Genomic DNA, 99,932 nt, shown 5'->3' on the forward strand with positions numbered 1-99,932 from the left:
TCAAAAATCATTAGGTGCAAAAAATAGATTTATACTTTTCCAGTTTCTATTTGAAGCGGTTATTCTATGTGTTATTGGTGGAGCTATTGGACTATTGATAGTTTGGTTACTATCAATGCTTTTAACTAGTGTGTTAGATTTTGAATTTGTTTTGAGCTTTTGGAATATACTTATTGGATCAGGATTGTCAATTATTGTGGGTGTAATTTCTGGAATACTTCCAGCGATTTCTGCTTCAAAACTAGATCCAGTGGAAGCCATTAGAACAGGAATGTAAATTAGGGCGAACGCATAAATAAATATAAAAACAGCTTTCAAAATTATTTGAAAGCTGTTTTTATTTGTAGTGAATTATCAAAAATAAAAAATCCCGATTGCTCGGGATTTTCATTTATCTAATAGTATTGTTTTGAATCAAATCGATATACAAGTTAATCTTGTCTTTTAATTCTTTTCGTGGTGTTATAAAGTCTAAGAAACCATGTTCAAGTAAGAACTCAGCTGTCTGGAAACCTTCTGGCAAATCTTTACCGGTTGTGTCTCTCACTACTCTTGGTCCTGCAAACCCTATTAATGCGCCTGGTTCAGAAATATTAATATCTCCTAACATGGCGTAAGAAGCTGTCGTTCCTCCAGTTGTTGGATCCGTACATAGTGAAATGTAAGGCAGTTTTGCTTCGGCAAGTTGAGCAAGTTTTACTGATGTTTTAGCTAATTGCATTAATGAATATGCAGCTTCCATCATTCTTGCTCCACCTGATTTTGAAATCATAACAAAAGGTAATTTGTTTTTGATAGCGTGATCGATTCCTCTTGCGATTTTTTCTCCCACTACAGCTCCCATAGATCCGCCAATAAAGGCAAAATCCATACAGCAGATGACAACATCTTTCCCTTTTGATTTTCCAACTCCGGTGCGCACTGCGTCCTTAAGTTTGGTTTTTTCCATAACATCTTTCAAACGATCTGCATATTTTTTTGTGTCAACAAAATGCAAAGGATCTTTAGAAGTCATGTTTTTATCTAATTCAACAAATTCATTGTTGTCAAATAAAATTTGAAAATATTCTGTACTTCCAATTCTAACGTGAAAACCATCTTCGGGACTTACAAATAAGTTGCGAGCTAGTTCATCGGCATCAATAATTTTTCCAGTTGGAGATTTGTACCAAAGCCCTTTTGGAATGTCCATTTTGTCTTCGGTAGCAGTAGTAATCCCTTTTTCTTTTCTTTTAAACCAAGCCATATTTCTAGTATTCAGTGTTCAGTAATCATTTCCTGTAATTTATGGTTTAGATTTCAAATCCCGATAGTTATATCGGGATTTGGAATTAAACTTAATCTATTATAGTGTATTTACGTTGTTTAAGTCAGCAAATGCTTGCTCAAGTCTTGTGTTGAAAGTAACTTCACTTTCACGCAACCATTTTCTTGGATCGTAATGTTTTTTGTTTGGAGCATCAGAACCTTCTGGGTTTCCAATTTGAGTTTTTAAATAATCGATGTTTTTTACCATGTAATCACGGATACCTTCCGTAAAAGCAAATTGTAAATCAGTATCGATATTCATTTTTATTACTCCGTAGCTAATACCTTCTCTAATTTCTTCTAATGTAGAACCTGAACCACCGTGGAAAACGAAGTCTACCGGGTTGTGTCCTGTATTGAATTTATTTTGAACAAAATCTTGAGAATTTTTTAAGATTTTTGGAGTCAATTTTACATTTCCTGGTTTGTAAACTCCATGTACGTTTCCAAAAGCAGCTGCAATTGTAAATCTTGGGCTTACTTTAGAAAGTTCTTCGTATGCGTAAGCAACTTCTTCAGGTTGTGTATATAATTTAGAACTATCAACATCAGAGTTGTCAACACCATCTTCTTCTCCACCTGTAATTCCAAGTTCGATTTCAAGTGTCATTCCCATTTTGCTCATTCTTTCTAAATATCCTTTGCAAATTTCGATATTTTCTTCGATAGGCTCCTCAGATAAGTCAATCATATGAGAAGAAAATAATGGTTTTCCAGTTTCAGCAAAATGTTTTTCTGAAGCATCTAATAAACCGTCAATCCAAGGCAATAATTTTTTTGCACAGTGGTCAGTATGTAATATTACGGTTGCTCCGTAAGCTTCCGCCAAAGTGTGAATGTGTAATGCACCAGCAATTCCACCAGCGATTGCAGCTTTTTCACCTGCATTAGAAAGTCCTTTTCCTGCATTAAATTGTGCTCCTCCATTAGAAAATTGAATGATAACTGGAGCGTTAAGTTTTGCTGCAGTTTCAAGTACACCATTGATCGTATTTGATCCCGTAACATTTACTGCTGGAAGTGCAAATCCTTTTTCTTTAGCATAATTAAAAATTTCCTGAACCTGATCTCCTGTAGCTACGCCTGGTTTTATGTTGTGTGCCATTGTAATTTTTTTAGTTATTTTATTTAGTTTTTAGTTTGCAAAAATAAGAATTAATTAGCATTAGAACGGATAATTTATTCCAAAATTTAAAACGGAGTTCGCAAAATTATATTCTCTAAACCATCTTTTGTTGGTTTCATTGGCTGGATTGTAGGTTTTAAATCCTAAATCAAAACGAATTACAAAAAAACTTAGGTCATATCTAAGCCCAAATCCAGTGCCTAATGCGATATCTTTTAAGTCCTTAAATTGGGTAAATGTAGATTTCTCATCTTCTACATTATCCAATACGTTCCAAATATTCCCTGCATCGGCAAAAAGTGCTCCTTTTAAACTGCCTAATATCTTAAAGCGATACTCTCCGCTAATCGCAATTTTCATATTTGCCTCATTAAAATCGTCTAATGCGCCACTGCTGCCCGGTCCTAAACCATATGGTTGCCATGCTCTGTTGTCATTTGATCCTCCTGAAAAATAACTTCTTGAAAAAGGAATGTAGTCTGAATTTCCAAATGGAATAGCTATCCCAAAAAACGATCTAAAGGCAAATATTTTTTCTTTGGACAAATCCCAATGTTTAATGTAGTCAAATTCTGTTTTTATATATTCTGAATATTCTAAATTGAATATTTCATAATTGCCAGTTGAATTTTTCTTTTGATTTGTTGTTGCTGCAAAAGCAGATAAAATGGTTCCTGCCGATTCTATTTTTGTTTTAAAAAGATAAAAATTATTATCTGTTAAATCCTTTTTGGTTGTTTTTGAAAAAGTGAAGCTGGTTGCTAAAATAAAGTCATTCTCCGTAAGTCGTAGTCTTCGTTCCTCAATACTTTTTACTGACTGAAAATCTGCGGGTTCTAATGGTTTCAAAAAATTTGCGTTTCCAGTGAGAACATCATTAGTAAAACCAACGGTTCCTTCTTCAATAAGCAAATCTTTATCAATGTCATTGTTGTAATAGGAGGGATTTGTATTGTATTCCTTGCTGATTTGATTCAAAGCATTATAAGAAGAACCGTAAACATTAAAGTAATTCTGTGGATTTAGATTTTGGACAAACTGAGTGTTGAACAAATCAAATCTAGCTGTATTGTTCCTTTTTGGAGTCCAGTTATATGATAATGCTCCTGTGAAATTCTCTTTATCTAAACCAATATTTTGTTGTTTTGCAAAACCAACTGTAATCAGAGTAGATGGAATCATGCTTTTGGGAATGATTTTTTCAGTGCTGAAAGGCATGAAAATCCTTGGGATGTTAAGTTTTAAATCTAATCCATATTCAGAAACATTGAAGAAGTTATTCTTTGGATTTGCTAAATCCTTAGATGATCCAATATTGCCACGAGCAGCTAATTCCAGTGTTTCGGCTCCATTGAAAACATTTCTTATGGTTTCAGAAACACTTAAGCCTATACCAAAATCCTGTATGTTAGAATGAGTTACATCTAATGTCGTTCCAAAACTATATTTTTTTCTTGGTGTTAAATATACTTTTGCAATCAATGATTGTGCAGTTGAGTCTCTTGAATCTACTTCATATTGTATCGAAGGATAGTTGAAAATTTTAAGATTATTTAAATACCGTGTTGTCAAAACAGTTTTGTAATCTGCAAACAAACCTCCTTTTGTAATGAATATGGCATTAGTTATGGCTCGTGGCTTGTATCGTAATTTGTTCTGACTGTATAAATTAAAGTTCTTGTAGGTTGTGCTGTCCGTAATTTTTATATTATTATTGTTTGGAGAATAATCAGTGTAAATATTTACATCGCTTATTTTGTAAATTTTAAAAGGTTCGGTTCTGCTGGAATCTTCCTGTTGGTAGGAGTAATTTGCAATTCTCAAGTTGATATTGGCCTGATTAACTTTCTTAATGGTGTCTATGTCAAAAGTTACATAATTAGGTTGAAAATAATACACTCCGTTGTTTCTAAAATGAGTGGTGATTCGGTTTTTTTCATTCTCAAAATCTTCTGTTTTATATTGATTTCCGGATTTGATAAAAGTGTTTGACTTGTTGCTCTCATATAAAGAATCTAAAGCCGGAGTTAAAATAGTAGTTCTCAAGGAATCTAAAAAATAAGCATTTCCAGGAGTAATGGCGTATTTTATCTTGCCCTTTTTGATGCTCAAAGTGTCTATTTTGTAATTGGCATTGACATTAAAAAAACCATTGTTGAAATAATAATATTCCAAACGCAACAATGATTTCTCAGCTCTGTCTTTATCAATAATTACGGGAGGTTCTCCGGTTTTTTTTAAGAAATCATGGATTCCGTGATACCAGAACGATTTTCCAAGTCGATTAACTTGTTTTTCAGACAGCCATTTTGATTTTCTTCTAAATTTTTCCGGATTATTTGTAAACTTGGCTTGATACGTTGAATCTGGATTTAGATTGGCAAGATTGTAAAGATTCAAGCGTAAACGGTATCCAAGTAAGGTGCTGTTTGGTTTTTGATACAGTTGATTAAAAACATTTTCATCCTTAATTGTTTTGTCATTTACAGTAATTTCGTTTTTTGTAAGCAGTAGTTTTCCGTCTGGAACTCTTTTTACAGCGTTACAAGCGCAAATTAGTATTGCAATTAGAATAAATGCAGTTATTTTTGTGGAAGTTTTTCTCAAGTGTTCTAAAATATTTAATTCAAAAGTACATTATTTTATGGTTAGTAAAAACCAAATAAAGCTTATAACGAGTTTGCAGCAAAAAAAATATAGAATTGCCAATAAATTATTTTTTGCCGAAGGCGTAAAAGGGATTCACGAACTGCTGGAGTCAAATTTTGAATTGGAACATTTGTATACCACCCAATATGATTTTGAAGAGGTTTCTGTAGCTAAAAAAACGATTATTCAAGAGAATGATTTAAAAAAAATAAGTGCATTAGCAACCCCAAATACCTGTTTGGGAGTTTTCAAAATGCCATTAGAAAAACCAATTATTGAAACCGGTTTAATTGTAGCGCTTGATGCAATTCGTGATCCGGGAAATTTAGGGACTATATTGCGTTTGTGTGATTGGTTTGGTGTTAAACAGTTGTTGTGTTCTAAGGAGACTGTTGATATTTATAATCCAAAAGTTGTTCAGGCAACTATGGGTTCTATCGCCAGGGTTAACGTAAATTATATTGATCTTAATGCTTTTATTACACAAACAAAATTACCCGTTTTTGGTACTTTTATGGATGGAGAGAATATTTATAAATCGGTTTTGCCTAAAAAAGGGATTATTATTATGGGCAATGAAGCAAATGGAGTTTCTGCAGCAGTTGAAAAATTAGTCAAAAACAGACTCACAATTCCTCGTTTTGGAGATCTTCAAAAAACAGAAAGCCTTAATGTTGCCACAGCTACCGCTATAGTATTAAGCGAGTTTTGTAGAGGGTAAGTTTTTAATGGAAAGTAAAATTAATGAAGACTGCTCTGGTTTTCAAAGATTCTATATTGCCTGTCCATGGACTGTTTGGGTCTTTATCTCGGATTAATTCGTCATTCATTCCAAAGACACCTCTTATGGAAGGGGAAAATATAAAATATTCTGAAAAAAGATCAATTCCGAAACCCAATTCATAATTAGTTGTCCACGCTTTTACTCTAAAGCGTTGTTCTAAATTGTCATCAATTAATTTAGAATTGCTGGACAAGTTTAACGTTGCAGACACGCCTCCCAATAAATAGGGACGAATATTTCCTGTTCTAAGAGAGGAGAATTTCATCAATAATGGGAAGTGGATGTAAGTACTATTTACTTCTCTCAGCGCATCTCCACTGTTTGTGAAATTTGGATAGTATAAATCTCTTTTTGTATAATAAAGACCTGGTTCAAATCGCAAGTCAATGTATTCATGAAGTTTCAAATCAGCAACGATACCCACGTTAAATCCAGTGGTTCTTTTTATAAGAATATCAGGACCCACTGTTTTATAGTCTATTTTGAAATCATACGAGTTGAATCCCAAATAAAACCCATAATACACTCTGTTTTTTTGAAAATTTTCCAAATTTATAATAGGGTCTTTGCTAAATATATTTTTAGACTTTTGAGCGTATCCTTTTATAATAAAAGCAAAAAATAGTAAGACAATTATTTTTCTCATGTTTATGCTGAAATCTTCAGTATTATTTTTTAGAAGCTGAGTAAATCGTAGCTACACCAAAAGTTTGTGGTAAGGCTACAACATCTATAAACCCAATTTTTCTCAAAATATTGTTTAACGCTTCTCCATAAGGAAACGCAGCAGCAGATTCAGATAAATAACCATAAGCAACATCATCCTTAGAGAAAACTTTGCCTATTAATGGAAGAATATTTTTGGTATAAAAACTATATCCTTGTTTGTAAGGCGTTTTATCTGGTACCGAAGTTTCTAGAATTACAAATACTCCGTTAGGTTTTAAAACTCTTAAAATTTCAGCTAAGCCTTTTTCTAAATTTTCAAAATTACGCACTCCGAAAGCAACGGTTATCGCATCAAAATAGTTGTCTTCAAAAGGCATGTTTTCTGAGTCAGCTAAAATCATTTCGATAGTATTGGAAAGATTTTTTGCGGCAATTTTTTTTATGCCTACTTCCAGCATTCCTGCTGAAATATCTAATCCAACGATTTTTTTAGCATTTGTTTGTGCCATCAAAATTGCCAAATCACCAGTTCCAGTTGCAATATCCAGAATAATTTTTGGATTTGATTTTGAAACTATTTGCAACACTTTTTTACGCCATTTTATATCAATACCGAAAGAAATGACACGATTTAGATTGTCATAATTTCCAGAAATGGTGTCAAACATTTTAGCAACTTGTTCTTTTTTACCTAGAGCTGAATCTTTATAGGGTGTTATTTTTTTTGACATTTTTTTATTTTGTACAAATATAATACAAACTTGACGAACTTAAAATGGGTTTCAAAAATTTGAAACAAGTTTTATTTTTAGTTTTTGAAATAGCTTAAAAACCAGAATTCACTTTATTTGAAATATCACTAAAAGTGGGTATTGTAACTAAGGATTTTATTGTACAAATTTGTTATTCAGGAAAATAACCATATTAAATGATTAAAAGAGAACCGATCAACCAAATCAAGTGGATAATTTTAGCGTTTTTTATCTCATTTGTTCTTGTTAGCTGTTTTGAAAACACTGTTTTACAAAGCAGTGTTGTTATTAAAGCGCAACATACGTTCTTAGGATTAAATTTGTTTTTGGAAATTTTAATTTTTTTCGTCTTTAGTACCTTCGTGGTATTTGGTATTAAAGGCTTTTTTGAGATGTATTCTCAGAAAACTTCAAATGTTATAATCTTCATTTCTGGAGTATTACTAATATTTGTGATTTTTATTTTATGTTATCAAATACTCTTTCAAGAGTAGGTCATCTCTTTGATCAATGGTTAAAAAAAAACATCCCGTAAAAAGGATGTTTTTTTGTTTTATTTTCTAATGAATGTCTGATACGAATAATCGTAGAGATGTTTTTCATCCTTCTTATTAAATTCTGAGGCTATTATTTTCCACTCTTCATCATTAATATCGGGGAAATGCGCATCACCCTCAAAGTTGTGATGAACACGTGTAATTTCTATTTTGTCAGTGAAGGGAAGTCCTAATGTATAAATTTCACCACCGCCAATTATGAATGTGTCTTCGTCTTTTGGACAAATTGCTAATGCTTTATCAATACTGTCAACTATGATACAAGCTTCGGCTTGATATTCTTTCTGTCTGGTGATTATAACGTGGGTTCTGTTTGGTAATGGTTTTGGAAAACTTTCAAATGTCTTTCTGCCCATTATGATATGATGTCCGGATGTAAGGGATTTAAATCTTTTGAAATCATTTGGCAAATGCCAAACCAGTTCATTGTTCTTTCCTAGAGTATTATTTTCGGCAACGGCCGCAATCATTATTATCATAATTGATTTACTGTTATTTAAGATCGTCGTTGTTGACCTGTGTTTGTAATTGATCCAGTTTTTTTTGTTGTAAAGCAACTAGTCGGTCTATTTGTTCTCTTTCCCAATTTTTATTCATAAAACGATCCGTGATGAAAATTTTTATAAAATGTAAAATAAAGAGGAACAACCATATGGTAATTACCCAAATTGACCAGTGAGAATCTACGGCAATTTCGAAAAATTTATTAACAATAAATAAAAGCAAACTCCCTAAAACGAAAAGAACAAAATGAAAATACAGTCTTTTTTTTTGTTTAATTCTTCTCCTTGCATATTCGTACTGTTCGTGTAGTTCTTTTTCCATTGATCAAAATTTAGTTTATAAAGGTAAAATTTATTTTGGAAAGTCACTATTTTGCTTGTAGATTATTTAGAATGAAAACGTTTTCTGACTTTAGAATAGTAAATTTAGCCCGCTTATAATTATTGAATTATTCATAAATTAACATAGTTTGAGCTATTCTATTAAATCTTGGGGTGTCTGTTGAAAGTTCAAATTCTTTTATTTCCTTTGTCTTATAAATCTATAAGTGAAATAGTTATGGCAATCAAGAAACAATTCGTTAAAACAAAACCAGTTTGTAAAGTTACCTTTTCAGTTGAAGCAAAAGAAGCAATTCAAGCTTCTGTTGTAGGTGATTTCAATAATTGGAGTGTTACTGAAGGTGCTTTGAGCAAGTTAAAAAATGGTACTTTCAAAGGGGTATTCGATGTAAATAAAGATGCAGCCTATGAATTTAAATATGTTATTGATGGCGCATTTGTAAATGAACCAGAAGCAGATTCTTTCAAATGGAATGAGTTTGCAGGAAATGAAAACGGTGTTTTAGTAGTTTAACTAAAACACCGTTTTTTTTATCACGTTATACCGCAACACTGCCTTTTATCAAGGCATGTGGTTCATAGCCTTTTAGTGTGAAATCTTCAAAAGCGAATGCGAAGATGTCTTTTATGTTGGGATTCAAAATCATTTTTGGTAATGGTTTTGGCTCGCGTGACAATTGCAATTCGAGTTGTTCAAAATGATTGTTGTAAATGTGTGCGTCACCAAAAGTGTGAATGAATTCACCTGGCTCCAAGTCGCAAACCTGTGCAATCATCATGGTGAGTAAAGCGTAAGAAGCAATATTAAAAGGAACGCCTAGGAAAATATCAGCACTTCTCTGGTATAATTGACACGATAGCTTACCATCAGAAACATAAAACTGAAAGAAAGCGTGGCAAGGAGGCAAAGCAGCTTTATTGTTAGCTACATTCTCATCAAATGATTTTGTGGTGTCAGGAAGCACCGAAGGATTCCATGCTGAGACCAACATTCTGCGACTGTTAGGATTGGTTTTTAGTTCCTTGATAAGTTCTGAGATTTGGTCAATCTCTTCGCTATTCCAGTTGCGCCATTGGTGTCCATAAACGGGTCCTAAATCTCCATTGGCATCAGCCCAGGCATCCCAAATTTTAACTCCATTTTCTTGAAGGTAGTTGATGTTTGTATCCCCTTTTAAAAACCAAAGCAATTCGTAGATAATAGATTTTAGGTGGAGTTTCTTAGTGGTAACCATTGGGAAACCTTCATTCAAATCAAAACGCATTTGGTAACCAAATACACTTTTCGTTCCAGTTCCCGTACGATCTCCTTTTTGACAACCGTTTTCCATTACGTGTTGTACTAAGTCTAAATATTGCTTCATTGTACTTTATTCTATTTTGCGGTAAGCAAGTTTAGTTTTTATATATTTTTCCGTCTTTCATTACAAATACGACTTTTTCCAGCGTTTTGATTGTATTCAAAGGATTTTCATCAACGGCGATAATGTCTGCCAAAAAGTTTTCTTTGATTTGTCCTACTTCATTTCCAATGCCTAATAACATGGCATTTGTTGTTGTTGCTGATTGTATTGCGGCTAGTGCAGGCATGCCGGCTTCAACCATATAACCAAATTCCTTTGCATTTGTGCCATGAGCAAAAACTCCTGCGTCGGTTCCAAAAGCAATTTTGACTCCTTTTTTATATGCTTTGGCAAAAGTAGCTTTCAATTGTGGGCCAACTTCTCTGGCTTTCGGAACTACTATGTCAGGATAAAAACCAGTAATTTCTGCATTTTTTTCAACTTCCTTTCCAGCCGTTAAAGTAGGAACTAAATAAGCATCGTATTTTTTCATTAATTCCATTGTCTCTTCACTCATAAAGGTGCCGTGCTCAATGGTTTTTATACCGCCTAATATGGCTCGTTGCATGCCTTCATCACCGTGGGCATGAGCAGCAGTAAGCATATTATAATCTTTTGCAGTTGTAGTGATAGCTTTAATTTCTTCTAAAGTAAACTGAGGATTTTTACCACTTTTTGCCACGCTTAAAACACCGCCTGTAGCTGTGATTTTAATAACATCGGCTCCTTCTTTATAACGTTCTCTTACTGCTTTTACAGCTTCTTCCGGAGAATTGATTACACCTTCATGTGGGCCTGGATCGCCTACAAGTTTTCTATTGCTTCCGTTGGTTGGGTCAGCATGTCCGCCTGTTGTGGCTATCGATTTTCCTGCAGTATATATTCTTGGACCTTTTACGATTCCTTTGTTAATAGCATTTCTTATGGCGATATTAACACCGGTTCCTCCTAAATCACGTACGGTTGTGAATCCGGCCAGAAGGGTGATTTCGGCACAACGAACTGCTTGAAATGCAACGTCAGCCTCGTTGTCTAAATATTTCGACATGTAACTTTTAGTGTCGTGCTCTCCTTCAATATGCACGTGTAAATCGATAAGACCTGGCAATACATATTTGTTTTTTAGGTCGATTTCAATGTCTTCGGGTTTGGATTTAGATACAAACCCATCTTGTATTTTTATGATTTTGTTTTTAGAAACAACTATGGTTTGGTTCGATAACTCTTTGCCAGATTGAGTGTTTAGAATTTTTCCGCAGTGTAAATAATAATCTTGAGAAAATACGACTGTAGAAATAAATAAGGTTACGGCAATAAGGACAAATTTTGTTTTCATAGATTAGTTTATAACAGATGTCAATAAAAATATATAAAAAAGTGCAGCATTAAATACAGCTGCATTTTTTACGAGGTTAATCGTTTATGTATCAAATAATGCAATAATGAAAATCAAGATAAAGTTATCTCTTCGAGATTTCGTCTCTAATTTTTGCTGCTTTTTCATAATCTTCGTTTGAAACCGCTTGGTCTAACAGTTCATTTAATTCCTGTAAACTGTGTTTAGAATAGGTTTCTCCAGACTGATTGCTTTCCTCTTCATGACCAAAAGTCTCTGGATTAGACAACACATCGTCAATTTCTTGAGAGTCTTTATTGGCTTCCAACGGATTTGCTTTCAAGTATATTCCTGCTTTGTCCAAGATGTTTTTATAGGTAAAAATAGGAGCGTTAAAACGCAACGCTAACGCAATTGCATCAGAGGTTCTAGCGTCAATAATTTCCTCAATTTTATCTCTTTCGCAAATAATACTCGAATAAAAAACACCGTCAACTAACTTGTGAATTATGACTTGTTTTACCACAATATCAAAACGTTCTGCGAAATTTTTAAATAAATCATGAGTTAAAGGACGTGGTGGTTTTATTTCTTTTTCTAATGCAATAGCAATTGATTGTGCTTCAAAAGCACCAATGACAATGGGTAATTTTCTTTCGCCATCAACCTCGTTCAATATCAAAGCATACGCTCCGTTTTGAGTTTGACTGTATGAAATTCCTTTTATGGATAATTTAACTAAGCTCATAATTCTTAAAATGGGTAAGTACAGTGTACTTATTTTGATGAAAATCAAGTTTCATTTTTTGTAAAAAAAAATGCTACTTAAAAGCAAAGATACAAATATCTTGTTTTAAGTAGCATTTAAATCGATTTAATGATTTTTGTAATTTAGGAATTCTGAGCTTTGAAAGCTTTAAATTTCTCTATTAATTTTGGTATAATTTCAAAAGCATCACCAACAATTCCGTAGTCAGCTACTTTGAAAAATGGCGCTTCTGGATCGCTGTTGATTACAACTTTAACTTTAGAAGAGTTGATTCCTGCAATGTGTTGTATTGCTCCCGAAATTCCTATCGCTATATATAAGTTAGTAGCCACCGGTTTTCCAGTTTGTCCTACGTGTTCTCCGTGAGGTCTCCATCCTAAGTCAGAAACTGGTTTTGAACAAGCAGTTGCAGCTCCAAGAACTGTAGCTAATTCTTCTACCATTCCCCAGTTTTCAGGACCTTTTAATCCACGACCAGCAGAAACTACTATGTCAGCATCAGCAATAGAAACTTTTCCAGAACCTTTTTCAACTGATTCTACTTTTACACCAAAATCATTGTCTCCAATAGTTGGGTTAAAATCTTCCTCAGTTAAGTTTGATGGTGTTTCAAAAATCCCATAAGAGTTTTTAGCAAGTCCAAGCACTTTTACATCAGTTGCAATTTCAGTGATATTGAATGCTTTGTTTGAAAAGGCATTTCTTTTTACTTGAAAAGGCGAAGTTGAAACTGGTAATCCAACAACATTTGATGCATAACCAGCTTCTAAAGCTACTGCAACAAGTGATGAAAGATAAATACTATCTGTAGTTGATGAAAGTAAAACTAATTTTACGTTTTCTTTTTGAGCAGCTTGTTTGATAACATCAGCGTATGCTTTTGCTGTAAAACCTGATAATTTATCGTTGTTTACTTTCAATACTTTGTCTACTCCGTATTTCGATAATTCAGAAACATCTCCTGCATTTACTGTTACGGCCGTAACGGTAGTCCCTAATGTCTCCGCTACTTTTTTTGCGTAAGAAGCTAATTCGAATGCTACTTTTTTAAATTTTCCTTCTGCGTATTCCGCGTATATTAATATTGACATGATTTTTTTATTTTAGTCTTAAGGTTTTAAAGTCTAAAGTCATAAAGAGAAATTAGTGTAAAACTTTTATCCTTTTGACTTTCGACATTCGACTTTATGACAGTTAGATTACTTTCGCTTCGTTGTGTAATAAATTGATTAATTCATCTAAATTGTCAGCAGAGATTAATTTTACGGCTGATTTAGGAGCTGGTTTTTCAAATTTTACTGCTTTTGTATTTACAGTAGCGTCAACTGGCTCCAAAATTGTCAAGGCTTTAGTTCTTGCAGTCATAATTCCTCTCATGTTTGGAATACGCAAGTCTTTTTCTTCTACTAGTCCCTTTTGTCCACCAATGATTAATGGTAAAGTAGTAGCTACAGTTTCTTTTCCACCATCAATCTCACGAACAGCTTTTACGTTTGTTCCTTCAACTGTCAGGTTGGTACAAGAATTAAGGAAGTTGTATCCTAAAATTCCTGCTATCATTCCAGGAACCATTCCGCCATTGTAGTCTAAAGATTCTTTTCCGGCGATAATAACATCGTATGCTCCGTTTTTGATTACTTCAGCAAGTTGTTTGGCTACAAAAAATCCATCAGTAGGAGTAGCGTTCACACGAATGGCTTCGTTAGCACCTATTGCTAATGCTTTTCTTAGAGTAGGTTCGGTTTCAGGTCCTCCAACATTTACAACAGTAACAGTTGCGCCTTGTTGTTCTTGAAACCAAATGGCACGTGTCAAACCAAATTCATCATTAGGATTGATTACATATTGTACGCCATTGGTGTCAAATTCAGAATCACCGTTGACAAAGTTAATTTTTGAAGTAGTATCAGGAACGTGACTGATGCAAACTAATATTTTCATACTTATATATTTAATTATTCGTAATTTCTTTTACAAATTTAAAATATTAATTTGAATAATATACTATGCATGCATAATATTTTTCATTACTATTTCGATTTCGTAGCCCGGATAGGAGCGGCATCCTTCCTGTGGCTCCTTTAGCCACAGGAAGATACAGCGTATAGCCGGAAATAGCTCCTGAAAATTATCACTATAAATCATGATTAATTTAAAGTAATTTATGCTTTTAAATGATATAAAATATTTATTTTTGCTTTTCGAAAAATAGACACATACAACATATAATATGAGAACGATACAATTTAGAGAGGCCATTTGCGAAGCGATGAGCGAAGAAATGCGTCACGATGAGTCCATATACTTAATGGGTGAAGAAGTTGCAGAATATAATGGTGCCTACAAAGCATCTAAAGGAATGCTTGCTGAATTTGGCGAGAAAAGAGTAATTGACACTCCTATTGCAGAGCTTGGTTTTACTGGTATTGCAGTAGGATCAGCAATGAACGGATGTAGACCTATTGTAGAATACATGACTTTCAATTTCTGTTTAGTAGGGATTGACCAGATTATAAACAATGCTGCCAAAATGCGTCAGATGACTGGTGGACAATTTAATGTGCCTATCGTTTTTCGTGGTCCAACAGCTTCGGCAGGACAATTAGGAGCGACTCACTCACAAGCATTAGAAAACTGGTTTGCGAATACTCCGGGTCTTAAAGTGGTAGTTCCATCTACGGTTTATGATGCAAAAGGATTGTTGAAAGCAGCTATTCGTGATAATGATCCTGTGATTTTCATGGAATCAGAACAAATGTATGGTGATAAAGGAGAAGTGCCGGATGGTGAATATACTATTCCACTTGGAGTTGCTGATATCAAACGTGAAGGTACTGATGTAACTATCGTTTCTTTTGGAAAAATTATCAAAGAAGCGCATATTGCTGCTGACGAATTAGCCAAAGAAGGAATTTCTTGTGAAATTATCGATTTGAGAACAGTACGTCCTATGGATTATGAGACGATTTTAACTTCGGTTAAAAAAACGAACAGATTAGTTGTTCTTGAGGAAGCTTGGCCTTTTGCAAGTGTGGCTTCAGAAATTACATATATTGTTCAAGAACGCGCTTTTGATTTCTTGGATGCGCCTATTCAACGTATCACAACTGCTGATACTCCAGCGCCTTATTCTCCAGTATTATTGAAAGAATGGTTACCAAATGCGGGTGATGTGGTAAAAGCGGTTAAAAAAGTAATGTATAAAAAATAGATTTTTTTAGAATTTGATTTTTAGATAAACTTTAACAGTAGGCGGTCTAAATTTCAATTAATCTAGATGTCTAAATACCTATATTTGAAACTTCATCAATTATTTATTTGATGAAGTTTTTTTTTTGAATGATTATGAAAAAGAATTTCTTGTTTTTCCTGCTGTTGTTGGTATCAGCAACTGCTGTTTTTGCACAAACAAAAGTGAGTGGTGTTGTGGTGGATAAATCAAATCAACCCATTCCATTTGCAAATGTAGTTTTTAAAGGCTCTAGTGAAGGGATTGTGACTAATGAAGACGGTAAGTTTTACCTTGAATCCCAAAAATCATACTCCATTTTGCTAATATCTTCAGTAGGTTTTTCTGAGAAAGAAATTGTTTTAGACAAACTTGTAAATTATAATTTCAAAATTCAGTTAAGCGAAGCCGAAAGCCTAAGTGAAGTAGTTGTTTTTGCCGGTAAAACGTCTAAAAAAAATAATCCTGCACTAGACATTCTTAGAAAAATTTGGGAAAGAAAACGTAAAAACGGATTGTATCAGTTTGACCAATACCAAATGGAAAAGTATGAAAAAATAGAATTTGACATGAATTCTATTGATAGTGCTTTTATGAAAAGCAAGCTCTTTAAAGGGATGGAATTTATATTCGATCAAATGGATACTTCCAGAGTAACCGGGAAAACCTATTTGCCTATTTTTATAAATGAATCACTCAATGATGTTTATGGGGACAACAAATTAAAGAAAGTAAAAGAGAAAATAAAAGCCAATAAAACGTCTGGTTTTAATGGAAACCAACAAATTTTATCTTTTGTAAAAGACTTGTATTCCGATTATAATATCTATAATAATTACTTGACTTTTTTTGACAAAAGCTTTACCAGTCCGTTATCTAAAACAGGAGTTGATGTGTATAATTATGTCTTGAAAGACAGTGCGTATATTGACAATAAATGGTGTTATAATATTGTTTTTTATCCAAGACGTAAAAACGAATTGACTTTCAAGGGGGATTTCTGGGTGAATGATTCCACATTTGCCATCAAGAAAATAAATATGGCGGTTACTAAAAGTGCCAATATTAACTGGGTAAAAGATATTTATTTAGAGCAAGAATTTGAAGTAGTAAGTGATTCTGTTTTCTTATTGACTAAGGATTATTTAATGTCGGACTTTGCTTTGAATAAAAAAGAAAATTCAAAAGGCGTTTATGGAAAACGAACCAGTTTTTATAGAAATCATCAATTTAATAAGGAGCAACCAGTAGCTTTTTATAAGGATGAGGTCAATTATATGGATGACGAAGTTTATAATAAATCTGATGAATACTGGAATGAAAATCGTTTTGAGAACTTAAGCAAGGATGAATTAGGCGTTTATAAAATGCTGGATACATTGCAAACAGTAGATAAGTTTAAGCGATTGTATAGTTTGGTTTCTATTCTTGGAAGCGGTTATGTCGAATTTAAAAACTTCGATTACGGACCTGTTTTTTCCACATTTGGATACAATGAAGTCGAAGGTGTACGCTTGCGAGTAGGAGGAAGAACTTATTTTGGACCCAACGATCCTTGGCGTATTCAAGCCTATACGGCGTATGGATTTGATGATGATAAATTCAAATACGGACTTTCAGGGAAATGGATGGTTGACAAGAAAAACCGAATCATTTTATCGGGAGGAAATAGGCGTGACATTGAACAAATAGGCGCCAGTTTAACCACTACTAACGATGTCTTGGGCAGAAGTTTTGCTTCCTCCTCCGTGTTTTCGTCCGGTAGCAACGGGAAATTGACTAATATCAATTTGACCAATATGGCGATAGAAATGGAGCCCGTTAAAAATTTAATTTTCCAGGCTGGTATTTCCTATCGTACGCTGGAATCCGCATCGCCAACTTTTAGTTTAGATTATTATACGGATATAGCAAACTTGATTACTAAAAGTGATGTCAAACAATCCGAAGCAAACTTTCAGATTGAGTATTCGCCAAAGCGAAAAACAATAGGTTTTGGGGTTGAAAGAAGCAATGTTGACAGTCCGTTTAGTCGTTTTTTTATTAATTACAGTCATGGATTCAAAGGGCTTTTAAACAGTGATTTTAAATATGATAAAGTACAATTGTATTATAAACAGCCCATAATTATAGGGCCTTTAGGAAGAACAAATATTATTATGGAAGTGGGGAAAACCTTCGGGAAAGTGCCGTTAGGATTACTGAGTGTTATTCCTGGGAATCAGACTTATTTTACAATCGAAAACACGTTTAGCAACCTTAATTTCTATGAATTTGTGTCAGACCAGTATGCTACTTTGCAGTGGAATCACAATTTCAATGGCCGAATTTTTTCCAGAATTCCGTTCATGCGTAAACTCAATTGGAGAGAAATTGTATCTGTAAAAGGGGTTTATGGAACCATTTCTGATGAAAATCGAGCGATTAATGCATCGGGTTTAATTTACAATGCACCTGAAAAAGGCTATTGGGAATACAGCGCCGGAATTGGGAATATCTTCAAAGTATTCCGCATCGATTTTGCTTGGCGAGGCAATTATCTCAACACGCCGGATACGAATCGTTTTACTGTAAAAGGATCGTTCGGGTTTAATTTTTAGGAGCTATTCCAGCTGTACACTATATCTTTTTATAAGGCGAAGAAAAATCGCCTTATAAAAAGGATGTCGTTTCCATCTGGGCTAAAAAAACATTAGATTATGCAAGAAGCTTTCGACTACCTTTTAGAAAAAGATACCATTTTCAAGTCAATCATTGAAGAATACGGAATGCCAACCATTCCCAAAAGACCACAAGGTTTTGAGACTTTGGTGTTGTTGATTTTGGAACAACAAGTATCTATAGATTCCGCTAAAGCCACTTTTTTAAAAATAAAAGCCAGTCAAAAAGCCATAGCTCCTGAAATTCTTCTTCACGTATCGGACGAGGAATTTAGGAGTCTTGGCGTAAGCCGACAAAAAACATCGTATATCAAAGCTTTGGCGAAAGCCATATTAGATAAAGAACTTGATTTAGAAACTTTGCCAGCAAAAACGGCTCATCAAGTGCGCGAAGAACTGATCAAAATCAAAGGAATAGGAAACTGGACCATCGATATTTACTTAATGTTTTGTCTGGAATCCCCGGATTTATTGCCTTTAGGAGATATTGCGGTCGTAAATACCATAAAGGAATTGCTAGATATTCACGATAAAGATGCTATGGAAATTCATGCAAAACAATGGAGTCCGTATCGTTCTTATGCAACCTATCTTTTGTGGCATCATTATTTAAAGAAACGAAATAGGACAGTGGTTTACTAAAGTACTCACTGTTAAAATTTAATCAAGAGATAACATGAATTTTTTATTGTAAAAAGGGATACTTTCCTTACTTTTGCAACCATAATTATAGATAAGAAAAACTAAAATGACTGCAGACAAATTAACAACTTTCGATGTCTTAATCGAAATACCAAGAGGAAGTAGAAATAAATACGAATATGATTTCGAAATAAAAAGAATGCGTTTTGACAGAATGTTATTCTCTTCGATGATGTACCCGGCTGATTACGGATTTATCCCTGAGACATTAGCATTGGATGGGGATCCATTAGATGTTTTGGTTTTGGTAAACGAACCAACTTTTCCTGGATGTGTAATGGAAGTAAAACCTATCGGTGTTTTCCACATGGCGGATGATAAAGGACCGGATGAAAAAGTAATTTGTGTGCCAGTTTCAGATCCAATATGGAATTCATTGGAAAACCTTTCAGATATTAATCCACACTTATTAAAAGAGATTGAACATTTCTTTCAAGTGTACAAAGATCTTGAAAATAAAAAAGTAGATGTTGAAGGTTGGGGAGATGTAAATGAAGCGTACGCAATTATTAAAGAATGTACCGAGCGTTTTAATCAAATTGAAAATAAACCAGAGGGATTATTTAGTATTAAGTAATTTTACATCATAATTTTTACAAAAAAAGCAATATTCTGTTAAGAGTATTGCTTTTTTGTTTAAATTCGTTTCGTTTCACTATTAATATTAACCAAAAACCAAACCAAAATTATGAATACAATAATGATTTATTTGCCAATAGCCATGGCATTTATTGGACTGGCATTTATGTTTACAAAACGTGCATGGGTTTTAAAACAAGATCCGGGTGACGGTAAGATGAAAGAGATTTCAGATTACATATACGAAGGAGCCTTGGCTTTCTTGAAAGCAGAATATAGGTTATTGAGTTTCTTTGTAATTGGAGCCAGTGTTGTTTTAGCCGGAATTTCATTTATCGTCCCTACTACACATATATTAATAGTAGTTGCTTTTATTTTTGGAGCTTTTTTCTCTGCTTTAGCGGGGAATATGGGAATGAAAATAGCAACAAAAACAAATGTTAGAACTACCCAGGCTGCACGTACGAGTTTGCCGCAAGCATTAAAAGTTTCTTTTGGCGGTGGAACCGTAATGGGATTAGGAGTTGCAGGTTTAGCCGTTTTAGGGCTGACCACTTTCTTTATTTTCTTTTTTCACTTTTTTATGAATGGAGTTTGGACTTCAACGGAAGACATGACTATTGTTTTGGAAACATTAGCTGGGTTTTCTCTTGGAGCAGAATCTATCGCTTTGTTTGCCAGAGTTGGTGGTGGAATTTATACAAAAGCTGCCGATGTTGGTGCTGATTTAGTAGGTAAAGTAGAAGCTGGAATCCCCGAAGATGATCCTCGTAATCCGGCTACAATTGCAGATAACGTAGGAGATAATGTGGGTGATGTTGCCGGAATGGGTGCCGATTTATTTGGCTCTTATGTTGCGACAGTTTTAGCGGCTATGGTTCTTGGGAATTATGTAATCAAAGACATGGGCGGAAATATTCAAGATGCTTTTGGCGGAATAGGACCTATTTTATTACCAATGGCAATCGCTGGTTTTGGAATTTTATTTTCTATCATCGGAACGATGTTGGTGAAAATTACGGATGATAATGCAAAAGAAGCACAAGTTCAAAAAGCATTGAATATAGGAAACTGGGTTTCTATTCTATTAACGGCTGTCGCTTGTTTTTTCTTAGTACAATACATGTTGCCGGAAACCATGAAAATGGATTTCTTCGGAGAAGGGACTAAAGAAATTTCGTCAATGCGCGTTTTCTATGCTACAATCGTCGGATTAGTGGTTGGAGCCGTTATCTCATCTGTTACAGAATATTATACAGGATTGGGTACAAAACCCGTTATGGCAATTGTACAAAAATCTTCAACTGGTGCAGGAACAAACGTAATTGCAGGATTAGCGACAGGAATGATTTCTACGTTTCCAACGGTTTTATTATTTGCAGCTGCGATTTGGACATCATATGCTTTTGCAGGATTTTATGGTGTTGCTTTGGCTGCTTCGGCGATGATGGCAACAACGGCAATGCAATTGGCAATCGATGCTTTCGGACCAATATCTGATAACGCAGGTGGAATTGCTGAAATGAGCGAATTGCCAAAAGAAGTACGTACCAGAACCGATATTTTGGATTCAGTAGGAAATACAACTGCAGCAACCGGGAAAGGATTTGCAATTGCTTCGGCGGCATTAACGTCACTGGCTTTATTCGCAGCGTATGTAACATTCACAGGAATTGACGGAATCAATATTTTTAAAGCACCAGTTTTAGCGATGCTATTTGTGGGCGGAATGATACCGGTAGTTTTCTCGGCTTTAGCCATGAATTCTGTAGGAAAAGCTGCTATGGATATGGTATATGAAGTGCGTCGTCAGTTCAGGGAAATCCCAGGAATTATGGAAGGAACCGGAAAACCAGAATATGCAAAATGTGTTGATATTTCTACTAAAGCGGCTTTGCGCGAAATGATGTTACCAGGAATTTTGACTATTGGTTTCCCAATTGCGATTGTTTTACTAGGGAAATTAGTGTATGCGGACAACAATCAATTAATTGCAGAAATGCTTGGAGGTTACATGGCTGGAGTTACCGTTTCTGGTGTACTTTGGGCTGTTTTTCAAAATAATGCTGGAGGTGCTTGGGACAATGCCAAAAAATCTTTTGAAGCAGGAGTTATGATTAATGGTGAAATGACGTATAAAGGTTCTGATGCGCACAAAGCGGCGGTAACTGGAGATACTGTTGGTGATCCGTTCAAAGATACATCTGGACCATCAATGAATATTTTGATTAAATTGACGTGTTTGATAAGTTTAGTAATTGCTCCAATTTTAGGAAACGGAAGTCATACAATTTCTAATAAAGCAGCCTGTTGCGCTACAACTGAAATGTGTACTTCAATGTCTAAAGAAGAGTGTATGGCTCAAGGATGTGACAGCAAAACGTGTAAATTTATGAATGCGGCTGTAATGCCAAATCATATGATGTCCAAAGAAGTTTCTATCGAAAAAACAAATGTTGATGGAAAAGTAAAAGCTACTATTAAAACAAGTGTTAACGGAAAAGTAGATATTCAAACTTTTGAAGGAACTGATGAAGAAGTTCAGGCTAAGATTGATTCTTTGAAGTAATTAAAAATCTTGTAAATAATAAATGCCTCGCAATTGCGAGGCATTTATGTTTTAAAGTTGATCCTTAATTTTTATTAATTCTTTTTCAATATTTAGGTCGATAAAGTTAGATTTCAACATACATTTCAAAAGTCTTTTCAAAAAAAGTTTTGATAATTTTTCTTTTAAAACAATGTTACTTTTGTCATATTTTATGAAAGAAACTAAATTTTCTTTACGAACATTATTTCTGAAAAATATAAATGTGTCTTTATCAAAACTAAATTGATTTTCTCCTAATACAGTTTTTTTTTGAATAAAAAAGTACGGTATGTTTCCAGCAACTAAGCATCCAAAATTGTCAGAAGGTAAACTTAATTTGTTTTGCGATGTTGTCAAAGTATGAATGATGTAAGCAAATTCATCATTTCGATTTAATACAATCAGAAATTTGTCTTTACTGCCATTCCCATCCTGAAATTGATAGTCTTCAATTAATATTAAATGTCCTTGTTGTAAAATTTCGTCAAGCATATTAAATTTAGCTTATGCTTTCTTGAAAAGACAAGGCTTCAAAAGAAGATTTTGCAGCCATTTGTAGAATAGGATTGTTTTCTAACAAATCATTGAATTCAATAGAATGATTAGTTCTTTTTCCTATTTGCTGAAAATGATTGATTAAGTTATGTTCGGAAACCATTTTGTGCCAAAGTGAGCCTTCTTCGTGTAGGAAGTTAATTAATTCTGTTGCATTCCAATTTCCATATTTAAAAACTATGGTTTCTAATAGATTTAATTCATATCTATTGAAAATGGTTTTATCAAAATCACCATTAGGTTTTAAGAAAACCTCTTCAGAATTTCTATCAGTATTGAATTTTTTTTCAAGTTGAATGGAATGTAGTAATGATAATTCTTTTCCTTGATAACAAAAAACTTCCTGATGTTTGATTTCATTGTAAACATCAATGGCAACTGGGCCGTTTTCCCAAACTTTATAGTCTAGCCAAGTTATGGGCGTGCCCGTTTCCTTGATAGAAGTTTCGTCAAGAATGTACAATAGTTTTAACGTTTTGGTCATAGATAAAAAGTCTATCTGTGACGCAAAATAGTTTAAAATATTGCTTATTTTGTCGTTGTTGATTCGTCTAAACATACGTAAATATAAAGAAATAGTTCAATATTCTTTGTTAAAGGACTGCAAATGTACGGTTTATTTGCTGATTTTTAAATCTTTGATTAATTCTGATGCTTCAATATTTAATGCAAAAGCAATTTTCAACATTGTGCTCACTTTCATTTCTTGTTTTCCTTTAATATACTTTCTTAAATTCTCTACGTCCATATCAGCATCGTGGGCAACTTCCCTAGTCTTCAAACCTTTTTCCTTGATTATTTCCTCTATACGATTCCCTAAAAGAAAAATTTCTTGTTTCATTTCCGATTTCCGAACTCTTTTTTCCATAATTGGAAAGTTACTTTCGTCGGATTAAATAAGAGTGATTGTAAAAATCAGATTGTTTACAACTGATTATTTATTTATATTTGAAAAAATTAATTAAGAATGCCTACACTAAACTGGATTGGTAAAGACAAAATCATCAATCATCATCAAGAAGTTCCCTATAAAGTACTGAACCACGAATATGGTTTTTCTGAAAATGAAAAATCGAAAGCTCCTGTTGCTTCTGGAAACCTTATTATCAATGGGGATAACCTTGAAGCGTTGAAATCTTTATTGCCCAAATACGAAGGCAAAGTAAACTGCATTTACATTGACCCGCCATACAATACAGGAAATGAAAGTTGGGTGTATAATGACAATGTCAATTCTCCAAAGATTAAAAAATGGTTAGGCAAAGTCGTTGGCAAAGAGAGTGAAGACTTGACTCGTCACGACAAATGGTTGTGTATGATGTATCCACGCATCAAATTACTTCATAAACTGTTAGCTAAAGATGGGTTTATTTTTATAAGTCTTGATGATAATGAAATTCATTCTTTAAAATTCATTTTAAATGAAATATTTGGAGAAAAAAATTTTCAAGCAGAAATTATAGTTCAATCAAATAAGCGTGGTCAAACATATAAACAATTAGCAAAAACACACGAATATTTAATTTGTTTTTCAAAAACGGATAAAGCTAATATAAATGAATTACCTACTGATATAGGCAATTACCCATACCAAGACAGTATAGGTAAATATTCAATTAGAGAATTGAGAAATCGTAATCCAAAATTTGGCAGATTTAATCGTCCAAATTTATTTTTCCCGATATATATAAATCCGAATGCTCCAGACGACATTGGTTTTTGCCCTCTTTCATTAATAAAAGATGAAGATTTTTCAATAGAAGTATTGCCATTAAATAGCCAAAGTGAAGAAAGCTGTTGGAGATGGGGTACAAAAAAAGTTGAAGAAAATATATTATTTAAAAATGATATGTCTTCAATTTTTGGAAGACAAAAACAAGATGGAAATTGGGGTGTTTATGATAAATACAGAAAGGGCACAGTAAAAGCTAAAACTATTTGGACTGAAACAGAGATGATAAGTGAGCAAGGCACTTCAATGTTAAGAAATTTAGGATTAGCTGAATTATTTCAATTTCCAAAACCAGTAGAATTAATAAAAAGAGTTTTGTTATTAGCTTCCGATGAGAATAGTATTGTTTTGGATAGTTTTGCTGGAAGTGGAACTACTGCTCATTCTGTTTTAGAACTTAACAAACAAGACGGAGGTAATCGCAAATTCATTTTAATAGAAATGGAAGATTATGCTGAAACCATTACTGCCGAGCGTGTCAAAAGAGTCATCAATGGTTATGCCGATAAAGAAGGAACTGGAGGCAGTTTTGATTATTACACATTAGGCGAACCACTTTTTGACGAAAACAATAACTTAAACGAAACCGTTGGTATAGAAAAAATAAGAGAATACGTTTGGTTTACCGAAACTCGAATTTCCTATACAATCCAAGAATTGGCTTCTCCATTTTTAGGAATTTACAACGATACCAGTTACTATTTCATTTATGAAAAAGATAATTTAACCACGCTCGATTATGAATCTCTAGCTGAATATGTACAACAAAAAGCCGAACGGTATATTATTTATGCGGATAATTGTTTGTTGCCTGAAACTTTTATGAGAGCCAAAAATATAGAATTTAAGAAAATCCCTCGCGATATAACTCGTTTTTAATTATGGAACTAAAAACCTATCAAAAGCAAGTCATAGACGATTTGCAACAATATTTCGAGTATTTGCAAAATCATAAGAAAGCAGATAAAGCTTTCAATTCTTTTTGGCAGGAAAAAGTGGGTTTCTACAATCCAATAACTGGCGAAGGAATGCGACCGTATCAAAATACCGTTCCAAACGCGGTTCATTTGAGTATAAAAGTGCCAACTGCGGGAGGGAAAACCTTTATTGCCTGTAATGCATTGAAAACTATTTTTGAAGCAATGCCAGACACTAAGGCAAGAGCGGTTGTATGGCTTGTGCCTTGGAGCAATTTATTAGACCAAACAGTAAAAAATCTTTCAAATCCCGATCATCCATATTGTCAGAAACTGAATTCTTTGTTCAATAATCGTGTTCAAGTTTATGAAAAACGGGATTTGTTACAAGGGGCTAATTTCAATCCCTCATCGGTACAAGAACAATTGAGCATAATGGTTGTGAATTTTGCTTCCATACGGGCCAAAAATAAAGAGGACAGGAAATTTAATGAACAAAATTCTAATTTATCCAGCTTTTCAGATTCCATTGATGATGAAATTGTTTTGGAGGGTACTGAAAAAGAAGCATTAATTAATGTTATTAGAAGTTTAAATCCAATTTTGGTTGTTGATGAAAGTCACAATGCTGAAAGTGATTTAAGTGTTGAAATGTTGAACAACCTCAATCCAAGTTTTATTTTGGATTTGACCGCAACACCCAAACAGAATGCTAATATTGTGAGTTTAGTTTCTGCTATTGAACTCAAAAAAGAGCACATGGTTAAATTACCAGTGATTGTTTATAACCATCAAAATATTGAAGGCGTTATAGAAAGTGCTTTGCATTTGCAAAACAAATTAGAGACAGAAGCTAAAATTTTGGAAGAAAATGGAGGGAAATACATTCGTCCAATAGTTTTGTTTCAGGCACAATCCAAAGGGAAAGAGGATAATACGACTTTTGACAAATTGAAAGCTCAGTTGATTGCTATAGGAATTCCAGAAGAACAAATCAAGATTAAAACGGCTAATAAAGATGAGTTGAAAAATGAAGATTTAATGAGTGCGGCTTGTCCTGTTCGTTATATTATTACCATTAATGCGTTGAAAGAAGGTTGGGATTGCCCGTTTGCTTATATCTTGGCTTCATTGGCTGATAAATCCTCAGAAGTTGATGTTACACAGATTTTGGGTCGTGTTTTACGCCAACCTTATGTGATGAAACACAACAGCACGATGTTGAATTTATCGTATGTAATTACAGCTTCGGTTAAGTTTCAAAACACTTTGCAAAATATTATCAAAGGATTGCAGCAATCCGGTTTTAGCGAAAAAGATTATCGAGAAAAAGACGTTATGCCAGAATTTGTAAAAGAAGAAGTGAAGCAAGAAACATTAGATAATTTCTTTTTTCCTGAGCAGATAGGAGTTGTAGAAGAAGGTTTGATTGATGTTCAAAAAATTCATTTCAATCCCAATGAAATGAGTAACTCTCCTAATATTGCTGTATTTGAAATGGAAAAAATGGCAATTGAAGATAGTCTAAAAATGGAGATTCAAATTGCCAATCAAGATAATTCTAACACAGTTCAACAAATTTATTCTGAAGTGGGAATGAAAGTTAAACAATATAAAATGCGTGAAAGTGTTGCTGAACAAGCTTCGGCAATTGTATTGCCAAAATTTGTAGTTGAAGTTCCTCAAAATGAATTTCTTTTAATGGAACAAGGCGACACACAATTGTTAGACAGGGTGAATCTTTTGAAAGATTTTAAGCTTTCGGATAAAGATATTCAAATCCCTTTTAAAAGTATTTCTTCGGATTTATATAAAATTGATACTGAAAAAACGAATGATGGCGGTTATAAAATGGTTTCGTTCAAAATAGAGAATGTAGTTCAAGAAAAAATGACGGAATACATTTTAGCTAAACCTAAAGAAGGACAAATTAAAGATTTAGCGCATTTTGTAGTCAAGCAAATTGATAAATTACCACCTATTGCCGATAATGAAATTAAGAAATACGTCAATAGAATTTTAGAGAATATGTCCGCACAGGAGTTGATAGATTTCAATCAATATAAACTGACGTATTCTGATTCGATTAAGGAAAAAATCAATCAATTAGCGGATACTTATGCTGAAGAAAAGTTTAATGATTGGCTTGAAATTGATAAAATAAAAGCACAATCAATCTGGAAATTTGAAACAATGATAATTCCGCCAAGAATTGGGAACGACATTGGAAATTCATTGTACGTTCATGAAGGCGACATGAACGGATTGGAAGAACAATTTATTTTAGAAATTTCCAGTTCATCAAATATTGCTTTTTGGCATCGCAATTTGGGAAGAGGAAAAGGTTTTGCCTTGAATGGCTATAAATCCAATCATTATCCCGATTTTATTTTAGTTACCAAAACTAATAAAGTTATTGTAGTAGAAACCAAAGGTTCCCATTTGAATAATCCAGATACCGCAGCAAAGTTAAGGCTGGGAAAATCTTGGGCAAGGCTTTCAGGATCTAGTTATAGTTATATGATGGTTTTTGATAAAAACGCAATTGATGGTGCTTATAATTTAGAGAAAGCAATAAGCTTGATAAAACAGATGTAGATTTTATAAATCTTTGTAACTAAAAATGCCTCGCAATTGTGAGGCATTTTTGTTTATAGGATGGATGGAATGGTTTTAAAATAATCCGTTCAATTCAGCATCGATACGGTTAAAAATATTTCCTAAATCTTCTGGATTGTCAACAAAATTTATGTTGTCAACGTCAATAATTAATAATTTTCCTTTGTCGTAGGTTTGAATCCAACCTTCATATCGTTCGTTCAAACGGCTCAAATAATCAATAGATATTGAGTTTTCGTATTCACGGCCACGTTTGTGTATTTGCCCCACTAAATTAGGTATAGAACTTCTTAAATAGATCAATAAATCAGGAGCTTTAACCGTAGATTCCATTAATTCAAAAAGAGAAGAATAATTCTGGAAATCACGATTGGTCATTAAACCCATTGCATATAAATTAGGAGCAAAAATATGTGCATCTTCATAAATAGTTCGGTCCTGAATGATTTTTTTACCGCTTTCGCGAATTTGCATCACCTGACGGAAACGGCTATTCAAGAAATAAATTTGTAAATTAAACGACCAACGTTCCATTTGATGATAAAAATCGTCTAAGTATGGATTGTCAACTACATCTTCAAAATGCGGTTCCCACTTAAAATGTTTCGCTAATAATCGAGTTAAAGTTGTTTTTCCGGAACCTATATTTCCTGCTATTGCTATGTGCATTACGGTATTGTGATTTTATAATTTGTAATTCCTGTTGATGTAAAAATAGATAAAATTTGGTCCTTGTAACAGAATTCTTTAAACGTTTTTTCTGAAATTTCAATTTCAGTTTTTTCACCTTTTTCTACATCTTCTAAAATCAAAATGGAGTTCTTGGAATAGATAAACTGGTTTTCATTAATAATTGTAACAGAATCATAATCAGGAATTATTCCCTTACTTATTATTTTTCCAAAAATATCACATACGTACCAGCTGTTTTTATTGTCAATCCAATGAAAGACATTGAAATCCGAAGAATAATTTTTGATATTTTCTGTAAAAGGAACTGAAATGGTCTTGTAATTATTACTTAAATAATCATAAAGTCCCAGTTGCTGATTCATAGTATTGTAAACCCACAATTGATTTTGAGAAGCTATTCCAATTGCTGAAGCTACAATAGGAATCGTATGGTCTGAAAAATTGATTTTTTGGGTTTCATTCAATTGATTGTCCAATACTATAACAGTGTTGAAATTTTCGTAAAACAAAACGATTTTAAGTGGATTTTGCAAGTCAACTTTGGTGATTTTACCCAAAGAAATATTTTTATATTCTAAAGTATCTCGCATGTTAATTTTAGAAAAAACATTGTTTTTAATGGTGTAATAAAAACCAAATGAATCGTGTCCTAAAAATACATCTCCATCAAAACGAATGGAGTCAATTTTAATTGGAGTCAGTTTTTGGTTCTGACTGGATACTGCTGAAAAAGAGGAGATAAAGAGTAAAAATACTAATTTTTTCATGAAAGCAAAATTACAATTAAACCAAATACAATTGTGATTGTCTTATTATTATTTTAACAGAATACTTGTAACAAAAATAGTATTTTTCAGTCTTATTTATCAAAATCCAAAAGTATGTATAAAGTAATTTTCACATTAGTATTAGCAGTCGCATCATTTATGGGACTTCACGCTCAGGAATTTCAAGGAATGGCAGTTTACGAATCGAAAACGAGTACTTCCGATTTTAAAACGCGAATGGAAGGCAATAAGGAGATGACTCCGGATATGCAAAAAATGATAGAGGAAAGAATGAAGAAAATGTTCGAAAAGACATTTATTCTTAATTTTGATAAATCGGCATCGATATATAAAGAAGAAGAAAAATTAGATACTCCAGGTCAAGGTGGCGGCGGAATGAGAATGATGATGTCTATGACTGGCGGTGGCGGAACGTATTATAAAAACGTAAAAGAGAAATCGTATACCGTTGATAAAGAGTTCATGGGAAAAGAGTTTCTTGTAAAAGATTCGTTGCCTAATTTAAAATGGAAAATGGAAGGTGAAACCCGTGTTATTGGTGGTTACAATTGCTTCAAGGCAACTGCTGTGCGTCCTGCAAGTAAAACCGATTTTAGAAATTTCAGACCCAAAAAAGAAGATGCCGCAACAACAAAACCAGCAGATGGTACTAAGAAAACTAATCTTATGGATGAATTGGATATGCCGAAAGAAACTATAATTACAGCTTGGTATACGCCGGAAATTCCAGTGAATCAAGGTCCGGAGAACTATTGGGGATTACCAGGTTTGATATTAGAAGTAAATGATGGTAAAACGGTTATTTTATGTTCGAAAGTAGTTTTGAATCCTAAAGTTAAAACCGAAATAAAAGCGTCAACGAAAGGAAAAGTTACTACTCAGAAAGAATTTGACGAAACCGTTTTGAAAAAAATGGAAGAGTTCAGAGAGATGAATCAAGGACGTGGCGGAAATGGCGGAATGCGAATGAGAATTGGAGGGTAAAAACAAGCCAAATCAGAGTTTAAAATCAATACTATAAGATTCATTCATAATTCCTAAATGAAAAATACAATACTAATTGCCCTATTTTTTATTACTTCAATTTCCTTTGCACAATCCGTTAAATTAGAAGGCCTCATAACCGATTCAAAAACAGTTGGACTTGAAATGGCCAATGTAATGGCAATAAATAAGGCCACAAAAGCTATGGATTCTTATGCCATAACAAATGATAAAGGTAAATTTCTTCTTAATCTAAAACCAAATACAACGTATAGCTTAAAAATCAGTTATTTGGGAATGCAGAATAAAGAGTTGGAAATTACTACTACTTCAGAAAACAGCATTAAAAATATTGCATTGGAAGAAGGCGGAATTCAATTGGATGGAGTTGAAATTGTCCGCGAAATGCCGGTTTCGATAAAAGGCGACACCATTGTTTATAATGCAGATTCTTTCAAATCCGGAACAGAACGAAAACTGGAAGATATTCTCAAAAAATTACCCGGAGTTGAGGTCAACGCTGATGGCGAAATTGAAGTCGAAGGAAAAAAAGTTTCTAAATTAATGGTGGAAGGAAAAGATTTTTTTGATGGCGATACCAAGTTGGGCGTCAAAAATATTCCAGCTGATGCCATTGATAAAATCCAAGTGTTGCGCAACTACAGCGAAATTGGCGCACTAAAAGGAGTGGAGAACAATCAGGATAATGTTGCGATGAATATCATACTTAAGTCAGGAAAGAAAAATTTCTGGTTTGGAGATATGACTGCAGGAATAGGAGTTGCACACGAGGAAATCCGCTATTTGATCAACCCAAAATTGTTCTATTACAGTCCGAAATACAGCATCAATTTAATTACAAATTTCAATAATATCGGGGAATTGCCGTTGACAGTTCAGGATTATTTTAAATTCACGGGCGGTTTTAGAGGTATGATGCAAAAAGGTGGTTCCAGTTTTAATGTGTCCTCGAATGATCTAGGAATTTCACTTTTAAGAAATAATAGAGCCAAGGAAATTGAGACTAAATTTGGAGCTACAAACTTTTCATACAACGTAAACAAAGCGTGGACTTTAAGTGGTTTTGGGATTCTTTCTTCTTCTGAAACGGACTTAGAAACAAAGTCACAAACGAATATTTTACAGCCTAATTCTTCTGAAATTCTTTCTACAGAGAACCGTCAGGAAACGGCAAATCAAAAAAGTAATTTGGGATTATTTAAATTGAGTTCCAGTTATAAACCCAGTGCGAGGTTTCAATTTGATTACGATGTTTTAACCAAATTATCAAAGCAAGACGAGAATAATTCACTGTTAAGAGAATCTGTTGTCAACAATAATTCGAATACAGAAAACATCAATACGTTAAAAAAACAAGATCCAATTTCAGTAAATCAAAACCTGAGTTTGTATTATACGCAAAGCGATAAAAATATTTTTGCTTTCGAAATGCAACATTTGTACCAAGAGGAAGATCCTTTTTATAATGCTAATTTACAATCACAACCGTTTAATTTAGCCGATTATATTGCTGGGCAAAACAGAAATAACATCAACCAAAGTCGTTTTGTAAAAACCAGTAAGATTGACGCTAAATTGGATTATTATTACATGGTTACCCCAAAAAGCAACATCAATGTTACTTTAGGAAATACGTATTCCCATCAAAATTTCAACTCCAGTATTTTTCAGATTTTGGATAACGAAACAGTCAATAATTTAGATGATGTTGCCAACACAAATGATGTAAATTACAATTTCAATGATACGTTTTTAGGATTGCATTATAAGATTTTGAGTGGCAAATTTACCTTTACACCGGGAGTAAGTCTGCATAGTTACAACATGACAAATGAGCAATTAGGAACTAGTAACAGTCAAAATTTCTTCAGAGCATTACCTGATTTCTTGGCGATTTATCAAATTAAAAAGTCGGAAACATTAACCTATAATTTTTCGTACACCAATAATTTTACTGATGTCAATCAACTAGCTGAAGGATTTGTTTTCTCTAATTACAACAGTTTGACTAAAGGAAATCGACTTTTGGAAAACGCTACCGCACAAGTGCATTCCTTGCGCTACTTTAAATACAACATGTTTAATTTTGAAAATATTACTGCTTTTGCCACGTATTCGAAAAGAGTGGATGCTATAAAAACCCGTGCTATATTCAACGGAGTTAATCAGACGTCATCTCCTTTTAATTCTGATTTTGCCGATGAAACTTTATCCGGAAATGGTTCGTACGGTCGTTCTTTTTTAAAGAATTATAAAGCATCTTTAGGAGCTAATTTGAATTGGTCAAAATTCAATAACATTCAGAATAATGTGTTGTCAACAAACGAGAGTTTTACCCAAAGCTATACTTTGAAAGCGTCAACAAATTACAAGAATATGCCTAATTTAGAGTTGGGATATAATATTGTAACCAACGATTATAATAATACTACTTTTTACACCGAAAAGCCTTTTGCAAGACTGGATTATTTCTTCTTGAACAGTTTTTCATTTGTAGCTGAATATGAGTTTTATCATTATTATAACAATACCAAAACGGTCAATAATGAATATGATTTCTTGAGTGCCAGTTTGATTTATCAAAAGAAAGGCAGTAAGTTAGAATATAAAGTAAGCGGAACTAATTTATTGAACACGAACTCATTAAATGATGATAATTTCAGTCAGTTTGCAACCAGAACCTCTCAATATACCGTTCAGCCACGGTATGTAATTTTTTCTTTAAAGTATAATTTGTAGTAAATTTGCCAGAAGATAAAAGGCCTTTGAAGTTTATTCTTCAAAGGCCTTTTTTTAGTTTTTAATTCCCAATAGGACTTTGATGTGGAACTGATCTACCGTTTTTTTATTTCTTTTTCTTTCTCCACTTACGTTCATGTAGTATATTAAAATCGTGTATTTAGGAGTTTCAATTTTTTGTGTAATCTTTTGTTTCCAATTTTCTTTATAATCAAAATCGGGAGTTTGGCTTACAAAATCGACTATCTTCAACGGAACGATGTCCTGATTGATTTGTAAGTCTACTCCGTATTCTTTTTTAGTAGAAATAATAGAATAGGACTTATTGTCGATTGTAATACATTCGGTACATTCTAAATCTTCGCTATTTGCAATGGAAAAAGACACATCATAGCCTTGAATGTTTTCTATATTTTGATTGTTGTTTTCGTAAAAATTATAAAAATATTCTTTGTTGTTTATTTTTTGGTCATATTGAGCGCGATAATTTAGTCCCAGTGCTTTCATGATTTGGGAGGAATTTGGGTTTTTGTCCTTTTTAATCAAGGCAGTTAGTTTGTCTTTTGTAAATGGAAGGAGTACTTCTGAGCCATAGTTTTCTTCTAAGAAATCTACGATACTGCTTAAATCTTGCTCTTGTTCAAAAGTGAGTTTTTCCTTTTCTATTTTTTGCAAATAGGACTCAAATCTGGAAAGCTGACTGTTTTTGGATATTGAATCTGCACTTTGCGGTCCAAGAATGGTAATCAAAGCCGTTATGCACATTGTAATAGGGATGAACTTTATTTTAGGTTCTTTTTTGATTATAAAATAAGCTACTACTATGGTTAACCAGATTGACAATGCCAATACATAATAGCGCTCATGTGTGAATCCGTATAAGTGGACTCTATATAAAATAGCCCAAAATAATAATCCCAATAACGGAACTAATAAATAATAAAACCAACGGTTAAAGGTTCGCATCCAAAGATTTCCAGTTTCTTCGGCAATAGGATGTACGAGTAAAAAAGAAAGTATTCCAAAGATTGCAAAAACCAAAACGAGATTAGAAACCCAGCCCACAGGTAAAGAAAGTGTGACTAAGATTTTAGTTTCATAACAAATCAAAATCACTAAGTAAATGCTGATTAATGGAAGCAAAACATATTGAGTAAAATTTTTAAGACCTTTTGGATATTTTAAAATAAGTGGAGAGGATTCGTTGTTGGTTTCAGGAACGCCAGATAAAAAGAAAACCGTATTAAATATCCCTGCGATGATGAAAAATAAGTGAAGATATATTCTGTCATAAAAATCTACATTGAATAAATGGTGTACCGCTAAAATAGCCAAGGATAATCCGGAATACAATACAACGCTATACAAGCCAGCAGTTAGAATACGAAGAAAAAGCTGTTTGTTGAACTCCCAAAACTCTTCTTGGTTGTAGATTTTTGATATAAAACCGGAAAATGAGACCAATAGATGCAAAGCAATATTGAGTACTAAAAATTGCAATGCTTCAACCTCTGTTATTTTTTCCGAAAAGCTAAATATAAAAGCAGTTACTAATCCACCAAGTATTAGACTGATTAAAAATCGAATCCAACTGTTTTTGTGAGTTGCTGAGAAATATAAACTAACGGAAAGAAATAAAACCAAACACAGAGAGCAACACATGATACTTTTAGTGTAAAAATTCTCGGTCGTATCATTTCTTTCTTCTGAGAGTAAAATTGCGAATACCGTCCCTAAAATCGTTAGTATGGTTTCTAGCGGAAATCTGGAAATGGTTTTTTGTGAAGCTTGTAATACGCTTTGGAAAGAAGGGAATTTAGCCATGATTTTGGGAAGTTATTTTTTACTAAGTAAAGAAAAATACCGCATATAGGCAAACAAAAACCCCGAAGTCTGCAGTAACAGAATTCGGGGTTTGATATATAACTAGATTTAAATTTCTAATGTTTTAAAGCCAAAGTTACAATCCAAAAGCAGTTTTAACTTGGTCAACGAAATCTAATTTTTCCCAAGTAAACAATTCAACAGTAACTGTTTTTTCGTTTCCACCTGGAGCAGAAAAAGTTTTAGTAACAGTTTCTGGAGTACGTCCCATGTGCCCGTAAGCAGCAGTTTCGCTATAGATTGGATTTCTTAATTTTAAACGTTGCTCAATAAAGTACGGACGCATATCAAAAATAGCTTCTACTTTCTTGGCAATTTCACCATTAGTCAAGTTTACTTTTGATGTTCCGTAAGTATCAATAAAAATACCCATTGGTTTAGCCACACCAATTGCATACGAAACCTGAACTAAAATCTCGTCAGCAACACCCGCTGCAACTAAGTTTTTTGCGATATGACGTGTAGCATAAGCGGCACTTCTATCCACTTTACTTGGATCTTTTCCAGAGAATGCACCACCACCGTGAGCACCTTTTCCACCGTAAGTGTCAACGATAATTTTTCTTCCTGTCAATCCAGTATCTCCGTGCGGTCCTCCAATTACGAATTTCCCGGTTGGATTAATATGGTATTGGATTGCATCATTAAATAAATGAGCATGTGTTGGATTTTTTGCAATAATCCTTGGAATCAATATTTCAACGATGTCTTTTTTGATTTTTGCAAGCATTGTAGCTTCTTCGTCAAAATCATCATGTTGTGTTGAGATTACAATAGTATCAATACGAGTTGGCTTATTATCATCGCTATATTCTAAAGTTACTTGAGATTTAGCATCCGGACGCAAATACGTAATTTCGTTATTTTCACGTCTTAAAATGGCTAATTCCTGCAATAATTTATGAGATAAATCAAGTGCCAATGGCATATAATTTTCCGTTTCATTAGTAGCATAACCAAACATCATTCCTTGGTCACCAGCACCTTGCTCTTCAGGATTTTTTCTGTCAACACCTTGATTAATGTCAGCAGATTGTTCGTGAATAGCAGAAAGAATTCCACAAGAATTAGCTTCAAACATGTATTCGCTTTTTGTGTAACCAATTTTTCTGATTACATCACGAGCGATTTGTTGTACGTCTAAATAGGTATTTGATTTTACTTCACCAGCCAAAATTACCTGGCCAGTAGTTACTAAAGTTTCACAAGCTACTTTTGAGTCAGCATCAAATGCCAAAAAATTATCAATTAATGCATCCGAAATTTGATCTGCAATTTTGTCTGGATGTCCTTCGCTTACAGATTCTGACGTAAATAAATAGGCCATAATAATTATTATTTTAAAATTAAGCGAGAAAAAATAATTGCTGAAAAGGACTAAAGAAGAGTTTCTGCTTTAGCATTTTTTCTACTGAAAATTTTTCAGTATCCATAATGAATTGATTTCATTATGAAGAGGTTGCAATCAGTTCAAATTTTTCCTCTTGTATTCGGGTGCAAATGTATGAAACCATTTTGAATTGCAAATTAATCTTAACTTTTTTTTGCTCATAAATCTTTTCATCTACTTAAATAAATACAAAACGGAATCTTGGGTTCGTTTTTCTTTGTATTTTTTTTAAAACTTATTTGGAAAATTCAGAAATAGTTAGCATATTTGTTACAACAAAAAAAGAAACATGAAATTTAATGTGTGTAATATGTCAAAAGCCATTCAGGAAAAGTCCTGTGGGTCGTGTATTGCTTAAATTTAAATTAAAATTTATATAGCAAAAGCCTCCCAAGAAAATGGGAGGCTTTTTTTTTGAACTCTATTTAGCTGAAAATAAAACAACATTAATCATAGAATGAATAACCTGAAAATCCAGAATACAAATAATTTTAAAGTCAAAAATATGATTTGCGCCAATGCCATTATGTGCGTTCGTGTCTGTTGATTCCAAAAGTATAAGTTATAACACAACTTAAAAAACCCTTTTGGATACGTATCTAAAAGGGTTTTTTCATTCAGATTAGTTAAAAAACATAGAAAATTTCAGAAATCAAAAAATAATTTAAATCAAAACTAACATCGTAAATTCAAATAGTATGAGCACATTAAAAAATTTCCCGAAGACATTACGGTTACTAAAAGGCTTTAGTTTCAGAACCAAAACAGAAAAAGAAATCGATTCAAATAATGAATTGACCAATCCAAGATTTGAAATATCAAAAAATGATCCTTTGGCGCAAAAAATAGTGCCGAGTTCATTACTGTTTCAAATGTATTCAAAAGAAAATGAAGAACTTTTTATTTAAAAAAGTGATGGTTGTTTTAGGTTTTGAATCTTTGATGGTAAATCTCAAATTATGATTTCGACGAAAGATAAAACCCTAATATGGTGTTTTCACTTTCGTCGGGATAATAATTGTACGTGCGATTTTTTCAAGTCAATTTGCAATAAATCAATTAGAACCAATTTGATAAAAATTTGGTTGTTTAAAAAAATAGTAGTTAATTTGTGCCTTTAAGTTCAAAAACGTATTGAAATGTTATAAAGAAAGGCAGAGGGATTAGACCCGATGAAGCCTTAGCAACCCTTCGATTTATCGAAGAAGGTGCTGCATTCTACCTTTATTCTATCCCGAAACTTCGGGATATTTCAGAATCTAAAGGAAAGATAACACAAAGAATTCTTCTAGTTCACTTCTAGCTTTCTTTCTAATATTTCCAGACACAAATCAAAAATCATAAAAGATTTGAAATTGGAAAATAAACCAACATCTATTACCGTACAAAATTTCATCACCGAAAGTGGGGCTTTTTATGCTACCATAAACTTAAGTTTTCAAGTTTTTGGACCAGCTTTACATACAGCTCCCATTGTTTTGGTAAATCATGCATTGACCGGAAATTCCCAAGTTGTGGGAGACAAAGGTTGGTGGAATGATTTAATTGGTGAAAACAAAACCATTGATACCAATACATATACAATACTGGCTTTTAATGTTCCGGGAAATGGTTTCGATGAAGCTATCATTGAAAATTATTCAGATTTTAATACCAGAGATATTGCCAGAATTTTTATTGAAGGCATTCGTTTTCTTAAAATTAAACAGCTTTATGCCATTATTGGCGGTTCTGTTGGCGGAGGAATTGCTTGGGAATTGGTTGCATTGGAACCAAAAATCACACAACATTTAATTCCTATTGCAACCGATTGGAAATCGACAGACTGGTTAATTGCCAATTGCTTTTTGCAAGAGCAAATTCTCAAAAATTCTTCAAAACCTATTGAAGATGCTCGAATTCATGCCATGCTTTGCTACAGAACTCCAGAATCTTTTACTGCAAAATTCCAGAGAACCACTAATGAGGAATTAGCGATTTTCAATGTAGAAAGCTGGCTAGGTCATCATGGTAAAAAGCTTCAAAAACGTTTTCAAATTTCGTCTTATAAAATGATGAATCAATTGTTGAAAACGATAGATATTACCAGAAACAGCAATTCATTTGAAGAAATAACGTCAAAAATTGAAGCTGATATTCATATCATCGGAATCAATTCAGACTTGTTTTTTACTGCAAATGAAAATAAAGCAACTTACGAGGAATTAAAAAAATATAAAAATAATGTCACCTATCAGGAAATAGTTTCCATTCACGGACACGACGCTTTTTTGATAGAATACAAACAATTACACAATTTGCTTCAGGATATATTCTAAGCCAAAAAAACACAACACAATGAAAATATTAAAATTTGGAGGTAAATCTTTATCGAATGGCGACGGAATAAATAAAGTAGTTGCAATTATTACCGACAAAGTAAATCAAGGAGAAGAAATTGCAATTGTAGTATCGGCACGTGGAAATGCTACAGATGAATTAGAAGAAATTTTAGGTATTGCTTCTAAAAACGGAGATTACAAACCGCTTTTTGAGAACTTTAAAAAATACCAACAAGATGATTACCAAGAGGTAGATTTATCTGAGGAATTCAATGTTTTGGAAAAATTATTCGAAGGCGTAAGCTTAATTGGCGATTACAGTAATAAAATTAAAGACCAGATTTTATCAAAAGGAGAATTGCTTTCTGCAAAATTACTGACGGCTATTTTGGTTGAAAATGGAATAAATGCTCGTTTTGCCGATACTCGAGAATTGATAAAAACTGATTCTAAATTTGGTGATGCGCAACCTTTGGAGCAAATTTCGAAGAAAAATGTCATCAATTATTTCAAACAATACAACGGAACTACCGTGAACATTGTTACGGGTTTCATCGGTTCTAACAACAATAATGACACAACTACTTTAGGAAGAAACGGTAGTAATTATACCGCTTCTTTGATTGCGAATTATTTAAATGCCGATGAATTACAGAATTATACTCACGTAGACGGAATTTATACCGCAAATCCTGAATTGGTGCTTGATGCTAAGAAAATCGACCATTTGACTTTTAACGAGGCGAATGAGTTGGCTAATTTTGGAGCAACAATTCTTCATGCAAAAACCATTATTCCTTTGTTGGAAAAAAACATTCCGCTTCGTATTTTGAACACATTCAACCACGAAAATAAAGGAACATTAATCACATCCAATTCTAATAAGGAAGGAATTAAAACACTTTCGGTACTTGAAAATGTATCATTAGTTAATCTGGAAGGAAGAGGGTTACTGGGGAAAACTGGCGTTGATGCCCGTATTTTTAGAGTGATGGGCGACAATGATATCAGCGTAAGCATCATTTCTCAAGGTTCTTCAGAAAGAGGAATTGGTTTGGTCGTTGCCGCTGATAAAGCGACTAAAGCAATGATTGAATTAGAAAAAGAATTCGAAAATGATTTCTATTCAAAGGATGTGAATAAAATAACGGTGACCGATAATGTTTCGGTGATTTCTATCATTGGCCAGGATTTAAGCACGTTTCACAAGCCATATACGGCGTTGATAAAAAATAAAATTGTCCCGATTCTTTTCAATAATACCGTTACCGGTAAAAATGTGAGTTTGGTTGTGAAAAAATCACAACTGAACAAAGCCTTAAACGTGATTCACGGAGAGATTTTTGGAGTTTCAAAGAAAATCAATATCGCTATTTTCGGACATGGATTAGTAGGTGGAACTTTGATTAACCAAATATTGGAATCGGCAGCAACCATCGAAAAAAGAAAAGACATTAAGTTGAATGTTTTTGCTATTGCCAATTCAAGTAATGTACTTTTAAATAAAAACGGTGTTACTCCAAACTGGAAAAATGAAATCCAAAATAATGGCTTTTCTTATACTATCGATGATGTAATTGCTTACGCGAATGAGCATCACTTGGAGAATTTGATTGCGATTGATAACACGGCAAGTGCCACATTTGTTGAAAATTACATTCCTTTGGCAGAAAGTAGTTTCGATTTGATATCGTCTAATAAAGTGGCCAATACGTTAAGTTATAGTTTTTATAAAAAACTACGAAAAGTATTAGCAGATAATCAAAAGAGTTATCTTTATGAAACCAATGTTGGAGCGGGGTTACCGTTAATAGATACGATCAAATTATTACACCTTTCAGGAGAAAACATCACTAAAATTAAAGGTGTTTTCTCTGGAACATTGAGTTATTTATTCAATAATTTTTCTGCTAAAGACGCGCCGTTTAGTGAAATATTGAAAGAAGCAATTGATAACGGATATACCGAGCCAGATCCAAGAGAAGATTTATGTGGGAATGATGTAGGTCGAAAATTATTGATTTTGGCAAGAGAATTAGACTTACAAAATGAGTTTGAAGAAATTGATATTCAAAATTTAATTCCAGAGCATTTGAGAGAAGGTGAAGTTTCTGATTTTCTAAATAAACTGACGGAGTTTGATCCAATCTATGCTAAAATAAAAGCGGAACAAAAACCAAATCACGTGTTGCGATACATAGGTGAATTATCAGGCGATTTGCAAAATGATAAAGGAAATCTGGAAGTGAAACTGGTTTCTGTACCATCAGATACGGCTTTAGGCGGATTGAAGGGTTCTGATTCTTTCTTCGAAATTTACACAGAATCGTATGGAGACCGACCTATCGTGATTCAAGGCGCAGGAGCAGGATCAGCAGTAACGGCAAGAGGCGTTTTTGGAGATATTTTGAGATTATCAGATAAAGGGTAAAGATCTAAGATTGCAGACTAACGAATTTTGATTTAACATTGAAAAAATAAAAATCTGTGTTTTTGCGATAGCAAATCTGTTTTATCCGCGTCTGAATAAATATAATTAATTAAAAAAGGGACAGCCTCCAGTCTTGGCTCCCTTTTCGCCGTGGCGAAAGGGTTGGGGAGGGGATTAATATGAAAATAACACTAAACAGAGTAAACGACAATTTTCACTTTGAATTAAAAAACGAACGTGGGCACATAGTAAATGTTGATAGCCGACCAGAATTTGGCGGAGACGATAAAGGTCCAAGTCCAATGGAATTAGTATTGATGGGTGTTGCGGGTTGTAGCGCTATTGATATGATTTCGATTTTAAAAAAACAACGTCAGGAAATCACTTCTTTCAAAGCCGAGGTTGAGGGGGAACGTGTACAAGTAGGAGAAGCGAAACCATTCAAGGATATTACAGTAGTATTCTTTTTGGAAGGTCCTATTAATGAAGAAAAAGCAGCGAGAGCCGCACAACTTTCTTTCGAAAAATACTGTTCGGTTTCTAAAACATTAGAGCCAACAGCAACTATACATTACAAAGTAGTTTTAAATAATAAATCATTATAGTTTAATTAAAGATTGGATTTGAATATCCGAACAACTTTAAGCCTTAAACTTTAAACTAAAAATAAAATGAACGAACAAGAATTTGGTTTTGAAACGCAAGCCATACGCACCCAATTAGAAAGAACCCAATTTCAAGAACACTCGGTTCCTTTATACTTAACATCAAGTTTTGTATTTGAGGATGCCGAAGATATGCGTGCTTCTTTTGCTGAGGAGAAGGATAGAAATATTTATAGCCGTTACAGTAATCCCAATACTAATGAATTTATAGAGAAAATTTGTAAAATGGAAGGTGCTGAATCGGGATTTGCTTTTGCCTCAGGAATGGCGGCTGTATATTCAACCTTGGCGGCTTTGTTGAACTCCGGAGACCATATTGTTTCGGCAAGTAGTGTTTTTGGAGCGACACATTCCTTGTTTATCAATTATTTTCCAAAATGGGGAATTGAAACATCGTATTTTGATATTGATAAGCCAGAGACCATTGAAAGTTTTATAAAACCGAATACAAAGATTCTTTTTGCAGAATCTCCAACCAATCCAGCGGTAGATATTATCGATTTGGAACTGTTAGGTACTATTGCCAAAAAACATAATTTGATTTTGATTATTGACAACTGTTTTGCGACACCTTATTTGCAGCAACCGATAAAATGGGGTGCACATTTAGTGGTACACTCAGCTACAAAATTAATGGACGGTCAAGGTAGAGTTTTGGGCGGAATAACTGTTGGTGATGCTGAATTGATTCAAAAAATCTATTTATTTTCTCGACTTACCGGTCCTTCCTTATCTCCATTTAATGCTTGGGTATTATCAAAAAGTTTAGAAACTTTAGCGATTCGTTTAGATAGACATTGTGAAAATGCCTTGAAAGTGGCTGAGTTTCTGGAAAGCCATCCCCAGGTTAATAAAGTGAAGTATCCTTTCTTGAAATCGCATCCGCAATACGAAATTGCTCAAAAGCAAATGAAATTAGGAGGCAACATCGTTGCATTTGAAATCAAAGGAGGAATAGAAGCTGGAAGAGCCTTTTTAGATAAAATAAAATTGTGTTCGCTTTCGCCAAATTTGGGAGATACCAGAACAATTGTTACGCATCCAGCATCTACAACTCACAGTAAATTAACAGTTGAAGAAAGATTAGCGGTAAGTATTACGGATGGTTTAGTACGCGTTTCAGTAGGATTAGAAACCGTGAAAGATGTAATTGCTGATTTGGAGCAGGCTCTTTCGTAAGGATTTTTGATTGCAGATTAACGATTTTTGATTGCAGATTAACTACAAATTAAAAATCGTTAATCTCCATTCACTATTCTTAAATCAAAAAGTATATTTTTGTTGTTACAATATAAAAAGAATGTTGATTTCAGATAGCTTTGAAATCTGCAATCAAAAATCGTTAATCTTCAATTTTATATCTTTTAAATGCTTTCAAAAAAAACAAAATACGGAATAAAAGCATTGACTTTTTTGGCACGCCAGAAAGATCAAACGCCGATACAAATTGCTGAAATAGCAAAGAGTGAACATATTTCGATTAAGTTTTTGGAAAGTATTTTACTACTGTTACGCCATTCTGGTTTTTTAGGTGCCAAAAAAGGAAAGGGAGGAGGCTATTATTTGATAAAAGATCCTAAGGAAATAAATATGGCCCATGTCTATAGAATTCTCGAAGGGCCAATTGCGTTACTTCCTTGTGCCAGCCACAATTTTTATGAGCCCTGTGACGACTGTACGGATGAAGCTACTTGCGCGGTTCGTAAACTAATGACAGAAGTTCGTGACAATACGCTTATGATATTGGAAAACAATACGCTGGCAGATATCGCTTTTTAGACAATAAATTACAAAAAAAATTTTGTAGTTAAGTTAAAAGTTTTACTTTTGCATAGTAATCTACTATTCCGATAGGGTAATGGATTTAAATAATAAAAAACAGTTGAATTTTAAAAGCATGAGCAAAGAATTGAAAGAGGTTAATATCAACGTAAAATCGGGAACTACTTTCGCAGAGCGGTTATGGGTTGTAATTCCTGTTGTTTTGTTGGTAGGGTTGTTTTCGACATTAGTGTACAATCATTATGCTGAGTTTTCATGGAATGGTTTTTTGGCTGGTTTTAATCAGGAATTCCTAATCTTTTTCTGTATCGGGATATTTGCGCAATTAGTGGATGGAACTTTAGGAATGGGTTATGGAGCAACTTCGACCTCTTTTTTATTGGCGTATGGAATTCCGCCAGCAATCAGCAGTACAGGAGTTCACGTTGCTGAAATGTTTACGACAGGAGCTTCTGCTATTTCTCATCATCGCTTTGGGAATATCAATAAAAAATTAGTGAGACATTTGTTAATTCCGGGTGTTTTGGGTTCTATTGCCGGTGCTTATTTATTGTCGGATGTGATTGACGGAGATGCGATTAAGCCATTTATAGCCGTGTATATGATTGCGCTGGCCATTATAATTATTAGAAAAGCATTGAAAAAGAATATCATTAAAAAGAAAACTAAAAAATTAGGTATTTTGGCTTCTTTTGGAGGTTTTATGGATGCTGTTGGTGGTGGTGGATGGGGGCCAATCGTGACTTCAACCTTACTTGGAAACGGCAGAAATCCTAGATACACTATCGGTTCTGTGAATGCAGCCGAGTTTGCAGTAGCTTTTGCCAGTGGTGTAACATTTATGCTTTTTGGAGGAATACAAGGATGGCAAGTGATTATAGGGTTGATTTTAGGTGGTGTGATTGCCGCTCCAATTGCCGCTATTTTAGTCAATAAAATAAAGAGAAAACCTATGATGATTTTGGTAGGGATTTTAATTATTATTTTGAGTTTAAAAACACTGTCTAAATTATTATAAAGAGAAACGAAATTATGAGCATAGCAATAACCAATACTTTATTAGATAAAACAAAGGATTTTTCAATTGAAGAAACACTTTCGTTTTTAGCTAATGAATACAAAGATAAAGTGGTTTTCTCTACTTCTTTTGGGCAGGAAGATCAAGTAATAACAGCTTTAATTGGTCAAAATAATTTGCCAATTAACATTTTTACGTTGGATACTGGTAGATTATTTCAAGAAACGTATGATGTTTTCCATAAAACATTAAAAAAGTATAAAATCGATATTAAAACGTATTTCCCCGAAGCTTCTGAAGTAGAAAATTTGTTAAATCAAAAAGGCCCAAACAGCTTTTACGAATCAGTGGAGAATAGAAAAGAATGTTGTTATATTCGAAAAGTGGCGCCTTTGACTAAAGCATTAAAAGAGAATGAAATCTGGATTACCGGTTTGCGTGCGGAACAATCAGAAAATAGAAATGATTTGGCAGCCTTTGAATACGATGCCCATTTTAATATTATCAAATTCAATCCATTATTGAAATGGACTTTAGAAGAGGTTCAAAAATATATAGACGATAATAATGTGCCACAAAACACCTTGCATAAAAAAGGTTTTGTAAGCATTGGTTGTGCACCTTGTACCAGAGCAATTGCACCTGGAGAAGATATCAGAGCAGGAAGATGGTCTTGGGAATCGAGTCATAAAGAATGTGGTTTACACCAAAAATAAAAAGTTTAATCGTTTATCTGTTTGGTCGTTTAACCGAATAAACAAATAAACAAATTACCAAATAATAATGAGTACCATATTAAAAACAAACGCTTTAGAAAGCGAAGCGATATACATATTTAGAGAAGTAATTTCTCAATTTGACAAGCCGGTTTTACTTTTCTCTGGAGGAAAAGATTCGATTACATTGGTGCGTTTAGCACAAAAAGCATTTTTTCCTGCAAAAATTCCTTTTCCATTGTTGCACGTAGATACTGGACACAATTTTCCGGAAACAATTGAATTTAGAGACAAATTAGTTGCTGAATTAGGATTGGAATTAATCGTTCGTAATGTTCAGGATGCTATTGACGAAGGTAAAGTGGTGGAAGAATCTGGAAAATATTCCAGCAGAAACAGTTTGCAAACGACTACACTTTTGGATGCAATCGAAGAATTTAAATTTGATGCTTGTATTGGTGGTGCGCGACGTGATGAAGAAAAAGCAAGAGCTAAAGAACGTATTTTTTCTGTTCGTGATGATTTTGGTCAATGGGATGAGAAAAACCAACGTCCGGAATTATTTGATATTCTGAACGGAAAAATTGAAAATGGTCAAAACGTTCGTGTTTTCCCAATTTCTAACTGGACTGAACTAGATGTGTGGAGTTATATTGAGCAAGAGCAAATTGAAATCCCATCGATTTACTTTTCACACAAACGTAAAGTATTCTTGAGAGACGGTATGATTTGGTCACATTCTCCATTTGTATACCAAGAAGAAGATGAAGAAATCGAAGAAAGAATTGTTCGTTTTAGAACCGTTGGAGATATGAGTTGTACGGCAGCTGTTGATTCTTACGCAGCAACAATTCAAGAAGTAGTAGGCGAAATCAGATCTTCGACTATTTCAGAAAGAGGAGCGAGAATAGATGACAAACGTTCTGAAGCTGCAATGGAGAAAAGAAAACAACAAGGATACTTTTAGAATCCCCACCCCGACCCTCCCCGAAGGAAGGGAGCCGAAACTGGATTAGTGTTGGTTTTGAGTTTTGGGAAAAGAATGTAGAAAATAAAAGTAAAATAGTAATTATAAAAACATACCAGACTCGTCTCCCTTCCCTTCGGGGAGGGTCGGGGAGGGGAAAATATAAAGGTAATATGGAAGTTTTAAAAATAGCAACAGCAGGAAGTGTAGATGACGGAAAGAGTACCTTAATCGGGAGATTATTATACGATACAAAATCATTGACTACAGATAAGATTGAAGCAATAGAAAAAAGCAGCAAGCAAAAAGGATATGATTATCTTGATTTTTCTTTGGCTACCGATGGTTTGGTTGCTGAGAGAGAACAAGGAATCACGATTGATGTAGCGCATATTTATTTTTCAACAGCAAAGAAAAGTTACATTATTGCCGATACTCCGGGTCACGTAGAATATACACGAAACATGGTTACGGGAGCTTCGACTTCGCAGGTTTCGATCATTTTGATTGATGCTCGTAAAGGAGTTATTGAGCAAACGTACAGACACTTTTTCATCAATAATTTATTGAGAGTAAAAGAAGTGATTGTTGCGGTAAACAAAATGGATTTGGTTGATTATTCGGAAGAAGTGTACAACAAAATAAAAGCTGATTTTCAGGCGTTGAACAGCAAAAGTTCATTCAAAGAGCAAAACGTAAGTTACATTCCGTTGAGTGCTATTAACGGAGGAAACGTTGCAGACAAATCAGAAAACATGCCTTGGTACACTGGACAAACGGTTTTGGAACATTTAGAAGCTTTAGAGCCAGAAGATGTTTTTGAAACAGGAAAAGCACGTTTCCCGGTTCAAACGGTTATTAGACCAAAAACAGAAGAGTATCATGACTTCAGAGGATATGCCGGAAAATTATATGGTAATAATATTAAAGTGGGCGATGCGGTAACCGTTCTTCCTTCGTTAACAGAATCTAAAGTGACTAATATTCACTTTTTTGACAAACAATTTGATGAAGCGACAGCAGGTTCCTCGATTACTTTGGAACTAGAAAATGATATCAATGTAACAAGAGGTGACATGATTGTAAAATCGAATGAGTTGCCTAAAATAGAAAAAGATATCAATACAACGATTTGTTGGATGGATAGCAAAAAGTTAGTTCCAGGTACAAAATATTTGGTACAACATAATACGAACAGAGTTTTGGCGAAAATTGAAAGCGTAAAAAACGTAATCGCAACCGATTATTCGGGAGTTACACCAGCAACTCAATTGAGCATTAATGAAATTGGTGAAGTAAATATTAAATTGAGTAAAGCCTTGTATTTTGATGCCTACAACGACAACAAATCAAACGGCGCTTTTATTTTAATAGATGTTGCTACTAATACCACAGCGGGAGTTGGATTTATTCGTTAGTTTTTGGCTTAAGCCAAAAATAAAATCCAAACATAATTAATATCCAATAGCCTAAAGTCAAGAAAAGATGGAAAGTTTTAGAACCGAAATAGAAGATCCGATTGTCCAAAAAGACATTATCGATTTAGAAAGAAAAATTGCTTTATTCCGTGACGGGAAAATTGATGATGAGCGTTTCCGTAGCCTTCGTTTGGCGAGAGGAGTGTACGGTCAACGTCAGGAAGGCGTACAAATGATTCGTATCAAATTGCCTTTTGGTAAAGTGACCAGCGAACAATTGTTGCGAATTACTAAAGTTTCTGATGAATATTCAACCGGGCGTTTGCACATTACTACGCGTCAGGATATCCAGATTCACTATGTAAGTTTGGATAGAACACCACAACTTTGGGCTGAACTGGAGAAAGATGATGTTACACTTCGTGAAGCTTGTGGAAACACCGTGAGAAATATTACGGCTAGTGAAACGGCAGGTATCGATGGGGAAGAGCCTTTTGATGTGTCGCCTTATGCGCATGCGTTGTTTCAGTTTTTCTTGAGAAACCCGGTTTGTCAAGAGATGGGACGTAAATTCAAAATGTCATTTTCGTCTTCAGATAAAGATACAGGATTGAGTTATTTGCATGATTTAGGATTTATTCCAAAAATTGTAAATGGCGAAAGAGGTTTTAAAGTAATGTTAGGTGGAGGATTAGGTTCTCAACCAAGTCATGCTGAATTATTATCGGAGTTTATTCCGGTAAACCAAATTATCCCAACAACTGAAGGTGTTTTAAGAATTTTTGATCGCTATGGCGAAAGAGCAAAACGTTTAAAAGCACGTATGAAATTCCTAATCAAAGATTTGGGAAGAGACGAGTTTTTACGATTGGTGGAGGAAGAGAAAAAAGCGTTGTCTCACCAAACAGTTGAAATCGATACGACAGCTTTTGATGGTGAAATTCCAGCTCCTTTATTGGAAGTTCCAAAAGTAGTAATCGAAGATGCAGCTGCTTTCGAAGCTTGGAAAAAATCAAATGTAATCGCGCAAAAACAAGCGGGTTATGTAGCGATTGGAATTAAAGTTTTATTAGGTGATTTTTATACTGATAAAGCTAGAGCATTGGCAGAATTAATCAAAAATTATGCGGCTAATGAATTGCGTTTTTCTTTGAGACAGGATATTTTAATTCGTCACGTAAAAGAAGAAAACCTACCATTTTTCTACCAAGAATTAGCCAAATTAGATTTTGTGGCTTTGGGTTACAATACCATTTCAGATATTACAGCTTGTCCGGGAACAGATACGTGTAATTTAGGAATTGCAAGCAGTACCGGAATCGCAGTAGAACTAGAAAGAGTTTTAGAAACAGAATATCCACAATACAGCAACAATAAGGAAATCACGATTAAAATCAGTGGTTGTATGAATGCGTGTGGACAACACAATATGGCCGAAATTGGTTTTCAGGGAATGTCTATCAATTCAGGAAAATTAGTAGCGCCAGCGTTACAAGTTTTATTAGGTGGAGGAAATTTAGGAAACGGAAACGGAAGATTTTCTGATAAAGTAATCAAAATTCCAAGCCGAAGAGGACCTGATGCATTGCGTTTCATCTTAAATGATTTTGAAACAAACGGAAACGGACAATCATTTTTGAATTATTATGATGCCAAAGGGGAAAAATATTTCTACGAATTTTTGAAACCATTAGCCGATTTGACTAATCTTACCGAAGCTGATTTTGTAGATTGGGGTAATGCTGATAATTACGTGAAAGCAGTTGGAGTAGGAGAATGTGCAGGTGTAGTAATTGATTTAGTAGCTACTTTAATATTAGAAGCTAAAGATAAAATGACTTTTGCGCAAGAAGCTTTTGATGAAGGAAAATGGGCTGATGCGATTTATTTAGCGTATGCCGGATTTGTAAATGGAGCTAAAGCATTATTACTTGCTGAAAACCAAAAAACAAATCACCATGCAGGAATTATCGATTTGTTTGACACGGTTTTCATCGAAAGCAATAAAATTGAGTTGAATTCAACGTTCAAAGATTTAGTATACCAAATCAGAGCGAATGAGCCTTCTGCGGAATTTGCACAAAAATACATTCAAGAAGGAGTTGCCTTTTTTGAAAACATAGAAAAATACAGAGCAAAAGATTTAGCTAATGCATAATACAATACAACCAAAAGTAACTTTAGTAGGCGCTGGTCCTGGCGATCCGGATTTGCTTACTCTGAAAGGAGTAAAAGCACTTGCTGAAGCGAATGTGGTTTTGTATGATGCGCTGGCCAATGATGAAATAATGATTCATGCGCCAAAAAGTGCCATAAAAATATTTGTGGGTAAACGAAAAGGTTGCCATGAATATACGCAAGACCAAATCAATCAGTTGATTGTTGATAATGCGCTTACGTACGGAAATGTCGTTCGATTAAAAGGTGGAGATCCATTTATTTTTGGACGTGGAAGCGAAGAAATAGAATTCGCAGAAAGTTTTGGAATCCCTACATTTGTAGTACCCGGAATTTCATCTTCGATTGCAGTTCCCGCTTACCAAGGAATTTCTTTGACAAAAAGAGGTGTTTCAGAAAGTTTTTGGGTAATTACAGGTACGACTTTCGACAGGAATTTGTCAAATGATGTAGCGTTAGCTGCGCAATCATCGGCAACTGTTGTGATTTTAATGGGAATGAGCAAATTATCACAAATTGTTTCTTTGTTCCAAAAAGAATCCAAAGGAGAAACTCCCGTTGCAATTATTCAAAACGGAACTACTCCACAAGAAAAAATTGGAGTTGGAACGATTGACACAATTCAAGTAGTTGTAGCTGCGAATAAATTAAGCTCGCCAGCAATAATTGTTATTGGCGAAGTGGTTAAAGAAAGTAATAAGTTGAAAGGATTTTACGAAGAATTTCTATCAAACGAAATACGATTATAATGGAAAGAAATGAATTATATCCTGTTTTTTTAAAACTACAAAACCTGAATGTGTTGATTGTAGGTGGAGGAAACGTGGGTTTAGAAAAATTATCTTTCATGTTGAAATCAAGTCCGAATGCGAATGTTGAGGTAGTTGCACCAAGGTTTTTGCCGGAATTGGAAGAATTGGTCGAAAGACATCCTTCGGTGAAATTGACTAAAGCCAAGTTCAAGAAAAAAATGTTGAAAAAACGACACATGGTAATTGCCTGTACCGATGATTTAAAAGTCAATAAACGAGTATTTGATTTGTCTCGAAAAAGATATTTGATTTGCAATATTGCTGATACACCAGATTTGTGTGATTATTATTTGGGCGGAATTGTAACCAAAGGAAATGTCAAAATTGCTATTTCAACTAATGGAAAATCACCGACAACAGCCAAAAGATTACGGGAATTTTTCGAAGAAATAATTCCGGATGATATCAATAAAATGGTTGAAAATCTAAATGAATATCGCAAGACACTAAAAGGAAATTTCGAAGAAAAAGTACAAAAAATGAACGAAATCACCGAAGCATTAAAAAATAAAGAATAAATCAGAGCAAAATAGCGAATGATATTTATCATTGAAAGCAGTAAAAATCAATCGTTAATTTGCAATTAAATAGTTTAGCATAATTACATTACATAAAGAATAAAAAAATGATTAAAACAGACATACTTATAATAGGAGCCGGACCAACAGGTTTATTCGCAGTTTTTGAAGCAGGATTGTTAAAACTGAAATGTCATATTTTAGATGCTTTGCCACAAGCAGGCGGACAATTATCTGAATTATATCCAAAAAAACCTATTTATGATATTCCAGGTTTTCCGGAAGTATTAGCCGGAGATTTAGTAGATAATTTAATGGAACAAATCAAGCAATTCGAACCAGGATTCACACTGGGAGAACGTGCAGAAACCATTGAAAAACAAGAAGACGGAAGTTTTATTGTGACTTCAAATAAAGGAAAAAAATTCCATGCTCCTGTGGTAGCAATTGCAGGTGGTTTAGGAAGTTTTGAACCAAGAAAACCATTGATTGAAGACATCGAGTTTTACGAGGATAAAGGAATTAAATACTTTATTAAAAACCCGGAAAAATTCAGAGACAAAAGAGTCGTGATTGCCGGAGGAGGAGATTCTGCTTTGGACTGGAGTATTTTCTTGTCGAATGTTGCTTCTGAGGTAACTTTGATTCACCGTAGAAACGAATTCAGAGGGGCTTTAGATTCTGTAGAAAAAGTACAGGAATTGAAGAACTCAGGAAAAATAAAAATGATTACGCCGGCAGAAGTAGTTGGCTTGAATGGAGCTGAACATTTAGAGTCAATTGATATTGAGGAAAATGGTGCACATAGAACCATTGCGACGGATTATTTTATTCCACTTTTTGGATTAACACCAAAATTAGGTCCTATCGGAGACTGGGGATTAGACATTGAAAAAAATGCCATCAAAGTAAATAATGCTTTAGATTACCAAACGAACATTCCAGGTATTTTTGCCATTGGTGACGTAAATACTTATCCGGGAAAACTGAAATTGATTCTTTGTGGTTTCCACGAAGCCACATTAATGTGTCAGGCAGCCTATCAAATCATCAATCCAGGTAAGAAATATGTATTGAAATACACTACAGTTTCTGGTGTTGACGGATTTGACGGAACCCGTAAAGAAGCTCCAAAAGCCGTGGTGAAAGCCATAGTTTAACAACATAATACAAACTAGTTAAAAAATATAGCGCTAATACTTGCAAGTATTAGCGCTATGTCTTTACTTTGCACTGTTCATATATTTATTGAAAGTTATCACGAAAGGCGGAGGGAAAGACCCAATGAAACCTTAGCAACCCTTTATCTTTAAAGAAGGTGCTACATTCTACTTTATACAGAACCAGTTTCAGTATTTAAGATAGATAACACATGAATACTCACTTAGTATTTCTCAAACCCTTTCTTGACAACATATCGATATTTAGCTTACTGAATTTATTTCAGTATCAGGAGCGAACAATTGGCGTTTTTTTGTCAATACCGTTCCCGCTTTTCGTTGCAATCTTTCTCATCCTTAAACAAGTTTAGGACGAGAAAGGATTTTCACTGCAAACGTAGTTCATCGAACTCCTATGAAAATAGTAATTAAGTGAGGTAATCGGGGCTAAAGAGCTAATATATTGAACTTTTGGAATTAATAATAAGCGCTTAATACTATAATGTTTTGCGAGAATAAAACAAAAGATGTCAACAATTCAAGAAGCTATTAAAAAAAACATACTCATACTCGATGGAGCTATGGGAACCATGTTGCAACGCTACAATTTTTCCGAAGAAGATTTTCGAGGAGAACGTTTCAAAGATTTTCCACATTCCTTAAAAGGGAACAACGATTTATTGTCATTAACGCAACCACAAGCGATTCGTGCCGTTCACGCAGCTTATTTTGAAGCAGGAGCGGATATTGTTGAAACCAATACTTTTTCTGGAACTACTATCGGAATGGCCGATTATCATCTGGAAGATTTGGTATACGAACTCAACTATGAATCAGCAAGAATTGCCCGTGAAGTAGCCGATGAATTCACAGCCAAAAATCCGGATAAACCTCGTTTTGTAGCAGGTTCAATAGGACCAACAAACAGAACGGCCAGCATGTCACCAGATGTAAATGATCCGGGATACAGAGCGGTAACTTTTGATGATTTACGTATTGCATACAAACAACAAGTAGAAGCGTTGATTGACGGAGGAAGTGATTTGCTTTTGGTAGAAACTATTTTCGACACTTTAAATGCAAAAGCGGCCCTTTTCGCTATTGAAGAAGTCAAAGACGAACGCAATATCGATATTCCAATAATGGTTTCCGGAACGATTACGGATGCATCAGGAAGAACACTTTCGGGTCAAACCGTAGAAGCTTTTTTGGTTTCGGTTTCGCATATACCATTATTGAGCGTAGGTTTCAATTGTGCTTTGGGAGCTGATTTGCTGAAACCATATCTACAGACTTTGGCACATAATACGTCATTCAATGTTTCGGCGCATCCTAATGCAGGATTACCAAATGCATTTGGTGAGTACGATGAAACACCAGAACAGATGCAAGCTTTCATCAAAGAATATTTAGACGACAATTTAGTAAATATCATAGGTGGTTGTTGCGGAACAACGCCAGAGCACATCAAGTTGATTGCTGATATCGCAAAGGAGTATAAACCTAGAGTATCAACAGCGACAATGTAACGTAGAGACGCGATGTATCGCGTCTGAGAAAAAGAAACTACAATGACACTTAATTTGTAACGTCAGCACACAAAGAAGAATAATAAAATATAAAATTCACCAATAGAAAAGTCTATTTTTTAAAGAATAAAAAATAGTTATTGTTTTTTTGATAAGAAATGTAAATTGCAATGCTTATGGATTGTTATATTTAATGATAGTTGGACGAAAGTTGCATAATAAAAGGTAATACCGATGAGCCTTTAATAGTAGAAATAGACAAGAGGATTTTTCTTGTAGACATATTACAAAACTAAAAATAAATACAATGGAAGATAGATATGAACTAGGAAGTGATTATTGGGATAATCTAGATTGTGGTTATGAAAAGAGTGAGCCTAGTAATAAGAGTAATGAAGAATTAGAAGATGAATACCAATCTATATATCATGAGAAGCAGATAATAGGGTTTAGAACAGAAATCCGTGAATTTACTGAAAGGATAGATTATTATGGGAAAATAGTGTCGTATTATAAAAGAAAATTGATTATCGATACTAAGATCTATACTTCGATGGTTGAACAGGTGAGGAATGATACTAAAGAATTGGAATCATATAAAGCCAAGATTCAAGTAGGTGGTTCTGATCAATCTTCCGCTTATTTATATAAGAGATATGGGGATGAAATACTAAAAAGATATTCAGATAGTATTGAATCATACACTAAACAAGCTGAGCTGTTTATATCCTTGACAGGTGAAAGTGAGAGAAAAATCGATTATTTTGGAAAAAAGTTAGCTGAATATAAGAAAGAATTGAAAATTAGTAGAGATTATCTAAAGAATTATAATTATGAAAATGATCTTAATTAGATATACTACAAAAATATAGCTTCCAAGCTAGCGCGAGCGTCCCGCTCGTGCCCACAAACAAAAGCAGGATAAAAGGTTTGAACAATAGAATTATAATTTGGAATGGGCACGAGCGGGACGCTCGCGCTAGCAAAGTAAGAGTTCCGTAGGAACGATATGTTTTTGTAGCAACGGCATTTATTCCGTTGAATGAAAAGGAAATAGGATTTTGGGATATTCTGTTGAATGAAAATAGTGTTGAATTGTTGAAAATCCGCGTGAGGGATAGCAGTGAAAAGCCCACAGTCTCGTCTTTTCGGACGAGACGAGGACTTGTAACGAATAGCCCGACCCTTTTGGGTCACGCCCAATATAATAAGAAACAAAAAAGCTAAACCTACACCGTTTTTGAAACCGTGCAGGATTAAATAAAACAAAAATGGCACACGCAGAAAAGAGAAGAAACCTTGTATTATCGGGATTAGAGCCTTTAATCATTACGCCGGAAAGCGTTTTTGTGAATATTGGTGAACGTACGAATGTAACAGGTTCTAGAAAATTCCTTCGATTAATCAAAGAAGAAAAATACGAAGAAGCACTTAGCATTGCAAAAGAGCAAGTAGAAGGTGGCGCACAAATCATCGATATTAATATGGATGAAGGAATGCTCGATGGCGAATATGCTATGACAAAATTCCTAAATCTAATCGCTGCCGAGCCTGATATTTCCAGAGTGCCAATTATGATTGACAGCTCGAAATGGGACATTATCGAAGCGGGTTTAAAAGTAGTGCAAGGAAAGAGTGTTGTAAACTCAATTTCTTTAAAAGAAGGGGAAGAACAATTCATTCATCATGCTAAATTGATCAAGCGCTACGGCGCTGCAGCAATTATTATGGCTTTTGATGAAACAGGACAAGCTGATAATTACGAACGAAGAGTTGAAATTTGCCAACGTTCGTATGATATTTTGGTAAACAAAGTTGGTTTTCCTCCGCAAGACATCATTTTTGATTTGAATATATTTCCAGTAGCTACTGGAATGGAAGAACACCGCTTGAACGCATTGGATTTCTTTAGAGGAACAAAATGGGTTAGAGAGAATCTTCCACATGCGCATATTAGTGGTGGTGTGAGTAATGTTTCTTTCTCGTTTAGAGGAAATGATACGGTTCGTGAAGCGATGCACTCTGTTTTCTTATATCATGCGATTCAACATGGTATGACGATGGGAATCGTGAATCCAGAAATGCTTTCTATTTACGATGAAATTCCAAAAGATCTTTTAGAACACGTTGAAGATGTAATCTTGAACAGACGCGATGATGCCACAGAAAGATTGTTGGACTTTGCCGAGAATGTAAAAGGAGATGTAAAGAGTAATGAAAAAACAGTTCAAGAATGGCGTTCGGGAACTATTCAGGAACGATTGACGCATTCGCTAGTAAAAGGAGTTGATGAATTTATAGAAATTGACGTAGAAGAAGCCAGACTTGCAGCAACAAAACCTATCGAAGTAATTGAAATCAATTTAATGGCAGGAATGAATGTCGTAGGAGATTTATTTGGTTCAGGAAAAATGTTTTTACCACAAGTGGTGAAATCAGCGCGTGTAATGAAAAAAGCAGTAGCTTATTTATTGCCATTTATTGAAGCCGAAAAAGATGGTGTTTCAAGTTTTGCAGGTCGTATATTAATGGCGACTGTAAAAGGCGATGTACACGATATTGGTAAAAATATTGTTTCGGTTGTTTTGGCTTGTAACAATTATGAGATTATTGATTTAGGTGTGATGGTTGCGCCTGAGAAAATTATCGCTGCAGCTATAGAACACAATGTTGATATTATCGGTCTAAGCGGATTGATAACACCTTCATTGGATGAAATGGTGTATTTGGCTAAAGAATTAGACAAAAGAAATATAAAAATCCCAGTGATGATTGGTGGAGCAACGACTTCGCGCGCGCATACTGCCGTGAAAATTGCACCACAGTATAGAGAAACGGTTATTCACGTAAATGATGCTTCGAGAGCCGTAACGGTTGCCGGAAATTTATTGAACAGTGAGAAAAAAATATATGCAAGTGACATCAGAGCAGAATATGATGCTTTTAGAGAGACTTTTTTGAATCGTTCGCGTGACAAAAATTTCTTAACTATTGAGCAAGCTCGTGTCAATAAATTGAAATTAGATTGGGAAAATTACAACCCAATGAAGCCTAATTTTATTGGAACAAAAACAATCGAAGTCGATTTGGATGTTTTGGTTCCGTATATTGACTGGACACCCTTTTTTAGAACATGGGAATTGTTTGGGAAATATCCAGCGATTTTAACAGATACTGTTGTTGGAGAACAAGCTACTTCAGTTTTTGCGGATGCTAAAGAAATGTTGGGCGTTATTTTGAAAGAAAAGAAACTGACAGCCAAAGGAATCTACGGAATTTTTCCAGCGAATCAAGTGAATGATGATGACATCGAATTGAGCGACGAAAGTGGAAAAGTACTAGAGAAATTCTTGACGTTGCGTCAGCAATCACAAAAAACAAAAGGTGCCCCAAATATCGCTTTATCTGATTTTATCGCTCCGAAAGACAGCGGTAAAACGGATTATATGGGAGCATTTTGTGTAACAACCGGTTTTGGTGTGGATGAATGGGCAGCTGAATTCGAAAAAGATTTAGACGATTATAATTCGATCATGGTCAAAGCATTGGCGGATCGTTTTGCAGAAGCTTTCGCAGAATATTTGCACGAAAAAATCCGTAAAGAGATTTGGGGTTACGCTGCTGATGAAAATTTATCTACCGAGGCTATGATTGAAGAGGTTTATAAAGGAATTCGTCCAGCACCGGGTTATCCGGCTTGTCCTGACCATTTAGAAAAACCTACGATTTGGAAATTACTAAATGTAGAACAAGAAATTGGAGTGACTTTAACAGAAAGTATGGCGATGTGGCCGGCTTCATCGGTTTCTGGATATTATTTTGGAAACCCGGAAAGTAAGTATTTTGGACTTGGAAAAATAAAAGAAGACCAAGTTATTGATTATGCCAAACGAAGAAGCGTATCGACAGAAGTTGCCATGAAATGGCTGAACCCAAATATAGCAGATTAGAAAATAGTTTAAAGTTGAAATTTTGTTTAAAGTTTAAAGTTTAAAGTTGTTCGAGAGAACCTTAAACCTTAAACCTTAAACTTCAAACTAAAGAAAATGAAAGTAACACAACATATTGAAGACGCAAAAGGAGAAACTTTATTCTCTTTCGAAATTATTCCACCTCAAAAAGGCAAAAGCATTCAGGAATTATACGATAATATTGATCCGTTGATGGAGTTTAAACCACCATTTATAGATGTAACTACTTCTCGCGAAGAATATATTTACGTGGATAAAGGCAATGGTTTATTAGATAAGAAACTGACCAGAATGCGTCCGGGAACGCTTGGAATTTGTGCTTCGATAAAGCATAAATACAACGTAGATACGGTTCCTCACGTGCTTTGCGGTGGTTTTACTAAAGAAGAAACTGAGTATTTATTAGTCGATTGTCATTATCTTGGAATTGATAATGTGATGGCGTTACGTGGCGATGCGATGAAAGACGAGCAATATTTTATTCCGAAACAAGGAGGAAATGATTTTGCGGTTGATTTAGTGAAACAAATCAACCAATTGAATTGCGGGAAATATTTGCACGATGTAATGGATATTGATAATAAAGCCAATTTTTGTATTGGTGTTGCTGGATATCCGGAGAAGCATTTGGAGTCTCCATCCTTACAATCTGATTTAAAAAGGTTGAAAGAAAAAGTTGATGCAGGTGCGGATTACGTGGTGACACAAATGTTCTTTGATAATGCTAAATACTTTGAATTTGTTGCCAAAGCTAGAGAAATGGGAATTACTGTACCTATTATTCCAGGTATTAAACCAATTGCCGTAAAAAGACATTTGCAAGTATTACCGCAAATTTTCAGAATTGATTTGCCGGAAGATTTAATTCATGCGGTTGACCAATGTAAAAATAATACTGATATCAGGGAAGTAGGAATTGAATGGGCAATTCAACAATCTTTAGAATTGAAAGCTGCAGGAGTTCCGGTATTGCATTATTATTCTATGGGAAAATCAGAGAATATTAGACAAATTGCGAGTAAGGTTTTTTAATTCCCCAATCGTATTTTATAAAAAAAGCTCGTTTAAAATCAAATTTAAACGAGCTTTTTTAGTTGTAAACTACTTTGTAATCTCTCTAAATACTGCCTCGAGGTTTTTATTTTTCTGATTCAGTTGAAGTGTTTTCAAACCATTGGCATTAGCAAAATCAAAAACAGCCGGTCGCATGTCTTTATCCGCTTTGAAAGTCAATTCCCAAATCATGTCGTGTGTATTCTTGTAAGAAACTAGATTTTCGATTTTGGCAATAGCTTGTTCCTCTATTTTATAATCAAATTCTACTTCGATAACTTGCTCCTTGTCTTCGGAAATTAAGTGGTCCAGTTTTTTATCGGTAACAATTTTGCCGTTATTGATGATAATAACGCGGTCACAAATGGCTTCTACTTCCTGCATAATGTGCGTAGAAAGGAAAACGGTTTTGTCTTTCCCTACGTTTTTAATCACATTACGAATTTCCATTAATTGATTTGGGTCTAAACCGGTTGTTGGTTCGTCAAGAATCAAAACATCTGGATTGTGTAATAAAGCATTGGCAAGGCCTACACGCTGACGATATCCTTTGGATAATTGTCCTATTTTTTTATGACTTTCGGTACTTAAACCTGTCAATTGAATTACTTCTTCAATGCGGGATTTGGCTACTTTGTACACATCTGCGTTAAAAGCCAAATATTCTCTCACATACAAATCTAAATACAACGGATTGTGTTCCGGTAAATAACCAATAGAAAGCTGAACAGCTTTTTGCTGTGTGTTTACATCGTTTCCATTTACGATAGCTGTACCTTCATCGGCATTGATATACGTTGTCAATATTTTCATTAAAGTCGATTTTCCGGCTCCATTTGGACCTAAAAAACCAACAATTTCCCCTTTATTAATGGAAAATGAAATGTTATCCAGTGCTTTTTGGGCACCGTAGCTTTTGGATATATTAGTAACTTCTATTGACATGGAATTTTATTTGTTGCAAAAGTAAACAGAAAAAGTATTGATTTATTGTTTTTTGTAGCCCAATAGCTAAAAAGTCATTAATCAAAGTTTTACAAAGCGAGATGATATTCTATTTTAGATTTATATATTTACCATAAACTATATAGATATGAATTTGAAAAATACACAATCGGGCAGTTTCTTGAAAAACTACAAAAGTATTTTATTGCTACTTGGCGGGATTCTGGCAGGAAGTATATTGGGTTTAGTTTTTGGGAAAGGAGTAGAAGTCATTAAACCTTTGGGCGATATATTTCTGAATTTATTGTTCACAGCAATTATCCCTTTGATTTTTTTTACGATTGCATCTTCGATTGCCAATTTAGAAAAATCAGAGAAATTGGGGAAGTTGTTTGTAATCGTCATTGGCGTATTTTTAAGTACAGTATTGATTTCGGCCATTTTGATGATTGTTGGCGTATTGTTATTCCCTGTTCAGCAAGATATTATTATTTCCAAAATTCCATTGGAAACCATTCAGGAAAGTTCTACGGGTTCACAAATTACCCAGTTGCTTACTGCTAGTGACTTTTTTGAACTGTTGTCCCGTAAGAATATGTTGGCGCTTATTATATTTTCTTTTTTAATAGGATTTGCCAGTTTGCATTCGGGAGAAAAAGGGAAAGATTTCAGTCGCTTCCTAAATTCAGGAAATGAAGTGATGAAGCAATTGTTACACATGATTATGAAAACGGCTCCAATAGGTTTGGGTGCTTATTTTGCGTATCAGGTTGGGATTTTTGGACCGCAATTATTTGGCGCTTACGCAAAACCTTTAGGGCTTTATTATGCGGTTTGTGCTTTTTATTTTGTCGTATTTTTTAGTTTGTATGCTTTTATCGCCGGAGGGAAATTAGGATTTAAAGTATTTTGGAAAAACAATATTACGCCTTCATTAACGGCATTGGGAACCTGCAGCAGCATTGCGACAATTCCGGCGAATCTCGAAGGTGCCGAAAAAATGAATATCCCGAGTCATATCAGGAATGTAGTTATTCCACTTGGCGCACCTTTGCACAAAGACGGTTCGAGTATGTCGTCCATTATAAAAATCGCGGTTATTTTTGCCATGTTTGGTAAAGATTTTACAGATCCTTATAATTTACTAGTGGCATTGGGAATTACAGTAATTGTTTCAGTAGTCGAGGGCGGAATTCCAAATGGAGGTTATATAGGTGAAATTCTAGCGATAACCGTTTATGGATTTCCTATGGAGCAAGCTCTGCCGGCAGCTATGATTGTGGGAACCTTAGTAGATCCTATGGCGACCCTGTTGAATGCAAATGGAGATTTGGTTTCAGCGATGGTAGTTGCCCGAATTGCAGAGGGGAAAAAATGGCTTTCGGCTAATTTAGCAGCTTAAACGCTTTTTAGTTTGAATTAGTTGAAAAACGAATTCAGATATTGGTAATATACAAGAGGTTAGAAGTCTCTTTTTTAGGTATTTTGCAATAATAAGCAGCTTTCACAAAGAATTCTTTTTTTGTTACATAAAACAATAATTTTTTTTTGGTCGGTTTGAAATAAGCCTTACATTTGCAGTATAATTATTAAAAATAACACATAGCATACAATGTCTAATAACCGTTTTTATTTTAGCAACACTTATTATTTCTTCTTTAGGAAGTAAGGGATTGTGCTATGGTTATTTGAAAACAAACAAACAAATAAAACTAATATACAATCCTGATGAAAATCAGGATTTTTTTTTGAATATAATTGAAATAAGATAAGTGAAAATTGATAGAATACGAATCAAAATTTCATTTTCAAATAGAAACAAATAATAACTTAGAATGAGAACTAAGATTGCAATACAAGGTATAAAAGGCTCTTTTCATCATCAGGTGGCACAGGATTATTACTATCAAAATGTTGAGGTAGATGAGTGTTTGTCTTTTGAGGAGTTAGTAGATAGTTTGCTTTCAGGAAAATCAGATCAGGCGGTTATGGCTATAGAAAACTCTATTGCAGGACCAATTATTCCGAATTATGCCTTGATTGATAAAAACAATTTACACATAATAGGTGAACATTATTTGAGAATTCATCAGAATCTAATGGCTTTAAAAGGCCAGAAAATGGAAGATATTCTGGAAGTGCATTCCCATCCTATGGCTATTTTACAATGTATGGAATTCCTGAAAAAATACCCAAACATAAAATTAGTCGAAGATAAAGATACTGCTGAAACGGCCCGCAGAATCAAGGAAAAACAATTAAAAGGGATTGCTGCAATTGCCAGTAAAACAGCTTCGGAAATGTATGATTTAGAGATTTTGGCTCCGGAGATTCAAACGATTAAAAACAACATGACTCGTTTTGTGATTATAAAAAAGCAAAATTCATTTGTACCGGAAAACGAAATCAACAGAGCGTCTATCAAATTTGAATTAGACCACAAACGCGGTAGTTTGGCTGCAGTATTAAATGTAATGAGTGATTGTAAATTGAATTTAACCAAAATTCAGTCGTTACCAAAAATAGAAACACCTTGGAAATATTCGTTTTTTGTGGATGTTACTTTCGAGAAATACGAAGATTATGCAAAAGCAAAGTCACTATTGATCATTATGGCGGAGTATTTCAAAGTGTTAGGCGAATATAAAAACACAAAATTATAATTAATCGAAAGTTACAAAGTCAAAAGAATATAAAAATACAAAACCATGATTACTACAGCGAAACGTCTGGATATAATTGAAGAATATTATTTCTCATCAAAATTGAGAGAAGTAAGACAACTGGCTTCTGAAGGGAAACCAATTATTAATATGGGAATTGGAAGTCCAGATTTACTACCGTCACAAGCAGTAATTGACGCTGTAGTTCTGGCAATGCAAGATGAAAATGCGCATCAATACCAAAGTTATCAAGGATTACCGGAATTGCGTCAAGGCATGGCTGATTTTTACAAAAATAATTACGGAGTTATGTTGAATCCGGCTAACGAAATCTTGCCTTTGATGGGTTCCAAAGAGGGAATTATGCATATTTCACTGGCTTTCTTGAATGAAGGCGATCAGGTGCTGATTCCAAATCCAGGATATCCAACATACACTTCGGTTACGAATTTAGTAGGAGCAGTTCCCATTTATTATGACTTAAAAGAAGTGAATAATTGGGAACCGGATTTTGAAGCTTTGGAAAAACTGGATTTATCTAAAGTGAAAATCATGTGGATTGGTTATCCGCACATGCCAACAGGAGCAAGAGGGAGTTTAGAGTTGTTTTCAAAATTAGTGGCTTTCGCCAAAAAAAATAGCATTTTATTAGTCAATGACAATCCGTATAGTTTTGTTTTAAATGACAATCCAATGAGTTTGTTACAAGTGGAAGGCGCAAAAGATGTGGTTTTAGAATTGAATTCTTTGAGTAAGACTTTCAACATGGCGGGCTGGAGAGTTGGGATGGTTTTAGGAAATGCAGCTTGTATTGATGCAGTTTTAAAAGTAAAAAGCAACATGGACAGCGGAATGTTTTACGGGATTCAAAAAGGGGCAATTGAAGCTTTGAAAAGTGACAAGACTTGGTTTGAATCGATGAATGCGATTTATAGAAAACGCAGAATTCTTACCGAACAACTGGCTGAGAAATTAGGTTGTAAAGTGTATAAGGAAGGTGTTGGATTATTTGTTTGGGCAAAGTTGCCTGACGGAATTACATCAGCAGAGAAATTTATTGACGAAATTCTATATGACAAATCTATTTTTATTACACCAGGAACCATTTTTGGTTCTAAAGGAGAAGGATATATTCGATTTGCACTTTGTGTAAAAGAAGAAAAAATACAAGAAGCTATAAATAGATTTTAGATTGTTGATTAACGATTCTAGATTTCAGATTTTCCTGCAAGGTTTTTAAAAAATTGTAGGTGTAAAAATAAAACGATGAAAGTATTTGTAATAGGAATAGGGTTAATTGGTGGTTCGATGGTATTAGACATTAAAACGCTGCATCCGGAAGCCAAAATTCATGGAATTGATAACAACGAAAGTCATTTGGCGGAAGCCTTAGCTTTAGGAGTTGTTGATGGAGCGGCAACATTTGAAGATTTAGTGGATGCTGACTTTGTAATTGTTTCGGTTCCTGTTGACGTAGCATTGATTGTTTTGCCAAAAGTATTGGATGTTATTGGGGATAATACGATTGTTTTTGAAGTAGGTTCTACAAAAACTCCTATTTGTGAAGCGGTTGCCAATCATCCTAAAAGGCGAAATTTTATTGCCACGCATCCTATTGCAGGAACAGAGTTTTCAGGACCTTCGGCAGCGATAAAAGGGTTATTTCAAGGGAAAACGAATATTATTTGTGAAGTAGAGAAAACCACTTTCAAATTACAGGAAAAGGCGTTGGAGCTTTTTACGGCAATGGGAATGAGGATTCGTTATATGGACCCGAAATCACATGATAAACACATTGCTTATGTGTCGCATTTGTCGCATATCAGTGCCTTTATGCTCGGAAAAACGGTAATAAATAAAGAGAAAGACGAACAGGATATTTTTGATATGGCAGGTTCCGGTTTTGAAAGCACAGTTCGATTAGCCAAAAGTTCGCCAGCAATGTGGACGCCAATTTTTAAACAAAACAGGAAGCAGGTTGTAAAAACATTGGATGAATACATTTCGAACTTATCGAAATTTAAAGAATTATTAGAAAAGGAAGATTATGATGCGATTTACCATGAAATGCAAAGCGTCAATAAAATAAAGGAAATATTAAACGGAATGAATGTTAAAAAGTAATCAGTCACATTTTACAGTTAAAAAAGAACAACACAAAAAACTAAAAAAATAAAATTAGAAAAGATGGAAAACAAGAAAGAAATGAGAAATTGGTTGAATGAATTCAATTTAACTCATCCATTTGTGATCGCAGGACCTTGTAGTGCTGAAACAGAAGAACAAGTATTGAAAATTGCACATGAATTGAAAGATTCAGATGTGAGTGTTTTTAGAGCAGGAATTTGGAAACCAAGAACACGTCCGGGAGGATTTGAAGGTGTTGGTGAAATAGGTTTGAAATGGTTGAAGAAGGCTAAAGAGCAAACAGGATTGCTAATGGGAACGGAAGTGGCAAATGCTGCTCACGTAAAATTAGCTTTGGAATATGATATCGATGTATTGTGGATTGGAGCCAGAACAACCGTAAATCCATTTGCAATGCAGGAAATTGCGGATGCTTTAGTAGGAACTAAAAAAATCGTATTGGTTAAGAATCCAGTAAATCCAGATTTGTCTTTATGGTTGGGTGGTGTTGAGCGTTTATACATGGCAGGAATTGAAAAATTAGGAGTAATTCACAGAGGTTTTTCTACATACGAAAAAACAAAATACAGAAATATTCCAGAATGGCAGATTGCTATCGAATTGCAAAATAAATTCCCTGATTTACCTTTAATCATTGACCCGTCTCATATTACAGGAGACCGTAAAATGATTCTTGAAGTAACGCAGGAAGCTTTGGATTTGAATTATGATGGTATGATTATCGAAACACATTACGATCCGGACAATGCTTGGAGTGATGCTGCACAACAAGTTACACCAGACGCTTTGAAACAAATTTTTATTGATTTGAAAGTGAGAAAAGTAAATGATGTATCTGATGAGTTTACTCAAAAAATGGCTAAGTTAAGAGCTAATATAGATGTTTTAGATGCTACTTTATTGGAATTATTAGGGAAGCGTATGAAGGTAGCAGACGAAATAGGTCAAGTGAAAAAAGATGCTAACGTTGCTGTATTGCAAAACAATCGTTGGAACGAAATTCTAGGAAAAATGATTTTAGAGGGTGAGAAAAAAGGATTGACTGAGGAATTTGTACTAAAAATGTTCAAAGCGATTCACCAGGAAAGTATTGGTCACCAAGAAAAAGTATTGAACGCATAATCATTATTTTTTTTCAAAAAATAAATCCCTACAGCTTTTTTCAAAAGGTGTGGGGATTTTTTATTTATAGGTAGTTTCAAAAACTTTAAACTTTATCCCGAAGTGTCGGGATAAACTTGAAACAAAATTTTACCTTTGCACCATGACAGGACTAGTATACAAATCTACAGGAAGTTGGTACACCGTAAAATCTGAACAAGGTGATTTTATCGAATGCCGTATGAAAGGGAAATTCCGAATTAAAGGAATCAAAAGTACCAATCCTATTGCTGTGGGCGATATTGTGGATTATGAACTCGAAGAATCCTCAGATACCGTTACGGGAACCATTCACAAGATTCACGACAGGAAGAATTATATCGTTCGGAAATCTGTGAATTTATCACATCAAATGCATATTATTGCATCTAATATTGATAGGGTTTTCTTGTTGGTTACCATTAATAATCCGCCAACGACTTTTAATTTTATAGATCGTTTTCTGGTTACTGCCGAAGCATATGGAATTGAAACGATACTGGTTTTTAACAAAATAGATACGTTTGACGATGCCACTTTAGATGAACAATTATACATGCAACACGTATATCAAGAAATTGGATATAAATGTTTGAGAGTTTCTTCGACTGAAATGAAAGGAATTGAGGAGTTGAAAGCAATGATGATTGGCAAAGTAAGCATGTTTTCCGGGCATTCCGGTGTGGGGAAATCAACTTTGGTAAATGCAATGGAGCCTTCTTTACATTTAAAAACAAAAACAATTTCTGAAGCAAGCAAGCAAGGACAGCACACGACAACTTTTGCCGAGATGTATGATTTGTCTTTTGATGCTAAAATTATTGACACGCCTGGTATCAAAGGTTTTGGAATTGTAGATATGGAAAAAGAAGAAATTAGCGGCTATTTTCCTGAATTTTTCAAATTGAAAGATCAGTGTAAATTTAATAATTGTTTGCATAAAGACGAACCACATTGCGCTATTAAAACCGCATTAGAAAAAGACGAAATTGCTTGGTCCCGTTATAGAAGTTATCTTAAAATTCTGGAAGGCGATGATGAAAATTATCGTACTGATATTCATAATGAAGATAGGATAATCAGTGATAAAACGAGGGAATAACAATAGCAATTTCAAAAATCAATTTCAATTTCAAAAATGAAAATCGTCCTTCAAAGGGTTTCCTCCGCCTCCGTAACTATAGACAATAAAATTGTAGCCGATATCCAAAAAGGACTATTGGTTTTAGTTGGTATTGAAGATGCCGATACTCAAGAAGATATAGATTGGCTGGTTAATAAGATAACTAACATCCGCATTTTTGGCGATGAAAATGATGTGATGAATTTATCTGTAAAAGATGTTGACGGAGATATTATTGTGGTTAGTCAATTTACATTGCATGCTTCTACCAAAAAAGGCAATCGTCCTTCCTATATCAAAGCTTCAAAACCAGAAGTGGCCATCCCATTGTATGAGAATTTTGTAAAAAAAATAGAAATGGAATTGGGAAAGAAAGTACAAACGGGAATCTTTGGTGCGGATATGAAAGTGCTTTTGCTGAATGATGGTCCTGTAACGATAGTAATTGACAGTAAAAATAGAGATTAAGTTTTCTTTAATCGAAAAATTCTTATATTTTTGATAAAAAGAATTTTATGATTTTTAAAAATATCTCTTTCCTATTTTTGTTTTTTACTTCTTTTATTTTTGCTCAAAAGATAGAATATAACTCTTTGAATATTTCCGATAGCTTAAAAGAAAATGCTAATGCTGTTGTTCGTCTAAATGAAATAGACATAGTTATTGCTTCACAAAGAAGCATGAATATCATAACTAAAAGAGTAGTTACGGTTCTAAATGAAAAAGGTCTTAGCGCAATTGACGCAATTGAAAGTTATGATAAAAGGACTAATATTAGGAATATCGAAGCTACTGTTTATGATATTTTAGGAAACGAAATCAAAAAAATTAAGCGTAAAGATTTCAAAGACCAAAGCGCAGTTGATGGTGGTACCCTTTTCTCGGATAACCGTTATCTTTATTTAGATTATACTCCCGTCCAATATCCCTTTACAATAGTTTTTGATAGCGAGATAGAAACTTCTACTACTGCTTTTATTCCGAAATGGTATCCTTCAAGTGAATATTTTGTAAGTGTCGAAAAGAGTATTTTGAATGTAAAATATCCTGATAATTTAGGTTTTAAGAAAATGGAATTCAATTTTTCAAATTTCAAAATTGATAAAACTATTGATACTGCAACGCAACTTTCATATACTGCTACCAATATTCTGGCTCAAAAACAAGAAGATTACAGTCCGGTTTACAGTTCTATTTTTCCAAAAGTGATGATGGGATTAGAGTTGTTTCATTTAGAAGGAGTAGACGGAAATGCAAAGACTTGGAAGGAGTTTGGACAATGGTATTCTGATAAAATTTTATTGGGAACAACTGATTTACCAGATGAAACCAAAATGAAAGTCAAGGCCCTTGTTGGAGATGAAAAAGACCCAATTAAAAAAGCAAAATTAATTTACAATTTTGTACAACAAAAAGTAAGATATATAAGTATTCAAGTTGGAATTGGCGGATGGAAACCTATGCTTGCCAGTGATGTAGATCGTTTGGGATATGGTGATTGTAAAGCATTGACTAATTATGCTAAGGCCTTACTAGATGTGGTAGATGTGCCATCTTATTATACTATTCTCTACGGAGATAGGAAAAAACTAAGCATTCAGTCTGATTTTGTATCTATGCAAGGAAATCACGTTATTTTGTCTATTCCAAATGGAAATAATTACACTTGGTTAGAATGTACCAGTCAAGATGATCCCTTTGGATATCAAGGTACTTTTACAGATGATAGAGAGGTTTTAATAATAAAACCGGAGGGAGGCGAGATTGTTAGAACCAAAGTTTATGAAGATAATGGAAACACTCAAATTAGTAAAGGAGAGTATGCCTTATCAGCAAATGGAGATTTCTCTGGAAAAATAACAATTTCTTCGGAAGGATCACAATACAATCAAAAAGCGCTTATTGAAAATAGACAACCAACCGAAAAAGAGTCACATTATAAAGAGTATTGGGGACATATTAATAATTTAAAAATCAATAAAATATCATTTTCTAATGATAAAGATAAGATTCGTTTAACTGAAAATGTAGCTATAGAAGCTGTGAATTATGGAAGTCTTACCTCAAATAAGTTGATATTTGTTGTTAATGCCTTTAATAAAACAAATGCTTATGTCAAGAGAATAAGAAACCGTAAAAATCCTTTAGAGATACAAAGAGGTTTTTTGGACGAAGATGAGATAACTATAACTCTTCCTTCTGGTTTTTCTACTGAATTTTTACCTGAAAATTATGAACTGAGCGGTAAATTCGGGAATTATAAAACTGAGATTATAAAAACGGATGCCGCTAATCTGGTTTATAAAAGAACCTTATTCGTAAAAAAAGGTTTGTATTCGAACAAAGAATATGACGAATATCGTCTTTTTATAGAACAAATTTCAAAAAATGATAATGCCAAAATTATTCTAACCCAAAACCAATAAAACTATGAAATGGAACCAGCTCTTCATTATTCTTTTTTTTACTTTATTTTTTTTAAATACCAAAGCACAAACTTTTGAATTGGGTAAAGTTTCGATTGCGGAATTAGAAGAAAAAGAACATCCTAAAACCCCTTCGGCAATAGCGGCGATATTATTCAAAAAGGGAAAAATGAGTATTGAATATACTAAAAGCGAAGGTTTTGTAATGATAACTGAGGTGAAAACCAGGATTAAGATTTATAAAAAAGAAGGTTATGATTGGGCAAATCAAAAAGTGCGCTACTATTTAGGAAATAATTCTAAAGAAAATATCTCTTTTACGGATGCTGTAACTTACAATTTACTAGATGGAAAAATAGAGAAGACGAAATTGAAAAGTGATGGAATATTTGATGAGACTATCAATAGATTTTGGGGGCAGAAAAAGATAACAATGCCAAATGTAAAAGAAGGGACTGTAATAGAATTTCAGTACACAATTCGATCATTGAGTATTGGAATGCCGAGAGAGTATAGCTTCCAGACCACAATTCCGGTAAATTATTCAGAGTACAGGACTTTTATCCCACAATATTTTATTTATAATACCAATCAAAAAGGATTCATTTTCCCAAAAGTAACGGTAGAGAAAAAACCAAAAACAATCAAATTTTTGGACATGGAAAGTAAACAAGCTGGAACAAGCTCCAGTAATGTCAATACATCATTTTATGAAAGTACACTGGAATATGAAGAAACCAGAACCACTTATTTGGCAGAGAATTTACCGGCCATGGATGAAGAATCTTTTGTAAATAATATTGATAATTACACATCAAGTTTGGTACAGGAATTATCAATGACACAATACCCTAATCAGCCTTTGAAACCCTATTCGGTCGATTGGAAATCAGTAGTAAAGACAATTTATGAGTATGATGATTTTGGGCCTGAATTGGATAAAACAGGTTATTTTGAAGATGATATAAATGCTTTAATCAAAGGGTTGAATACCCAAGAAGAAAAAATAGCGGCTATTTTTAATTACGTTAAATCTAGTGTAAAGTGGAATGATTATTATGGATATTCTTGTAATGATGGTGTGAAAAAAGCATATAAAGATAAAACAGGAAATGTAGCCGAAATTAACCTGATGCTTACTGCTATGCTGCGTTATGCTGGAATCAATGCTAATCCGGTATTGTTAAGTACACGTGCTAACGGAGTAGCATTGTTTCCTAATAGAACAGCTTTTGATTATGTAATTGCAGCTGTAGAAATACAAGATGGCTTAATTTTATTGGATGCAACTGAGAAGTATTCGTTACCTAATGTTTTGCCATTAAGAGACCTGAACTGGTTTGGAAGGTTGATTAGAAAAGATAGAACATCTGTAGAAGTGGACTTGATGCCAAAAACACTTTCGAAAGAAATCATAAATACTAGTTTTGTTATCAATAGCGATGGTGTAATTACCGGGAAAGTAAGAAAGCAACTTACCGATCATGAGGCGCTTTATTTTAGACAAAAAAACATATTAACAAGTAAAGATAATTACTTGGAAGAATTAGAGAATAAAAACAATGCTATTGAAATAACAGATTATGTTAGAGAAAATGATTTGAACTTGGCAAAGCCAATTCTTGAAACATATACTTTTAAAGATTCCAAAGATTTTGAAAGTATAAATGGAAAAATCTATATAGCTCCATTATTGTTTTTGTCAACTAAAGTAAATCCTTTTAAACAGGAAGTAAGAGCATATCCGATTGATTTTGGTTATCCTATAGAGAATAAGTATAATATTATGATAGAAATACCAGAAGGTTATGCTATAGAATCTTTACCCGTTTCAATGAATATTGCTACGCCAGATAACATTGGAACATATAAATATATTATTGGGGCTACTGGAAATAAAATACAAATTTCAATTACCTCTGATATTAACACAGCAATAGTCCCAGCGGATTATTATATTGCTTTAAAAGAATTCTTTCAGAAAATGATTGACAAGCAGAATGAAAAAATAGTACTTAAAAAAGTGTAGTTAAATGAAAATAATCAAAGTTATACTTTCGATATTTATTTTTGTATTCATTACGAAGGCAAAATCGCAAACTTTTGAATTAGGTAAAGTATCAACTGCAGAACTGATAGAAAAAAAGCACTATAAAGACACTAGCGCAGTAGCATGTATTTTGTATAAAAAAGGAAGAACCTTTTTTAGTTATAATGCCACAAGTGGATTTACGGTAAACCACGAATACATATATCGAATCAAAATTTACAAAAAAGAAGGGCTGAGTTGGGCAAATTTTCAAGTGCCTTATTATGTAGGCTATGAAGATATGAAAGATGAATCTGTGAAATTTTCCAATTGTGTAACCTATAATCTTGAAAACGGCAATATTGTTAAAACTAAATTAAACAGTGAAGGCAATTTTAAGAAAAATGTGAACGAATATTGGAACGAAGCATCTATAAGCATGCCTAACGTTAAAGTAGGTTCCGTACTTGAGTTCAAATATATTTTGAAATCAGAAGGAATCGTTAAGTTTCCTACATTTAAAATACAATATGATATTCCGGTTAACTATGCAGAGTATGCAACAGAAATCCCAGAATATTTTATTTACAAACCAATTTTGACCGGCTATGTGAAGATTAAGGCAGAAGCAAAATATGTAAATGGTTCTCAGAGTTTTGAAAATAGACACAACCAATCGGCATCTATTAGTTACAAGCAAATTAACAGTGTTTATCTTGCTGAAAACATTCCTGCACTTAAAGAGGAGGGATATATAGATAATATTGAAAACTACAGATCATCTATTTATAATGAATTAGAAAGAACTCGTTTTCCTGAACAACCAGTCAAAGATTATGCAATAACTTGGGAAGGAGTTGCGAAAACCATTTTCGAAAATAAAAATTTCGGAAAGGAACTGAATGAACAGCTTTATCTTATTCAAGATGTTAAAATAATACTTAAAAATGTTGTTTCTGAAGACGAGAAGCTGGATGTTATCTTTAAATTTATTCAAAACAAAATGAACTGGAATAAAGAATATGGGTTTTACACTGATAAAGGAGTGAAAAAAGCATATGCAGATAGAACAGGTAACGTGGCTGAAATAAATTTCATTTTGATTGCAATGTTAAAACTTGCAGGAATAAATGTTAATCCAGTTTTGATAAGTACAATAGAACACGGGGTTCCAATCTTTCCTAATAGGACAGTCTTTAATTATGTAATTGCTGCGGCAGAAATAGATGGAAAACAAATTCTATTGGATGCAACGCATAAATATACGACACAAAATATTTTGCCGTTCAATATATTAAACTGGACTGGCCGACTTATTAAACAAGATGAGACTTCTCAAGAAATTAATTTGGTTCCAAAATTAGCTTCTAAGGTCAATTATACCTTGATGACAAAAGTTGATGGACTGGGTCAAATTACAGGTAAACTCAGAGTTCAAAATACCGATTATGAAGCGTATGGGTTTAGAGAAAAAAATGCTCAAAAAAAGAAAGAGGATTATTTAGAAAAATTAGAAAATGATTTGGGGGGAATCCAAATTAGTGATTATGAGATAGAAAATAAGGATAAAGATTTATCAAAACCTACACTAGAAACTTTTACTTTTACATCAGCTAATCTCTGTGAAATTATAGGCGGTAAGATGTTTATTAATCCAATGTTGTTTTTTACTCTAAATAAAAATCCTTTTGTTCAGGAAAAAAGACTGATGCCTATTTATTTTGGTTATCCTAAGCAAGAAAAATACAATATAAATCTTGAAATTCCGGAGGGCTACATTGTTGAGTCTACCCCAAAAACAATGAAAATTGCAATGGAAGACAAAGTTGTATTGTTTACGATTAATACACAGGTTGAAGGAAACAGAATTCAAATCATAATAACGAAAGAAATGAATGTTGCTGTTTTGACAGCAGATTATTATGATGACTTAAAAGATTTCTTTCAAAAAATTATTGATAAACAAAATGAAAAAATAGTACTTAAAAAACTATAACAAAAATGAACCTAAAAAATTCCCAATTAGACGTAGATACTTGGATAAAAGAACACGGCGTTCGTTACTTTAACGAATTGACCAATATGGCACAGCTTACAGAAGAAGTAGGCGAAGTGGCTCGAATCATAGCACGTCGTTACGGCGAACAATCTGAAAAAGAAAGCGACAAAAATAAAGACCTAGGCGAAGAATTAGCCGATGTGGTTTTCGTGGTATTGTGTTTAGCAAATCAAACAGGAATCGATTTGCAGGCTGCTTTCGATAAAAAGATGGATTTAAAGTCTATTCGTGACAAAGACCGTCACAAAAACAACGAAAAACTCAAATAATTTGTGAATTGTAAATTATGAATTGTGAATGAGTAGTGGTAAATTGCGTCCTTAAATTATTTGAGTCGAAAGCTTAAGCTATAACTCATAACTCATAATTAAAAACATGAATTTACTGTTACAAACTTCCCATTCTAATTTACAAGCTCAAATTGCAGTTACCGGTTCAAAAAGCGAAACCAACCGACTATTATTGTTACAAGCACTTTTTCCAAATATTACTTTGGCTAATACTTCCAACTCTGATGACAGTGAAGTAATGCAAAAAGCATTGAAAGGAAACGAGGAAATAGTTGACATTCATCATGCGGGAACGGCTATGCGATTTCTAACGGCTTATTTTGCTGTAAACGAAGGTCGAGAAGTAGTTTTGACTGGTTCTCAGCGAATGACGGAGCGTCCAATAAAAGTTTTGGTGGAAGCGCTAGAGCAATTGGGGGCGAAAATCTCCTATGAAAAAGAAGTAGGATATCCGCCTATTCGAATCAAAGGACAAAAAATCACAGCTTCTAAGGTTACTATTCCTGCAAATGTAAGCAGTCAATACATATCGGCATTGTTATTAGTGGCGCCAAAATTGGAAAACGGTATCGAAATCACTTTAGTAGGTGAGATTACTTCAGTTCCTTATATCAAAATGACTTTGGCTTTGTTGAATGATTTGGATATTAAAACCAGTTTCGAAGGGAATGTAATTACCGTTTATCCAAAAGAAGAAGTAGCATCGAAAGTAATGACTGTAGAATCCGATTGGAGTTCTGCTTCTTACTTTTTTAGTTTAGCTACTTTGGCTGAAAATGCCACTATTTCATTGACCAGTTATAAAGAAACCAGTTTACAAGGCGATTCGGCTTTGGTGGAAATCTACAAACAAATGGGAGTTGAAACGCATTTTGAAGAAAACAAAATGACGCTTACAAAACAAGTGGGTTTTAAACCCGAAAATTTAAACTTAGAATTAAATAATACGCCAGATATTGCCCAAACGATAGTGGTTACTTGCCTTGGATTAGGAATTGGTTGCCATCTTACGGGGCTTCATACCTTGAAAATTAAAGAAACTGACAGACTCGAAGCACTTAGAATTGAGCTAACAAAATTAGGAGCCAATATTTCAGTGACTAATGATAGCTTGACGCTTATGGCTTCAAATGAAATCAATCACAATGTTAAAATCGCTACCTATAACGATCACAGAATGGCGATGGCATTTGCCCCCTTAGCTTTAAAAGTGCCAATAATTATCGAAAATGCCGAAGTAGTTTCTAAATCATACCCTGATTTTTGGGAAGACATGAAAAAATTAGATTTTAATGTGACTGAAATCGCTTCTTAATTCTCAATGTTTACGGGGCTAAAGCTTTGCTGCTTTGTTACTTTGCAATTTTGAAACTAAATTAAACAGCAAAACACTTGACAACGCCTATCTCACAATCGTATATTTGCACACTCGGATTAAGATTGTCATCCTGAGCGCAGACGAAGGACATAACTCATAATCTATAACTCATAACTTTATCAAATGAAATTATCACATTTTCAATTCGATTTACCAAAAGAACTTCTTGCTGAATATCCAGCTGAAAACAGAGACGAAGCACGTCTAATGGTTATTGATCGTAAGAAAGGAACTATAGAGCATAAAATGTTCAAAGATGTTATCGATTATTTTGATGACGGCGATGTTTTAATTTTGAATAATACTAAGGTTTTTCCAGCTCGTTTGTATGGAAACAAAGAAAAAACTGGAGCAAGAATCGAAGTTTTTTTACTTAGAGAGTTAAACTCTGAGCAAAGACTTTGGGATGTTTTAGTTGATCCGGCTCGTAAAATCAGAATTGGTAACAAACTATATTTTGGAGATGACGATTCATTAGTCGCTGAGGTTATTGATAATACTACGTCTCGCGGAAGAACATTACGTTTTCTTTACGACGGTTCTTATGAAGAATTCAGAAATAAATTAACAGAACTTGGAGAAACTCCAATCCCAAAATACATTTCTAGAGACGTAACTCCGGAAGATGCAGAACGTTACCAAACTATTTATGCTAAAGAAGAAGGAGCTGTTGCAGCACCAACTGCAGGATTGCACTTCTCGAAACATTTATTGAAAAAACTGGAAATCAAAGGAATTAAATTTGCCGAAGTAACGCTTCACGTAGGTTTGGGAACTTTCAATCCAGTTGAGGTTGAGGATTTATCAAAACACAAAATGGATTCTGAGGAATTAAAAATTACTCAAGAAGCTTGTGATATTGTGAATGAAGCCAAAGCTAAAAAGAAACGTATTTGTACCGTAGGAACCACTTCTATGCGTGCCGTTGAAAGTTCAGTATCGTCACAAAACACTTTGAATCCTTTTGATGGATGGACTAATAAATTCGTTTTTCCGCCACATGATTTTACAATTCCAACGTGTATGATTACTAATTTCCACACGCCAAAATCAACTTTATTAATGATGGTTTCCGCATTTTGCGGACATGATTTAATGAAAAAAGCCTATGCCGAAGCTATCAAAGAAGAGTATAAGTTCTATTCTTACGGTGACGCGATGTTAATCATCTAATCTGTCCCGAAATTTCGGGATAATCATATTTTAAATAACAAAATCTCGTCAGTAATGGCGAGATTTTTTTTGTGTGTGCCCCAAGGGTCGGGCTGTACGCTGTATCTTTATTTTCTTAAAGAAAGAAAATAAAGGATGCCGCTTCCATCCCTCACACGATGTTGTGTGTATAAAAGTAATTTTAGTAGAAAGTACAATTTTTGAAGCCTAAAATTATATTTCAGTTATTGTATAAGTAAATTTGTAAGAGCTGATTTTTTGTCAAGTCGAGCGCAGTCGAGACCCAACAAGGGGTCTCGACTGCGCTCGACTTGACATATATTCTAAATTCTAATTCACTTGATAGACCAGTCTTACCGTGATATTAGCCGTTTTGTTTTTGGATTGCGTATTAAAGGAACCACCATAAGAAAAATCTTCCGATGAGTTTTGACCCGTAATTTGAAAAACGCCCATGTCTGATTTTTTTAGATTTCCTAAACTCGCATCTGCATTTTCAGCAATACTTTTTGCTCTGATACTGGCGTCCTTTGTGGCCTCGGCAATCATTTTTATTTTTAATTCGGCAAGTTTAGTGTAGTAATATTCAGGAGGAGAAGAATAAAATTCCACTCCAGAATTAATTAACTCACTGGACTGTCGGGATAATTCTTCAATTTTATTTACTTCCTTAGATTGGATGCTCACGCTTTGGGTTAAGGTAAATCCAGTAAAAATTTGCTGTCTTGTCGTTCCGTTTTCGTTATAAGTCGTTTCAAAATCTTTATTAAAATTCACCGCCGAAAAAACCATTTCATTAGGAGCAATTCCTTTGCCTGATAAATAGCTTTTTATTTTTTCTCGGTCAGAATCCAATGCTGCGTAAGCTTCTTTCAATGTCACGCTTTTTTTAGAAAAAGAACCGTTCCAAACAATCAAATCCGATACGAAATCCTTTTTTCCGGAGCCAGTTACACTTATCGTGTCATTGCTTTTATTTCGATTCTGAAAGGCATTCGAAAATAAATAGGAGGAAATTACCACGGCGATAGCAATAATAATAACGTTCAAACTGTTTTTAAGCATAGCTAGGAGTTTTAAATTCTATATAATTAAATAACGAGTAGTTTCTTAATTCCGTATAGGAATCTGAAACTATTTTTTTGTATTCTAAAATTTAACTCTTTTATGGTTTACTAATCAGTTAAAAGTCTTTTATCTATCGGTCCTTTTTTATTATTTTTACAAATCAAAATACAAATCATGACTTTCGAAAACACCCTTGAATTTGCAAAACAACTTGATTCACAAGATCAATTACATAAATACCAAGATGAATTTATTTTTCCGCAGGTAAATGGAAAAAAAGTAATTTATTTCACTGGAAATTCACTGGGATTACAACCTAAACGCACTAAAAATTATGTAGATGAGGTGATGAATGATTGGGCAAATCTCGCCGTTGAAGGTCATTTTTACAGTAATAAGCCATGGTGGGATTACCACGAGCGATTTGCAAATCCGTTGAGTAAAATTGTGGGTGCGTTACCGAGTGAAGTTACTGTGATGAATACGTTAACGGTAAATCTTCATTTGTTAATGGTGTCTTTTTACCGACCTACAAAAACCAGATATAAAATTATTTGTGAAGAAAAAGCATTTCCTTCGGATCAATATATGTTTCAAAGTCAGGTTCATTTTCATGGTTACAAACCAGAAGATTCTATTGTTGAAATCAAGCGTCGCGAAGGCGAACACAACATTCGAATAGAGGATGTTTTGGCTAAAATTGAAGAAGTAGGTGATGAGTTGGCTTTAGTTTTATTTGGCGGTGTTAATTATTACACAGGACAAGTTTTTGATATGAAAACCATAACAGCAGCGGGTCATAAAGCTGGTGCTTATGTGGGTTGGGATTTAGCGCATGCTGCAGGAAACATAAAACTGGAAATGCACGATTGGAATGTGGATTTTGCAGCTTGGTGCAGTTATAAATACATGAATTCAGGTCCTGGAAATGCTTCTGGTTGTTTCATTCATGAAAAACACCACAACAATTCGGAGTTACCAAGATTTGCGGGTTGGTGGGGACACAATAAAGAACGTCGTTTCAAAATGGAACAAACTTTTGACCCAATTCATGGAGCCGATGGTTGGCAAATAAGTAATTTACCAGTGCTTTCTTTGGCACCTTATTTAGCTTCCGTGGAAATGTTTGATGAAATAGGAATGGATGCTTTAATTCAAAAAAGAGATGCAATTACTTCGTATTTAGAATTCATTCTGCATGAAATAGACAAAGAAGTCGATAGTACTTTCGAAATCATTACACCGTCAAATCCATTAGAAAGAGCGTCACAGTTATCCGTGCTGCTGCATGGGGAAGGACGCAGTTTGTTTGATTATCTTATGAAAAATGGAGTGATTACGGATTGGCGCGAACCTAATGTTATTCGATTAGCACCAGTACCATTGTATTGTTCTTTTGAAGACATGTATCACTTTGGACAAATATTGAAATCAGGGATTCTAAAATAGTTTAAACGCAGAATTATATAAAATTTAGTTTAAATTTTATAAAGTTTATTGATAGTTTTACATGTTTCTTTGTAGCGTCATTAATTACAAAACTTAAAATTATGAAAGCATTATATTTTATACTAATAGCTGCAGTTGTTGTTTCTTGTCAAAATCAAGGGAAAATGGAAATTGAAAAAGCGAAACTAGCGACTGTGGATTCAATGAATGTAGAAATTGAAAAACAAAGAGTTATTGATTCCATGCAGGTTGAAATGGCTAAAATTGAGGAAACTAAAATTGAAACTCAAAAAGAAGTAGTAGTTGTCAATCAACCGGTTGCAACCACTACAACTACTACGACTACAAAAAAGAAAGGTTGGAGTAGTACGGCTAAAGGTGCTGTAATTGGAGCTGGAGTTGGAGCAGCAACAGGGGCAATTATAAGTAAGAAAAAAGTTCAAGGAGCTATAATTGGTGGTGTTGCTGGTGCTGGTATTGGTGCGGGAACAGGAGCCATTATAGACGGAAGTAAAAAGGAATAGATTTATTTTTTTAATAAAAAAGAGTGCTTAAGTTCGTATAGAATTTAAGCACTCTTTTTATTTTTGGATGTTTCGGTTTAATAGGAATCCATATCTTGAATAATAGCATTTGCCTTAACTTTGATTTTATATAATTCTTCGGGATTCATTTTATTTAATAAATTCAACATCATTCCCATGCGTTGATTTCCTTTGAAATATTCTTTTTTCTCGTCTATAAAATTCCAATATAACGTATTGAAAGGGCAGGCATTATCTCCAAATTTCTCTTTGACATTGTAATGGCATTTGGCGCAATTATTACTCATTTTATTGATGTAACTTCCGGAAGAAACATAGGGTTTTGTGGCGATAATTCCACCATCTGCATATTGTGACATACCGCGAGTGTTGGGCATTTCGACCCATTCAATGGCATCAATATATACGCCTAAATACCACGCGTCTACTTCGTCAGGATGAATTTGTGTCAGTAGCGTAAAATTTCCAATTACCATCAGCCGCTGAATATGATGTGCGTAAGCTTCGTCTAAACTTTGATTGATAGCATGGCTCATACAATTCATTTTGGTTTTACCCGTCCAGAAAAAATCTGGTAATTTATTTGTATTTTCCAAGACATTCATTTGGGCATAATTGGGCATTTCTTTCCAATAAATTCCCCGAATATATTCACGCCAACCTAAAATTTGCCTAACAAATCCTTCAACTTGTGAGATAGTTATTTCAGTTTCATTTGCATGATAAAAAGAAATAACGGTTTCGATTACTTCTTTTGGCGAAAGCATTTTACTATTCATTGCAAATGACAAACGGGAATGGAAAAGGAATTTTTCATCGGTATGCATCGCATCTTCGTAATCACCAAAATGTTTCAGCAGATTAGTGCAGAAATAATCTAAAACCTCCAATGATTGCTCACGAGAAGTAGGCCAACTGAAATTATTTTCATCGATGTTCCCAAAAGTAACTATTCCAGCTTCTTTTATTTGGTTTATAATCTTAGAAACGTTTATGTGAAAGTTTTTTTCGGTTGGAACAGGAACTTCACCTTTATATTTTTTGCGATTATCAGCATCAAAATTCCATTGATTGCCTAACGGAGTGCTTCCATCCATTAAAACATGGTGTTTTTTGCGCATGTTTCGATAAAAATTCTCCATTAACAACAATTTTTTTCCCTCAAAAAAATCAGAAAGTTCGTGACGCGTGGTGTAAAAATGTTCGGAGTCAAATGCCTCTGATTCGATTTTTAGATTGGAACAAATCGTTTTTAACTGTTGGTCTAGGCGATATTCATCGGGTAATTGATATTCGAATTTTTGAATTTTATATTTTTCAATACAAACGGCAATGATTTTTTCTAAATTTTGTGGATTCTCAACATCGGTAATTTGGAAATAGATCGCTTGATGTCCATTTTCTTTTATAGTTGTGTAAAAATTCCTCATTGACAGGAAAAATGCCGCCACTTTTTGGATATGATGTTTTACATAATCTGTTTCCTGACGCATTTCGGCAAGTACATAAATAGTATTGTCATCATTTTCTTGAAACCAAGTATGTTCTAAATTTAACTGATCACCAAGAATTAGCCGTAGTTTTGTCATTTTTTATTTTTTAAAAAAGGAAGTGGTTGGAAGTTCTTTTCTTGCATATTGAAAGCGGTCTATTAATTTAGGTAAACAATACCCATCAAGACCATTTAGTGCCACAACATTTCCTCGGTCAATTTGTAACCAGCCGTCTTTATGTTCTAATTCTTCTTCAAAAAATAAATTTTCGATTGACGCAATCACATGAATCGTATCATTTTCCTTGATGTAATATTCATTTACGTATTTGCAATACAACTGCACGGGACTTCCTTTTACAAATGGAATTTCTATATCATTTTTATATTCCTCTTCCAGATTGGTTTTGTCAAATTCAGATATGCCTAATTCATAATTTGCGGATGTATGGTGTGCATCTTCAATCATATTTACCGTAATGTGATTTACGGTAAAATAACCAGTTTCTCGGATATTTTTGTATGTGTCTCTGGGAACGGTAGTAGGTCTCATAATAAATCCTATCATCGCGGGATTACTTCCTAAATGTGTTACGCTACTAAAAATAGCCACATTAGTTTTTCCATCAAGGGATTTTGTTGCCAATAAATTAGCAGACTTATAACCGGTGCATGAATTAATTAAATTCAATCTTTCGACTTTCTCCATTTGAGAAATATCATCTCTAGAAATATGTTTCATATTTTTTAATTTAAAACAAATATACTTTTTGTTTAATTAATTTTAAAATAAATTAAACAAAATAATTGTATTTAGTCGATTTACATAAAATTACACTCGTTTAAATAAATTGTTTTAAATCATTTTCAAATCCTATATATTTGTTTATCAATTTATTTAAATATGAAAAAACTTAAAATAGTCCTTCTGGCTTTACTTTCGGTAGTAGCCGTTTTAGCGGTAGCTTTAATTATTTATGGGTTTTATCTAAAACCAAAATATGAGGGCAAATTGCAACTGAAAAACATTCAAAAAGAAACGACAGTTTATTTTGATGAGTTTGGCGTTCCACATATTTATGCAACAAATTCAAAAGATGCGATGATGGCTTTGGGTTATGTGCATGCCCAAGATCGATTATGGCAAATGGAATTGATGCGACGCATTGCACCAGGACGATTATCAGAAATTTTTGGTTCGGTGGCACTTAAAAACGATAAATTCTTTGCTGGATTGGGAATTGAAGAAGCATCTGCAAAAGCGATTGCATCATTGGATAAAAACAGTCCTAGTTATCAATTGACCATGGCCTATTTAGATGGAATTAATCAATATTTAGAAGAAGGAACAACGCCAATAGAGTTTAGTTTGGTTGGGGTTAAGAAAGAGAAATTTACGATTAAAGACGTTTACAATATTTTTGGTTACATGTCTTTTAGTTTTGCAATGGCTCAAAAATCAGATCCGTTATTGACTAATATTCGAAATAAATACGGAATGGAATATCTCAAAGATTTTGGGATTGATGGTTCGTTTAATACCACCCGAATTAAAAATGCGAAAGAAACATCTCAAGAATATAGTGCTATTTCAAAGTCAGTAGCCTCGATTTTGGAGCAGTCTCCAATTTCTCCTTTTATAGGAAGTAACAGTTGGGTTATTGCTCCAAAGAAAACTAAAAACGGGAAAGTTATTTTTGCTAATGATCCACACATTGGGTTTTCGCAACCGGGAACTTGGTATGAAGCACATCTTGTAACGCCAGATTTTGAATTGTATGGCTGTTATCTAGCTGGAACTCCGTATCCTTTATTGGGGCATAATCGCGAGTATGCTTATGGTTTGACAATGTTTGAGAATGATGATATTGATTTGTACCAAGAGGAGAATAATCCAAATGATTCAAATGTTTACAAGACACCTAGTGGTTTCAGTGCATATGAAATTCGAAAAAAAACAATAAAAGTAAAAGATTCTTTTGATGTGGTTTTGAATGTAAAAGTGACTCGCCACGGGCCGGTTGTTAATGACTTGATTGATGGTTTAATGAAAGATAAACCTGTTGCAATGTCTTGGATTTATACACAACAACCCATACAAATTCTGGATGCTGTTTATCAACTTTCGCACGCTAAAAGTAAAGCCGATTTCCAGAAAGGGGTCAGTTTAATAGCAGCGCCAGGATTGAATGTGATGTATGGTGATGCCAAAGGAAATGTGGCTTGGTGGGCAACGGGAAAATTATATAAGCATAATGCGGGCGTAAATCCTAATTTTATTTTGGATGGTGCCAGTGGTAAAGATGATATTAAAGAATATTTGGATTTTTCCAAAAATCCTTCGGCAGTAAATCCAAAATGGAATTATGTATATTCAGCGAATAATCAGCCGGAACCTATAGATGGGTTTTTATATCCAGGTTATTACCTTCCTGAAGACAGAGCAAAAAGAATTACGCAGTTATTAGAACCAAAATCAAATTGGGATAAAACTGCTGTTGGGGAAATGATTTTTGATAATACATCATCTGTTGCCCCGGAAGTAGTGAAGCAGTTAATGTCAAATGTGGACGAGAAATCACTTTCTGAAAACGAGAAAAAAGCTTTGAGAGTTTTGAAAGAATGGAAAGGTTCGAATAACCTTAGTGATGTTGCGCCAACGATTTATAATAAATGGATTTTTAATTATTTGAAAAATACTTTCGAGGATGAACTTGGCGCCGCTAATTTCAAGCAATTTTTAGGGACACATATTATGAAGCAAATTATCGCTAAGCAAATTGTTAATGCAACGTCCCTTTGGTGGGATAATGTCAATACTAAAAATGAAAAAGAAACCCGAAGCAAAATTATATCACAATCGTTTAAAGAGTCGATTACAGCTTTAGAAGAACAATTGGGGACTGCGGTAGCTAATTGGACTTGGAATAAAGTGCATACGGTAGAACATCAGCATCCATTGGGTAAAGTGGCTGCGTTAAGAAGAATTTTCAATGTGGGCCCTTTTGAAGTTTCAGGTTCCACGGAAGTTATTAATAATTTGTTTTTTGATTTTACCGATGATGGAAATTATATCGTAAAAGGAGGCCCATCAACAAGAAGGATTATTGATTTTTCGGATATAGAAAATAGCTGGAGTGTCCTTCCTACAGGGCAATCGGGGAATCCTATAAGCGCGCATTACAGTGATCAAGCGGAGCTTTACAATGCAGGAAAATTTAGAAGAATGATGCTGAACAAGGAGGAGATTGTTAGAACTTCAACAAAATTGATTTTTATTCCACGTAAAAATTAATAGTTTTAAAGTTCTTAGTCTAATAAAATCAGTAATTTTGCTTAACTTTTTATAATAAATTAATGCAAATCCCAAAAAAAATAGCGGTTGTAGGTTCTGGATTAGTTGGATCTTTATTAGCTATTTACCTTCGCAAAGCTGGTCATACGGTTCATGTTTTCGATAGAAGCCCTGATATTCGACAGATTCAGTTTTCCGGTCGTTCTATTAATTTAGCTATGTCTAACCGAGGTTGGAAAGCGCTTGATGGCGTAGGAGTGGGAGAGGCCGTGCGAGAAATTGCTATCCCAATGGATAAGCGCGCCATTCATCTTGTTGATAAACTTAATTTTCAAAATTATGGACAAGAAGGCGAATCTATTTATTCGATTTCCAGAGGAACTTTGAACAGGAAAATGATCGATTTGGCGGAAGCCGCAGGAGCTGAATTCTTTTTCGAACATAAAATCTGGGATGTAACCTTAGATGATGCTACTTTGCACATCGGTGAAACCGAAAGAGGTGCTTGGGAAGAAAAGAAATATGATATGGTTTTTGGTGCCGATGGAGCTTTTTCCAGAATCCGTCATCGGATGCAGCGTCAAAGCATGTTTGATTATTCGCAAGAATTTTTACCTATAGGATATAAGGAATTAAATATTCCTGCAAATTCTGATGCAACGCATAAACTAGACAAGAATTCATTCCATATTTGGCCTCGAGGAGAATATATGTTGATTGCATTACCTAATTTAGATGGAAGTTTTACCTGTACTTTATTTATGCCTTTTGAAGGAGAAAATTCTTTTGCTTCTTTGAAAGATCAAAAAGCGGTAGAAGCTTTTTTTGAAAAGAATTTACCGGATACTATTGATGTAATTCCAAAATTGACTGAGGATTTCTTTAAAAATCCAACAAGTACATTGGTGACGATGAAATGTTTTCCTTGGACTTACGAAGATAAAATTGCACTAATTGGAGACGCTTGTCACGCAATTGTTCCATTTTACGGGCAAGGAATGAATGCAGGCTTTGAGGATATTTCAATTCTTTATGAAATGATTGAAGAGTATGGAGATGACTGGAAAACAATTTTCTCTGAATATCAAAAATCCCGTAAACCCAACGCTGATGCAATTGCGGAACTTTCCTATCGTAATTTTATGGAAATGAGTTCTAAAACAGCTGATGAGAAATTCTTGTTGCAAAAGAAAATCGAAAAATCATTCTCAGATAAATATCCTGAAAAATGGATTCCACTTTATAGTAGAGTTACCTTTAGTGATCGTCCTTACGCCGAAGCTTTGGCTATTGGGGATTATCAAAATGCGATTATGGAGGAAGTTTTGAAAATGGAAAACATTGAGAATATTTGGGATACTGAAACGGTAGAGAATAAAATCTTGGAATTGCTGCAATAATTTTTTCAAGTTGTTTACTTTATATACTTGCGATAGATTTTTTACTTCCATCCGCACTATTTATTCCTCACGATGTACTTTAGTAAAATCGAATGCAGGTTTGCAAATGGCAATATATTCACAAGGCTCATCAAAAGGATTGGAATATTGCACTCGAGTATTTTTCTCAATTTTTATAGAATGGCCCGCTTCAAGAATCACAATTTCATTTTCAATGATGAATTGCTTTTTTCCTGCAATGACATAAGTGTATTCTTCAAATTCAGGTGTTTGAAAAGGTTCGCTCCATTTAGGAGGTGCAATCATGTGTGCAATCGAAATTTCGGGATTGTTTGTGGTAGCAATTCCGTGATGCTCTTCGATTAGTTTACCGTCAGTTGTTGGAACTATAAAAGGAGCTTTTTGAATAAAATATTTTTTCATTTTTAATGGTACTTTTTAAAATACCCTTTTAGAGTTTTAATTATAAAAGGGTATTGGAGAATTTTATTTTTTAAACAGTTTTGTTAAAACACCAAAAGCACCTCTAATAAAAGTAGCACTTGTCAATACTTTTAAAACAGATTTCCCCACTACGCTACCAGTACTCGGACCTTTACTTTCTTCTTTTTCAGATGTTTTTTCCTGTTCTTGTTCTGCAGCTGCTTCTTCAATAACGGTAATTTTTTTATTTAGCATCTCATAAGCGCTTTCACGGTCAATAAGTTCACTGTATTTTTTTACCAGTTTAGATCTGTTATTGATTTCTTGAATTTCACTCTCAGTTAAAATATCCATTCTGCTCATAGGAGCACGCATCATTGTTGCTGCAAGTGGTGTTGGAATTCCTTTTTCGTTTAATGCAGTGACTAATGCTTCTCCAATTCCTAAGCTAGTTAAAATCTCATCAGTTTTATAAAATTCAGATGTTGGATAATTATCAGCGGTTTGTTTGATGGCTTTTCGATCATTGGCAGTAAAAGCCCTTAAAGCATGTTGAATTTTTAAACCCAATTGTGCCAAAACACCACTTGGAATGTCCATTGGGTTTTGAGTGATGAAGTAAATCCCGATTCCCTTGGAACGAATAAGTTTTACAATAGTCTCTATTTGTTCTAATAATGCTTTGCTGGCTTCATTGAAAATTAAATGAGCTTCGTCAATAAAAATTACTAATTCTGGCTGATCCGAATCTCCTTTTTCAGGCATTTGCTGATAGATTTCAGCCAATAAACTTAGCATGAATGTTGAAAATAATTTTGGTTTGTCTTGAATGTCAGTTAGTCTCAAAATGTTGATGTATCCTTTTCCGTTTTCATCAATGCGCATCAAATCGTCAACTTCAAAAGACATTTCGCCAAAAAATAGTTCGGCACCTTGTTGTTCTAATTCTATTATCTTTCTCAGGATGGTGCCCGTTGTTGAAGTGGAGATTTTGCCATAGTTTTCCTCAATTTCGTCTTTTCCTTCTTCGGTAATATAATTGATTACTTTTTTGATGTCTTTTAAATCCAATAAAGGCATTTTATTGTCATCACAATATTTGAAAATAACAGAAATGACTCCGGCTTGGGTGTCATTTAAATTTAGAATTCGGGAAAATAAAACCGGTCCAAACTCAGAGATAGTAGCGCGAAGACGTACGCCATTTTGTTCAGATAAACTCAATAATTCAACAGGGAAATTTGCCGTATTGTAAGGGATGTTTATTTTAGCATGACGTTCGGTAATAAAAGCTTTCTCTTCCCCTTCTTTTGCAATACCACTAAAGTCGCCTTTTATATCCATCATCAATACAGGTATTCCAAAGGAAGATAACTGTTCTGATAATACTTGTATGGTTTTGGTTTTTCCTGTTCCTGTTGCACCTGCAATTAATCCATGGCGGTTTAATGTCTTTAAAGGTATTTTTACATGCGCACCAGCTAAAGCCTCTCCGTCCAATATGGCTCCTCCAAGAATAATGCTTTCTCCTTTAGAACTATATCCGTCTGTAATTTGTTGTATGAAATCGTCTTTTTTGCTCATAATAAGTATAGATTTAAATCATTTGCAAGGTATTATTTTTTTTATAAAACCTAAAATTTTAGTGCATACTGCAGTTTTCCTCCTTTTTTGTTGTTAATAGTATAAAATATTAGTTTTCATAAGAAGGGGTTAGTTGTTGAAATATTATGTTAATATATCATAAAAAAATACGTTATTTTTTGTAAAAGAGTAGATTTGTTTGAGTATTTTGATATAAATGCAAAGTGTTAAATTGCAAATGTATTTTTGAAATAAATTTAATTGTAATAAAATTAAAAAAAGTTTTTTTATTTAAACTAAAAATATAAATTTGCTCCACTACAAGTTTAATATAACTAAGATAATTTATTTAAAACTATTAAAATTAAAAAAAAATGGCAAACGTTAAAAAAGAAAAAGCGGCAAACGGAGGAGGAATGATTTCAGGAATCATTATTGTGGCATGTATTTTTGTTGGATGGTTAATTTGGAATTTCATAATGGGTAATGGCGCTAATTTCGAGGGCGGCGTTAATACAGGTCACCCATTACCAGGAAATATGTTAGCAATGGTTTACAAAGGGGGTCCTATTGTACCAGTATTGTTAGGATTATTATTAATGGTTGTTGTGTTCTCATTTGAGCGTTATGCTGTAATTTCAAAAGCAGCTGGTACAGGAAATCTTGATCAATTCATGACAAGTGTGCAAAAAGATATTAAAGCAGGTAATATTGAAGGAGCTATTGCTTCATGTGACAAACAAAAAGGTTCTGTTGCAAATCCAATAAAATCAGCCTTATTGAAATACCAAGAAGTAAAAAAAGAAGGTTTAGACAGCGAAGCTGCAGCTGAAACTATCCACAAAGAAATAGAAGAGGTTACTTCATTAGAAATGCCAATGTTAGAAAAGCACATGACTGTACTTTCTACAATGGTATCTTTAGGAACTCTTGCGGGATTATTAGGAACAGTAACGGGGATGATTAAAGCATTTAGTGCTTTATCTGCTGCTGGTACTCCAGATCAAGCTGCGCTTGCAAATGGTATTTCTGAAGCATTGATTAATACAGCGACAGGAATTTCTACTTCAGCATTAGCAATTATCGCTTACAACTTTTTTACTTCTAAAATTGATACTTTGACTTACTCTATTGATGAGGCGGGTAATACAATTGTGAATACTTACAGACACTTCAGAAGTACACAAAAATAATTAATAATTTAATTTACAGGAAAATAGCGGTCTTAAAAGAAAGATGCTGTTTTCTTGTAAATATAAAAAATAATATTGATGGCTATAAAAATGAAGAAAAAAGCAGGGTCTACCGATATGACTGCTATGTGTGATGTCGCTTTTCTTTTGTTGTCGTTCTTTGTAATGACAGCAACAGCTAAGATACCGGAAGCATTGCCAGTAGATACGCCTGCGTCAACGGTTCAATCTAAGTTGCCAGAAGATAATTTAGCTACTATAACTATTGGTAAAGGAAAAGTTTTCTACGACCTGAAAGGGAGAGAAGTTAGGAGAAGAGCCCTTGAGTTGATGGGACAAAAATATGGTGTTGAATTTACAGAAAGTGAATCTGAAACTTTTGGTTTAATGGAAGGTATTGGAGTTCCGATTTCAGGACTTAAACAATTGATTGCTATGAAAACTGCTGACAGAAGTAAGCCCGGTGTACAATCAGGGGTTCCTAAGGATTCACTAGATAATCAATTGAAAGAATGGATTTACAATTCTCGTATTGCAAATATTGATGTAAATGATAAAGAATTGCAAATTGCCATAAAAGGTGATGCGAAAGAAGAATATCCTGCTATCAAACAAGTGATGGATGTTTTACAAGATCAAAAAATCAATAGCTTTAATCTAGTTACTGGTTTAAGAGCAACAGAAAAATAACTAAAAAAAACACACTAAAATGGCTGAATTAAATACTGGCGACGGTGGAGGCAAAAAAGGTGGAAAAGTAAGAAGTAAAAAATCAAATTCAAAAGTAGATTTAACTGCTATGGTGGATTTGGCATTCTTATTGATTACGTTCTTTATGCTTACGACTACGTTGTCTAAACCGCAATCGATGCCTTTGGGTTTGCCAGATAAAGAAGATGATCCTACTGATAAGCCAATCAAAGTTGACGAAAACCGCACACTAACGGTTTTATTAGGAGACAATGATAAGATGGTATACTATATGGGTTTATTAGCAACTCCAATTGCTGGTCCTAAAGATATTTCTTATGGTAAAGAAGGAATTCGTAAGGAATTATTGAAAAGAAAAAAATCAGTAGTTGAATACACTGGGAATAAAGACAAAGGTTTAATTGTAATTATCAAACCAAGTAAAAAATCAAATTACCGTAATTTAGTAGATATACTTGATGAGATGGCAATTGTAGGAGTACCTTCTAATGCAATTGTAAATGATTTTTCTCCAGAAGAACTAAAATTGTTAGAAAGTAAATAAGATTTTTATATTTACTCTATAACCTAATAATTAAGAAAAATGAAATTAGATATATTCACAAACCAATGGCTTGATATTGTTTTCGAAGGTCGTAATAAGGCCTATGGCGCTTACGAACTAAGAAAATCAAATAACAAGACTACTGTTAGAGCACTTATCTTTGGTGCAATTATTTTTGCTATAGCAGTTAGTATGCCACTTATTTTAGGGTTATTACCTGATTCTTCAGATGGTGATGATACTTTAGATACTAAAATTGTTAGTATCAAATTACCTCCTAAAAAAGAAGATGTAAAAAAAGATGTTCCACCACCACCACCACCACCACCAAAAGTTGATCAACAAAAATTTGTGAAGCCTGTGGTAGCAAAAGCGGAAGAAGTGACTGAAGAACCACCTAAAACTATCGAATTAAAAGATAAAAAACTAGGTGCTGAAACTATTAAAGGAGATCCTGATGCTGTATTAACAGTCGAGCCAGTAGGTACAGGAACCGCTGCTGTTGTAGAAGAGGTTGATAACCAAATTTATAACACTGCCGGTATCGAAGTTAAGCCTGATTTCCCAGGTGGAATTGATAAATTTTATAAATTTGTTGGTAATAACTATCAAACTCCAGAAGAAGAAGGATTAAAAGGTAAAGTTTACGTTACTTTTGTAGTTGAAAAAGACGGTTCTTTAACTGATATTAAAGTAATTAGAGATATCGGTTATGGAACAGGAAAAGAAGCTATCCGTGTTTTGAAAAAATGTCCTAAATGGACGCCAGGTGAGCAAAATGGTAAAAAAGTTAGAGTACTTTATTCGCTTCCTATTACTATTCAATCTGCAGAATAATGTTGAATAACATACTTAATAATATTAAGAAGAAATCGCTTAAAGAGCGATTTCTTCTTGTTTTAGGAATTTTGTTTTTTCTAGTTTACCTTGTTTTAGGTTTATTTATTATCTTTATGAAGAATTTTCCTTTAGCAATGACGCCTACTTATAGAATAGCTTTTGGTGTTTTGCTGATTGTTTATGCTTCTTTTAGATTCTTCCGAATTATTAATGATAATAATAACTAGAACATGAAAAATCATTCTAAATTTTCCTTTTTTATCTTGTTTTTAGTAGCAGTATTTGTTTTAGCATGTAATCAAATCTCAGATAAAAATACTAAGGAGACTATTCTTAAAGGTTCGACAATCATTTATGTAGATGAAACCTTAGCACCTATTATTGAAGATCAAGTTTCGGTATTTCAAAATGAATACGATGCCAAAGTAACCCTTGTCGCTAAATCTGAATCGGAGACATTGAACTCTTTATTTAAAGAAAAGGCAGCTATTGCTATTTTATCTAGAAATTTGTCAGCTGAAGAATTGAAAATTTTTAAACAAAGAAAAATTAATCCTAAAACAACAGTTTTTGCTACCGATGCTATAGCTTTTATAGCAAACAAAAACAATAAAGATACGCTGGTTGCGTTACAAGATGTTATTAGTTTCATGCAAGGTAAGCCTGTAGCATCAATCAAAGGATTGGTTTTTGATAATCTAAATTCAAGTACAGTTCGATACATGAATTCTTTGGCTGGTATAAATGCTATTCCTGAAAAGGGTGTTTTCTCATTTAAATCTAATAATGAAGTTATAAAATATGTTTCAGAAAATGATGGTATGATTGGAGTAGTTGGTGTTAATTGGCTTTCACAGCCATTACCCGCAATGCAAACATATGTTGATAATGTTACTACTTTAGGTGTTAAAGGTCTTAAAAGTGATAACTATTATATTCCATCACAAAATAATATTGCAGAAGGAAAATACCCTTTGGCACGCGATTTGTATGTAATCAATTGTCAAGGTTTTTCTGGTTTAGGAATGGGCTTTGCCTCATTTGTTGCTGGAGATGTCGGACAAAGAATAATTTTAAAATCTGGATTGCTACCGGTTCGTATTCCAACAAGAAAGTTTACAATAATTGGTAAAGACCAAAATGATAAAAAATAAATTAACTACAATTAAAATGAATAAATTTAAATTTTTTAGTGTTGCATTGTTGGCTTCCGCTTTTGCGAGTCAAGCACAAGATATTAATCAGGCAAAAAAGGCTGTCGATGCAGAGCAATTTGAAAGTGCTAAATCGATATTAAAATCGATTATCAAAGCAAAACCAAGTAATGGTGCAGCTTTCTTTACTTTAGGGAATGTATATCTTACTCAAAGTGTTGAGGATTCTGCTAAAATTTATTTTCAAAATGGATTAAATACATCTGAAGGGGCTAAATTAAATTATATTGGTTTAGGTCAAATGGATTTAGATAAAAATGATGTGACTGGAGCACAAGCTAAATTTGCTTTGGCTACGAAGGACATTAAAAAGAAAGACGTACAAGAGTATGTTTATATAGCAAGAGCTTACATGAATGTTGCGAAACCAGATTATAAAAGTGCAATTGCTATCTTGAACCGTGCTGTAATCAACAATCCTCAAGATGCTCAATTACAATTAGCATTAGGAGATGCTTATTATGGTGATGGTAAACAAAATGAAGCTTATGTAGCTTATAGAAGTGCTTTTCAAGCTGATAACACATTGTTGAGAGCCAAAATGCAATTAGGTGTTTTGTTGAAGGGTGCTAAATCTTATGACGAAGCTTTGAAAGCTTACAATGAAGTTATTGCTATAAACCCTAATTATGGTCCTGTTTATAGAGAACTAGCTGAAACATATTATAAAATTGCACGTAACAAACCGTCTCAAGCTGCTGCAAACTATAAAACTGCGATAGGATATTACGATAAATACATGTCTTTGACAGATTATTCTATTCACTCAAGAATGCGTCGTGCTGACTTCCTTATTCTGGTAGAAGATTATGCTGCTCTTGAAGTTGAAGCAAACAAGATGATTGAATTAGATAAAGTTAACCCAAGAATCTATCGTTATTTAGGATATGCTGCTTATAAAAATGGAAATGTTGATGTAGCTATCAAATCTTTGGAAACCTTTATTACTGCTCCAGGAAATAAAGCTATTGCTTTAGATTATTTATATTTAGGTTTAACTAAAATTAAAAAAGGAACTAGTGCTGATGGACAATTAATTGACCCGATTGCTCTAAATGCTGGATTAGTTGATATTAAAAAGGCAGTTGAAATTCAGCCTTTGGCAGTTCAAGATTTAAGTGAAGTTGGTAAAAAATTATTTACCCAAAAACTATACAAAGAAGCTGCTTCAATTTTTGAATTTGGTGCTAATATTGCAGATTCTAAAACATATCTTGATGATAATGTTTATTATGGTTTAGCAAATTATTATGCTAATAATGGTAAAGATGTAAAACCAGATGTTATTGCTTTGCAAAAAGCAGATGCTGCTTTCGAAAGAGTGTTAGTAGCATCTCCTGCATATCATGAAGCATATCTTTACAGAGCTAGAACTAATAGATTACTTGATAAAGATGATGTTATGACTAAGAATTATGAGGATTATGTTGCTAAAGTTACAGCTTTAGGTGCGGAAGAAACAGCTAAACCTGCTGTTAAAGTTAAAATTATTGAGTCATACAATAATATTGCTGCTAATTATGCTAATACTGATAAAGCGAAAGCAATGGATTATTTCAGAAAAACATTAGCTCTTGATCCTGCAAATGCTTACGCAACTGAATCAATGAAAACATTGAAATAAGATACTTGTTTCTTACTTAATAAACCGATAGTTTTTTAACTATCGGTTTTTTTTTGTTTAATAGTATTATGAAATTTTAATTTTATCAATTGTATTGAGTTTTTTTAGAATCATTATGAGTCTTAGATTTCTGTTTTTTAAAGTTTATTGTTTTAGTTTCTGTTTTCAAATTAACTCATTTTCAAATTAACTATCTTTGCACTTTAAAATAAAATAATGTTATCAAAAGAAATACAATTAGAAGTTAATAAAGGTGCCATGCTTCCGTTAATGGAAGAATTCTATACTATACAAGGGGAAGGATTTCATACTGGGACAGCTGCATACTTTATTAGAATTGGCGGATGTGATGTGGGTTGTCATTGGTGTGATGTTAAGGAAAGTTGGAATGCAGAATTACATCCTCCAACAGGAGTAGATTTAATAGTTACAAATGCAAGTAAATACTCAGAGACTGTTGTTGTTACTGGTGGTGAGCCTTTGATGTGGGATATGACTTTGCTGACGCAAAAACTAAAAGAAAATAATAGAAAAGTTCATATTGAAACTTCAGGAGCGTATCCGCTTACTGGAAATTGGGATTGGATTTGTCTGTCTCCAAAGAAAAATAAACTACCTACACAAACGGTTTATGATAATGCACATGAGTTGAAAGTCATCATTTATAATAAACACGATTTTATTTTTGCTGAAGAGCAAGCTGAAAAAGTGAATAGTAATGCCATTCTGTTTCTACAACCTGAATGGAGTAAAAAAGAAGAAATGACTCAGCTGATTGTAGATTATGTGATGAACAATCCAAAATGGCGTGTTTCTTTACAGACCCATAAATATTTGAATATTCCTTAAAATTTAAAAATCCCAAATGCAAACTGTATTTGGGATTTTTTATAAATGGTGAAAATGGTTTTAAAGTTCAATTACCAACCTTTTTGTTCTTTTAATGCTGTGATATGTGCTAAGTGGTGATTTCCATGCCAGGCATAAGTTCCAATTATTTCCTTCAATTGAAATGCTGCGTTATGCTCAGGATGAATAAAGGATTTTTCTAAATCAGATTCTGATAGGCTATTCATTAAATATGCCAAACGAAAGTGTAAACCTTCCAGAAACGAAAGTGTAGGCTGTATGGGCATTGTCATATTATCATGTAATTCAGCCCAACGGTCTTCATGATAGAATTTTATTGTAGGATTATCTTCGGTTAGTGTCCATTTGATTCTAATAAAACAATTTAAGTGACTATCGGCACAATGATGAATTACTTGACGAATAGTCCAGCCATCTTTTCGATACGGTGTTTCGAGTTGCTCCTCGGTTAAATGAATCACTTCTTTTTTCAATCGTTCAGGGAAACTGGCGATTTCTGCTATTTTATTAGTTAGATATTCGCTGGAATAGCTTTCAGGGGCTATAAATTTCCCAATAGGATAACGTAATTTTTCTAATGCTGTATTTTCCATGTTAAAATGTGTTCTTTTAAATTGAAAGTTTGGCTAAATAATCATAATGTTCCCCTTCAAGAATTAACTCGCTTTGTAATCCATTGGCGAAAGCCGCATTTTGCAAAGTGTTATAATCTAAATAAAGCCAAGGGAATTCGTCTTCTTTTTCGTTTTTATAACGTATTGTAAAAGTCAATTCGCCATAATATCCATTACTTGGAATCCATTTTCCGCCATCTTCGTCATTATCAAACATATAAATTATATCCGAAGAATCAATTAGAATTTGTCCGTTTGGGTTTAGCAAACTTCTTAGTTTCTGTAAAAATGTAGTGGTTTCTTTTAGTGTTCCAAAAATGCCGGTACCATTCATTAATAATAAAATGGTGTCAAATTTATTTTCAGGATTATCAGAGTCCATTTCTAGAATGTTTTGGACTAGAGTATTTTTTAAACCGCGTAATTTACAGGCTTCAATTGCATTTTTAGAAATATCAATCGAGTGAACATCAAGATTTCTTTCGTTTTGTAAATACAAACTATGACTTCCTGCGCCACAACCTACATCCAAAATTTTTCCCTTCGCAAGTTGTAAAGCTTTCTGCTCCAATTTTGGCATTTCGTCATAGGAACGAAATAGATATTCAACACTCATTTCATCTTCTTCGGAAATGGAGGTTTCCGTTATTAAATCTTCCGGGAAATTATTAGTTTGAAAATCGAGTATGGCTTTGCCAAAAAGGTCTTTCATTGTAGTTGATGTGTTAATTTGGTGATTTGTTGGTTTGTTTTAAGTAATTTCGCGGAATGTTTTATCGAATAACCGAAAAAACAAATCTACGAATGAACACTATTTTAAACAATCTTCCTAAAGAAGCCAAAGATAAGCATATCGAAAACAAAAAGTATTTCGATAAGCTGAAAAAGAAGACACCAAAGAATTTGGATTACGTGATGCAAGATTTGCATGATGCTGAATTCAAGAAAACGGATTGTTTAAAATGTGCCAATTGTTGTAAAACAACTGGGCCTTTATTTACGGATGCAGATATTGAGCGTGTTTCAAAATATCTTAGACAAAAACCACAACAGTTTATCGAGCAATATCTTCGCATTGACGAAGACAGAGATTATGTGTTACAAAGTGTGCCGTGTACTTTTCTGGATAATGAAAATGCATGTATGATTTATGATGTTCGTCCAAAAGCATGTAGAGAATTTCCACACACAGATAGAAAAAAGTTCCAGCAAATCACAGATTTAACGTTGAAAAACGTAGCTATTTGTCCGGCAGCTTTTAATATTGTAGAGGAAATGAAGAAGAAATTGCCCTTGTAACTAAGTATTAGCAAGTATTGCTTCTTGTTTCTTTATTCCTTTTTAATATATCAAATATTTCAATCTCATTTCTTTAAAATCGATTAGCCCTTTTTTCCAGCTTTCTCTGATTTTATCTTCCGAAGTCCCAGCTTTTATTTGTTCTTGTAATTTTTTAGTTCCTGCGAGTTTGGTAAAAAAAGGATTGAAGAATTTAGATTTGTCCGTTGTAGTTTGATAGGCTTTAATCAACCATTTTAATTCTAATCGATTTACTTTTTTAGCTGTAGATAAATCTTCTCCGTAACATTCGATACCTTTGTAAACAGGATTTTGTGCGCCAAAATTTGGTTTAGGAATAAAACTAAAATCACTTTTTGGTAAATAAGGAGAACCATATATTTGAAATTGTTTTTCAGTTCCCCTTCCCACACTCACATTTGTACCTTCAAAAAGACACAAACTCGCATAAAGATTCACGGCTTGATCGTTCGGAAGATTTGGTGAAGGTTTTACAGGTAAGCTATAATTCATTTTTCTATTGTAATTAATACAAGGAATAACGGTCAATTTGCATTGCACTTCATTTTTCAACCATTTTTCACCGTTTATCATTTGCGCATATTCGCCAATTGTCATTCCGTGAAGCAGAGGGATTGGATGCATTCCCACAAAACTGTTGTATGAAGTTTCAAGAATTGGCCCGTCTACAATACTTACGTTTGGATTTGGTCGGTCTAGAATTAAAAGCGGGATATTATTTTCGGCACAGGCTTCCATGATATAATGTAACGAAGAAATATAAGTATAAAATCGCGCGCCTACATCTTGCAAATCAAAAACCATAATGTCAATTCCGGCTAGTTGTTCTGGTTTCGGTTTTTTGTTATCGCCATAAAGCGAAATAATTGAAAGTCCAGTTTTAGAATCTTTCCCATCAACCACATGTTCGCCTGCATCTGCAGTTCCACGAAAACCATGTTCTGGTGCAAATATTTTTTGGATAGCAATGTTTTTTTCTAATAGAAAATCTACTAAATGCGTTTTATTGGATAGAATTCCGGTTTGATTAGTGACAACACCAATTTTCTTATCCTTTAATAATGGTAAATAATTGTTGTAATTATCAGCTCCAGTCTTTATTTCGATAGTTAGGTTGTTTTTAGTTTTTTCTAAAGTTGGTTTTATATTTTCGCTGTCATTTGTTTTCCTTGCAGAACAGGAAGTTGAAATGATTGTTAAAAATATAAAACTAACCGATATTCTTAAAAATGGAATCATATAGTGGTTCAAATAAAATTAATGCCAATTAGTGTAATTCGTGTTTTAGCTGTATTTTTGGCTTTAGCAACGCAAACTGGCGAAGCAAATCCAAATTAGAAAAGCAATCAAATTGAATTTAGAATATTTCATCGCCAAACGACTTATAACCGCTAAAGATTATAAAAGTAGCATATCTACGCCAATTATAAAAATTGCAATCTCGGCAATTGCCATTGGTATGATTATGATGATTGTTTCAGTAGCAACTGGAATTGGACTACAGCAAAAAATTCGAGAGAAAGTTTCAGCCTTTAATGGACATATCATTATTTCGAATTACGACAACAATCAATCCGAAGTTACGCTCACACCCATTTCTAAAAAACAAGATTTTTATCCAAAGTTTACATCTGTTCCAGGAGTTAAGCATATTCAGGCTATTGCCAGTAAAGCCGGAATTATTAGAACCGAAACTGCTTTCGAAGGGATTATTTTCAAAGGAGTAGGAAATGATTATAAATGGGATAATATAAAGGAATACATTGTTCAAGGTAGAATTCCAAATGTCAAAGGGGATTTAAACGAAGAAGTTGTGATTTCTCAGTTTATTGCAAACAGACTGAATTTAAAAGTGGGTGATGGATTCAATACTTTCTTCATGAAAGAGAAAGGGTATAACCTAAGGAATTTTGATGTTGTTGGAATTTTCAATTCGGGCTTTCAAGAATTTGACGCTACTTATTTAATAGGAGACATCCGCCACATGCAGCGCATCAATAAATGGGCTCCAGACCAAATCGGAGCTTTCGAAGTTTTTGTAGATGATTTTAATACTATAGAATCTACAGGAGAACAGGTTTATGCGCAAACAGCATCAACATTAGATTCCAAAACTATAATAGAAAAATACAGTTATATATTCGAATGGCTTCAACTATTCGATTTCAACATTATCGTTATATTAGTAGTCATGATTCTTGTCGCCACAATCAATATGGTAGTAGCGCTATTAGTACTTATCTTGGAGCGAACACAAATGATAGGGATTTTAAAAGCATTAGGAGCTAATAATTGGTCAGTCCGAAAAATATTTCTTTACAATGCCTTCTACCTTATAATAAGAGGGCTGTTCTGGGGAAATCTAATTGGTATCTCATTATTATTAATCCAACAACAATTCGGGATAATTCAACTTCCTCCTGAGAACTATTACGTAAATCAAGCGCCAGTTTATCTAAATTGGGGATATATACTTTTATTGAATCTGCTTACCGTAACCGTTTGTTTCTTAGTATTACTAATTCCTTCCTACATAATAACTAAAATTTCACCGGTAAAAGCCATACGTTTCGATTAGAATATTATTTTGGGCGTTTCCCATTATATAAAGAGAGGCAACTATTCATTACTTATAGTTGCCTCTCTTTATATAATGAGTCGGGCTATCCGCTACAAGTCCTCGTCTCGTCCGAAAAGACGAGACTGCGGGCTTTCTGCTTCTATCCCTAACGCGAGCCCTGTTTGCTTTATCGTATTGATGACTGTATGTTAAATTCATATTAAGATCAACAGGATAATTTTTAGTTACCTTATATATAGGAGAGGCTAAAAAAAAGGTGTATTATTATAGAATATACTCATTACACTGATTCAGCCGATTTTTTTGGTTAGTAGTTAGAGAGCTGGAGCTTTTTTCAGGAGTAAGATGGACAAAGTGGCTGTAAAAAAGGGAATAAAGGTAAAGTGCAATAAGGTTGTATAGGTAAAGAAAGTTGCGATAAGGTTGCTTATGTATAAAGTCTACCGCTGTTTTAGGAGAAAAAGCCGCTCATTCCTAATTATGGGGTATTAGAGTTCAAAAAACTTTGTTATTCAAAAACCATGTTTTCAGCGAGTTAAAGTTTAAGTTAAGAAAACATCAAAAAAAAGTGATTAAAAAGCTTGAATAACTCAATAAACGGTGTAGTTTTGCACCCGCAACAACGCAGACGTTCTTTTAAATACTGACAAGTAATGTTAATCAAATTAGAAAATTTATTTTCAAAAAAAGATTAAAAAAGCTTGTGAGATTAGAAAACGGATGTTACCTTTGCGCCCCGCAAAACGCGCAAAGTTCCTTGAAAGATTGATGAGAAAATAAGAATTAAACGGAGATAAAAATTTCCAAAAAAAATTCAAAATTTTCTTGCCAGTTAAAAAGAAAGTTGTACTTTTGCACCCGCTTCGAGAAACACTATAACAAGTGATAAAGGAGTTGAAAAAAAGAGATAAGAACACGTTCCTAGACATATTGAATTGACAGCCGTTCCGATGCAAATCGGAACAAAAGAATAAGAGTAATAGAATCGAGAGATTTGAAAAAACCACTAGAATTTAGTCGAATAAACAAAGA

General features: G+C 33.9%; 84 protein-coding genes and 2 riboswitches (1 of these 86 cut by a window edge). Of the genes, 56 read left to right on the top strand and 28 right to left on the bottom strand.

Annotated features, from left to right (window positions below):
* Positions 1 to 277: the 3' portion of an ABC transporter permease gene (locus ACNQF6_RS09595; RefSeq protein ID WP_417965357.1), read on the top strand. The gene continues 974 nt to the left of window position 1, outside the view; 277 of the gene's 1,251 nt are visible here — the last part of the coding sequence; its start codon lies beyond the left edge, outside the window; its stop codon occupies positions 275 to 277.
* Between the two features lie 114 nt (positions 278 to 391).
* On the opposite strand, the gene accD is transcribed toward ACNQF6_RS09595, so the two are convergent.
* From accD to tamL, 3 genes are all read right to left on the bottom strand, one after another.
* A complete protein-coding gene (accD, locus tag ACNQF6_RS09600) occupies positions 392 to 1,246 on the bottom strand; it encodes an acetyl-CoA carboxylase, carboxyltransferase subunit beta (RefSeq protein ID WP_099713614.1) in 855 nt (284 codons plus the stop codon).
* A gap of 99 nt (positions 1,247 to 1,345) precedes the next feature.
* Complete coding sequence (fbaA, locus tag ACNQF6_RS09605) at positions 1,346 to 2,413, bottom strand: class II fructose-bisphosphate aldolase (RefSeq protein ID WP_417965359.1); 1,068 nt, start codon at positions 2,411 to 2,413, stop codon at positions 1,346 to 1,348.
* A 60-nt stretch (positions 2,414 to 2,473) separates the two neighbouring features.
* Positions 2,474 to 5,041, bottom strand: a complete 2,568-nt coding sequence (tamL, locus tag ACNQF6_RS09610; protein WP_417965361.1) for a translocation and assembly module lipoprotein TamL — start codon at positions 5,039 to 5,041, stop codon at positions 2,474 to 2,476.
* A gap of 37 nt (positions 5,042 to 5,078) precedes the next feature.
* On the opposite strand from tamL, the gene ACNQF6_RS09615 reads away from it, so the two are divergent.
* A complete protein-coding gene (locus tag ACNQF6_RS09615) occupies positions 5,079 to 5,804 on the top strand; it encodes an RNA methyltransferase (RefSeq protein WP_417965363.1) in 726 nt (241 codons plus the stop codon).
* Between the two features lie 4 nt (positions 5,805 to 5,808).
* Here the strand turns inward: ACNQF6_RS09615 and porT are convergent, their stop codons facing one another.
* The 4 genes from porT to ACNQF6_RS09635 all read right to left on the bottom strand — a co-directional run bounded on the left by porT (position 5,809) and on the right by ACNQF6_RS09635 (position 8,670).
* A complete protein-coding gene (gene porT, locus ACNQF6_RS09620) occupies positions 5,809 to 6,513 on the bottom strand; it encodes a type IX secretion/gliding motility protein PorT/SprT (protein ID WP_417965365.1) in 705 nt (234 codons plus the stop codon).
* 22 nt (positions 6,514 to 6,535) lie between these two features.
* Complete coding sequence (gene ubiE, locus ACNQF6_RS09625; protein ID WP_417965367.1) at positions 6,536 to 7,267, bottom strand: bifunctional demethylmenaquinone methyltransferase/2-methoxy-6-polyprenyl-1,4-benzoquinol methylase UbiE; 732 nt, start codon at positions 7,265 to 7,267, stop codon at positions 6,536 to 6,538.
* Positions 7,268 to 7,841: 574 nt separating this feature from the next.
* The gene (locus ACNQF6_RS09630) at positions 7,842 to 8,324 is read right to left on the bottom strand and encodes a dihydrofolate reductase (RefSeq protein WP_417965369.1); all 483 of its coding nucleotides are present in this window, start codon (positions 8,322 to 8,324) and stop codon (positions 7,842 to 7,844) included.
* 13 nt (positions 8,325 to 8,337) lie between these two features.
* Positions 8,338 to 8,670: a 2TM domain-containing protein gene (locus tag ACNQF6_RS09635; protein WP_417965371.1), complete on the bottom strand. Its 333-nt coding sequence runs from the start codon at positions 8,668 to 8,670 to the stop codon at positions 8,338 to 8,340.
* A 237-nt stretch (positions 8,671 to 8,907) separates the two neighbouring features.
* On the opposite strand from ACNQF6_RS09635, the gene ACNQF6_RS09640 reads away from it, so the two are divergent.
* Positions 8,908 to 9,204 (top strand): isoamylase early set domain-containing protein, encoded by a 297-nt coding sequence (locus tag ACNQF6_RS09640; RefSeq protein ID WP_417965373.1) that lies wholly within the window; start codon positions 8,908 to 8,910, stop codon positions 9,202 to 9,204.
* Between the two features lie 25 nt (positions 9,205 to 9,229).
* On the opposite strand, the gene ACNQF6_RS09645 is transcribed toward ACNQF6_RS09640, so the two are convergent.
* The 5 genes from ACNQF6_RS09645 to ACNQF6_RS09665 all read right to left on the bottom strand — a co-directional run bounded on the left by ACNQF6_RS09645 (position 9,230) and on the right by ACNQF6_RS09665 (position 14,079).
* Positions 9,230 to 10,054: a thymidylate synthase gene (locus ACNQF6_RS09645; protein ID WP_417965375.1), complete on the bottom strand. Its 825-nt coding sequence runs from the start codon at positions 10,052 to 10,054 to the stop codon at positions 9,230 to 9,232.
* A 31-nt stretch (positions 10,055 to 10,085) separates the two neighbouring features.
* Positions 10,086 to 11,369: a metal-dependent hydrolase family protein gene (locus ACNQF6_RS09650; RefSeq protein WP_417965377.1), complete on the bottom strand. Its 1,284-nt coding sequence runs from the start codon at positions 11,367 to 11,369 to the stop codon at positions 10,086 to 10,088.
* A 124-nt stretch (positions 11,370 to 11,493) separates the two neighbouring features.
* Positions 11,494 to 12,117 carry a bifunctional nuclease domain-containing protein gene (locus ACNQF6_RS09655; RefSeq protein WP_417965379.1) on the bottom strand — a complete coding sequence of 208 codons (624 nt, stop codon included), beginning with the start codon at positions 12,115 to 12,117 and terminating at the stop codon, positions 11,494 to 11,496.
* Positions 12,118 to 12,260: 143 nt separating this feature from the next.
* On the bottom strand, positions 12,261 to 13,229 hold the full coding sequence (locus ACNQF6_RS09660; RefSeq protein WP_417965381.1) for an electron transfer flavoprotein subunit alpha/FixB family protein: 969 nt from the start codon (positions 13,227 to 13,229) through the stop codon (positions 12,261 to 12,263).
* 103 nt (positions 13,230 to 13,332) lie between these two features.
* Positions 13,333 to 14,079, bottom strand: coding sequence for an electron transfer flavoprotein subunit beta/FixA family protein (locus ACNQF6_RS09665; protein ID WP_315208723.1), 747 nt, complete (start codon positions 14,077 to 14,079; stop codon positions 13,333 to 13,335).
* Between the two features lie 289 nt (positions 14,080 to 14,368).
* On the opposite strand from ACNQF6_RS09665, the gene ACNQF6_RS09670 reads away from it, so the two are divergent.
* The 5 genes from ACNQF6_RS09670 (at position 14,369) to ACNQF6_RS09690 (ending at position 21,877) form a co-directional block, all read left to right on the top strand.
* Complete coding sequence (locus tag ACNQF6_RS09670) at positions 14,369 to 15,349, top strand: pyruvate dehydrogenase complex E1 component subunit beta (RefSeq protein ID WP_091204253.1); 981 nt, start codon at positions 14,369 to 14,371, stop codon at positions 15,347 to 15,349.
* A 134-nt stretch (positions 15,350 to 15,483) separates the two neighbouring features.
* Positions 15,484 to 17,967 (top strand): DUF5686 and carboxypeptidase-like regulatory domain-containing protein, encoded by a 2,484-nt coding sequence (locus ACNQF6_RS09675; RefSeq protein ID WP_417965383.1) that lies wholly within the window; start codon positions 15,484 to 15,486, stop codon positions 17,965 to 17,967.
* A 99-nt stretch (positions 17,968 to 18,066) separates the two neighbouring features.
* Positions 18,067 to 18,669, top strand: coding sequence for a DNA-3-methyladenine glycosylase family protein (locus tag ACNQF6_RS09680; RefSeq protein ID WP_417965385.1), 603 nt, complete (start codon positions 18,067 to 18,069; stop codon positions 18,667 to 18,669).
* Positions 18,670 to 18,775: 106 nt separating this feature from the next.
* On the top strand, positions 18,776 to 19,306 hold the full coding sequence (locus tag ACNQF6_RS09685; RefSeq protein ID WP_282713125.1) for an inorganic diphosphatase: 531 nt from the start codon (positions 18,776 to 18,778) through the stop codon (positions 19,304 to 19,306).
* 111 nt (positions 19,307 to 19,417) lie between these two features.
* Entirely contained in the window at positions 19,418 to 21,877 is a 2,460-nt protein-coding gene (locus ACNQF6_RS09690) for a sodium-translocating pyrophosphatase (protein WP_417965387.1), read from the top strand.
* A 51-nt stretch (positions 21,878 to 21,928) separates the two neighbouring features.
* On the opposite strand, the gene ACNQF6_RS09695 is transcribed toward ACNQF6_RS09690, so the two are convergent.
* The 3 genes from ACNQF6_RS09695 to ACNQF6_RS09705 all read right to left on the bottom strand — a co-directional run bounded on the left by ACNQF6_RS09695 (position 21,929) and on the right by ACNQF6_RS09705 (position 23,321).
* Positions 21,929 to 22,390, bottom strand: coding sequence for a hypothetical protein (locus ACNQF6_RS09695; protein WP_417965389.1), 462 nt, complete (start codon positions 22,388 to 22,390; stop codon positions 21,929 to 21,931).
* Positions 22,391 to 22,397: 7 nt separating this feature from the next.
* Positions 22,398 to 22,937: a Panacea domain-containing protein gene (locus ACNQF6_RS09700; protein ID WP_417965391.1), complete on the bottom strand. Its 540-nt coding sequence runs from the start codon at positions 22,935 to 22,937 to the stop codon at positions 22,398 to 22,400.
* A gap of 132 nt (positions 22,938 to 23,069) precedes the next feature.
* On the bottom strand, positions 23,070 to 23,321 hold the full coding sequence (locus ACNQF6_RS09705; RefSeq protein ID WP_417965393.1) for a helix-turn-helix domain-containing protein: 252 nt from the start codon (positions 23,319 to 23,321) through the stop codon (positions 23,070 to 23,072).
* A gap of 99 nt (positions 23,322 to 23,420) precedes the next feature.
* Here ACNQF6_RS09705 and ACNQF6_RS09710 point away from each other — a divergent pair, with 99 nt between their 5' ends.
* Both ACNQF6_RS09710 and ACNQF6_RS09715 read left to right on the top strand, forming a co-directional pair.
* Positions 23,421 to 25,064, top strand: a complete 1,644-nt coding sequence (locus tag ACNQF6_RS09710) for a site-specific DNA-methyltransferase (RefSeq protein WP_417965395.1) — start codon at positions 23,421 to 23,423, stop codon at positions 25,062 to 25,064.
* Positions 25,065 to 25,066: 2 nt separating this feature from the next.
* Positions 25,067 to 27,700: a DEAD/DEAH box helicase gene (locus tag ACNQF6_RS09715; protein ID WP_417965397.1), complete on the top strand. Its 2,634-nt coding sequence runs from the start codon at positions 25,067 to 25,069 to the stop codon at positions 27,698 to 27,700.
* A gap of 75 nt (positions 27,701 to 27,775) precedes the next feature.
* Here the strand turns inward: ACNQF6_RS09715 and ACNQF6_RS09720 are convergent, their stop codons facing one another.
* Both ACNQF6_RS09720 and ACNQF6_RS09725 read right to left on the bottom strand, forming a co-directional pair.
* Positions 27,776 to 28,390, bottom strand: coding sequence for a deoxynucleoside kinase (locus ACNQF6_RS09720; RefSeq protein WP_099713600.1), 615 nt, complete (start codon positions 28,388 to 28,390; stop codon positions 27,776 to 27,778).
* Positions 28,390 to 29,181, bottom strand: a complete 792-nt coding sequence (locus tag ACNQF6_RS09725) for a hypothetical protein (protein WP_417965399.1) — start codon at positions 29,179 to 29,181, stop codon at positions 28,390 to 28,392. Before ACNQF6_RS09725 ends, ACNQF6_RS09720 begins: the two co-directional genes overlap by 1 nt.
* A 114-nt stretch (positions 29,182 to 29,295) precedes the next feature.
* Here ACNQF6_RS09725 and ACNQF6_RS09730 point away from each other — a divergent pair, with 114 nt between their 5' ends.
* Both ACNQF6_RS09730 and ACNQF6_RS09735 read left to right on the top strand, forming a co-directional pair.
* The gene (locus ACNQF6_RS09730; RefSeq protein WP_417965401.1) at positions 29,296 to 30,186 is read left to right on the top strand and encodes a GLPGLI family protein; all 891 of its coding nucleotides are present in this window, start codon (positions 29,296 to 29,298) and stop codon (positions 30,184 to 30,186) included.
* A gap of 57 nt (positions 30,187 to 30,243) precedes the next feature.
* Positions 30,244 to 32,946: a carboxypeptidase-like regulatory domain-containing protein gene (locus ACNQF6_RS09735; RefSeq protein ID WP_417965403.1), complete on the top strand. Its 2,703-nt coding sequence runs from the start codon at positions 30,244 to 30,246 to the stop codon at positions 32,944 to 32,946.
* Between the two features lie 54 nt (positions 32,947 to 33,000).
* Here the strand turns inward: ACNQF6_RS09735 and ACNQF6_RS09740 are convergent, their stop codons facing one another.
* Positions 33,001 to 34,770 carry a DUF4153 domain-containing protein gene (locus tag ACNQF6_RS09740; protein WP_417965405.1) on the bottom strand — a complete coding sequence of 590 codons (1,770 nt, stop codon included), beginning with the start codon at positions 34,768 to 34,770 and terminating at the stop codon, positions 33,001 to 33,003.
* A gap of 136 nt (positions 34,771 to 34,906) precedes the next feature.
* On the bottom strand, positions 34,907 to 36,157 hold the full coding sequence (metK, locus tag ACNQF6_RS09745; protein WP_417965407.1) for a methionine adenosyltransferase: 1,251 nt from the start codon (positions 36,155 to 36,157) through the stop codon (positions 34,907 to 34,909).
* Positions 36,158 to 36,918: 761 nt separating this feature from the next.
* Between metK and ACNQF6_RS09750 the strand changes: the two genes are divergently transcribed.
* From ACNQF6_RS09750 to metF, 18 genes are all read left to right on the top strand, one after another.
* Entirely contained in the window at positions 36,919 to 37,128 is a 210-nt protein-coding gene (locus ACNQF6_RS09750) for a hypothetical protein (RefSeq protein ID WP_417965409.1), read from the top strand.
* A gap of 231 nt (positions 37,129 to 37,359) precedes the next feature.
* A riboswitch (SAM riboswitch) is annotated at positions 37,360 to 37,497 on the top strand.
* A 78-nt stretch (positions 37,498 to 37,575) separates the two neighbouring features.
* Positions 37,576 to 38,538 (top strand): alpha/beta fold hydrolase, encoded by a 963-nt coding sequence (locus ACNQF6_RS09755; RefSeq protein ID WP_417965411.1) that lies wholly within the window; start codon positions 37,576 to 37,578, stop codon positions 38,536 to 38,538.
* Positions 38,539 to 38,557: 19 nt separating this feature from the next.
* Positions 38,558 to 40,972 carry a bifunctional aspartate kinase/homoserine dehydrogenase I gene (gene thrA / locus ACNQF6_RS09760; RefSeq protein WP_417965413.1) on the top strand — a complete coding sequence of 805 codons (2,415 nt, stop codon included), beginning with the start codon at positions 38,558 to 38,560 and terminating at the stop codon, positions 40,970 to 40,972.
* A gap of 179 nt (positions 40,973 to 41,151) precedes the next feature.
* Entirely contained in the window at positions 41,152 to 41,577 is a 426-nt protein-coding gene (locus ACNQF6_RS09765; RefSeq protein WP_417951226.1) for an OsmC family protein, read from the top strand.
* Between the two features lie 66 nt (positions 41,578 to 41,643).
* On the top strand, positions 41,644 to 42,816 hold the full coding sequence (locus ACNQF6_RS09770) for a trans-sulfuration enzyme family protein (RefSeq protein WP_417965415.1): 1,173 nt from the start codon (positions 41,644 to 41,646) through the stop codon (positions 42,814 to 42,816).
* Between the two features lie 189 nt (positions 42,817 to 43,005).
* Positions 43,006 to 43,416: an RrF2 family transcriptional regulator gene (locus ACNQF6_RS09775; protein WP_099713589.1), complete on the top strand. Its 411-nt coding sequence runs from the start codon at positions 43,006 to 43,008 to the stop codon at positions 43,414 to 43,416.
* A gap of 118 nt (positions 43,417 to 43,534) precedes the next feature.
* A complete protein-coding gene (locus ACNQF6_RS09780) occupies positions 43,535 to 44,437 on the top strand; it encodes a sulfite exporter TauE/SafE family protein (protein WP_417965418.1) in 903 nt (300 codons plus the stop codon).
* Positions 44,438 to 44,451: 14 nt separating this feature from the next.
* Positions 44,452 to 45,153, top strand: coding sequence for a phosphoadenylyl-sulfate reductase (locus tag ACNQF6_RS09785; RefSeq protein ID WP_417965420.1), 702 nt, complete (start codon positions 44,452 to 44,454; stop codon positions 45,151 to 45,153).
* Between the two features lie 67 nt (positions 45,154 to 45,220).
* Complete coding sequence (gene cysD, locus ACNQF6_RS09790; RefSeq protein WP_099713587.1) at positions 45,221 to 46,120, top strand: sulfate adenylyltransferase subunit CysD; 900 nt, start codon at positions 45,221 to 45,223, stop codon at positions 46,118 to 46,120.
* 173 nt (positions 46,121 to 46,293) lie between these two features.
* A complete protein-coding gene (locus tag ACNQF6_RS09795) occupies positions 46,294 to 47,538 on the top strand; it encodes a sulfate adenylyltransferase subunit 1 (protein WP_315208771.1) in 1,245 nt (414 codons plus the stop codon).
* 67 nt (positions 47,539 to 47,605) lie between these two features.
* Positions 47,606 to 49,696: a nitrite reductase gene (locus ACNQF6_RS09800; protein ID WP_417965422.1), complete on the top strand. Its 2,091-nt coding sequence runs from the start codon at positions 47,606 to 47,608 to the stop codon at positions 49,694 to 49,696.
* Positions 49,689 to 50,465, top strand: coding sequence for a uroporphyrinogen-III C-methyltransferase (gene cobA / locus ACNQF6_RS09805; RefSeq protein ID WP_417965424.1), 777 nt, complete (start codon positions 49,689 to 49,691; stop codon positions 50,463 to 50,465). The genes ACNQF6_RS09800 and cobA overlap by 8 nt, the downstream gene beginning before the upstream one ends.
* Complete coding sequence (locus tag ACNQF6_RS09810; protein WP_099713583.1) at positions 50,465 to 51,046, top strand: precorrin-2 dehydrogenase/sirohydrochlorin ferrochelatase family protein; 582 nt, start codon at positions 50,465 to 50,467, stop codon at positions 51,044 to 51,046. The genes cobA and ACNQF6_RS09810 overlap by 1 nt, the downstream gene beginning before the upstream one ends.
* A 107-nt stretch (positions 51,047 to 51,153) precedes the next feature.
* Positions 51,154 to 52,206 carry an NAD(P)/FAD-dependent oxidoreductase gene (locus ACNQF6_RS09815; RefSeq protein WP_099713582.1) on the top strand — a complete coding sequence of 351 codons (1,053 nt, stop codon included), beginning with the start codon at positions 51,154 to 51,156 and terminating at the stop codon, positions 52,204 to 52,206.
* A gap of 92 nt (positions 52,207 to 52,298) precedes the next feature.
* A riboswitch (SAM riboswitch) is annotated at positions 52,299 to 52,418 on the top strand.
* A 315-nt stretch (positions 52,419 to 52,733) separates the two neighbouring features.
* A complete protein-coding gene (locus tag ACNQF6_RS09820; protein ID WP_282713105.1) occupies positions 52,734 to 53,735 on the top strand; it encodes a homocysteine S-methyltransferase family protein in 1,002 nt (333 codons plus the stop codon).
* A gap of 307 nt (positions 53,736 to 54,042) precedes the next feature.
* Entirely contained in the window at positions 54,043 to 54,588 is a 546-nt protein-coding gene (locus ACNQF6_RS09825; protein WP_417965427.1) for a hypothetical protein, read from the top strand.
* A gap of 418 nt (positions 54,589 to 55,006) precedes the next feature.
* Entirely contained in the window at positions 55,007 to 57,685 is a 2,679-nt protein-coding gene (gene metH / locus ACNQF6_RS09830; protein WP_417965429.1) for a methionine synthase, read from the top strand.
* 96 nt (positions 57,686 to 57,781) lie between these two features.
* The gene (metF, locus tag ACNQF6_RS09835) at positions 57,782 to 58,738 is read left to right on the top strand and encodes a methylenetetrahydrofolate reductase [NAD(P)H] (protein WP_282717237.1); all 957 of its coding nucleotides are present in this window, start codon (positions 57,782 to 57,784) and stop codon (positions 58,736 to 58,738) included.
* 69 nt (positions 58,739 to 58,807) lie between these two features.
* Here metF and gldA read toward each other — a convergent pair whose 3' ends face one another.
* The gene (gene gldA / locus ACNQF6_RS09840) at positions 58,808 to 59,704 is read right to left on the bottom strand and encodes a gliding motility-associated ABC transporter ATP-binding subunit GldA (RefSeq protein WP_121340887.1); all 897 of its coding nucleotides are present in this window, start codon (positions 59,702 to 59,704) and stop codon (positions 58,808 to 58,810) included.
* 148 nt (positions 59,705 to 59,852) lie between these two features.
* On the opposite strand from gldA, the gene ACNQF6_RS09845 reads away from it, so the two are divergent.
* The 13 genes from ACNQF6_RS09845 (at position 59,853) to queA (ending at position 76,133) form a co-directional block, all read left to right on the top strand.
* Positions 59,853 to 61,106, top strand: a complete 1,254-nt coding sequence (locus tag ACNQF6_RS09845) for a dicarboxylate/amino acid:cation symporter (RefSeq protein WP_417965432.1) — start codon at positions 59,853 to 59,855, stop codon at positions 61,104 to 61,106.
* Between the two features lie 433 nt (positions 61,107 to 61,539).
* Positions 61,540 to 62,367 carry a prephenate dehydratase gene (locus ACNQF6_RS09850; protein ID WP_417965434.1) on the top strand — a complete coding sequence of 276 codons (828 nt, stop codon included), beginning with the start codon at positions 61,540 to 61,542 and terminating at the stop codon, positions 62,365 to 62,367.
* Positions 62,368 to 62,412: 45 nt separating this feature from the next.
* Complete coding sequence (locus ACNQF6_RS09855; RefSeq protein WP_417965436.1) at positions 62,413 to 63,558, top strand: aminotransferase class I/II-fold pyridoxal phosphate-dependent enzyme; 1,146 nt, start codon at positions 62,413 to 62,415, stop codon at positions 63,556 to 63,558.
* 75 nt (positions 63,559 to 63,633) lie between these two features.
* A complete protein-coding gene (locus ACNQF6_RS09860; protein ID WP_417965438.1) occupies positions 63,634 to 64,491 on the top strand; it encodes a prephenate dehydrogenase in 858 nt (285 codons plus the stop codon).
* A gap of 63 nt (positions 64,492 to 64,554) precedes the next feature.
* The gene (locus ACNQF6_RS09865; RefSeq protein ID WP_305627401.1) at positions 64,555 to 65,637 is read left to right on the top strand and encodes a bifunctional 3-deoxy-7-phosphoheptulonate synthase/chorismate mutase type II; all 1,083 of its coding nucleotides are present in this window, start codon (positions 64,555 to 64,557) and stop codon (positions 65,635 to 65,637) included.
* 142 nt (positions 65,638 to 65,779) lie between these two features.
* The gene (gene rsgA / locus ACNQF6_RS09870; RefSeq protein WP_417965440.1) at positions 65,780 to 66,757 is read left to right on the top strand and encodes a ribosome small subunit-dependent GTPase A; all 978 of its coding nucleotides are present in this window, start codon (positions 65,780 to 65,782) and stop codon (positions 66,755 to 66,757) included.
* A 36-nt stretch (positions 66,758 to 66,793) separates the two neighbouring features.
* Positions 66,794 to 67,246 carry a D-aminoacyl-tRNA deacylase gene (dtd, locus tag ACNQF6_RS09875; protein WP_417965442.1) on the top strand — a complete coding sequence of 151 codons (453 nt, stop codon included), beginning with the start codon at positions 66,794 to 66,796 and terminating at the stop codon, positions 67,244 to 67,246.
* Between the two features lie 47 nt (positions 67,247 to 67,293).
* Positions 67,294 to 69,204: a DUF3857 domain-containing protein gene (locus ACNQF6_RS09880; RefSeq protein ID WP_417965444.1), complete on the top strand. Its 1,911-nt coding sequence runs from the start codon at positions 67,294 to 67,296 to the stop codon at positions 69,202 to 69,204.
* Positions 69,205 to 69,208: 4 nt separating this feature from the next.
* Entirely contained in the window at positions 69,209 to 71,233 is a 2,025-nt protein-coding gene (locus tag ACNQF6_RS09885) for a transglutaminase family protein (RefSeq protein WP_417965446.1), read from the top strand.
* Between the two features lie 4 nt (positions 71,234 to 71,237).
* Positions 71,238 to 73,229 carry a DUF3857 domain-containing protein gene (locus ACNQF6_RS09890; RefSeq protein ID WP_417965448.1) on the top strand — a complete coding sequence of 664 codons (1,992 nt, stop codon included), beginning with the start codon at positions 71,238 to 71,240 and terminating at the stop codon, positions 73,227 to 73,229.
* A 5-nt stretch (positions 73,230 to 73,234) separates the two neighbouring features.
* Positions 73,235 to 73,561 carry a nucleotide pyrophosphohydrolase gene (locus tag ACNQF6_RS09895; RefSeq protein WP_035668323.1) on the top strand — a complete coding sequence of 109 codons (327 nt, stop codon included), beginning with the start codon at positions 73,235 to 73,237 and terminating at the stop codon, positions 73,559 to 73,561.
* A 106-nt stretch (positions 73,562 to 73,667) separates the two neighbouring features.
* Positions 73,668 to 74,897, top strand: coding sequence for a 3-phosphoshikimate 1-carboxyvinyltransferase (aroA, locus tag ACNQF6_RS09900; RefSeq protein WP_417965450.1), 1,230 nt, complete (start codon positions 73,668 to 73,670; stop codon positions 74,895 to 74,897).
* 186 nt (positions 74,898 to 75,083) lie between these two features.
* Positions 75,084 to 76,133 carry a tRNA preQ1(34) S-adenosylmethionine ribosyltransferase-isomerase QueA gene (gene queA, locus ACNQF6_RS09905; RefSeq protein WP_282713097.1) on the top strand — a complete coding sequence of 350 codons (1,050 nt, stop codon included), beginning with the start codon at positions 75,084 to 75,086 and terminating at the stop codon, positions 76,131 to 76,133.
* A gap of 330 nt (positions 76,134 to 76,463) precedes the next feature.
* Here the strand turns inward: queA and ACNQF6_RS09910 are convergent, their stop codons facing one another.
* Positions 76,464 to 77,198 carry an SIMPL domain-containing protein gene (locus ACNQF6_RS09910; protein ID WP_121340894.1) on the bottom strand — a complete coding sequence of 245 codons (735 nt, stop codon included), beginning with the start codon at positions 77,196 to 77,198 and terminating at the stop codon, positions 76,464 to 76,466.
* Between the two features lie 177 nt (positions 77,199 to 77,375).
* Between ACNQF6_RS09910 and kynU the strand changes: the two genes are divergently transcribed.
* Positions 77,376 to 78,650: a kynureninase gene (gene kynU / locus ACNQF6_RS09915; RefSeq protein WP_417965452.1), complete on the top strand. Its 1,275-nt coding sequence runs from the start codon at positions 77,376 to 77,378 to the stop codon at positions 78,648 to 78,650.
* Between the two features lie 101 nt (positions 78,651 to 78,751).
* A complete protein-coding gene (locus ACNQF6_RS09920) occupies positions 78,752 to 79,174 on the top strand; it encodes a YMGG-like glycine zipper-containing protein (protein ID WP_417965454.1) in 423 nt (140 codons plus the stop codon).
* A 77-nt stretch (positions 79,175 to 79,251) separates the two neighbouring features.
* Here ACNQF6_RS09920 and ACNQF6_RS09925 read toward each other — a convergent pair whose 3' ends face one another.
* Positions 79,252 to 80,784 (bottom strand): cryptochrome/photolyase family protein, encoded by a 1,533-nt coding sequence (locus ACNQF6_RS09925; RefSeq protein WP_417965456.1) that lies wholly within the window; start codon positions 80,782 to 80,784, stop codon positions 79,252 to 79,254.
* Between the two features lie 3 nt (positions 80,785 to 80,787).
* Positions 80,788 to 81,429, bottom strand: a complete 642-nt coding sequence (locus tag ACNQF6_RS09930; protein WP_417965458.1) for a flavin reductase family protein — start codon at positions 81,427 to 81,429, stop codon at positions 80,788 to 80,790.
* A 162-nt stretch (positions 81,430 to 81,591) separates the two neighbouring features.
* Between ACNQF6_RS09930 and ACNQF6_RS09935 the strand changes: the two genes are divergently transcribed.
* Positions 81,592 to 83,982: a penicillin acylase family protein gene (locus ACNQF6_RS09935; RefSeq protein WP_417965460.1), complete on the top strand. Its 2,391-nt coding sequence runs from the start codon at positions 81,592 to 81,594 to the stop codon at positions 83,980 to 83,982.
* A gap of 62 nt (positions 83,983 to 84,044) precedes the next feature.
* Entirely contained in the window at positions 84,045 to 85,382 is a 1,338-nt protein-coding gene (locus ACNQF6_RS09940; protein ID WP_417965462.1) for an FAD-dependent oxidoreductase, read from the top strand.
* 60 nt (positions 85,383 to 85,442) lie between these two features.
* Here the strand turns inward: ACNQF6_RS09940 and ACNQF6_RS09945 are convergent, their stop codons facing one another.
* Both ACNQF6_RS09945 and ACNQF6_RS09950 read right to left on the bottom strand, forming a co-directional pair.
* A complete protein-coding gene (locus ACNQF6_RS09945; RefSeq protein WP_417965464.1) occupies positions 85,443 to 85,805 on the bottom strand; it encodes a cupin domain-containing protein in 363 nt (120 codons plus the stop codon).
* Between the two features lie 63 nt (positions 85,806 to 85,868).
* The gene (locus ACNQF6_RS09950) at positions 85,869 to 87,389 is read right to left on the bottom strand and encodes a helicase HerA-like domain-containing protein (RefSeq protein WP_417965466.1); all 1,521 of its coding nucleotides are present in this window, start codon (positions 87,387 to 87,389) and stop codon (positions 85,869 to 85,871) included.
* Positions 87,390 to 87,763: 374 nt separating this feature from the next.
* Here ACNQF6_RS09950 and ACNQF6_RS09955 point away from each other — a divergent pair, with 374 nt between their 5' ends.
* The 7 genes from ACNQF6_RS09955 (at position 87,764) to ACNQF6_RS09985 (ending at position 94,364) form a co-directional block, all read left to right on the top strand.
* Positions 87,764 to 88,582: a MotA/TolQ/ExbB proton channel family protein gene (locus tag ACNQF6_RS09955; protein WP_417965468.1), complete on the top strand. Its 819-nt coding sequence runs from the start codon at positions 87,764 to 87,766 to the stop codon at positions 88,580 to 88,582.
* Between the two features lie 90 nt (positions 88,583 to 88,672).
* Positions 88,673 to 89,272: an ExbD/TolR family protein gene (locus ACNQF6_RS09960; protein ID WP_417965470.1), complete on the top strand. Its 600-nt coding sequence runs from the start codon at positions 88,673 to 88,675 to the stop codon at positions 89,270 to 89,272.
* Positions 89,273 to 89,291: 19 nt separating this feature from the next.
* The gene (locus ACNQF6_RS09965; RefSeq protein WP_315208853.1) at positions 89,292 to 89,837 is read left to right on the top strand and encodes an ExbD/TolR family protein; all 546 of its coding nucleotides are present in this window, start codon (positions 89,292 to 89,294) and stop codon (positions 89,835 to 89,837) included.
* A 39-nt stretch (positions 89,838 to 89,876) separates the two neighbouring features.
* Positions 89,877 to 90,674 (top strand): energy transducer TonB, encoded by a 798-nt coding sequence (locus ACNQF6_RS09970; protein WP_315208856.1) that lies wholly within the window; start codon positions 89,877 to 89,879, stop codon positions 90,672 to 90,674.
* Positions 90,675 to 90,907: 233 nt separating this feature from the next.
* Positions 90,908 to 91,831: a PstS family phosphate ABC transporter substrate-binding protein gene (locus ACNQF6_RS09975; RefSeq protein ID WP_417965472.1), complete on the top strand. Its 924-nt coding sequence runs from the start codon at positions 90,908 to 90,910 to the stop codon at positions 91,829 to 91,831.
* A gap of 16 nt (positions 91,832 to 91,847) precedes the next feature.
* Positions 91,848 to 93,515: a tetratricopeptide repeat protein gene (locus ACNQF6_RS09980; RefSeq protein ID WP_417965474.1), complete on the top strand. Its 1,668-nt coding sequence runs from the start codon at positions 91,848 to 91,850 to the stop codon at positions 93,513 to 93,515.
* A gap of 216 nt (positions 93,516 to 93,731) precedes the next feature.
* Positions 93,732 to 94,364, top strand: coding sequence for a 7-carboxy-7-deazaguanine synthase QueE (locus tag ACNQF6_RS09985; RefSeq protein WP_417965476.1), 633 nt, complete (start codon positions 93,732 to 93,734; stop codon positions 94,362 to 94,364).
* Positions 94,365 to 94,435: 71 nt separating this feature from the next.
* Here ACNQF6_RS09985 and ACNQF6_RS09990 read toward each other — a convergent pair whose 3' ends face one another.
* Both ACNQF6_RS09990 and ACNQF6_RS09995 read right to left on the bottom strand, forming a co-directional pair.
* Positions 94,436 to 94,978 (bottom strand): YfiT family bacillithiol transferase, encoded by a 543-nt coding sequence (locus tag ACNQF6_RS09990; RefSeq protein WP_417965478.1) that lies wholly within the window; start codon positions 94,976 to 94,978, stop codon positions 94,436 to 94,438.
* A 16-nt stretch (positions 94,979 to 94,994) separates the two neighbouring features.
* Positions 94,995 to 95,711 (bottom strand): class I SAM-dependent methyltransferase, encoded by a 717-nt coding sequence (locus ACNQF6_RS09995; protein WP_417965480.1) that lies wholly within the window; start codon positions 95,709 to 95,711, stop codon positions 94,995 to 94,997.
* A 92-nt stretch (positions 95,712 to 95,803) separates the two neighbouring features.
* Between ACNQF6_RS09995 and ACNQF6_RS10000 the strand changes: the two genes are divergently transcribed.
* Positions 95,804 to 96,298 carry a YkgJ family cysteine cluster protein gene (locus ACNQF6_RS10000; protein WP_282743468.1) on the top strand — a complete coding sequence of 165 codons (495 nt, stop codon included), beginning with the start codon at positions 95,804 to 95,806 and terminating at the stop codon, positions 96,296 to 96,298.
* Between the two features lie 42 nt (positions 96,299 to 96,340).
* On the opposite strand, the gene ACNQF6_RS10005 is transcribed toward ACNQF6_RS10000, so the two are convergent.
* A complete protein-coding gene (locus ACNQF6_RS10005) occupies positions 96,341 to 97,558 on the bottom strand; it encodes an exo-beta-N-acetylmuramidase NamZ family protein (RefSeq protein WP_417965482.1) in 1,218 nt (405 codons plus the stop codon).
* 112 nt (positions 97,559 to 97,670) lie between these two features.
* Between ACNQF6_RS10005 and ACNQF6_RS10010 the strand changes: the two genes are divergently transcribed.
* Entirely contained in the window at positions 97,671 to 98,897 is a 1,227-nt protein-coding gene (locus ACNQF6_RS10010) for an ABC transporter permease (protein WP_417965484.1), read from the top strand.
* The last annotated feature ends 1,035 nt before the right edge of the window (positions 98,898 to 99,932 follow it).

Origin of the sequence: Flavobacterium pasteuri (assembly GCF_048286615.1) — a bacterium.
Lineage (GTDB): Bacteria > Bacteroidota > Bacteroidia > Flavobacteriales > Flavobacteriaceae > Flavobacterium.

Excerpts from the sequence above, each read along its gene's own strand:
- accD (WP_099713614.1), bottom strand. The coding sequence starts at position 1,246 with ATGGCTTGGTTTAAAAGAAAAGAAAAAGGGATTACTACTGCTACCGAA.
- fbaA (WP_417965359.1), bottom strand. The coding sequence starts at position 2,413 with ATGGCACACAACATAAAACCAGGCGTAGCTACAGGAGATCAGGTTCAG.
- ACNQF6_RS09615 (WP_417965363.1), top strand. The coding sequence starts at position 5,079 with ATGGTTAGTAAAAACCAAATAAAGCTTATAACGAGTTTGCAGCAAAAA.
- porT (WP_417965365.1), bottom strand. The coding sequence starts at position 6,513 with ATGAGAAAAATAATTGTCTTACTATTTTTTGCTTTTATTATAAAAGGA.
- ubiE (WP_417965367.1), bottom strand. The coding sequence starts at position 7,267 with ATGTCAAAAAAAATAACACCCTATAAAGATTCAGCTCTAGGTAAAAAA.
- ACNQF6_RS09630 (WP_417965369.1), bottom strand. The coding sequence starts at position 8,324 with ATGATAATAATGATTGCGGCCGTTGCCGAAAATAATACTCTAGGAAAG.
- ACNQF6_RS09635 (WP_417965371.1), bottom strand. The coding sequence starts at position 8,670 with ATGGAAAAAGAACTACACGAACAGTACGAATATGCAAGGAGAAGAATT.
- ACNQF6_RS09640 (WP_417965373.1), top strand. The coding sequence starts at position 8,908 with ATGGCAATCAAGAAACAATTCGTTAAAACAAAACCAGTTTGTAAAGTT.
- ACNQF6_RS09645 (WP_417965375.1), bottom strand. The coding sequence starts at position 10,054 with ATGAAGCAATATTTAGACTTAGTACAACACGTAATGGAAAACGGTTGT.
- ACNQF6_RS09650 (WP_417965377.1), bottom strand. The coding sequence starts at position 11,369 with ATGAAAACAAAATTTGTCCTTATTGCCGTAACCTTATTTATTTCTACA.
- ACNQF6_RS09655 (WP_417965379.1), bottom strand. The coding sequence starts at position 12,117 with ATGAGCTTAGTTAAATTATCCATAAAAGGAATTTCATACAGTCAAACT.
- ACNQF6_RS09660 (WP_417965381.1), bottom strand. The coding sequence starts at position 13,229 with ATGTCAATATTAATATACGCGGAATACGCAGAAGGAAAATTTAAAAAA.
- ACNQF6_RS09665 (WP_315208723.1), bottom strand. The coding sequence starts at position 14,079 with ATGAAAATATTAGTTTGCATCAGTCACGTTCCTGATACTACTTCAAAA.
- ACNQF6_RS09670 (WP_091204253.1), top strand. The coding sequence starts at position 14,369 with ATGAGAACGATACAATTTAGAGAGGCCATTTGCGAAGCGATGAGCGAA.
- ACNQF6_RS09675 (WP_417965383.1), top strand. The coding sequence starts at position 15,484 with ATGAAAAAGAATTTCTTGTTTTTCCTGCTGTTGTTGGTATCAGCAACT.
- ACNQF6_RS09680 (WP_417965385.1), top strand. The coding sequence starts at position 18,067 with ATGCAAGAAGCTTTCGACTACCTTTTAGAAAAAGATACCATTTTCAAG.
- ACNQF6_RS09685 (WP_282713125.1), top strand. The coding sequence starts at position 18,776 with ATGACTGCAGACAAATTAACAACTTTCGATGTCTTAATCGAAATACCA.
- ACNQF6_RS09690 (WP_417965387.1), top strand. The coding sequence starts at position 19,418 with ATGAATACAATAATGATTTATTTGCCAATAGCCATGGCATTTATTGGA.
- ACNQF6_RS09695 (WP_417965389.1), bottom strand. The coding sequence starts at position 22,390 with ATGCTTGACGAAATTTTACAACAAGGACATTTAATATTAATTGAAGAC.
- ACNQF6_RS09700 (WP_417965391.1), bottom strand. The coding sequence starts at position 22,937 with ATGACCAAAACGTTAAAACTATTGTACATTCTTGACGAAACTTCTATC.
- ACNQF6_RS09705 (WP_417965393.1), bottom strand. The coding sequence starts at position 23,321 with ATGGAAAAAAGAGTTCGGAAATCGGAAATGAAACAAGAAATTTTTCTT.
- ACNQF6_RS09710 (WP_417965395.1), top strand. The coding sequence starts at position 23,421 with ATGCCTACACTAAACTGGATTGGTAAAGACAAAATCATCAATCATCAT.
- ACNQF6_RS09715 (WP_417965397.1), top strand. The coding sequence starts at position 25,067 with ATGGAACTAAAAACCTATCAAAAGCAAGTCATAGACGATTTGCAACAA.
- ACNQF6_RS09720 (WP_099713600.1), bottom strand. The coding sequence starts at position 28,390 with ATGCACATAGCAATAGCAGGAAATATAGGTTCCGGAAAAACAACTTTA.
- ACNQF6_RS09725 (WP_417965399.1), bottom strand. The coding sequence starts at position 29,181 with ATGAAAAAATTAGTATTTTTACTCTTTATCTCCTCTTTTTCAGCAGTA.
- ACNQF6_RS09730 (WP_417965401.1), top strand. The coding sequence starts at position 29,296 with ATGTATAAAGTAATTTTCACATTAGTATTAGCAGTCGCATCATTTATG.
- ACNQF6_RS09735 (WP_417965403.1), top strand. The coding sequence starts at position 30,244 with ATGAAAAATACAATACTAATTGCCCTATTTTTTATTACTTCAATTTCC.
- ACNQF6_RS09740 (WP_417965405.1), bottom strand. The coding sequence starts at position 34,770 with ATGGCTAAATTCCCTTCTTTCCAAAGCGTATTACAAGCTTCACAAAAA.
- metK (WP_417965407.1), bottom strand. The coding sequence starts at position 36,157 with ATGGCCTATTTATTTACGTCAGAATCTGTAAGCGAAGGACATCCAGAC.
- ACNQF6_RS09750 (WP_417965409.1), top strand. The coding sequence starts at position 36,919 with ATGAGCACATTAAAAAATTTCCCGAAGACATTACGGTTACTAAAAGGC.
- thrA (WP_417965413.1), top strand. The coding sequence starts at position 38,558 with ATGAAAATATTAAAATTTGGAGGTAAATCTTTATCGAATGGCGACGGA.
- ACNQF6_RS09765 (WP_417951226.1), top strand. The coding sequence starts at position 41,152 with ATGAAAATAACACTAAACAGAGTAAACGACAATTTTCACTTTGAATTA.
- ACNQF6_RS09770 (WP_417965415.1), top strand. The coding sequence starts at position 41,644 with ATGAACGAACAAGAATTTGGTTTTGAAACGCAAGCCATACGCACCCAA.
- ACNQF6_RS09775 (WP_099713589.1), top strand. The coding sequence starts at position 43,006 with ATGCTTTCAAAAAAAACAAAATACGGAATAAAAGCATTGACTTTTTTG.
- ACNQF6_RS09780 (WP_417965418.1), top strand. The coding sequence starts at position 43,535 with ATGAGCAAAGAATTGAAAGAGGTTAATATCAACGTAAAATCGGGAACT.
- ACNQF6_RS09785 (WP_417965420.1), top strand. The coding sequence starts at position 44,452 with ATGAGCATAGCAATAACCAATACTTTATTAGATAAAACAAAGGATTTT.
- cysD (WP_099713587.1), top strand. The coding sequence starts at position 45,221 with ATGAGTACCATATTAAAAACAAACGCTTTAGAAAGCGAAGCGATATAC.
- ACNQF6_RS09795 (WP_315208771.1), top strand. The coding sequence starts at position 46,294 with ATGGAAGTTTTAAAAATAGCAACAGCAGGAAGTGTAGATGACGGAAAG.
- ACNQF6_RS09800 (WP_417965422.1), top strand. The coding sequence starts at position 47,606 with ATGGAAAGTTTTAGAACCGAAATAGAAGATCCGATTGTCCAAAAAGAC.
- cobA (WP_417965424.1), top strand. The coding sequence starts at position 49,689 with ATGCATAATACAATACAACCAAAAGTAACTTTAGTAGGCGCTGGTCCT.
- ACNQF6_RS09810 (WP_099713583.1), top strand. The coding sequence starts at position 50,465 with ATGGAAAGAAATGAATTATATCCTGTTTTTTTAAAACTACAAAACCTG.
- ACNQF6_RS09815 (WP_099713582.1), top strand. The coding sequence starts at position 51,154 with ATGATTAAAACAGACATACTTATAATAGGAGCCGGACCAACAGGTTTA.
- ACNQF6_RS09820 (WP_282713105.1), top strand. The coding sequence starts at position 52,734 with ATGTCAACAATTCAAGAAGCTATTAAAAAAAACATACTCATACTCGAT.
- ACNQF6_RS09825 (WP_417965427.1), top strand. The coding sequence starts at position 54,043 with ATGGAAGATAGATATGAACTAGGAAGTGATTATTGGGATAATCTAGAT.
- metH (WP_417965429.1), top strand. The coding sequence starts at position 55,007 with ATGGCACACGCAGAAAAGAGAAGAAACCTTGTATTATCGGGATTAGAG.
- metF (WP_282717237.1), top strand. The coding sequence starts at position 57,782 with ATGAAAGTAACACAACATATTGAAGACGCAAAAGGAGAAACTTTATTC.
- gldA (WP_121340887.1), bottom strand. The coding sequence starts at position 59,704 with ATGTCAATAGAAGTTACTAATATATCCAAAAGCTACGGTGCCCAAAAA.
- ACNQF6_RS09845 (WP_417965432.1), top strand. The coding sequence starts at position 59,853 with ATGAATTTGAAAAATACACAATCGGGCAGTTTCTTGAAAAACTACAAA.
- ACNQF6_RS09850 (WP_417965434.1), top strand. The coding sequence starts at position 61,540 with ATGAGAACTAAGATTGCAATACAAGGTATAAAAGGCTCTTTTCATCAT.
- ACNQF6_RS09855 (WP_417965436.1), top strand. The coding sequence starts at position 62,413 with ATGATTACTACAGCGAAACGTCTGGATATAATTGAAGAATATTATTTC.
- ACNQF6_RS09860 (WP_417965438.1), top strand. The coding sequence starts at position 63,634 with ATGAAAGTATTTGTAATAGGAATAGGGTTAATTGGTGGTTCGATGGTA.
- ACNQF6_RS09865 (WP_305627401.1), top strand. The coding sequence starts at position 64,555 with ATGGAAAACAAGAAAGAAATGAGAAATTGGTTGAATGAATTCAATTTA.
- rsgA (WP_417965440.1), top strand. The coding sequence starts at position 65,780 with ATGACAGGACTAGTATACAAATCTACAGGAAGTTGGTACACCGTAAAA.
- dtd (WP_417965442.1), top strand. The coding sequence starts at position 66,794 with ATGAAAATCGTCCTTCAAAGGGTTTCCTCCGCCTCCGTAACTATAGAC.
- ACNQF6_RS09880 (WP_417965444.1), top strand. The coding sequence starts at position 67,294 with ATGATTTTTAAAAATATCTCTTTCCTATTTTTGTTTTTTACTTCTTTT.
- ACNQF6_RS09885 (WP_417965446.1), top strand. The coding sequence starts at position 69,209 with ATGAAATGGAACCAGCTCTTCATTATTCTTTTTTTTACTTTATTTTTT.
- ACNQF6_RS09890 (WP_417965448.1), top strand. The coding sequence starts at position 71,238 with ATGAAAATAATCAAAGTTATACTTTCGATATTTATTTTTGTATTCATT.
- ACNQF6_RS09895 (WP_035668323.1), top strand. The coding sequence starts at position 73,235 with ATGAACCTAAAAAATTCCCAATTAGACGTAGATACTTGGATAAAAGAA.
- aroA (WP_417965450.1), top strand. The coding sequence starts at position 73,668 with ATGAATTTACTGTTACAAACTTCCCATTCTAATTTACAAGCTCAAATT.
- queA (WP_282713097.1), top strand. The coding sequence starts at position 75,084 with ATGAAATTATCACATTTTCAATTCGATTTACCAAAAGAACTTCTTGCT.
- ACNQF6_RS09910 (WP_121340894.1), bottom strand. The coding sequence starts at position 77,198 with ATGCTTAAAAACAGTTTGAACGTTATTATTATTGCTATCGCCGTGGTA.
- kynU (WP_417965452.1), top strand. The coding sequence starts at position 77,376 with ATGACTTTCGAAAACACCCTTGAATTTGCAAAACAACTTGATTCACAA.
- ACNQF6_RS09920 (WP_417965454.1), top strand. The coding sequence starts at position 78,752 with ATGAAAGCATTATATTTTATACTAATAGCTGCAGTTGTTGTTTCTTGT.
- ACNQF6_RS09925 (WP_417965456.1), bottom strand. The coding sequence starts at position 80,784 with ATGACAAAACTACGGCTAATTCTTGGTGATCAGTTAAATTTAGAACAT.
- ACNQF6_RS09930 (WP_417965458.1), bottom strand. The coding sequence starts at position 81,429 with ATGAAACATATTTCTAGAGATGATATTTCTCAAATGGAGAAAGTCGAA.
- ACNQF6_RS09935 (WP_417965460.1), top strand. The coding sequence starts at position 81,592 with ATGAAAAAACTTAAAATAGTCCTTCTGGCTTTACTTTCGGTAGTAGCC.
- ACNQF6_RS09940 (WP_417965462.1), top strand. The coding sequence starts at position 84,045 with ATGCAAATCCCAAAAAAAATAGCGGTTGTAGGTTCTGGATTAGTTGGA.
- ACNQF6_RS09945 (WP_417965464.1), bottom strand. The coding sequence starts at position 85,805 with ATGAAAAAATATTTTATTCAAAAAGCTCCTTTTATAGTTCCAACAACT.
- ACNQF6_RS09950 (WP_417965466.1), bottom strand. The coding sequence starts at position 87,389 with ATGAGCAAAAAAGACGATTTCATACAACAAATTACAGACGGATATAGT.
- ACNQF6_RS09955 (WP_417965468.1), top strand. The coding sequence starts at position 87,764 with ATGGCAAACGTTAAAAAAGAAAAAGCGGCAAACGGAGGAGGAATGATT.
- ACNQF6_RS09960 (WP_417965470.1), top strand. The coding sequence starts at position 88,673 with ATGAAGAAAAAAGCAGGGTCTACCGATATGACTGCTATGTGTGATGTC.
- ACNQF6_RS09965 (WP_315208853.1), top strand. The coding sequence starts at position 89,292 with ATGGCTGAATTAAATACTGGCGACGGTGGAGGCAAAAAAGGTGGAAAA.
- ACNQF6_RS09970 (WP_315208856.1), top strand. The coding sequence starts at position 89,877 with ATGAAATTAGATATATTCACAAACCAATGGCTTGATATTGTTTTCGAA.
- ACNQF6_RS09975 (WP_417965472.1), top strand. The coding sequence starts at position 90,908 with ATGAAAAATCATTCTAAATTTTCCTTTTTTATCTTGTTTTTAGTAGCA.
- ACNQF6_RS09980 (WP_417965474.1), top strand. The coding sequence starts at position 91,848 with ATGAATAAATTTAAATTTTTTAGTGTTGCATTGTTGGCTTCCGCTTTT.
- ACNQF6_RS09985 (WP_417965476.1), top strand. The coding sequence starts at position 93,732 with ATGTTATCAAAAGAAATACAATTAGAAGTTAATAAAGGTGCCATGCTT.
- ACNQF6_RS09990 (WP_417965478.1), bottom strand. The coding sequence starts at position 94,978 with ATGGAAAATACAGCATTAGAAAAATTACGTTATCCTATTGGGAAATTT.
- ACNQF6_RS09995 (WP_417965480.1), bottom strand. The coding sequence starts at position 95,711 with ATGAAAGACCTTTTTGGCAAAGCCATACTCGATTTTCAAACTAATAAT.
- ACNQF6_RS10000 (WP_282743468.1), top strand. The coding sequence starts at position 95,804 with ATGAACACTATTTTAAACAATCTTCCTAAAGAAGCCAAAGATAAGCAT.
- ACNQF6_RS10005 (WP_417965482.1), bottom strand. The coding sequence starts at position 97,558 with ATGATTCCATTTTTAAGAATATCGGTTAGTTTTATATTTTTAACAATC.